Annotated in this window: 100 protein-coding genes and 1 pseudogene (2 of these 101 only partly in view); 63 read left to right on the plus strand and 38 right to left on the minus strand. The window is 66.3% G+C overall.

Annotation, left to right across the window (positions count from 1 at the left end; all coding sequences use genetic code 11):
• Positions 1–905, minus strand: the 5' portion of a protein-coding gene (locus FBY33_RS12965) for a polyprenyl synthetase family protein (RefSeq protein ID WP_142030918.1). 190 nt of this gene lie to the left of the window's left edge; 905 of the gene's 1,095 nt are visible here — the first part of the coding sequence; the start codon lies at positions 903–905; its stop codon lies beyond the left edge, outside the window.
• A complete protein-coding gene (locus FBY33_RS12970; RefSeq protein WP_142030919.1) occupies positions 902–1,426 on the minus strand; it encodes a hypothetical protein in 525 nt (174 codons plus the stop codon). Before FBY33_RS12970 ends, FBY33_RS12965 begins: the two co-directional genes overlap by 4 nt.
• A gap of 123 nt (positions 1,427–1,549) precedes the next feature.
• Between FBY33_RS12970 and dinB the strand changes: the two genes are divergently transcribed.
• The 23 genes from dinB to dnaE all read left to right on the plus strand — a co-directional run bounded on the left by dinB (position 1,550) and on the right by dnaE (position 28,509).
• The gene (gene dinB, locus FBY33_RS12975; RefSeq protein WP_142030920.1) at positions 1,550–2,782 is read left to right on the plus strand and encodes a DNA polymerase IV; all 1,233 of its coding nucleotides are present in this window, start codon (positions 1,550–1,552) and stop codon (positions 2,780–2,782) included.
• A gap of 253 nt (positions 2,783–3,035) precedes the next feature.
• Positions 3,036–3,407 carry a DUF3040 domain-containing protein gene (locus FBY33_RS12980; RefSeq protein WP_142030921.1) on the plus strand — a complete coding sequence of 124 codons (372 nt, stop codon included), beginning with the start codon at positions 3,036–3,038 and terminating at the stop codon, positions 3,405–3,407.
• A gap of 346 nt (positions 3,408–3,753) precedes the next feature.
• On the plus strand, positions 3,754–4,182 hold the full coding sequence (gene mraZ, locus FBY33_RS12985; protein WP_018763545.1) for a division/cell wall cluster transcriptional repressor MraZ: 429 nt from the start codon (positions 3,754–3,756) through the stop codon (positions 4,180–4,182).
• 167 nt (positions 4,183–4,349) lie between these two features.
• A complete protein-coding gene (gene rsmH, locus FBY33_RS12990; RefSeq protein WP_142030922.1) occupies positions 4,350–5,342 on the plus strand; it encodes a 16S rRNA (cytosine(1402)-N(4))-methyltransferase RsmH in 993 nt (330 codons plus the stop codon).
• Entirely contained in the window at positions 5,339–6,067 is a 729-nt protein-coding gene (locus FBY33_RS12995; RefSeq protein ID WP_142030923.1) for a hypothetical protein, read from the plus strand. Before rsmH ends, FBY33_RS12995 begins: the two co-directional genes overlap by 4 nt.
• A 48-nt stretch (positions 6,068–6,115) precedes the next feature.
• Complete coding sequence (locus tag FBY33_RS13000) at positions 6,116–7,921, plus strand: peptidoglycan D,D-transpeptidase FtsI family protein (RefSeq protein WP_142030924.1); 1,806 nt, start codon at positions 6,116–6,118, stop codon at positions 7,919–7,921.
• A gap of 96 nt (positions 7,922–8,017) precedes the next feature.
• Positions 8,018–9,649: a UDP-N-acetylmuramoyl-L-alanyl-D-glutamate--2,6-diaminopimelate ligase gene (locus FBY33_RS13005; RefSeq protein WP_142030925.1), complete on the plus strand. Its 1,632-nt coding sequence runs from the start codon at positions 8,018–8,020 to the stop codon at positions 9,647–9,649.
• Positions 9,650–9,655: 6 nt separating this feature from the next.
• Positions 9,656–11,119 (plus strand): UDP-N-acetylmuramoyl-tripeptide--D-alanyl-D-alanine ligase, encoded by a 1,464-nt coding sequence (locus tag FBY33_RS13010; protein WP_142030926.1) that lies wholly within the window; start codon positions 9,656–9,658, stop codon positions 11,117–11,119.
• On the plus strand, positions 11,116–12,225 hold the full coding sequence (gene mraY / locus FBY33_RS13015) for a phospho-N-acetylmuramoyl-pentapeptide-transferase (protein ID WP_142030927.1): 1,110 nt from the start codon (positions 11,116–11,118) through the stop codon (positions 12,223–12,225). The genes FBY33_RS13010 and mraY overlap by 4 nt, the downstream gene beginning before the upstream one ends.
• Positions 12,207–13,784 carry a UDP-N-acetylmuramoyl-L-alanine--D-glutamate ligase gene (gene murD, locus FBY33_RS13020; RefSeq protein ID WP_200831377.1) on the plus strand — a complete coding sequence of 526 codons (1,578 nt, stop codon included), beginning with the start codon at positions 12,207–12,209 and terminating at the stop codon, positions 13,782–13,784. Before mraY ends, murD begins: the two co-directional genes overlap by 19 nt.
• Positions 13,785–13,786: 2 nt before the next feature.
• Positions 13,787–15,136 carry a putative lipid II flippase FtsW gene (gene ftsW, locus FBY33_RS13025; RefSeq protein WP_142030929.1) on the plus strand — a complete coding sequence of 450 codons (1,350 nt, stop codon included), beginning with the start codon at positions 13,787–13,789 and terminating at the stop codon, positions 15,134–15,136.
• Positions 15,137–15,142: 6 nt separating this feature from the next.
• Positions 15,143–16,243 (plus strand): undecaprenyldiphospho-muramoylpentapeptide beta-N-acetylglucosaminyltransferase, encoded by a 1,101-nt coding sequence (gene murG, locus FBY33_RS13030; RefSeq protein ID WP_142030930.1) that lies wholly within the window; start codon positions 15,143–15,145, stop codon positions 16,241–16,243.
• Positions 16,240–17,616 carry a UDP-N-acetylmuramate--L-alanine ligase gene (murC, locus tag FBY33_RS13035; RefSeq protein WP_142030931.1) on the plus strand — a complete coding sequence of 459 codons (1,377 nt, stop codon included), beginning with the start codon at positions 16,240–16,242 and terminating at the stop codon, positions 17,614–17,616. The genes murG and murC overlap by 4 nt, the downstream gene beginning before the upstream one ends.
• Positions 17,609–18,532 carry a cell division protein FtsQ/DivIB gene (locus FBY33_RS13040; RefSeq protein WP_200831378.1) on the plus strand — a complete coding sequence of 308 codons (924 nt, stop codon included), beginning with the start codon at positions 17,609–17,611 and terminating at the stop codon, positions 18,530–18,532. The genes murC and FBY33_RS13040 overlap by 8 nt, the downstream gene beginning before the upstream one ends.
• A 184-nt stretch (positions 18,533–18,716) precedes the next feature.
• The gene (gene ftsZ / locus FBY33_RS13045; protein WP_142030932.1) at positions 18,717–19,970 is read left to right on the plus strand and encodes a cell division protein FtsZ; all 1,254 of its coding nucleotides are present in this window, start codon (positions 18,717–18,719) and stop codon (positions 19,968–19,970) included.
• Between the two features lie 8 nt (positions 19,971–19,978).
• A complete protein-coding gene (locus FBY33_RS13050) occupies positions 19,979–20,668 on the plus strand; it encodes a polyphenol oxidase family protein (protein WP_142030933.1) in 690 nt (229 codons plus the stop codon).
• The gene (locus FBY33_RS13055; protein WP_142030934.1) at positions 20,661–21,413 is read left to right on the plus strand and encodes a YggS family pyridoxal phosphate-dependent enzyme; all 753 of its coding nucleotides are present in this window, start codon (positions 20,661–20,663) and stop codon (positions 21,411–21,413) included. The genes FBY33_RS13050 and FBY33_RS13055 overlap by 8 nt, the downstream gene beginning before the upstream one ends.
• Before the next feature lie 90 nt (positions 21,414–21,503).
• Positions 21,504–22,034: a cell division protein SepF gene (locus tag FBY33_RS13060; RefSeq protein WP_142030935.1), complete on the plus strand. Its 531-nt coding sequence runs from the start codon at positions 21,504–21,506 to the stop codon at positions 22,032–22,034.
• 134 nt (positions 22,035–22,168) lie between these two features.
• Entirely contained in the window at positions 22,169–22,456 is a 288-nt protein-coding gene (locus FBY33_RS13065; RefSeq protein ID WP_142030936.1) for a YggT family protein, read from the plus strand.
• Positions 22,457–22,630: 174 nt separating this feature from the next.
• Positions 22,631–23,314 (plus strand): DivIVA domain-containing protein, encoded by a 684-nt coding sequence (locus FBY33_RS13070; RefSeq protein ID WP_142030937.1) that lies wholly within the window; start codon positions 22,631–22,633, stop codon positions 23,312–23,314.
• A 93-nt stretch (positions 23,315–23,407) separates the two neighbouring features.
• A complete protein-coding gene (lspA, locus tag FBY33_RS13075) occupies positions 23,408–23,980 on the plus strand; it encodes a signal peptidase II (protein WP_142030938.1) in 573 nt (190 codons plus the stop codon).
• A complete protein-coding gene (locus FBY33_RS13080) occupies positions 23,973–24,899 on the plus strand; it encodes an RluA family pseudouridine synthase (protein WP_142030939.1) in 927 nt (308 codons plus the stop codon). Before lspA ends, FBY33_RS13080 begins: the two co-directional genes overlap by 8 nt.
• A 49-nt stretch (positions 24,900–24,948) precedes the next feature.
• The gene (dnaE, locus tag FBY33_RS13085) at positions 24,949–28,509 is read left to right on the plus strand and encodes a DNA polymerase III subunit alpha (protein ID WP_142030940.1); all 3,561 of its coding nucleotides are present in this window, start codon (positions 24,949–24,951) and stop codon (positions 28,507–28,509) included.
• A gap of 91 nt (positions 28,510–28,600) precedes the next feature.
• On the opposite strand, the gene FBY33_RS13090 is transcribed toward dnaE, so the two are convergent.
• Positions 28,601–29,101, minus strand: coding sequence for a flavin reductase family protein (locus tag FBY33_RS13090; protein ID WP_056331660.1), 501 nt, complete (start codon positions 29,099–29,101; stop codon positions 28,601–28,603).
• A 127-nt stretch (positions 29,102–29,228) separates the two neighbouring features.
• Here FBY33_RS13090 and FBY33_RS13095 point away from each other — a divergent pair, with 127 nt between their 5' ends.
• The 3 genes from FBY33_RS13095 to nrdR all read left to right on the plus strand — a co-directional run bounded on the left by FBY33_RS13095 (position 29,229) and on the right by nrdR (position 31,781).
• The gene (locus tag FBY33_RS13095) at positions 29,229–29,762 is read left to right on the plus strand and encodes a hypothetical protein (protein ID WP_142030941.1); all 534 of its coding nucleotides are present in this window, start codon (positions 29,229–29,231) and stop codon (positions 29,760–29,762) included.
• A gap of 4 nt (positions 29,763–29,766) precedes the next feature.
• A complete protein-coding gene (gene hisD / locus FBY33_RS13100) occupies positions 29,767–31,134 on the plus strand; it encodes a histidinol dehydrogenase (protein ID WP_142030942.1) in 1,368 nt (455 codons plus the stop codon).
• Positions 31,135–31,277: 143 nt separating this feature from the next.
• On the plus strand, positions 31,278–31,781 hold the full coding sequence (nrdR, locus tag FBY33_RS13105; protein ID WP_142030943.1) for a transcriptional regulator NrdR: 504 nt from the start codon (positions 31,278–31,280) through the stop codon (positions 31,779–31,781).
• 52 nt (positions 31,782–31,833) lie between these two features.
• On the opposite strand, the gene ppgK is transcribed toward nrdR, so the two are convergent.
• Together ppgK and map are read right to left on the minus strand one after the other, a co-directional pair.
• Positions 31,834–32,637 (minus strand): polyphosphate--glucose phosphotransferase, encoded by an 804-nt coding sequence (gene ppgK / locus FBY33_RS13110; RefSeq protein WP_142030944.1) that lies wholly within the window; start codon positions 32,635–32,637, stop codon positions 31,834–31,836.
• Positions 32,638–32,746: 109 nt separating this feature from the next.
• Positions 32,747–33,625 carry a type I methionyl aminopeptidase gene (map, locus tag FBY33_RS13115; protein ID WP_142030945.1) on the minus strand — a complete coding sequence of 293 codons (879 nt, stop codon included), beginning with the start codon at positions 33,623–33,625 and terminating at the stop codon, positions 32,747–32,749.
• A gap of 120 nt (positions 33,626–33,745) precedes the next feature.
• Here map and FBY33_RS13120 point away from each other — a divergent pair, with 120 nt between their 5' ends.
• Complete coding sequence (locus FBY33_RS13120) at positions 33,746–33,913, plus strand: SPOR domain-containing protein (RefSeq protein ID WP_142030946.1); 168 nt, start codon at positions 33,746–33,748, stop codon at positions 33,911–33,913.
• A 164-nt stretch (positions 33,914–34,077) separates the two neighbouring features.
• On the opposite strand, the gene panB is transcribed toward FBY33_RS13120, so the two are convergent.
• Entirely contained in the window at positions 34,078–34,986 is a 909-nt protein-coding gene (gene panB / locus FBY33_RS13125) for a 3-methyl-2-oxobutanoate hydroxymethyltransferase (protein WP_142030947.1), read from the minus strand.
• Between the two features lie 277 nt (positions 34,987–35,263).
• Here panB and glnA (FBY33_RS13130) point away from each other — a divergent pair, with 277 nt between their 5' ends.
• From glnA (FBY33_RS13130) to FBY33_RS13140, 3 genes are read left to right on the plus strand one after another with little or no spacing between them, the layout of a single operon-like run.
• Positions 35,264–36,604, plus strand: coding sequence for a type I glutamate--ammonia ligase (gene glnA, locus FBY33_RS13130; protein ID WP_056331789.1), 1,341 nt, complete (start codon positions 35,264–35,266; stop codon positions 36,602–36,604).
• 9 nt (positions 36,605–36,613) lie between these two features.
• Positions 36,614–39,625 carry a bifunctional [glutamine synthetase] adenylyltransferase/[glutamine synthetase]-adenylyl-L-tyrosine phosphorylase gene (locus FBY33_RS13135; protein ID WP_142030948.1) on the plus strand — a complete coding sequence of 1,004 codons (3,012 nt, stop codon included), beginning with the start codon at positions 36,614–36,616 and terminating at the stop codon, positions 39,623–39,625.
• Positions 39,615–40,160, plus strand: a complete 546-nt coding sequence (locus FBY33_RS13140) for a GNAT family N-acetyltransferase (protein ID WP_142030949.1) — start codon at positions 39,615–39,617, stop codon at positions 40,158–40,160. The genes FBY33_RS13135 and FBY33_RS13140 overlap by 11 nt, the downstream gene beginning before the upstream one ends.
• Positions 40,161–40,500: 340 nt before the next feature.
• On the opposite strand, the gene FBY33_RS13145 is transcribed toward FBY33_RS13140, so the two are convergent.
• From FBY33_RS13145 to FBY33_RS13155, 3 genes are all read right to left on the minus strand, one after another.
• Positions 40,501–41,580, minus strand: coding sequence for an Abi family protein (locus tag FBY33_RS13145; RefSeq protein WP_142030950.1), 1,080 nt, complete (start codon positions 41,578–41,580; stop codon positions 40,501–40,503).
• A 232-nt stretch (positions 41,581–41,812) separates the two neighbouring features.
• On the minus strand, positions 41,813–42,259 hold the full coding sequence (locus FBY33_RS13150) for a helix-turn-helix domain-containing protein (protein WP_142030951.1): 447 nt from the start codon (positions 42,257–42,259) through the stop codon (positions 41,813–41,815).
• A gap of 199 nt (positions 42,260–42,458) precedes the next feature.
• Entirely contained in the window at positions 42,459–42,680 is a 222-nt protein-coding gene (locus tag FBY33_RS13155; RefSeq protein WP_142030952.1) for a hypothetical protein, read from the minus strand.
• Here FBY33_RS13155 and FBY33_RS13160 point away from each other — a divergent pair.
• Complete coding sequence (locus FBY33_RS13160) at positions 42,679–43,386, plus strand: hypothetical protein (protein WP_142030953.1); 708 nt, start codon at positions 42,679–42,681, stop codon at positions 43,384–43,386. The genes FBY33_RS13155 and FBY33_RS13160 overlap by 2 nt on opposite strands.
• Positions 43,387–43,714: 328 nt before the next feature.
• On the opposite strand, the gene FBY33_RS13165 is transcribed toward FBY33_RS13160, so the two are convergent.
• Genes FBY33_RS13165 through FBY33_RS13180 form a run of 4 tightly spaced genes read right to left on the minus strand, consistent with a single transcriptional unit; the run spans position 43,715 to position 45,859 of the window.
• Positions 43,715–44,242, minus strand: a complete 528-nt coding sequence (locus FBY33_RS13165) for a hypothetical protein (protein ID WP_142030954.1) — start codon at positions 44,240–44,242, stop codon at positions 43,715–43,717.
• Between the two features lie 42 nt (positions 44,243–44,284).
• A complete protein-coding gene (locus FBY33_RS13170; RefSeq protein WP_160141954.1) occupies positions 44,285–44,719 on the minus strand; it encodes a hypothetical protein in 435 nt (144 codons plus the stop codon).
• A 10-nt stretch (positions 44,720–44,729) separates the two neighbouring features.
• Positions 44,730–45,407: a hypothetical protein gene (locus FBY33_RS13175; RefSeq protein WP_142030956.1), complete on the minus strand. Its 678-nt coding sequence runs from the start codon at positions 45,405–45,407 to the stop codon at positions 44,730–44,732.
• The gene (locus FBY33_RS13180) at positions 45,404–45,859 is read right to left on the minus strand and encodes a hypothetical protein (RefSeq protein ID WP_142030957.1); all 456 of its coding nucleotides are present in this window, start codon (positions 45,857–45,859) and stop codon (positions 45,404–45,406) included. Before FBY33_RS13180 ends, FBY33_RS13175 begins: the two co-directional genes overlap by 4 nt.
• 491 nt (positions 45,860–46,350) lie before the next feature.
• On the opposite strand from FBY33_RS13180, the gene FBY33_RS13185 reads away from it, so the two are divergent.
• The gene (locus FBY33_RS13185; protein ID WP_235010559.1) at positions 46,351–46,641 is read left to right on the plus strand and encodes a hypothetical protein; all 291 of its coding nucleotides are present in this window, start codon (positions 46,351–46,353) and stop codon (positions 46,639–46,641) included.
• A gap of 194 nt (positions 46,642–46,835) precedes the next feature.
• Here the strand turns inward: FBY33_RS13185 and FBY33_RS20355 are convergent, their stop codons facing one another.
• The 4 genes and pseudogenes from FBY33_RS20355 to glnA (FBY33_RS13200) all read right to left on the minus strand — a co-directional run bounded on the left by FBY33_RS20355 (position 46,836) and on the right by glnA (FBY33_RS13200) (position 49,902).
• Positions 46,836–47,006, minus strand: coding sequence for a hypothetical protein (locus FBY33_RS20355; protein WP_160141955.1), 171 nt, complete (start codon positions 47,004–47,006; stop codon positions 46,836–46,838).
• 112 nt (positions 47,007–47,118) lie between these two features.
• The gene (locus FBY33_RS20710) at positions 47,119–47,628 is read right to left on the minus strand and encodes a hypothetical protein (protein WP_235010560.1); all 510 of its coding nucleotides are present in this window, start codon (positions 47,626–47,628) and stop codon (positions 47,119–47,121) included.
• Positions 47,629–47,822: 194 nt separating this feature from the next.
• A pseudogene (locus FBY33_RS20935) lies at positions 47,823–48,062 on the minus strand (SGNH/GDSL hydrolase family protein); the annotation flags it as partial.
• Positions 48,063–48,477: 415 nt separating this feature from the next.
• Positions 48,478–49,902 (minus strand): type I glutamate--ammonia ligase, encoded by a 1,425-nt coding sequence (gene glnA, locus FBY33_RS13200; RefSeq protein WP_056331646.1) that lies wholly within the window; start codon positions 49,900–49,902, stop codon positions 48,478–48,480.
• Positions 49,903–50,183: 281 nt separating this feature from the next.
• On the opposite strand from glnA (FBY33_RS13200), the gene FBY33_RS13205 reads away from it, so the two are divergent.
• Entirely contained in the window at positions 50,184–50,621 is a 438-nt protein-coding gene (locus FBY33_RS13205; RefSeq protein WP_142030959.1) for an RDD family protein, read from the plus strand.
• Positions 50,622–50,654: 33 nt separating this feature from the next.
• Here FBY33_RS13205 and FBY33_RS13210 read toward each other — a convergent pair whose 3' ends face one another.
• From FBY33_RS13210 to lipB, 5 genes are all read right to left on the minus strand, one after another.
• On the minus strand, positions 50,655–51,548 hold the full coding sequence (locus tag FBY33_RS13210) for a DMT family transporter (RefSeq protein WP_142030960.1): 894 nt from the start codon (positions 51,546–51,548) through the stop codon (positions 50,655–50,657).
• 90 nt (positions 51,549–51,638) lie between these two features.
• The gene (locus FBY33_RS13215; RefSeq protein WP_142030961.1) at positions 51,639–51,992 is read right to left on the minus strand and encodes a DUF3817 domain-containing protein; all 354 of its coding nucleotides are present in this window, start codon (positions 51,990–51,992) and stop codon (positions 51,639–51,641) included.
• 126 nt (positions 51,993–52,118) lie between these two features.
• Positions 52,119–52,871, minus strand: a complete 753-nt coding sequence (locus tag FBY33_RS13220) for a DUF4191 domain-containing protein (protein WP_142030962.1) — start codon at positions 52,869–52,871, stop codon at positions 52,119–52,121.
• An 87-nt stretch (positions 52,872–52,958) separates the two neighbouring features.
• Entirely contained in the window at positions 52,959–53,978 is a 1,020-nt protein-coding gene (gene lipA, locus FBY33_RS13225; RefSeq protein ID WP_142030963.1) for a lipoyl synthase, read from the minus strand.
• A complete protein-coding gene (gene lipB, locus FBY33_RS13230; protein ID WP_142030964.1) occupies positions 53,975–54,643 on the minus strand; it encodes a lipoyl(octanoyl) transferase LipB in 669 nt (222 codons plus the stop codon). Before lipB ends, lipA begins: the two co-directional genes overlap by 4 nt.
• Positions 54,644–54,779: 136 nt before the next feature.
• Between lipB and FBY33_RS13235 the strand changes: the two genes are divergently transcribed.
• Positions 54,780–56,417: a protein kinase domain-containing protein gene (locus FBY33_RS13235; protein WP_142030965.1), complete on the plus strand. Its 1,638-nt coding sequence runs from the start codon at positions 54,780–54,782 to the stop codon at positions 56,415–56,417.
• Here the strand turns inward: FBY33_RS13235 and FBY33_RS13240 are convergent.
• Positions 56,414–57,316: a TIGR01777 family oxidoreductase gene (locus tag FBY33_RS13240; RefSeq protein WP_142030966.1), complete on the minus strand. Its 903-nt coding sequence runs from the start codon at positions 57,314–57,316 to the stop codon at positions 56,414–56,416. The two genes, FBY33_RS13235 and FBY33_RS13240, sit on opposite strands and share 4 nt — an antisense overlap.
• Before the next feature lie 71 nt (positions 57,317–57,387).
• On the opposite strand from FBY33_RS13240, the gene FBY33_RS13245 reads away from it, so the two are divergent.
• Positions 57,388–60,936, plus strand: a complete 3,549-nt coding sequence (locus FBY33_RS13245) for a S41 family peptidase (protein WP_142030967.1) — start codon at positions 57,388–57,390, stop codon at positions 60,934–60,936.
• Between the two features lie 82 nt (positions 60,937–61,018).
• Here FBY33_RS13245 and FBY33_RS13250 read toward each other — a convergent pair whose 3' ends face one another.
• The 5 genes from FBY33_RS13250 to FBY33_RS13270 form a co-directional block, all read right to left on the minus strand.
• Positions 61,019–61,447 carry an OsmC family protein gene (locus FBY33_RS13250; protein WP_056333222.1) on the minus strand — a complete coding sequence of 143 codons (429 nt, stop codon included), beginning with the start codon at positions 61,445–61,447 and terminating at the stop codon, positions 61,019–61,021.
• A gap of 185 nt (positions 61,448–61,632) precedes the next feature.
• A complete protein-coding gene (locus tag FBY33_RS13255) occupies positions 61,633–61,986 on the minus strand; it encodes a hypothetical protein (RefSeq protein WP_142030968.1) in 354 nt (117 codons plus the stop codon).
• A gap of 161 nt (positions 61,987–62,147) precedes the next feature.
• Complete coding sequence (gene sucB, locus FBY33_RS13260) at positions 62,148–63,938, minus strand: 2-oxoglutarate dehydrogenase, E2 component, dihydrolipoamide succinyltransferase (RefSeq protein WP_142030969.1); 1,791 nt, start codon at positions 63,936–63,938, stop codon at positions 62,148–62,150.
• Between the two features lie 114 nt (positions 63,939–64,052).
• Positions 64,053–65,435: a dihydrolipoyl dehydrogenase gene (lpdA, locus tag FBY33_RS13265; protein WP_142030970.1), complete on the minus strand. Its 1,383-nt coding sequence runs from the start codon at positions 65,433–65,435 to the stop codon at positions 64,053–64,055.
• 266 nt (positions 65,436–65,701) lie between these two features.
• The gene (locus FBY33_RS13270; RefSeq protein WP_142030971.1) at positions 65,702–67,225 is read right to left on the minus strand and encodes a leucyl aminopeptidase; all 1,524 of its coding nucleotides are present in this window, start codon (positions 67,223–67,225) and stop codon (positions 65,702–65,704) included.
• A gap of 256 nt (positions 67,226–67,481) precedes the next feature.
• Between FBY33_RS13270 and FBY33_RS13275 the strand changes: the two genes are divergently transcribed.
• From FBY33_RS13275 to FBY33_RS13290, 4 genes are all read left to right on the plus strand, one after another.
• Positions 67,482–68,420 carry a proteasome assembly chaperone family protein gene (locus FBY33_RS13275; protein WP_142030972.1) on the plus strand — a complete coding sequence of 313 codons (939 nt, stop codon included), beginning with the start codon at positions 67,482–67,484 and terminating at the stop codon, positions 68,418–68,420.
• Positions 68,421–68,471: 51 nt separating this feature from the next.
• Positions 68,472–69,818, plus strand: coding sequence for an MFS transporter (locus FBY33_RS13280; RefSeq protein WP_142030973.1), 1,347 nt, complete (start codon positions 68,472–68,474; stop codon positions 69,816–69,818).
• Positions 69,819–69,913: 95 nt separating this feature from the next.
• On the plus strand, positions 69,914–71,242 hold the full coding sequence (locus tag FBY33_RS13285) for a DUF4192 domain-containing protein (RefSeq protein ID WP_142030974.1): 1,329 nt from the start codon (positions 69,914–69,916) through the stop codon (positions 71,240–71,242).
• 315 nt (positions 71,243–71,557) lie between these two features.
• On the plus strand, positions 71,558–72,871 hold the full coding sequence (locus FBY33_RS13290) for an RNA polymerase sigma factor (protein ID WP_142030975.1): 1,314 nt from the start codon (positions 71,558–71,560) through the stop codon (positions 72,869–72,871).
• 176 nt (positions 72,872–73,047) lie between these two features.
• On the opposite strand, the gene FBY33_RS13295 is transcribed toward FBY33_RS13290, so the two are convergent.
• On the minus strand, positions 73,048–73,269 hold the full coding sequence (locus FBY33_RS13295) for a DUF7455 domain-containing protein (protein ID WP_013600696.1): 222 nt from the start codon (positions 73,267–73,269) through the stop codon (positions 73,048–73,050).
• A 256-nt stretch (positions 73,270–73,525) separates the two neighbouring features.
• Between FBY33_RS13295 and FBY33_RS13300 the strand changes: the two genes are divergently transcribed.
• The gene (locus FBY33_RS13300) at positions 73,526–75,634 is read left to right on the plus strand and encodes a DNA gyrase/topoisomerase IV subunit B (protein WP_142030976.1); all 2,109 of its coding nucleotides are present in this window, start codon (positions 73,526–73,528) and stop codon (positions 75,632–75,634) included.
• A gap of 26 nt (positions 75,635–75,660) precedes the next feature.
• Here FBY33_RS13300 and FBY33_RS13305 read toward each other — a convergent pair whose 3' ends face one another.
• Complete coding sequence (locus tag FBY33_RS13305) at positions 75,661–76,653, minus strand: M56 family metallopeptidase (protein WP_142030977.1); 993 nt, start codon at positions 76,651–76,653, stop codon at positions 75,661–75,663.
• A gap of 6 nt (positions 76,654–76,659) precedes the next feature.
• Entirely contained in the window at positions 76,660–77,043 is a 384-nt protein-coding gene (locus FBY33_RS13310) for a BlaI/MecI/CopY family transcriptional regulator (protein WP_142030978.1), read from the minus strand.
• Between the two features lie 261 nt (positions 77,044–77,304).
• Here FBY33_RS13310 and FBY33_RS13315 point away from each other — a divergent pair, with 261 nt between their 5' ends.
• The 3 genes from FBY33_RS13315 to cydD are packed head-to-tail and all read left to right on the plus strand — an operon-like array spanning position 77,305 to position 83,380.
• A complete protein-coding gene (locus tag FBY33_RS13315) occupies positions 77,305–78,909 on the plus strand; it encodes a cytochrome ubiquinol oxidase subunit I (RefSeq protein WP_142030979.1) in 1,605 nt (534 codons plus the stop codon).
• A gap of 15 nt (positions 78,910–78,924) precedes the next feature.
• Positions 78,925–79,974: a cytochrome d ubiquinol oxidase subunit II gene (cydB, locus tag FBY33_RS13320; protein ID WP_142030980.1), complete on the plus strand. Its 1,050-nt coding sequence runs from the start codon at positions 78,925–78,927 to the stop codon at positions 79,972–79,974.
• A gap of 1 nt (position 79,975) precedes the next feature.
• Positions 79,976–83,380 (plus strand): thiol reductant ABC exporter subunit CydD, encoded by a 3,405-nt coding sequence (gene cydD / locus FBY33_RS13325; protein WP_142030981.1) that lies wholly within the window; start codon positions 79,976–79,978, stop codon positions 83,378–83,380.
• A 22-nt stretch (positions 83,381–83,402) separates the two neighbouring features.
• Here the strand turns inward: cydD and FBY33_RS13330 are convergent, their stop codons facing one another.
• Positions 83,403–83,921 carry a DinB family protein gene (locus FBY33_RS13330; RefSeq protein WP_142030982.1) on the minus strand — a complete coding sequence of 173 codons (519 nt, stop codon included), beginning with the start codon at positions 83,919–83,921 and terminating at the stop codon, positions 83,403–83,405.
• 34 nt (positions 83,922–83,955) lie between these two features.
• The gene (locus tag FBY33_RS13335) at positions 83,956–86,475 is read right to left on the minus strand and encodes a DNA gyrase/topoisomerase IV subunit A (RefSeq protein ID WP_142030983.1); all 2,520 of its coding nucleotides are present in this window, start codon (positions 86,473–86,475) and stop codon (positions 83,956–83,958) included.
• 76 nt (positions 86,476–86,551) lie between these two features.
• Here FBY33_RS13335 and FBY33_RS13340 point away from each other — a divergent pair, with 76 nt between their 5' ends.
• From FBY33_RS13340 to FBY33_RS13360, 5 genes are all read left to right on the plus strand, one after another.
• Positions 86,552–89,236 carry a bifunctional acetate--CoA ligase family protein/GNAT family N-acetyltransferase gene (locus FBY33_RS13340; protein ID WP_142030984.1) on the plus strand — a complete coding sequence of 895 codons (2,685 nt, stop codon included), beginning with the start codon at positions 86,552–86,554 and terminating at the stop codon, positions 89,234–89,236.
• Positions 89,237–89,277: 41 nt separating this feature from the next.
• Entirely contained in the window at positions 89,278–90,021 is a 744-nt protein-coding gene (locus FBY33_RS13345) for a DUF5998 family protein (RefSeq protein ID WP_142030985.1), read from the plus strand.
• 1 nt (position 90,022) lies between these two features.
• Positions 90,023–91,261, plus strand: a complete 1,239-nt coding sequence (locus FBY33_RS13350) for an alkaline phosphatase family protein (RefSeq protein WP_142032857.1) — start codon at positions 90,023–90,025, stop codon at positions 91,259–91,261.
• Entirely contained in the window at positions 91,254–91,985 is a 732-nt protein-coding gene (locus FBY33_RS13355) for a thymidine kinase (protein WP_142030986.1), read from the plus strand. Before FBY33_RS13350 ends, FBY33_RS13355 begins: the two co-directional genes overlap by 8 nt.
• Before the next feature lie 102 nt (positions 91,986–92,087).
• Positions 92,088–93,602: an HNH endonuclease signature motif containing protein gene (locus FBY33_RS13360; RefSeq protein WP_142030987.1), complete on the plus strand. Its 1,515-nt coding sequence runs from the start codon at positions 92,088–92,090 to the stop codon at positions 93,600–93,602.
• A gap of 100 nt (positions 93,603–93,702) precedes the next feature.
• On the opposite strand, the gene FBY33_RS13365 is transcribed toward FBY33_RS13360, so the two are convergent.
• The 3 genes from FBY33_RS13365 to FBY33_RS13375 all read right to left on the minus strand — a co-directional run bounded on the left by FBY33_RS13365 (position 93,703) and on the right by FBY33_RS13375 (position 96,357).
• On the minus strand, positions 93,703–94,311 hold the full coding sequence (locus FBY33_RS13365; protein WP_142030988.1) for a dihydrofolate reductase family protein: 609 nt from the start codon (positions 94,309–94,311) through the stop codon (positions 93,703–93,705).
• Between the two features lie 87 nt (positions 94,312–94,398).
• On the minus strand, positions 94,399–95,721 hold the full coding sequence (sepH, locus tag FBY33_RS13370; RefSeq protein ID WP_142030989.1) for a septation protein SepH: 1,323 nt from the start codon (positions 95,719–95,721) through the stop codon (positions 94,399–94,401).
• 147 nt (positions 95,722–95,868) lie between these two features.
• Positions 95,869–96,357, minus strand: a complete 489-nt coding sequence (locus tag FBY33_RS13375; RefSeq protein ID WP_142030990.1) for a DUF3093 domain-containing protein — start codon at positions 96,355–96,357, stop codon at positions 95,869–95,871.
• A 114-nt stretch (positions 96,358–96,471) separates the two neighbouring features.
• Here FBY33_RS13375 and dut point away from each other — a divergent pair, with 114 nt between their 5' ends.
• The 4 genes from dut to FBY33_RS13395 all read left to right on the plus strand — a co-directional run bounded on the left by dut (position 96,472) and on the right by FBY33_RS13395 (position 98,931).
• The gene (gene dut / locus FBY33_RS13380) at positions 96,472–96,990 is read left to right on the plus strand and encodes a dUTP diphosphatase (RefSeq protein ID WP_142030991.1); all 519 of its coding nucleotides are present in this window, start codon (positions 96,472–96,474) and stop codon (positions 96,988–96,990) included.
• Positions 96,991–97,095: 105 nt separating this feature from the next.
• Entirely contained in the window at positions 97,096–97,809 is a 714-nt protein-coding gene (locus FBY33_RS13385) for a DUF3710 domain-containing protein (protein WP_142030992.1), read from the plus strand.
• Positions 97,810–97,909: 100 nt separating this feature from the next.
• Positions 97,910–98,164 carry a hypothetical protein gene (locus tag FBY33_RS13390; RefSeq protein WP_327436750.1) on the plus strand — a complete coding sequence of 85 codons (255 nt, stop codon included), beginning with the start codon at positions 97,910–97,912 and terminating at the stop codon, positions 98,162–98,164.
• A complete protein-coding gene (locus FBY33_RS13395) occupies positions 98,161–98,931 on the plus strand; it encodes a DUF3159 domain-containing protein (protein WP_142030993.1) in 771 nt (256 codons plus the stop codon). Before FBY33_RS13390 ends, FBY33_RS13395 begins: the two co-directional genes overlap by 4 nt.
• A gap of 37 nt (positions 98,932–98,968) precedes the next feature.
• Here FBY33_RS13395 and FBY33_RS13400 read toward each other — a convergent pair whose 3' ends face one another.
• Complete coding sequence (locus FBY33_RS13400) at positions 98,969–99,724, minus strand: potassium channel family protein (protein ID WP_142030994.1); 756 nt, start codon at positions 99,722–99,724, stop codon at positions 98,969–98,971.
• Positions 99,721–100,395: a potassium channel family protein gene (locus tag FBY33_RS13405; protein ID WP_142030995.1), complete on the minus strand. Its 675-nt coding sequence runs from the start codon at positions 100,393–100,395 to the stop codon at positions 99,721–99,723. The genes FBY33_RS13400 and FBY33_RS13405 overlap by 4 nt, the downstream gene beginning before the upstream one ends.
• Positions 100,396–100,513: 118 nt before the next feature.
• On the opposite strand from FBY33_RS13405, the gene FBY33_RS13410 reads away from it, so the two are divergent.
• The 11 genes from FBY33_RS13410 to FBY33_RS13460 form a co-directional block, all read left to right on the plus strand.
• Positions 100,514–102,490 carry an APC family permease gene (locus FBY33_RS13410; protein ID WP_142030996.1) on the plus strand — a complete coding sequence of 659 codons (1,977 nt, stop codon included), beginning with the start codon at positions 100,514–100,516 and terminating at the stop codon, positions 102,488–102,490.
• Complete coding sequence (locus FBY33_RS13415; RefSeq protein WP_142030997.1) at positions 102,487–103,875, plus strand: class I SAM-dependent RNA methyltransferase; 1,389 nt, start codon at positions 102,487–102,489, stop codon at positions 103,873–103,875. Before FBY33_RS13410 ends, FBY33_RS13415 begins: the two co-directional genes overlap by 4 nt.
• 165 nt (positions 103,876–104,040) lie before the next feature.
• Entirely contained in the window at positions 104,041–106,866 is a 2,826-nt protein-coding gene (locus tag FBY33_RS13420) for an aconitate hydratase (protein ID WP_142030998.1), read from the plus strand.
• A 130-nt stretch (positions 106,867–106,996) separates the two neighbouring features.
• A complete protein-coding gene (dxs, locus tag FBY33_RS13425) occupies positions 106,997–108,970 on the plus strand; it encodes a 1-deoxy-D-xylulose-5-phosphate synthase (RefSeq protein ID WP_142030999.1) in 1,974 nt (657 codons plus the stop codon).
• Positions 108,967–109,584, plus strand: a complete 618-nt coding sequence (locus FBY33_RS13430; protein WP_200831379.1) for a DUF402 domain-containing protein — start codon at positions 108,967–108,969, stop codon at positions 109,582–109,584. Before dxs ends, FBY33_RS13430 begins: the two co-directional genes overlap by 4 nt.
• A complete protein-coding gene (locus FBY33_RS13435) occupies positions 109,581–110,141 on the plus strand; it encodes a hypothetical protein (protein WP_142031000.1) in 561 nt (186 codons plus the stop codon). Before FBY33_RS13430 ends, FBY33_RS13435 begins: the two co-directional genes overlap by 4 nt.
• Positions 110,142–110,150: 9 nt before the next feature.
• Positions 110,151–111,128 carry an aldo/keto reductase gene (locus FBY33_RS13440; protein WP_142031001.1) on the plus strand — a complete coding sequence of 326 codons (978 nt, stop codon included), beginning with the start codon at positions 110,151–110,153 and terminating at the stop codon, positions 111,126–111,128.
• A 6-nt stretch (positions 111,129–111,134) separates the two neighbouring features.
• Positions 111,135–112,160, plus strand: coding sequence for a nucleoside hydrolase (locus FBY33_RS13445; protein WP_142031002.1), 1,026 nt, complete (start codon positions 111,135–111,137; stop codon positions 112,158–112,160).
• Between the two features lie 187 nt (positions 112,161–112,347).
• Entirely contained in the window at positions 112,348–113,238 is an 891-nt protein-coding gene (locus tag FBY33_RS13450; RefSeq protein ID WP_142031003.1) for an ECF transporter S component, read from the plus strand.
• A gap of 10 nt (positions 113,239–113,248) precedes the next feature.
• Entirely contained in the window at positions 113,249–114,037 is a 789-nt protein-coding gene (locus FBY33_RS13455) for an energy-coupling factor transporter transmembrane component T (protein WP_142031004.1), read from the plus strand.
• Positions 114,030–115,343, plus strand: the 5' portion of a protein-coding gene (locus tag FBY33_RS13460) for an ABC transporter ATP-binding protein (protein WP_235010561.1). The gene runs 324 nt beyond the window's last position; the window shows 1,314 of its 1,638 coding nt (coding positions 1–1,314); the start codon lies at positions 114,030–114,032; the stop codon falls past the right edge of the window. Before FBY33_RS13455 ends, FBY33_RS13460 begins: the two co-directional genes overlap by 8 nt.

Genomic DNA, 115,343 nt, shown 5'->3' on the forward strand with positions numbered 1-115,343 from the left:
TCCGGCCTGCCGAGGCTGGCATCAATGAAGGCAGACTCTTCCCGCGAAGCCTGGTCCAGCGCGAGGGCCACCAGAACGGTCCGCTTCCCTTCACGCAAGTCGTCGCCGGCCGGCTTCCCGGTGGTGAGCGGATCCCCGAACACGCCCAGGACGTCGTCGCGGAGCTGGAACGCTTCGCCGAGCGGGAGGGCGAATGAGGAGTAGCCGCGGAGCAGGTCATTGGACGCTCCGGCCAGGGCTCCGCCCAATGCCAGTGGGTGCTCCGTGGAGTACTTGGCGCTCTTGAACCTGATGATGGACTGCGCCCTGCCAACGGCCCCCGCGCGGTCCCGGACCGGACCGGCCACTTCTTCCAGGATGTCCAGGTACTGTCCGGCCATGACTTCGGCGCGCATCAGGTTGAAGATCAGCCTGGCCCTGCTTCCGGATGCCGCCCGCTCGCCGATATCGGTGAACGCCTCTTCGCTGAAGGACAGGCAAAGGTCACCCGCCAGGATGGCGGCCGCCTGGCCGAACCGTTCGCTGTCCAATGCCCAGCCTTGTGAAGTATGCAGCTGGCTGAAGCGGCGGTGGACGCTGGGGCCTCCCCGCCGGGTGTCCGAACGGTCGATGATGTCGTCGTGGATCAGGGCGGCGGCCTGGAACAGCTCAAGCGCTGCACCGGCCGTGACCACCTGGCTGGCCCCGGCCTCACCGCCGGCGCCCCGCCAGCCCCAGTAGCACATCAGGGCACGCAGGCGCTTGCCGCCCGTCACCAAATTCGAGATTGAGCCCATGATGGGCTCAATGTCCGGGGAAATGCCGGACATGACCGACTGGCGTGCCGTGAGGAAGCTGGTCAGCTCGCCGGCAACCCCCGCCACGAAATCAGCCTGTTCATTTCGCAACTGCTCCGCGGCGGTCACTTGGCTGACTCAGCTGCCACGTTGGCACCGATGGTGAAAGTGGAAACACCGGCGGCCTCGACCACGGAGAGGTTGACGGTCTCGTTGTCACCGCGGACGAAGTCCTTCGAAGCGATTGCGCCCACTTTGTCGCCGGGAACGGCCTTGAAACCCTGGCCTTCCAGAGTCTTTGAATAGAAGTCCAGGACGGTGGCCGTGGGGGCCTTGACGCTCCCCACCATTGCGGCTGTTGCAGGCGCTTTAGCTTTGTCAAAGCTGCTGGATACCACGGTCGCCCCCGGCATCAGGGGCAGGAGTTGCTGTGGGAACCCTTCCACCACGGCTCCGACTGTTGCGGAGGTGTGGGGCGACGGCGACGGGCTGGGGGAGGCGGTCAGGGTGGATTGGGTGGCAGCAACGGAAGTTGAGGGGTTTGGCTCTGCCTGTCCGGACGGGGCCTGGCTGCAGGCCGCCAGGGTCAGTGCCCCGATGGCGGCAAGGGCGGTCAGGCCACCCGGCTTGAAGTTTCCAATAGCCGTCACAGAGACTTTCCTCCTGGTGTTGTTGGCGGAACCAGCCTCCAGTTTAGCCAGCCTGACCTGCGGTCCTGACAAACCGGGAAGTCCCGGCGAACCGATAGGATTGGATCCGTGGGGCCCGCAGGTATGAACCAGCCATCCGCCGCGCGCCCTCCGGGCCGCAGGCCCACGTGCATCATGCATGTGGACATGGATGCTTTCTTCGTTTCGGTGGAGCTCCGGACGCGCCCGGAGCTCCGCGGCAAGCCCGTCATTGTCGGCTTCCCCGGGGAGCGTTCGGTGGTCCTCTCGGGGTCCTACGAGGCCCGCGCCTTTGGCGTCAAATCCGCAATGCCCATGGCTGTGGCAATGCGGATGTGCCCACAGGCGGTGGTCATTGAACCCCGGCACAAGCTGTACTACGAGGTGTCCGGGCAACTGATGGCCATCTTTGAGTCCATTACCGGACTCGTCGAGCCGCTCAGCGTTGACGAGGCCTTCCTGGACGTCACCGGAGCACTGCGGCGTCTGGGCCCGCCCAGGGGAATCGGTGAGCTCATCCGCCGGCGGGTGGCAGCTGAACTTGGCATTACTGCATCGGTGGGGATCGCGGAAACCAAGTTCGTGGCGAAGATCGCCTCCACTCGGTGCAAGCCCGACGGCCTGCTGCTCATCGGCCCGGACGAAACCGTTCCATACCTTCACAGCCTCCCGGTAGGTGCCCTCTGGGGCGTCGGCGCCAAGACCGGAGAGGTGCTGGCCAAGATGGGGATCAGGAGTGTGGCGGACGTGGCGGCGACCCCCGTGTCCTCCTTGAAGAAGGTCCTTGGCGCCACCGGCGAACACGTGCACCAGCTTGCCTGGGGAATCGATCCCCGGCCCGTTACCCCGGTGCGCCTGGAAAAGAGTATTGGTGCCGAGGAGACCTTTGCGGTGGATACCACCGATGATGCCCTCCTTCGCCGGGAACTGCTGCGGCTCTCCCACCGCACCGCCACCCGCCTCCGGAGCTCCGGAATGGTGGCCCGGACCGTAGCGCTGAAGCTGCGTTTCGCCGACTTTTCCACCATCACGCGCAGCAGGACGGTCCAGACGCCGGTGGACAGTGCCCAGCTGGTCTACGCGGTGGCACTCCAGCTCCTGGAGTCGGTGGGGACCCGGGCTATGGCTGTGCGGCTCGTGGGGGTCAGGGCTGAGCAGTTGGAGGAAGCGGCCCGCACCTCGCTCCAGCTAAGCATTGACCGCAGGGAAGAGAACTGGCGGGCAGCTGAACAGGCACTGGACGAGGTGGCGCGAAAATTCGGCAACAAGTCCGTCCTGCCCGCCCGCCTGATGGAGCAGGAAAACCGGCCGGTAGACGGTTCGCAGCGGCCCGCCTAAAGGGTCCGGCAAAGTCATTGCCGTCTTTCAGATCAGGCCTCAACAATCTATCCTTATAGATACATAGTTTTCGAGTGAATGGACTTACTGCCGGACCCTCTTGGACATGCTCCCGCTCCCGCGAACGCATGCTGCATTCCTGTTCTGGCCACTGTCGGCGAGGCGGGAACTTTCCAGCAACAGCAGGCGTTTCAACGGAGTAGAAGTAGTGGCTGGGATCAGCCCGGACGTTGGCCTACAAAAGGAGGTCGTGATGCCGCTGTCGGAGCACGAACAGAAGCTGCTTGAGCAGCTTGAAAAGCAGCTTCACGAGGACGACCCGAAGTTCGCGAACTCAATGGGTTCGGACCCGGGACGTTCCTGGTCCACGAGGCACGTGGTTATTGGGGTCCTTTGCGCACTTGCCGGCGTCTTCCTGCTGCTGGTCGGTGTCACGCTCCAGAACATTTTTGTCGGCGTGCTGGGCTTCGTGGTGATGGGCGCGGGAGTCTACTTCGCCACCATGCGCAGTTCCCGCGGAACGGGCGGGGCCAAGGCCGGAGGGGGGAAACCCGGCAAGCAACGGAGTTCGTTCATGAGCAACCTTGAAGAGCGCTGGGACGAGCGCCGCCGGGGTGAGCCGTAAGCAGCAAGGCCCCCCGGGTGCCAGGCTCCTCCATTTCGCTCCCCTGACAGAAGGGGATTGCACGAAAAGACCCGCTACGGCGGGTCTTTTCGTGTTTAACGGCAATTCCACGCCTTCGTCGTGACTCTTTCACGGCACCGGGTACGCCCCTTCATGCGAAAAGTCCTCCACTTTCCACCACCGCCCTAAATCCGCGCCATTTCAAGGCCCTTTTCCCACAATCCGCCGGCCATACGAAAGCGTTTTGCGTTGACTGTGGTGGAAAGTGGAGTAATGTGGAGGACATAAGAGGGTGGTTGCAACATAGGGGATGTGCAGTTCCTGACGGCGGACAGGCGGTGGGCCAGTGTTTCTGGGCACTCACTCGCCGCGTCTGGATGAAAAGGGACGGATCATTCTCCCCGCCAAGTTCCGCGAGGAGCTTGCCAGCGGTCTGGTGCTCACAAGGGGCCAGGAACGTTGCATCTACGTCTTCAGTGAGAAGGAATTTGCACGGGTCCACGAGCAGATGCGGGAGGCACCAATCTCCTCCAAGCAGGCGCGTGACTATATCCGCGTATTTCTCTCTGGAGCCTCGGACGAGGTACCTGACAAGCAGGGGCGCGTGACCATTCCACCGGCGCTCCGGGAGTATGCAGGACTCGGAAGGGAACTTGCCGTGATCGGCGCCGGTACCCGCGCCGAGATCTGGGACGCCCAGGCTTGGAATGAATACCTTGCGGAGAAGGAAACAGCCTTTTCCGAAACTGACGATCCCATTCCGGGCATTCTCTGAATTCCGGAGCGGGGCAGCAGGGGGTTTCTTGGATGAGATCTCCAGCCGGCCCATCGGCTGCCAACCTGGCTCACCTTCCCCGGAGCCAGGCGGGCGGAACGGTAGGCGCGGATGGGGATCTGGTCCAAGGAGCAGCAGGTGACAACGACGGCGGGAAAGGACCAGGCATGACCGATCAACCCAGGCCCACGTCCGAACGCCATGTGCCGGTCCTTCGCGACCGGTGCATCAATTTGTTGGCACCGGGATTCGAAGCAGCAAGACTGCGCGGTGAGACCCCCATTGCCGTTGATGCAACCCTGGGCATGGGCGGCCACTCCGAGGCAATGCTCCAGCGCTTCCCCGACCTCCACCTCATCGGCATTGACCGTGATGAGGAAGCACTGGCCCTGGCGGGGGAGCGGCTCGCTCCGTTCGCCGCCCGGACTGATCTGGTCCACGCCGTGTACGACGAAATCCAGGACGTCCTGGAAGACCTCGGCGTACCTGAAGTCCACGGAATCCTGATGGACCTGGGCGTCTCCTCCCTGCAGCTGGATGAGCGTGGGCGCGGTTTCGCCTACTCGTTCGATGCGCCGCTGGACATGCGCATGGATACCAGCCGGGGCCAGACCGCAGCTGACGTGGTCAACACCTACAGCGAAGAGGACCTGGTCCGGATCATCCGCAAATGGGGCGAGGAAAAGTTCGCCGGACGAATTGCCAACCGGATCGTCGCGGCACGTGCCGTCAAGCCCTTCACCACCACCGGCGAACTGGTGGAGCAGATCCGCTCCGTGGTTCCCGCCTCCGCGGCGAAGTCCGGTGGACATCCTGCCAAACGGACCTTCCAGGCCCTGAGGATCGAGGTCAACGAGGAACTCGACGTCCTGGAACGTGCCGTGCCCGCTGCCGTGGCTTCCCTGGCCCTCGGCGGCCGCATTGTGGTCATGTCCTACCACTCGCTGGAAGACAAGATCGTCAAAGGCGTTTTCCAGGCCCGCTCCAAGTCTTCTGCTCCGCTTGGCTTCCCCGTTGAGCTGGAAGAACACAAACCCGAACTCAAGACCCTGACCAAAGGCACCGAGGTGCCCACCGCCGTCGAAATCGCCGAAAATCCGCGCGCTGCCTCCGCCAGGCTTCGCGCGGCAGAACGTATCAGAGCCAGGAGAGCTGCATGAGCACCGCCGCCGTCAAGAACTTTCCCGTTGTCTCCGGCAGTTCGGCGGCTGACACCAGGCGCGCGGGCGAACAGGCCGGGGGCCGGAAGGGCCGAACCCCGCTTTCCGTGGTCCGCACGGCGCCGCGAAAGCGCCGGGCGCCGTTCGTCGTACTGTGCTTCGCCATGCTCGCCGTAGCGTTGATGGCGGTGCTGGTCCTGAATATCTCCGTGTCAACGGCGCAGTACCAGTTGGTGGAGCTGCGTGCCAAACAGAGCACACTGACCAAGGCGAACCAGGACCTTACCCAGCAGGTGCAGAACTTCGAGGCCCCGCAGAACCTGGCGGCCAAGGCCACTGAACTGGGAATGGTGGCGTCCACCGTCAAGGGCCAGATTGACCTGTCCACGTTGTCAGTGACCGGGAAAGCGACCCCGGCGGTCAAGGGCGCAGCGTCAGGAGCGGTCATTCCGTCGCCGGCAGTGGCAGGCCAGCTTATTGTGCCGCCCGCGTCCCAGAGCGCAGATTCAAAGGATGCAAAGTCCAAGGACGCAAAGTCCAAGGATGCCGCCGCGGACAAGGCAGCAACGCCGGATGCCGGCAAGGCTCCTGCCGCAGCTCCCTCCGCCGATGCTGCCCAGGCGGCTGCCGCCCAGGCCGCCGCGGCGGCGGCAGCAGCGGCTCCGGCCCCCGAGCTTCACGGCGGCTCCGTCCCGGCGCCCCAGCAGAAGGTCCCCGGACAGTAGGCCAGAAGGCAGGACAGGCAGCAGCGTCGAGCAGCAAGGAATATCACGGTGGCGGAGACGACCGGCAAGGCAGGAAAAAGCAAGGCACCGAACGCCACCAAGCGCTTGCGCCTGGGACTGGGCGTCATGCTCACGCTCCTGCTGGTGGTGGGCGGGAAGCTCTTCCTGGTCCAGGGGCTCGACGTCGGCGGCATGGCCGAGGCGGCACTGAACAGCCGGATGACCTCGGCGATCCTTCCGGCAGAGCGGGGCAGCATTCTGGACTCCCGCGGCACGGTCCTGGCCAACAGTGTGATCCGCTACAACATCGTGGTTGACCAGCGGGTCAACACGAAAACAGAGGCCTACAAGCGGCTCGAGCCCCAAGCGGACGGCCACGACAAGCTGGTGGATGTCAGCCGCGACCAGGCGATTTCCGAACTTGCCGCCGCGCTGGGCATGGACACCAATGCCGTCCGTGACGCGGTGACAGGGGAACAGCCGTATTACATTGTGGCCAAGGACGTAAAGCCCGATGTCGAGGACCGCATCTCCAAGCTCCAGGTTCCCGGCATCGTCGCGGAGGGCGTCAGCAAACGCGTCTACCCGAACGGTGCCGTGGCCGGCGGAGTTGTCGGCTTCCTCCAGGACGGCACCACCGGCCTGGCCGGCATCGAGCAGACGCAGGACGACCAGCTCAAGGGCAAGGACGGCAAGCGCCTGTTCGAGATCGGCGCCGACGGGCTCCGCATCCCGGTGGGCCTGGACGAGTTGACCCCGCCGCAGAACGGCAAGGACGTCAAGCTCACGCTGAACTCGGATCTTCAGTATTTTGCCCAGCAGGCCGTCCAGAGCCAGGCGGACAAACTCAGCGCCGAATGGGGCGTCATCATCGTGATGGACGCCAAGACCGGGAATCTGCTTGCCCTGGCCGACACCAACTCCCCGGACCCCAACAACCCGGGCCTCGTGGCAGCCAAGGACCGTGGCGTCCGGTCTGTAACCGCAGCTTACGAGCCCGGTTCGGTGGAGAAGATGATGACGGCGGCGGCCGTGATCGATGAAGGACTTGCCAGCCCGCTGGACAAGTTCACCATTCCGCCCACCTACACTGTGGACGGCCAGACCTTCAGCGACGCGTTTGCCCACGGCACGGAGGAACGGACGCTGGCGGGCATCATCGGCTACTCCATGAACACCGGAACGGTCATGGCAGGGCAGCGGCTCAGCAAGGAGCAGCGGTACGACTGGCTGAAGAAGTTCGGCATCGGCGAGGCTCCGGACATCGGACTCCCGGCCACGGCAGCGGGCATCCTCACGCCCCCGGACCAGTGGGACGGACGCCAGCAGTACACCGTCCTGTTCGGGCAGGGCGTTTCCCAGTCCACGCTCCAGACGGTCCGTGCCTACCAGAGCATCGCCAACAACGGTGTCATGCTGCAGCCGCGGCTGATCGATTCTTACGTTTCCCCTGACGGTACCGAGGAAAAGGTCCCGGCCCAGCCGTCGCGGCAAATTGTCTCCGAAAGCACGGCCCAGCAGGTCCAGGACATCCTGGAAAGTGCCGTCACCGAAGGCGAAATCAAGGACGCAGGGATCGACGGGTACCGCGTGGGAGCCAAGACCGGTACATCCGAATCACCCTGCGACGACGGCAAGTCCGGCTACTGCGGGTACACGGCCTCCATCGTGGGAATGGCGCCGATGGATGATCCGCGGTTTATTGTGGAGGTGGTCCTCCAGCGGCCGAAGGGCAGCATCTACGGCATCACCAACGGGCCGGTGTTCCGGTCCGTCATGAGCCAGGCGCTGCGGACCTACAACGTCCAGCCTTCGACCGGCCAGCCGGCCAGAATGCCGCAGTACGCCAAGTAGCCGCTGCGCCCCGCCGGAAGTACCAGCAGCATCCAGCGCCTCACAGTGCCCGGCGCGAACCACGCCGGACACGCACTAGCACCATCGGAGATCCCTTTGTCAGAGTTCACCACGCCCGGCAGCGATACTGTCCGGGACGAAAATCCGGGCCGCTTCCGGCCCGCAGCCGTGGCGGCGGTCCCGCTGGCCGCCGTCGGGCAGGCCGTGGGCGTACCCGTACCCGCTCCAGCCTCCGACGTGGAAATCACTGGCATCTCCATCAACTCACGCACGGTCGAGCCCGGCGACCTGTACGTGGCCCTGCCCGGGGCCAGCAGGCACGGCGCCGACTTCGCCACCGACGCCATCGGGGCTGGGGCTGCAGCAGTCCTCACGGACGACGCCGGTGCGCGCCTGCTCGCCCTGTCCGCGGACACGCCCGTGCCCGTGCTCGTCGTCGGCAATCCGCGCAACGAGGTGGGACCCCTCTCCGCCATGATTTACCGGAGCCAGTTTGCCGACGGCCGTCCGCTGCAGCTTTTCGGCGTCACCGGGACCAACGGGAAAACCACCACCACCTACTTCATCTCCTCGCTGCTGCGTGCGCTGGGGCGGCAGTCCGGCCTGATCGGCACCATCGAGATCCTGGCCGGCGGGGAGCCCATCCCCAGCCTCCTCACCACGCCGGAATCGCCGGAGGTCCACGGGCTCCTCGCGCTCATGCACGAGCGCGGGCTGGATGCCGCGGCCATGGAGGTGTCCTCCCATGCGATCTCGTACCAGCGGGTGGACGGCCTGGTCTTCGACGTCGCAGGGTTCACCAACCTCACCCAGGACCACCTGGACCTGCACCACACGATGGACGGGTACTTCGCCACCAAAGCAGAGCTCTTCACACCGGGCCGCGCCCGCACGGCCGTGGTGACGGTCGACGACGAGTGGGGCCAGCGCTTGGCCGGCAACAGCGAGGTGCCCATCACCACGCTCAGTACCAGCGGCCGGACCGCGGCGGACTGGACAGTCAGCGCTGCCTCGCCACGCGGGCTCGGCACCGACTTCACCCTTACGGGGCCCGCCGGTGCCGTCCTGAACGTCCACACGGGGCTGCCCGGCAGCTTCAACGTTGCCAACGCAGCCCTGGCCACGCTCATGGTCCTCACATCCGGGGTTGGCGCCGCCGACCTGCAGGCCGCCCTGGACCGCGCCGATCCGTTCAGCATGGCCGTGCCGGGGCGGATGCAGCTGGTCGCCGAGCAGCCCGCCGCCGTCGTGGACTTCGCCCACAATACCGACGCCTTGGCACGGGCCCTGGAAGCAGTCCGTTCACCGGAACCGGATTCGCGCCTGATCGTTGTCTTCGGCGCCACGGGACAGCGCGACCAGGGCAAGCGCCCGGCCATGGGAGCCATCGCCGCCCGTCTTGCCGACACTGTGATCATCACCGACGACGACCCGCACGACGAGGACGCAGCAGCCATCCGGGCCGAAGTGCTGGCCGGCGCGCGGGAAGCCGTGGAAAAAGAGTCCCTGCACGCCGACCTGCTGGAGGTCTTCCCGCGGGACGAGGCCATCCGGCACGCGGCGGGCCTGGCGCGGCCGCAGGACACCATCCTGGTGGCCGGCCGCGGCCACGAGGTCTGGCAGGAAGTGAAAGGCGTGAATCTCGCCCTGGACGACAGGGTGGAGCTGCGCAACGCCTTGACAGCCAGGGGATTCAACGTTCTCCATGACGACCGGATAGAGTCCTAGACCGAGATGATTGCATTTACTGCGGCGGAAATCGCCGAAATCACCGGCGGGCGCCTGGACGCCGATCCCGGAATTACGCCCCTCTCGGTGGTGACGGATTCACGCGAAGCCACGCCCGGTTCGCTTTACGTCGCAAAGCCGGGCGAGCACGCCGACGGCCACGACTTCATCGACGCCGCCTTTGCCTCCGGAGCTGTCCTGGCCCTTGTCGAGCGCCCGGTCGAAGCCCTGGAGGGCAGTGCCTACCCGTCCATCGTGGTTGCCGATGCCGTCCTGGCAATGGGTGCCCTGGCTGCCGAAGCGGTCCGCCGCATCCGTGCCGCCCGTGCAGCAGCGGGGGAGCAGCTGACCGTCGTGGGCATCACGGGTTCAGCCGGCAAGACCACCACCAAGGACCTGCTGGCCGGGACCCTGGCCACGCAAGGCAACACCGTCGCGCCCCAGGGCTCCTACAACGGTGAGGTTGGCGTGCCGCTGACCGTCTTCCGGGCGGACGCCGACACCCGCTACCTGGTCATTGAGATGGGGGCCACAGGGATCGGCCACATCCGCTACCTCTCAGAGATGGTCAAGCCGGACATCGGGGTGGTCCTTGCAGTGGGCACTGCCCACGCCGGCGAGTTCGGAGGGGTGGAGAACATTGCACTGGCCAAGGGCGAGATGGTTGAAGGCCTTTCCGCCGCCGGCACCGCCATCATCAATCTCGACGACGAACGAGTCGCCGCCATGCGCAGCCGTACCTCGGCCAACGTCCTCGGCTTTTCCGCCGACGGACGCCAGGACGCGCAGGTCCGGGCGCTGAATGCTGACACCAATGCCGGGGGCAGCCCCGAATTCGACCTCCAGCTGCCCAACGGCGATGCACCCCTCCACGTGAGCAGCCGGCTGATCGGAGCACACCACACGGGAAACCTGCTGGCAGCCGCGGCAGCCGCATGGGCTGCCGGAGTCGCGGGAGAGCACATTGCTGCCTCGCTGAGCAGCCAGGCAGCCGCCAGCCGCTGGCGCATGGAACGCACGGAGCGGCCGGACGGCGTCACCATCATCAACGATGCCTACAACGCCAACCCCGAATCGATGCGTGCCGCGCTCCGGACGCTGGCAGATCTCGGCCGGGGCCGCCGCACCTGGGCCGTCCTGGGAGCCATGCTGGAACTGGGCGAGGACTCAATCCGCGAGCACACCGCCGTGGGCACCCAGGTGGTGCGCCTCAACATCTCCCGGCTGCTGGTGGTGGGCCGGGACGCGCGCGCTCTCTACGTCTCCGCGGTACAGGAAGGGTCCTGGGGCGACGAATGCCTCTTTGCCGAAACCGTGGATGAGGCCCATGAAATCCTCGATTCCGAGCTCCAGCCGGGCGACCTCGTGCTGTTCAAGTCCTCCAACAGCGTGGGACTGCGCCATTTGGGCGATCGGATAGCATTACCCCCAACCCCGACCCCTGCCGACGAAAGGAGCACTCTGCTGTGATTGCTCTGCTGATCGGCGCAGGCCTGGCCCTGCTGTTCGCCCTGGTGGGCACGCCCCTTTTCATCCGCCTCCTGGTGCACCGCGGCTATGGCCAGTTCATCCGTGACGACGGCCCCACGTCGCACCACACCAAGCGTGGAACACCCACCATGGGCGGAACTGTGGTCGTGGCCGCCGTCCTGCTGAGCTACGGACTCACGCACCTCATCATGCTGATGATGAACCCTGATTCCCCCGGGCCTTCCGCCTCAGCACTTATCCTGCTGTTCCTCATGGTGGGCATGGGCCTGGTGGGCTTCCTGGACGACTTCATCAAAATCTCGCGGCAGCGAAGCCTTGGCCTCGACGCCAAGGCGAAGCTCATCCTCCAGGCGGCCGTGGGCATCATCTTCGCCGTCCTGGCGTTGAACTTCCCCAACAATGCAGGCCTGACACCCGCGTCAACCAAGATCTCCCTGGTCCGCGACCTGCCATGGCTTGACCTCGCCTTTGGCGGCACAGTCCTCGGCGCAATCCTGTTCGTCATTTGGTCCAACCTGATCGTCACCGCCGCCACCAACGGCGTGAACCTTACGGACGGCCTCGACGGCCTGGCCGCGGGTGCATCCATCATGGTGTTCGGCGCGTATACGCTCATGGGCATATGGCAGAACAACCAAGCCTGCGGCTCGCCCAGGGAAACCGGCAGCGGCTGTTATCTGGTCCGGGATCCCCTGGACCTCGCGCTGCTGGCAGCCATCCTGAGCGCTGCCCTGGTGGGCTTCCTATGGTGGAACACCTCGCCGGCCAAGATCTTCATGGGCGACACCGGGTCACTGGCCATTGGCGGCGCGGTGGCTGGATTCGCCATCCTCTCCCGGACCGAGCTTCTGCTGGGCATTGTGGGCGGCCTCTTCGTGCTCATCACCTTGTCCGTCATCATCCAGGTGGGTTACTTCAAGGCCACCGGCGGAAAGCGCGTCTTCAAGATGGCGCCTCTGCAGCACCACTTCGAGCTGAAGGGGTGGGCCGAAGTGACCGTCGTTGTCCGGTTCTGGATCCTGGGCGGACTCTTCGTCGCCGCGGGCCTTGGCATCTTCTACGCTGAATGGGTTGTACTGCTGTGACCGTTTCCCCCCGCCTGGCAAACCTTGTCTCCTGGGACTCCGACTGGGCCGGCCTGCGCGTGGTCGTGACCGGCATCGGCGTATCCGGCTTCGCCGCCGCAGACACCCTCATTGAACTCGGTGCACGCGTGGTGGTGGTGGATGCCGCCACCAGCGAAACAGCCCGTGCACATGCCGACACCCTGAAGATCGTGGGCGCCGCCGATGTGCTGCTGGGACCGGACGCCGTCACCCACATACCGCGCATCGACGGCGAACTTCCGGAACTCATCGTGACATCGCCCGGATGGCGCCCGGACCAGGCCCTCCTGGCTGGCGCGGCCCGGGCACACATTCCCGTCTGGGGCGACGTCGAACTGGCATGGCGGGTGCGGACCCGGGAGGGCCGGAAGACGGCCGACTGGCTGGCCATCACCGGCACCAACGGCAAGACCACAACGGTTGGGCTCACCGAATCGATGCTGCGCGCCGCCGGGCTCAAGGCGATCGCGGTCGGAAATGTCGGCACCCCCATCCTGGATGCCCTCCGCGACCCGGTGGAGTACGACGTCTTCGCTGTTGAACTCTCCAGCTTCCAGCTGCACTGGGCGGAATCCGTGTCGCCGGTGGCCAGCGTCTGCCTCAATGTGGCCGAAGACCACGTGGACTGGCATGGTTCCTACGACTCGTACCTTGCCGACAAGGCCAAGGTCTACGAGCGAACCCGGAAGGCCTGCATCTACAACGCGGAGCAGGTGGAAACCGAGCGCATGGTGGAGAACGCGGATGTGGTGGAAGGCTGCCGCGCAGTCGGCTTCACCACAGTCACCCCTGCTGTCAGCATGCTCGGAGTCGTGGAAGGGCTCCTGGTGGACCGGGCGTTCATCGAGGAGCGCAGGAACAGCGCTGCAGAACTGGCCTCGATGGCCGATCTTGGTCCGCTCGCCCCACGGCACATGGTGGCCAACGCCCTCGCAGCCGCCGGTCTGGTGCGCGCCTACGGTGTGGATGCCAAGGCGGTCCGCCAAGGCATTTTGGACTACGTCCCGGGCGACCACCGCATCCAGCCCGTGGCCCGCCTGCACGGCGTCCTCTGGGTCAACGACTCCAAGGCCACCAACCCGCATGCAGCCTCCGCTTCCCTGTCTGCATTCAGCAACGTGGTCTGGATTGCCGGCGGCCTCTCAAAGGGCGTCAGCTACGACGACCTCGTGAGGGACCACGCCGCGCGGCTCAAGGCCGTGGTACTGATCGGAACAGACACCTCCCCGCTCCGGGAGGCCCTCCGGCGACACGCGCCCGATGTCCCGGTGATCGAGCAGGGGGCAGGCGACACTGAAGGAGTGCAGACTGCTTCGGCGCCCGGTGGCACTCCTGCCGGTTCACCCGGCAACGGAGAACAGGTGATGTCCCAGGCCGTTGCGTCAGCAGCACAGCTTGCCGAATCCGGCGACACCGTGCTGATGGCTCCCGCAGCTGCTTCCATGGATCAGTTCTCTTCCTACGCTCACCGTGGCGGTACTTTCATCGACGCTGTCCGCGAGCTGGTGGAGGGGCAGGCCCAGACCGGCGAGGAGTAACAATGGTCAGCACGCCCACCCGGCCCAAGGGTGGCAAGCCCCAGGGGGTCAAAACCCAGGGTGGCAAGCCCCGCCCCGGCTCCACGGCCACCCGGCGGCCTGCTTCGGCGGGCCTGAAGCTGCGGACCATCTACCGCCGGTTCTGGTCCGCGCTGGAGGGAACAGGCACCTCCCGGAACGGCTCCACGTACTACCTCATCCTCGGTGCCACGCTGGCATTGACCGCCATCGGGATCATGATGGTCCTCTCCGCCTCCAGTGTTGAATCCATCGCTGCCGGAAAGTCCCCCTATGGCGACGCGCTGAAGCAGGGAGTCTTCGCCGCAATCGGCATCTTCACCATGTTCGTGCTCTCGCGGATCAACGTGGTGTGGCTGAAGCGGCTCGCATGGCCCGCCGTCGGTGCCGCCGTGCTGCTCCTGGGCCTGGTGCAGGTGGTTGGCGACGAAGTCAACGGCAACAAGAACTGGATCGACCTCGGCGGCATCACCTTCCAGCCTTCCGAAGCCGCCAAGCTGGCCCTCGCCCTGTGGCTGGCCACGGTGCTGGCCCGGAAGGGCAAACTGCTCAGCCGGTGGCAGCACGTGCTGGTCCCCGCAGTGCCCATGGCAGCCATCGTCATAGTCCTGATCCTGGTGGGCAACGACCTCGGCACGGCGATGATCATTATGATGATCGTCGCAGCGGCGCTGTTCTTCGCGGGTGTTCCGCTCTACCTCTTCGGCATCGCCGGCATCATCGCCGCTGCCGGCACCGCTGTCATGGCCGTCACCAGCTCCAACCGCATGTGCCGCATCACCTCGTGGTGGACCGGCCAGTCCTGCGCAGACGGCATCGACGCCAACTACCAGGCCACCAACGGCATGTACGGCCTTGCCTCCGGCGGCTGGCTGGGCGTGGGCCTGGGGCAGAGCCGGCAAAAGTACAGCTGGATCCCCGAAGCCCACAACGACTTCATCTTCGCCATCATTGGCGAGGAACTCGGCCTGGTGGGAACCGTCGTCGTGCTGATCCTGTTCGCCATCCTTGGCGCTGCCATCTACCGCGTGGTGGTGGCACAGGAGGACCTGTTCCACCGGGTCCTGGCCGGCACCATCATGGTCTGGCTCCTGGGCCAGGCCACCGTGAACATGTCCGTGGTCACCGGTTTGATGCCGGTCATCGGCGTGCCGCTGCCGTTCATTTCCTACGGCGGCTCGGCCCTGCTGATGTCACTGTGCGCGGTGGGGGTGGTCCTCTCGCTGGCGCGGGAGCAGATGGCCCCGGCCATGCGGCCCAAACGGATGCTGAAGTTCAAGGCCCGGCCGGGGCGGGACAAGAACAAACCAAAGAATTCCAGAAAGCGTGCCTGATTCCAGATGACTCCGACACAACCCTCCATCGTCCTGGCCGGCGGCGGAACAGCGGGCCACATCAGCCCATTGCTCGCCATCGCCGCTGCCCTAAGGAGCGAAGCCCCCGACGCATCCATCCTGGCGGTTGGAACGCCCTCGGGGATGGAAACCCGGCTGGTTCCCGCCGCCGGTGTCCAATTGGCCACGATCGACCGGGTGCCCCTGCCGCGCAAGCCGTCCTCGGACCTGCTGCGCCTGCCTGCCAGGCTGGCCGGGGCGGTCCGGCAGGCCGGCGCCATCCTGGACCAGGCCCGGGCCGATGTGCTGGTGGGAGTCGGCGGATACGTTTGCACACCCATGTACCTGGCGGCACGCAAGCGCCGCATCCCCATCGTCATCCATGAAGCCAACGCCCGTCCCGGGCTGGCCAACCGGGTGGGGGCTTTCCTCAACGGCCGGGTTGCCGTGGCCTTCGAAGGCACCCCGCTGCGCAATGGCGTGCACGTGGGAATGCCCATGAGGAAGGAGATTTCCGGCCTGGACCGGAAGACCGCACGCACCGCCGCGCGGGAGGCCCTTGGGCTCGATCCCCACCAGCCAACCCTGATCGTCACCGGTGGTTCCTCCGGGGCGCAGAGCATCAACCGGACCATCGCCGCCGCTGCCAGCCGCCTTGGCGATGCCGGTATCCAGACCCTCCACATCACCGGACGCGGCAAGACAGTCCTGGACGAGGCCGGTCAGCCCCTCGCGGCAAAGGGCTACCGGCAGGTGGAGTACATCGACGGCATGGAGCTTGCTTATGCCGCTGCGGACCTGCTTCTGGCGCGGTCGGGCGCGGCCACGGTGTGCGAGGTGGCCGCCGTCGGCGTCCCGGCGGTCCTGGTGCCGCTGCCCATCGGCAACGGTGAACAGGCACTGAATGCAGCGGGCCTGGTGGCCGCAGGCGGAGCGCTGCTGGTGGCTGACCGCGACTTCACGGCGGAATGGGTTGACCGCGAATTGATTCCCCTGATCACCGACAACGCACGGCTTGCCGCCATGGAAGCCAAGTCCTACCGGCTCGGAATCCGAAATGCCGACCAGCGCATGGCTGGTCTTGTCCTGGAAGCGGTATCTGCATGAGCCCCGACAACACTCCCAGCCTGGAATCCCTTGGAAAGGTGCACTTCATCGGCATCGGGGGAGTAGGCATGTCCGCCGTGGCCCGCATCATGGTGGCCCGCGGAGTCCCGGTCAGCGGATCAGACGCCAAGGACCTGCCCGTCATGGCGGACCTTGCCGCGGCAGGGGCGCGTATTGCCGTCGGCTACTCCGCGGGCAACCTGGCGGACGCGCAGACTGTGGTTGCAGGCTCAGCCATCCGCGAGGACAACCCCGAGCTGGCGGCGGCACGCGCGGCTGGGCTGCCCGTGCTGCACCGGTCCCAGGCCCTGGCAGCCACCATGGGCGGGGACACTGTGGTGACGGTTGCCGGAACGCACGGCAAGTCCACCACCACGTCGATGGTCACCGTGCTGCTCCGCGCGGCCGGCCTGGATCCGTCCTTTGCCGTCGGCGCCAACATTCCCGCGCTTGGCGTGAATGCCGCGCACGGGACGTCCGGCATCTTCGTTGCCGAGGCTGACGAATCCGACGGGTCCTTCCTGAACTACCGGCCCCGCATCGCCGTCGTCACCAATGTGGAGCCTGACCACCTCGATTACTACGGCACCGCTGAAGCCGTCTACGAGTCCTTCGACCGCTTCACTGCCCTGCTGTCGGCGGACGGCCTCCTGGTGGCCTGCGGTGACGACGCCGGCGCGCTGGCCCTCGCGGAACGGACCAGGGCGCGGGGCAACACGCGGGTGGTCCTGTACGGCACCAGTGACGCGGCAGACATCAGGCTTGACGACGACGGCAGGGGACAGGTTGCCATATCGGCAGACGGCGCCCGGTTCCCTTTGTCGCTGCAGGTGCCCGGACGGCACAACGCCCTTAACGCTGCGGCCGCCTTTGCCGTGGCCCTCGAGCTCGGTGTGGACGCTGCCGCCGCTGCCGCCGGACTGGCCCGTTTCTCCGGCGCATCCCGCCGCTTTGAACTGAAAGGCGGAGCAAGGGGGGTGCGCGTGTTCGACGACTACGCCCATCACCCCACGGAAGTCCGCGCCGCTCTCACCGCCGCCCGGTCAGTGGCTGGCGGCCACAAGGTCCATGTCCTGTTCCAGCCGCACCTGTTTTCCCGTACCCGTGAATTCGCCGCGCAGTTCGCTGATGCCCTCAACCTTGCCGATACCGCCCTGGTCCTGGACATCTACCCCGCCAGGGAGGACCCAATCCCCGGCGTCACGAGCCAGCTCATCGCCGACCACCTGAGGGAAGGCGGACGGCTCGTCTCCGCCGACGACGCAGTTGGCACCCTGGCCGGAGCAGCCACGGACGGGGACGTTGTCCTCACGGTGGGCGCCGGTGACGTCACAGCCTACGGTCCCAAAATCGTGGAGGCACTGCGTGCCTAGCTCCCGCCGCCCCACCTACGCCCCGGCCAAGGGCAAAAGCCGCCCCGACTCCAAGCCCGGGAACAGCACGGACGCACCGGCACAATCGTCCGGCATGCCCGGGGGCGGTGCAGGCGGTGACGTGATCACGGCATCCCGCAGTATCCCTGACCAGGCATCCCCACAGCAGCTGAAGGAGCCGAAACCCGCCGGGGCAACGGTCCTGGCGTTCCCGGAGCCCAAAGGCCGGCGCCGCAGGAAGAAAGTCCTGCTCGCCGTGGGAACTGTGCTGGTGCTGGTTGCCGGGCTGCTGGCGGCCGCCGTCTACTCCCCACTCCTTGCCATGCAGAACATTTCGGTGACAGGCACGCGGCTTGTCACACCTGCCCAGGTTCAGGCTGCGCTGGAACCCCTGCGCGGCAAGCCACTGCCGCAGATCAGCGACGACGACGTCCGCGGGCTCCTGGGTTCCCTGATCCAGGTCAAGTCCGTTTCCGTGGAGGCCCGGCCGCCGTCCACCCTCGCCGTCGCGGTGCACGAGCGTGTGCCGGTGGCGCTGGTCAAGCAGGGGGAGCAGTACCAGCTGGTGGACGTCGACGGCATCCAGCTGGCAGCCACTGATGATCCGGCGTCGGCCTCGCTGCCGGTCATCGACGGCGGTGCCGGCGCGATTGGCCAGGACCTGTTCCGCGCCACCGCCGCAGTCCTGGGGGCGCTGCCGGCCGACGTGCTGGCGAAGCTTTCCAACGCGTCCGCGCAGTCCGTGGACGCGGTGGAACTCAAGCTGGTGGACGGCCAAACCATCGTGTGGGGCAACGCCTCCGAGAAGGAACTCAAGGCCAAGGTCCTGGCCGCGCTCCTCAAGACTCCGGCCGATCCCAAGAACCCGGTCAGGGTCTACGATGTCAGTGTTCCACGGCACCCCGTGACGCGCTGAGCGCTTTCTTTCCCGGTATTAATCCGACACGCGGACCCGGTTATTGAATGTCGGAACCAGAGGAAATACCGTCACAGACAAGAGTTACTTGACATAACTATAACCTTCAACTCGAAGGTTAAGGTTTCAGCCTTCAAGCTCTCCATCAGTTTTCGCAATAAGACACGAACAAGGGACACGTAACGTGGCAGCTCCGCAGAATTACTTGGCCGTCATCAAAGTCGTCGGCATCGGCGGCGGTGGCGTGAACGCAGTCAACCGCATGATCGAGGTCGGCCTCAGGGGTGTTGAGTTCATCGCCATCAACACCGACGCCCAGGCCCTGCTCATGAGCGACGCCGACGTGAAGCTCGACGTCGGACGGGAGCTGACCCGGGGCCTGGGCGCCGGCGCCAACCCGGAGGTGGGCAAGCAGGCCGCCGAGGACCATGCCGACGAGATCGAGGAAGTCCTGCGCGGCGCCGACATGGTCTTCGTCACCGCCGGCGAAGGCGGCGGCACCGGCACCGGCGGCGCGCCCGTCGTGGCCCGTATTGCCCGCTCGCTCGGCGCCCTGACCATCGGCGTGGTCACGCGCCCGTTCACGTTTGAGGGCCGCCGCCGTGCCGGTTCCGCAGAGGCCGGCATCGACGCCCTGCGTGACGAGGTGGACACCCTGATCGTCATCCCCAACGACCGTTTGCTGTCCATCAGCGACCGCAACGTATCCGTTCTTGACGCCTTCCGCTCCGCGGACCAGGTCCTGCTGTCCGGTGTCCAGGGCATCACCGACCTCATCACTACGCCCGGCCTGATCAACCTTGACTTCGCGGACGTCAAGTCCGTCATGCAGGGCGCCGGCTCGGCCCTGATGGGCATCGGTTCCGCCCGGGGTGAAGACCGCGCCGTCAAGGCGGCCGAACTGGCCATCGCCTCGCCGTTGCTGGAAGCATCCATCGACGGCGCCCACGGCGTGCTGCTGTCCATCCAGGGCGGCTCGGACCTGGGCCTGTTCGAAATCAACGAGGCCGCGCGGCTGGTCCAGGAAGTGGCCCACCCCGAGGCGAACATCATCTTTGGTGCCGTCATCGACGATGCCCTGGGTGATGAAGCGCGTGTCACGGTCATCGCGGCCGGGTTCGACGACGTCAAGGCCACCTCGCCCTCCATGGACCAGTCCCAGCCGCAGGCCGCCCCGCAGCGGCCTGCTGCCCCCGCGGCCGCTCCCGCCTCTGCCCACCCCCAGAACGGAAACCACCAGGGCGGCGGCAACCACCAGCAGAACGTCCAGCCGATCCACGCAGGCGTCGGCGCCGCGGGCCTCAGCAACTGGGGACAGCAGCGCCCGTCGGCCGTCCCCGCCGACTCAGGCTTCGACGTCGACCTGCCCTCCGTCGTGGAGCCGGACCTGACCGGCACCCACCCGGATGACCTGGATGTCCCCGACTTCCTGAAGTAGGCAGCGGCTTGTTCCATTGGCGCGCCGACATCCTGCCCGGGGTATCGGCCGCATTCACTGATGTGGATGCGGGAAATCTTGCCCTGCATGTAGGGGACGATCCAGCCGGGGTCCAGCAGCGCCGGGCCCGGCTGGAGGAGTCCATCGGCGTGCGTTCCCAATCGCTGCGCTTCATGAACCAGGTCCACGGGACTACTGTGGCCGTGATGGGCGCGGACTCACCCTCACCTGAAGCCGACGCGATGGTGTCCCAAGGGCTTCCCCTCGCCGTCATGGTTGCGGACTGCATTCCGGTGCTGCTCGCGGGGGAGTCCCCAGGCGGGCCGGTGCTTGCCGCTGTGCACGCGGGCCGTCCCGGCATCGCGAACGGTGTGATCCCCGCCGCTGTGGACACCATGAAGTTTCTTGGTGCCTCCCGGATCCGGGCCTGGATGGGCCCATCGATCTGCGGGTCCTGCTATGAAGTTCCTCCGGCACTGCAGGACGAGGTAGCCGCCCTGGTCCCTGCCACCCGCAGCACCACCTCGTGGGGAACGTCCGCCCTGGACCTTCCCGCCGGTGCGCGGAGCCAGCTTGAGGCTGCCGGCGTGGACGTGGAATACGCAGGTCCCTGCACCCTCGAGACGGACACCCTCTACTCGTACCGCCGCGATCGGAATACCGGCCGTTTCGCCGGACTGATCTGGTGCCATGACTGAGCCGGCAAGCACAGGGCAGGGCCCGGCAGACGATCCCCGCAGCGCGGAACTTTCCGAACGGCTTGCCGCCGTGCGGAAGCGGATCGCAGCGGCCGCCGGGGACGCCGGGCGCGGGGACCGGCTTCCGACCCTGATTGTGGTCACCAAGTTTCACCCGGCGGACGACATCCGGCGCCTGGCCGCCCTTGGTGTGACGGATGTGGGCGAGAACCGGGACCAGGAGGCCGCCGCCAAAGCCCTTGAGCTGGCAGATCTGACCTTGGCGTGGCATTTCGTAGGCCAGCTGCAGTCCAAGAAGGCCAAATCCGTGGCGCGCTACGCCTCCGCGGTCCATTCCGTGGACCGGCCGCAGCTCGTGGACGCACTGGCCAAGGCGGTTGCCCATGAGATCGACGCCAGTGGGAGGGCGGCGCTGGACTGCTTTGTCCAGGTCAGCCTTGAGGACGACGGCGGCACGCACCGCGGCGGTGCAGACCCCGCCGACGTGCCGCTGCTGGCAGAGCGGATTGCCGCGGCGGAGGGCCTGAACCTGGCCGGCGTGATGGCAGTGGCGCCGCTGGGTGCGCCACCGGAACCGGCGTTCGAGCAGCTCGCCGGGATCTCCGCCCGGCTGGCGGCGGCTTACCCCGCGGCGACAGGCATTTCGGCAGGCATGAGCCAGGACCTTGAGGCCGCCATCAAGTTCGGAGCGACACACCTGCGAATCGGTTCGGATATTCTCGGTTCCCGTCCCGCGGTGGGGTAGCGTCGGACCTATTGGAAGTGATGGGCGGGGGACTCCAGTGCTGTCAAATCATTGGGCGGCCCGCTTACGGGACACGATTAGGAGTCGACCATGGCCGGCGCTCTGCGCAAGACAATGATCTATCTTGGGCTCGCCGACGGCGATGAGCATTACGAGTCCGAGCAACAGACCACACGTAAGGATGAGGACGAACCGATGGAAGTTGACCGCGAGGAACGCCGCGCTCCGGCGCCGGTCCGCGAAGTCAGCCGCGAGGCGTCCTACGCCCCTGAAGAGGAATACCGCGCCCCTGTGACCCCCATTAAACGCGCGGCTTCGAGCCGCGAAGAGAACACCGGACTTCGCCAGATCACTACCATCCACCCGCGCTCCTACAACGATGCCAAGCTCATCGGTGAGAGTTTCCGGGATGGCATTCCTGTGATCATGAACGTCACGGACATGGGCGAATCCGATGCCAAGCGGCTGGTGGACTTCTCCGCCGGCCTCGTGTTTGGCCTCCGGGGAAGCATCGAGCGGGTGACCAACAAGGTGTTCCTGCTCTCCCCGTCCTACGTCGAAGTGATCGGTGACGACAAGAAGGCCAGCGACACTCAGGCCACCTTCTTCAACCAAAGCTGAGCACAAAAGCCGCACCCCGATGCCAGGCAGGGACACCTGTCTGGCATCTGTGCTGAAATAGACAAGACAACAGCAGGACAACAGTGGCCTCCGCGATGGAATCGCCGCACGACTATGGAGATATGAAATAAGTCATGGGAATTGTTTTCGGACTTCTCTATCTCGCCCTGCTGCTGTTCTTCGTCGCCCTCATCATCCGCCTGGTGTTCGACTGGGTACAGATGTTTGCAAGGGAATGGCGGCCACGGGGCGCGGCCCTGGTCGTGGCACACGCCGTGTACTCCATCACCGATCCGCCCCTCAACGGCCTGCGGCGCATGATTCCGCCGCTCCGGCTCGGCGGCATCTCCCTGGACCTGGGTTTCCTGATCCTGTTCATCGGCGTCAGCATCGCGATGAACGTCACCAGGGGACTTGCCTGATCCACGCACCGGACCGGCAATGCAGTGTGTTCCCCCGCGGAACGGCTAGTGTAAAGCGAAGAAACCTCGCGTTTGACACCGCAGTGTTGAATTAGAGTAAGCAGACCAAATTTAGGTACCGTAGTTTTGACGGCCGGAAGGCCTACTGACTAACCAGACCAGTGAGGTGACCAGATGGCTTTGACGCCAGAAGACGTTGTCAACAAGCGCTTTCAGCCCACCAAGTTCCGCGAGGGCTATGACCAGGACGAGGTTGATGACTTCCTGGACGAAATCGTCGTTGAACTCCGCCGCCTGAACCAGGAAAACGACGAGCTCCGCAAGAAGCTCGCCGAAGCAGGTTCAAGCGTTCCGGCAAGCTCAGCTGCCGCCCCCGTGGTGGAGAAGGTCCCCGCGCCGGTCAAGGCAGACAAGGACGAAGCCCGCGAGAAGGCAGAGGCCGAGGCGAAGGCTGCCGAAGCCGCCAAGAAGAAGGACGTCCAGCCGGCTGCCCCGGCTGCCGCCGCACCGGCTGCGCCTGCCGCTGCCACTGCTTCAGCGGAGTCCGCTGCCGGCCTGCTGGCCATGGCACAGCAGATGCACGACCGCCACGTCGCCGACGGCCAGGCCCAGAAGGACAAGATCATCGCCGAAGCGCAGATCGAAGCCAGCAGCCTCGTCAACGACGCCCAGGAGAAGTCCCGCAAGATCCTCGGTGCCCTGGAGCAGCAGCGCTCCGTCCTGGAACGCAAGGTGGAGCAGCTCCGCGGCTTCGAACGCGACTACCGTTCACGTCTGAAGGCCTACATCGAAGGCCAGCTCCGCGACCTCGATGCCCGCGGATCCGTTGCGACGCCGGAAGTCAGCGAAGCCAACTAAGTCTGGCAGCACGTATTCTGAAAGCCGGTGGCTGAGGATTCCTCGGCCACCGGCTTTTGGCATTGACACCCAGCTCCACGAATTGAAAGCACCATGACTGACGAACTCGCTGCGGATGCGGCACGCCCTGTCCCACCCTCACCCCGCCCGCGCCGGGCGGTGCTGCTCTCCCTGTTCGCCGGGTTCGCAATGTTCGCCTACGTCCTGGACCAGCTGACCAAACTCTGGGTCACTTCCACCATGGTGGAGGGGGAGCGCATCCCTGTCCTGCCGCCCCTCCTGCACTGGTACTTCATCCGCAATTCCGGTGCTGCGTTCTCCATCGGCGAGAACGTCACATGGGTGTTCTCCATCATCATGGCCGCCGTGGCCATCGCAATTCTTTTCCAAGTGCGCAGGCTGGGTTCGGCCTGGTGGTCCCTCGCCCTGGGCCTGCTGCTGGGCGGCGCCCTTGGCAACCTCACCGACCGGCTCTTCCGTGAGCCGTCCTTCGGCATGGGCCACGTGGTGGACTTCATCCAGCTGCCCAATTTCGCCATCTTCAACATCGCCGACTCCGCGGTGGTGTCCGCCGTCGCCATCATCTGCATCCTGACCATCCGAGGAATCGCGCTGGACGGAACGCGGCTGGGGAACGCACCGCAGGAAAAGCCCGCCCATGACTGAGCGCATTGTCGTGGCCGAAGAGTACGGCGGGACCCGGGCGGACGCCGGGCTGGCCGGCCTTCTGGGGGTGTCCCGCTCCGTGGCCGCATCCCTGCTGGCGGAAGGCCACGTCCTGAACCGGGGCAAGGCATTGGGCAAGTCGGCAAAACTCGTGGCCGGGGACGTCCTGGACGTCACCGTCCCGGAACGGCGGGACCCGCTGGAAGTGGTGGAGGAGATTGTGGAAGGCCTGAACATCCTGCTCGATGACGACGATTTCGTCGTCGTTGACAAACCTGTGGGCGTGGCAGCCCACCCATCGCCCGGCTGGGTGGGACCCACAGTGGTGGGCGGCCTGGCCGCCGCCGGGTACCGCATCTCCACCTCAGGTGCGCCGGAACGGGCAGGCATTGTCCACCGGCTCGACGTCGGCACCTCCGGCGTAATGGTCGTGGCCAAGTCCGAGCGGGCCTACACAGCCCTCAAACGGGCCTTCAAGGAGCGCACGGTGGACAAGGTCTACCACGCGGTGGTGCAGGGACTTCCCGATCCCCTGACCGGGACCATTGACGCCCCCATCGGACGCCACCCCGGGCACGACTGGCGTTTTGCCGTGATCGAGGACGGCCGCGCTTCGGTGACCCATTACGAAGTCCTGGAGGCCTTCGGCAAGGCCAGCCTGGTGGAAGTCCACCTGGAAACCGGCCGGACGCACCAGATCCGGGTCCACTTTTCCGCCCTCCGCCACCCCTGCGCCGGCGACCTGACGTACGGCGCCGACCCGCGCCTTGCCGCCACCCTGGGACTCACCCGGCAGTGGCTGCACGCCCGTGAGCTGGGTTTTGACCACCCTGTGACGGGGGAACGCGTCACGGTCACCAGCGACTACCCGCAGGACCTGGCCTACGCCCTGGAAGTGCTCGAATCCGGACAGGCCTGACACGGACCGGCTGGCGGGGCTGTAAAGCGGCAGCGCTTAGAATGGTCCGGTGAGTTCCAGCAATGATTCGTTTGTCCACCTGCACACCCACACCGAATATTCCATGCTGGATGGGGCGGCCCGCCTGGGGGAGCTGTTCGACGAAACCGAGCGCCTGGGCATGCCCGCCCTCGCCACGACGGACCACGGCTACCTGTTCGGTGCCTTCGATTTCTGGCGGAAAGCCACGGACAAGGGCATCAAGCCCATCATCGGCGTCGAGGCGTATGTAACTCCCGGCACCGCACGGACTGACAAGGAACGCGTCCGCTGGGGCGATGAATCCCAGCGCAAGGACGACGTCTCCGGTGGTGGTTCCTACACCCACATGACGCTCCTGAGCTACAACAACGTGGGCATGCGGAACCTCTTCCGGGCCTCGTCCATCGCCTCCCTCGATTCGGTGTTCGGAAAATGGCCCCGGCTGGACCGCGAGCTGCTCAACACGTACTCCGAAGGGCTCATTGCCACCACCGGCTGCCCCTCCGGCGAGGTCCAGACCCGGCTGCGGCTCGGCCAGTACCGCGAAGCCCTGGAAGCGGCGGCCGAATTCCGGGACATCTTCGGCGCGGAAAACTACTTCTGCGAACTCATGGACCATGGGCTGGACATTGAACGGCGGGTCACCGGCGACCTGCTGCGGCTTGCCAAGGACCTGAACCTGCCGCTGGTTGCCACCAACGACCTCCACTACACCCACGAGCACGACGCCAAGGCGCACGAGGCCCTGCTGGCCATCCAGTCCGGCTCCACGCTGCTGGAACCCACCTACGACAATGGCGGTTCGCGGTTCGCGTTCTCCGGCAGCGGCTACTACCTCAAATCGCCGCAGGAGATGCGCGAACTCTTCCGCGACCACCCGGAGGCGTGCGACAACACCCTCCTCATCGCCGAGCGCTGTGAGGTGTCCTTCAACACGGACGCCAACTACATGCCGCGGTTCCCCTGCCCGCCCGGTGAGGACGAGACCTCCTGGCTGGTCAAGGAAGTGGACAAGGGCCTGAAGTACCGTTACCCGGGCGGCATCCCGGACGAGGTCCGCAAGCAGGCTGACTACGAGCTCGGCGTCATCACTTCCATGGGCTTCCCGGGCTACTTCCTTGTGGTTGCCGACTTCATCAACTGGGCCAAGAACAACGGCATCCGCGTGGGGCCGGGGCGTGGCTCGGGTGCAGGCTCGATGGTGGCGTACGCCATGCGCATCACCGACCTCGACCCCCTCCGCCACGGGCTGATCTTCGAACGGTTCCTCAACCCGGACCGCGTTTCCATGCCCGACTTCGACGTCGACTTCGATGACCGGCGCCGTTCCGAGGTCATCGACTATGTGACCCGGAAGTACGGCGACGAGCGCGTGGCCATGATCGTCACGTACGGCACCATCAAGACCAAGCAAGCCCTGAAGGATTCTTCCCGCGTCCTTGGCTACCCCTTCAGCATGGGCGAGCAGCTGACCAAGGCCCTGCCGCCGGCGGTGATGGCCAAGGACATCCCGCTGGCGGACATCCAGAACCCGGAAGCCAAGCGCTACAGCGAGGCGGGGGATTTCCGGCAGCTGATTGCCACCGACCCCGAAGCTGCCAAGGTCTTCGAGACTGCCTTGGGCATCGAAGGCCTGAAGCGCCAGTGGGGCGTGCACGCGGCCGGCGTGATCATGTCCTCGGACCCCATCATCGACGTCATTCCCATCATGCGCCGCTTCCAGGACGGCCAGGTGATCACGCAGTTCGACTACCCCACGTCCGAGGGCCTTGGCCTGATCAAGATGGACTTCCTGGGCCTGCGGAACCTGACGATCATTTCCGATGCCCTCGAGAACATCAAGATGAACCGGGGCATCGACCTGGACCTGGAAAACCTCGAGCTGGACGATGCACCGTCCTACGAACTCCTGGCCCGCGGCGATACGCTGGGCGTCTTCCAGCTCGACGGCGGACCCATGCGGTCCCTGCTGAAGCTCATGAAGCCGGACAACTTCGAAGACATCTCGGCCGTGCTCGCGCTGTACCGTCCTGGCCCCATGGGCGCCAACGCCCACACGGACTACGCGCTCCGCAAGAACGGGATCCAGGAAGTGATTCCCATCCACCCGGAGCTGGAGGAACCCCTCAGGGAGATCCTCGGCGGAACCTATGGCCTGATTGTGTACCAGGAACAGGTCATGGCCGTGGCGCAGAAGCTGGCCGGCTACTCGCTGGGCCAGGCAGATATCCTCCGCCGCGCCATGGGCAAGAAGAAGAAGTCCGAGCTGGACAAGCAGTTCGCGGGCTTCTCCCAGGGCATGCAGGACAACGGCTACTCCATGGAAGCCGTCAAAACCCTGTGGGACATCCTGCTGCCCTTCTCCGACTACGCCTTCAACAAGGCCCACTCCGCCGCGTACGGCGTCATCTCCTACTGGACCGCCTACCTCAAGGCGCACTACGCGCCGGAGTACATGGCGGCGCTGCTGACGTCAGTGGGTGATGACAAGGACAAGTCCGCCATCTACCTCAACGAGTGCCGGCGCATGGGCATCACGGTGCTTCCGCCGGACGTCAACGAGTCCGCCTTGAACTTCACTCCGGTGGGGAACGACATCCGCTTCGGCATGGGTGCCATCCGCAACGTGGGCGTCAACGCCGTCGAGGCCATGGTGGCTGCCCGCGAAAGCGAGGGCGCCTTCACCTCGTTCAAGGACTACCTGATGAAGGTTCCGGCCGTGGTCTGCAACAAGCGGACCATCGAGTCCCTCATCAAGTCCGGGGCGTTCGACTCGCTGGGCCACCACCGCCGCGCCCTGGCAATGATCCATGAAGAGGCCATCGACTCCGTCATCACCCTCAAACGCAATGAGGCCATTGGCCAGTTCGACCTCTTCGCCGGCTTCGAGGATGCCGGGGCGGAATCGTCCTCGCTTAGCATCGAGATCCCGGACCTTCCCGAATGGGAGAAGAAGGACAAGCTTTCCTTCGAGCGGGACATGCTGGGGCTCTACGTGTCGGACCACCCGCTGCAGGGCCTGGAGGGCCTCCTGGCCCAGCATGCCGAGATGAGCATCACCACCATCCTGGGCGAGGACGGTCCCCAGGACGGTGCCATCATCACCATCGCCGGGATGATCACGTCGCTGAGCCGGCGCATTGCCAAAGCCAGCGGCAACGCTTATGCCCGGGCGGAGGTGGAGGACCTGGGCGGTTCGATCGAGGTCATGTTCTTCGGGCAGGTTTACGGGCCGATTGCCTCCGTCCTTGCCGAGGACCTGATCGTGGTGGTCAAGGGCCGCCTGCAGAAGCGGGACGACGGCGCCATCACCCTGAACTGCATGGAGCTGTCCGTCCCGGACCTGAGCGAAGGGCTGAACGGCCCCCTGGTGATCACCATGCCCACCCACAAGGCCACCGAGGCCGTGGTCACCGAGCTGGGCGACGTACTGCGCACCCACCGGGGCAATTCGGAAGTGCGGCTGCACCTGCAGGGCGATACCCGCACGGAGATCATGGGCCTGCCGGTCCACCTCCGCGTGAACCCCAGCCCGTCGCTGTTCGGCGACCTGAAGGTCCTGCTGGGCCCCGCCTGCCTGGACGCCTAGGACGGCCTGACGTCAATCAAAAGGGTGGACGACGGCGGGAAGCACCTCCCGCCGTCGTCCGCCCTTTTGCTGCCACTATGGCGGGCCGGGGCTAGATCTCGTAGTCCAGCGGCACGGGCTGCCCGTAGGCGCCGCCGTGGTACAGCAGGGGCGATCCCTCGCCGCCCACCTGGCCGTCCACCACTTGGACCACCACCACAGCGTTGTTCTCGAAGGACAGGCGCATCTGGATCTCGCCGATCAGCCAGCCCGCCACGTCCTTCAGGATGGGAACCCCGTGCGGCCCGATCTCCCAGTGGTTGCCTTCGAAGCGGTTGCCCGGGCGGGCAAAGCGGGCAGCCAGTTCCTGGTTCTCCAGCCCCAGCATGTGGACACCCAGGTACTGCGTGTTGGCCACGGCGGGCCAGGACCTGGAACTGCGTGCCATGTTGAATGTGAACCGGGGCGGCTTGGCCGACAGCGACGCCACCGAGGTGGCGGTAAAGCCGTAGGGCTCGTCCTGGTAGTTCACGGTGATGATGGCAACGCCCGCGGCGTGGCGGCGGAACATCTCCCTGAACGTCTGCTCGAACGGCTCGCTGTTGTCGGTCACCGGAACTCCTGCACTAAGTGGTGTAACTCTTTCTCCAAGCGTATTGGCCCTCGGTCGCGGCGGGAAAACGGCAGCGGCAACACCCCGGCCGGAGGCCCTGCCAGGAACCTTTGTTAAGGTGTGTTGCATGACAACCTCCGCCCGCCCCGCCAGGCGGCTGCTGCCCTGGTCCCTGCTGCTGGTCCCCGCGGCTTCCGGGATTCCGGCAGGCATCCTCTGGTGGCTCCTGGCGCCGGGCGGATTGAACCTGATGACGCGGGATCCCGCCCTGGCCTCAGGCAATGTTCCCCTGGTGTGGCTGCCGCGCGACCTCACCCTCGCCGGGATCCTGGTGCTGGCCGGCTGCCTCCTGGCCGTGTTCCTGGCCGACAGCAAGCGCCGGGACCCGCAGGCAGCCCTGCTGACGGGCCTTGCCGGGGCGTTGGCAGGCGGCGTCCTCGCCTGGGGGTCAGGGATCCTGGCAGCCCGGCTGTTTGGTCCTGCTGTCGATGCCTCGGCGAACCCCAGCATCGCTTTTTCCCTCCGGGCCTGGCCGGTGCTGTTGCTCTGGCCTGCCGCCACGGCCGTGTCGGTCTTCGTGCTGGAGGTGGTGGGAGCGGCGGGCAGGAAGCCGCAGGTAGAGGCCGCGGAACGGGCAGGCGGGAACAGCCCCGTAAAATAGTCCCGTGACCACTTTCCCGGAGTTTCCCGCCCCTGCTGCAGCCGCCGTCGATTTCCGTACCGTCGACCTTCGCGGCCGCAACCTGACGCTTGCCGCCCTGCGCGCCGCCGTGCCCCGCGCCAAGGGCCAGACAGTGGCGGATGCCGAGGAAAAGGTCCTGGAGATCATCTCCGCCGTGCGGCAGCGCGGCTTCGCGGCCCTGGCGGAGCTGGCGGAACGGTTCGACGGCGTGGCGCAGGACCACCCGCTGGTCCCCGGGGATGCGATTGACGCAGCGCTGGACCAGTTGGACCCGGCGGTGCGGGCCGCCCTGGAGGAATCCATCAGCCGGGCGCGGAAATTCGCTGACGCCCAGCGCCCCCGCAACGTGGACGTCGAACTGGGTGATGGCGCGGTGGTCAGCCAGAACTGGGTGCCCGTGGCCCGCGTGGGGCTGTACGTTCCCGGCGGCCTTGCCGTGTACCCGTCATCGGTGATCATGAACGTTGTGCCTGCACTGGCGGCAGGCGTGGAATCCATCGCCCTGGCCTCGCCGCCGCAAAAGGAATTCGGCGGCCTGCCGCACCCCACCATCCTCGCGGCAGCTGCGCTGCTGGGCATCACCGAGGTCTACGCCATCGGCGGCGCCCAGGCCATCGCCGCCTTCGCGTACGGCGTCGAAGCCTCGGCCGCCGGCCCTGCCCTGGAGGCCGTGGATGTGGTGACCGGGCCCGGGAACATTTTCGTCGCCACGGCCAAGCGGCTGGTCAAAGGTGTTGTGGGAATCGACTCCGAGGCGGGAACCACGGAGATCGCCATCCTGGCCGATGACTCCGCGCAGCCGGCACTGGTTGCCGCCGACCTGCTCAGCCAGGCCGAGCACGACCCCAAGGCCGCATCGGTCCTGATCACGGATTCGGAAGAGCTGGCCGCGGCCGTGCGCGCCGAACTGGAACTGCAGGCCGCCGCGACCAAGCACTCGGCCAGGGTGCAGGAGGCACTCTCCGGCCCGCAGTCCGGCGTCGTGCTGGTGGACAGCCTGGAACAGGGGATCGCTGCCTGCGACGCCTACGCGGCCGAGCACCTGGAAATCATGACCCGTGATGCCCCAGCGGTGGCGTCGCGGATCCGGAATGCGGGCGCCATCTTCGTTGGCGACTACAGCCCCGTGAGCCTGGGCGACTACTGCGCCGGCTCCAACCACGTGCTGCCCACCAGCGGCACCGCTGCTTTTTCGTCAGGGCTGAACGTCACCACTTTCCTGCGCGCCATCCAAGTGGTCAATTACAGCCGCGACGCCCTGGCAGAGGTCAGTGGACACATCGTAAGCCTGTCCCGGGCCGAGGACCTTCCGGCCCACGGCGACGCCGTCTCGGTCCGGTTCCCCGGCTGACGTTGCACCACTACATGTAGTAATTACAGGATTGTTATTACCCCAGATGTGCCCGTAAACTGGGAGGCGCCACAGCATTGCCCCCCGGCGGTGCTGATGGCTTCCAACAGCGTTGCACACCACAAGCGAAAAGGGGGAACGCCATGTACTGTCCGTTCTGCCGCAACCCCGATTCCCGCGTGGTGGACAGCCGCATGGCGGATGACGGTTCAGCCATCCGCCGGCGCCGGCAGTGCCCTGAATGCGGCCGCCGGTTCACTACGGTTGAAACCACCAGCCTCTCCGTCATCAAGCGGTCCGGCGTGGGCGAGCCCTTCAGCCGCAGCAAGGTCATCAACGGGGTGCGCAAGGCCTGCCAGGGCCGGCCGGTGAGCGAGGACGACCTCGCCATGCTGGCCCAGGAAGTGGAAGAACAGATCCGGTCCTCCGGCGCAGCCGAAATCGATGCCCACGAGGTGGGCCTGGTGATCCTCGGACCGCTGCAGAAGCTCGACAAGGTGGCGTACCTGCGCTTTGCCAGCGTGTACCAGGCGTTCGAGTCCCTTGAGGATTTTGAAACTGCCATCGCCCTGCTCCGCCACGAGGCCGAAGAAGACGCCAAGGGCGGGGCCCCCAGCGCCAAGAGCTCCGAGAAGAGCCCCCTCTAGACTCCGGTGGCGGCAGCGGAGGGGAAGCCGCAGCCGCCACCGGCACCACTGTCTACTTGGCCAGCTTGTGCTTCAGGGCGATTTCCAGTGCAGCGCCCACAATCCCTGCCTCATTGCGCAGGACGGCCGGGACAATCGGGGTGCGCAGCTTGAGGTTGGGCAGGTACTCGTCCGCGCGCTTGGAGATGCCGCCGCCCACGATGAACAGTTCCGGCGAGAACAGGAACTCCACGTGGGAGAAGTAGCGCTGCAGCAGCACGCTGTACTCGTCCCAGGACAGTCCGTCCCGTTCCCGTGCTACGGCCGATGCCTTCGATTCGGCGTCGAAACCGTCAATCTCCAGGTGGCCCAGTTCAGCGTTGGGAACCAGCTTGCCGTCGAAGATGAAGGCGGAACCGATGCCGGTGCCGAGGGTGATGACCAGGACGGTCCCGGAGACGCCGGCGCCGGCACCGTAGCGGGCCTCGGCAAGGCCGGCCGCGTCGGCGTCGTTGATGACCTCCACGGGGCGGCCCAGTTTTGCGGTGAGGAGGGCGTCGATGTCGGTGTCCAGCCAGCTCTTGTCCACGTTGGCGGCCGAGTGGACCACGCCGTGCTGGATGATCCCCGGGAAGGTCACACCCACGGGGGAGCCGGCTTCCGGTGCCTCGGGGCGTGCCGAGAGCTCGGCCACCACCAGGGCCACGGCCTCGGCGACGGCCTCAGGCGTGGCCGGCTGGGGGGTGGGCACGCGGAAGCGGTCACCCAGGAGCTTGCCTTTCTTCAGGTCGACAATGCCGCCCTTGATCCCCGTACCACCGATGTCGATACCGATCAGCGGTGCGTTCTTGTGCGGTTTTTCGTCCTTCTTGGCCAATGGGATTCCGTTCGTGACAGGGGCGGGCAGGAAAATGGGCCGCTTTCGGCGGCCGGTAACAGGTGTCCGGTCTGCACCGGCAGCATGCCCGGTGCGGGCATGGGACGGGCTACGGGAGGGTGAGGATCTCGGCGCCGGTCTCGGTGACCAGCAGGGTGTGTTCGAACTGGGCGGTGCGCCGGTGGTCCCGGGTGACCACCGTCCAGTCGTCGCTCCACATGTCCCACTCCACAGTGCCGAGGGTGAGCATCGGTTCGATGGTGAACACCATGCCGGCCTCAATGACCGTGTTGTACGCAGGGGCGGCATCGTAGTGCGGAATGATGAGCCCCGTGTGGAACGCTTCACCAACGCCGTGGCCCGTGAAGTCACGCACCACGCCGTACCCGAACCGCTTGGCATAGGACTGGATGGCCCGTCCAATGACGTTGATTTCCCGTCCCGGTGCCACCGCCTTGATGGCCCGGTTCAGCGACTCCCGGGTACGCTCCACCAACAGCCGGGATTCCTCGTCCACGTCCCCCACCAGGAAGGTGTAGTTGGTGTCTCCGTGCACGCCGTTGATGTAGGCCGTGATGTCGATGTTCAGGATGTCGCCGTCCTGGACCACGGTGCTGTCCGGGATGCCATGGCAGATGACCTCGTTCAATGAGGAGCACAGCGACTTGGGGAATCCGCGGTAGCCGAGCGTGGATGGGTAGGCATGGTGGTCCAGCAGGAACTCGTGGCCCACCCTGTCCAGCTCGTCGGTGGTGACGCCCGGCTGGAGGTGCTTGCCCACCTCGACAATGGCCTGCGCCGCGATCTTTCCGGCGATCCGGATCTTCTCGATGGTCTCCGCGGACTTGACCTCGGAACCGGTGAATTTTGCAGGCGCGGGCTTGCCCACGTACTCCGGACGGGGGATGGACGCCGGGACGGGACGCTGCGGACTCACGGTACCCGGGGTGAGGGTGCCAATGGGTGCAGTCGAGGCAAGGGAAGGCATAGATTGATCATATAAGGCACCACAGAACGCCTAACAACCGACAAGCGGCGGAGGACACGCGTAAAGGTTTGTGTTACGTGGATCACCCGGTTTTCCCCGTCGCCGGAACGAGGAGCAACGATGACTGAGTACTGGTTCAACATCAAGACCCACGAGGTGGAAGAGGACCGGCTGTCGGACTGGAGCCAGCTCATTGGGCCTTACAAGACCCGGGCGGAAGCCGAACATGCCCTGGAGAAGGTCAAGGCGCGCAACGAGGCCTGGGAAAAGCAGGACGACGACGACTGAACGGTAGGTGCGCAGGGCGTCCGGGCGGCACTCCTCCGCGGACTGCCTCGGCCGCGGGCGGCCTCACCTTGACGTCCGCTTCCGGAGTACCGCCCGGACGCGGAGGTCGCAGGCATTTGTGTCAGTGTGCCGGTTCCGCTTGGCCGTTGGGGCGAAGTAAAAAGTTAGAACGTGTGTTCCTGGCCGGGGAACTGGCCGGACCTGACGTCCTCACCATAAGCCGTGGCGGCGTCGAGCAAGGTGCCCCGCAGGTCCGCGTACTGCTTGACGAACTTGGCCATCCGGCCGCCCCGCAAACCTGCCATGTCCTGCCAGACAAGGACCTGGCCGGTGGTCGCCTTGCCGGCGCCTATGCCCACCGTGGGGACGCTGACGGCCGCGTCAACGGCCGCCGCCGTCTCCGCAGGCACCATTTCCATCAGCACGCAGAACGCTCCGGCGTCCGCCAGCGCAACGGCGTCGTCAATCAACCGCTGGGCGTCGCCGCCGCGGCCCTGGACGCGGTAACCGCCCAGGGCGTGTTCGCTTTGGGGGGTGAAGCCGATGTGCGCCATGACCGGGATGCCTGCCTGCACCATCGCCCGGACGGTCGGCGCATAGTACTTCCCGCCCTCGATCTTCACGGCGTGGGCCAGCCCTTCCTTCAGGAAGCGGACACCGGCGCCCACGGCCTGTTCCGCGCTGACCTCGTAGCTGCCGAAGGGAAGATCCGCCACCACCAGTGCGCGCTTGGCGGACCTGGCGACGGCCCGGCACAGGGGGAGCAGTTCGTCCACGGTCACCGGAAGGCTGGTCTCGTTGCCAAAGACGTTGTTCGAGGCCGAATCGCCCACCAGGAGCACCTCGATGCCGGCAGCGTCGAAAATCTCGGCCGTGTACTGCTCGTAGGCGGTGAGCATGGCGAACTTGGTGCCATCGCGCTTGGCCTGCTGCAGGTGGTGGATGCGGACCTTTGCCGGCTTCCGTTCGGCCGGAACCGGAACCGGGGCCGCAGCCGGTGTGCCGGGGCCGCTGCCGTACGGGGCGGGTACTTCTGCGGACGCGCTGGAGTCGGAGCTGTTGCTGGAGGCCATGGGATGAGCGTAGTGCGCCATCCGCCGTACTAGCTACCGCGGGCAAGGCGGGACAAAGGTGATTAGCGTCATAGCGGCAGGCGCGGACGCGTGCCACGGCGCGGTGGATACCGCGGCCGGGGGCGGCATGGGCTGCCTGCCAGGTTAATGCTGTGTTACGCAGGGCCCGGGCTCAAGCATCGGCGCCGAATGATTAGTACAGTGTTGATGAACTGCTGCCGGCTTTCCCCTTTGCGCGGGCCCCGGAGCATGAACGTTGACCGGAGAAGAGGCCATCATGGACCGCCAGCAAGAATTTGTCCTGCGCACAATCGAAGAGCGGGACGTACGTTTCGTGCGCCTGTGGTTCACCGACGTCGTGGGTTCGCTGAAGTCCGTGGCCTTGGCGCCGGCGGAAGTCGAGGGAGCATTCGAGGAAGGCCTTGGCTTCGACGGTTCCTCCATCGAAGGACTGGCCCGCGTCTTTGAATCGGATATGCTGGCCCAGCCCGATCCTGCCACCTTCCAGATCCTGCCGTGGCGCGGTGAGACCGAACAGACCTCGCGGATGTTCTGCGACATCCTCACCCCTGATGGCGAGCCTTCCGCGGCCGATCCGCGCAACGTGCTGAAGCGGACCCTCGCCAAGGCCGCGGACATGGGCTTCACCTGCTACACCCACCCTGAGATCGAGTTCTACCTCCTCAAGTCGCACGAGCCCGGTCCGGACGGCGCACCGGTGCCGGTCGATGAGGGCGGCTACTTCGACCATGTTCCGGGCGGCGTGGCGCAGGACTTCCGCCGCACGGCGGTCACCATGCTGGAGTCCGTGGGCATTTCCGTGGAGTTCAGCCACCACGAGGCAGGCCCCGGGCAGAACGAGATCGACCTCCGCTACGCGGACGCGCTGCAGACGGCCGACAACATCATGACGTTCCGCACCGTCATCAAGGAGGTGGCGCTGCAGCAGGGCACGTATGCCACGTTCATGCCCAAGCCCTTCACCGACCACCCCGGATCCGGCATGCACACGCACTTCTCCCTGTTCGAAGGCGACAGCAACGCCTTCTTCGAGGCAGGTGCGGAGTTCCAGCTGTCCACGACGGCCCGGCAGTTCATTGCCGGCATCCTCAAGCACGCCCCCGAGTTCACGGCTGTGACCAACCAGTTCGTCAACTCCTACAAGCGCCTGTGGGGCGGCGGCGAGGCACCCAGCTACCTGAGCTGGGGCCACAACAACCGCTCCGCCCTGGTCCGCGTGCCCCTGTACAAGCCGGGCAAGGGCCAGTCCGCGCGCATCGAGTACCGCGGCATCGACTCCGCTGCCAACCCCTACCTGGCCTATGCCGTCCTGCTCGGTGCCGGGCTGAAGGGCATCGAGGAAGGTTACGAGCTGCCGGCAGCCGCTGAGGACGACGTCTGGTCGCTGAGCTCGGCTGAGCGCCGCGCCATGGGCCACGACCCCCTGCCAGCCAGCCTGCATGACGCCATCCGCTCCATGGAGGACTCGGAGCTCATGCCGCAGATCCTGGGCGAACAGGTCTACGAGCACTTCCTGCGCAACAAGCGCGCTGAATGGCAGGACTACCGGCTGCAGGTGACGCCCTACGAGCTGCAGCGCAACCTCGGCATCCTCTAGGTGCCCGGCGTGAGCCTGGCACGCCGCCTCATCGCGGCCGGATTCAGCGACCTGGAAAAGGGCGAACGGTTCCTTGCCGCGCGCGAACTCGAGGGGCTGGACCAGGACAGGCTCTTTGCCGGGCTGCACCTTGCGGCCAGCCCGGACACGGCACTGCAGTCCCTGGTCCGGTTGATCGAAAAGCACCCGCAGCTGCGGGAGCTGGCGGCTGCCGAGCCTGAGGCCAGTGAACCGATGTACCGCGTCCTGGGCGCTTCAGAGGCTCTGGGGGAGTTCCTGATCCGGCACCCCGAGCACCTGGAAGCCTTCGAGATCCGGGCCAGTCCAGAGCCGCTGCCCGCCGACCCGGGCCGGTTGCGCGCCACGCTCCTGCAGTCCGTGGGCGCCGACCCCCGCGCCGCCCGTCCCGTTGCCGCCGTTACCGGCGTGGACGCCTACGCAGCCCTGCGCACCGCCTACCGGCGCGGACTGGTCGATCTCGCCGTCAAGGACCTGTGCGCCGCGGATCCGCTGGACTTCCTGCCCTCCGTGGGCGGTGAACTCGCGGACCTTGCCGCCGCCGCCATCGAGGCCGCCCTCGCCGTTTCCAGGGCTGAAGCCGCCGAGCAGCACAGCGCTGCCGACGTCGCCGAAGTCGGCCTTGCCGTGATCGGCATGGGCAAGTGCGGAGCCCGGGAGCTGAACTACATCTCCGACGTCGACGTCATCTACGTGGTGGACCCGGGCAGCTTGGAGGACGCCCACGCCAATACCATCGGCACGGCCCTGGCGAGTGGCATCTCGCGGGCCATTTCATCGGTTGCCAGGGAACCGGGGCTCTGGGAGGTGGATGCGAACCTGCGGCCCGAGGGCAAGTCGGGACCACTGGTCCGCACGCTCGCCTCCCACGAGACGTACTACGCCAGGTGGGCGGAGAGCTGGGAATTCCAGGCTCTCCTCAAGGCCCGTTGCATTGCGGGTGACGCCGCACTGGGCCGCGCTTACGAGGAAGCCGTGGCGCCATTGATCTGGAGCTCGGCCGGGCGCGAGGGCTTTGTTGAGTCCGTCCAGGCGATGCGCCGCCGGGTGACCGAGCACATCCCGGCCGCCGAGGAGCAGCGCCAGATCAAGCTGGGGCGCGGGGGGCTGCGCGACGTCGAGTTCACCGTCCAGCTGCTCCAGCTGGTGCACGGCAAGGCGGACGAGTCATTACGACGGCGGGACACCACCTCCGCGATCGCCGCGCTGTCGGCCGGAGGTTACATTGGCCGTTCCGACGCTGCCGCTTTTGACAACGCCTACCGCTACCTCCGGCTGCTGGAACACAGGATCCAGCTGTTCCAGCTTCGCCGCACCCACCTGATGCCGGTGGCGGAGCCGGCGCTGCGCTCACTGGCCAAAGCCGTGCTGGGACCCTTCTCCAACGAGCGCCCCAGCCCGGACTCCCTGCTGTCAGCATGGCAGCGCACCAAACGCTCCGTCCGCGAACTGCACGAGCGCATCTTCTACCGGCCGCTGCTGAACACCGCTGCAAAGCTCACCAGCGAGGACGCCAAACTGACGCCCGAGGCGGCGCAGGGGCGGCTGGCGGCCCTCGGATACCGGGACCCCCAAGGGGCAATGCGCCACATTGAGGCGCTCACTGGCGGGGTCAGCCGCCGCGCCGCCCTGCAGCGCCAGCTCCTGCCCATCCTGCTGGACTGGCTCGCGGAGGGCGTGGACCCCGACGCCGGCCTCCTTGCCTTCCGCCGCGTCAGCGAGGCCCTGGGCACCACGCACTGGTACCTGGGCCTGCTCCGTGACTCTAACGCGGCCGCGGAACGCCTCTGCCACATGCTGTCCAACTCCCGCCTCATCGCAGACCTCCTGGAAGTCTCGCCGGAGTCTGTGGCGTGGCTGGGGCAGGACAAGGACCTGGTGCCCGTGGGCTTCGAGGCCCAGTGGCAGGAAATCACTGCCAAGATGTCCCGGCACGCGGACCCGGAGAGCGCCATGCGCCTGATCCGGCTGATCCGGCGCCGCGAAATCCTGCGCATCGCCATCGCAGATTCGGCCGGCCTCCTGGACCAGGAACAGGTGGGCACGGCGTTGGCCGATACGGACCGCGCCGCCGTCCTGGGCGCCCTGCGGGTGGCGGAAGGAAGAGTCTCCGCCGGCGGGCCACTCAAGACCACCGTCCTGGTGGTGGCCATGGGCCGCCAGGGCGGCCGCGAGATCGGTTACGGCTCCGACGCAGATGTCATGTACGTCCATCGTGCACTTCCAGGCTTCTCCGAGGCGGAGGCGCAGGAACAGGCCGCGCGCATCGTGGCGAAAATTTCCAACCTGCTCACCCAGCCGCTGAAGCCGGCCATCATGGCTGAGCGCGTCCTCCAAATGGACGCGGACCTCCGGCCGGAGGGCAAGAACGGGGCCATGGTGCGCTCCCTCGACTCCTTCGCCGAGTACTACCGCCGCTGGTCCCTGATCTGGGAAGCGCAGGCCCTGCTGCGGGCACGCCCCATGGCCGGCGACGACGCCCTGGCCGCTGACTTCGTCAAGCTCATCGATCCCATCCGGTACCCGGAGTCCGTCTCCGAGCAGGACGTCCGCGAAATCAGGCGGATCAAGGCGAGGGTGGAATCCGAGCGGCTGCCGCGCGGCGCCGACCCCGCACGCCACCTCAAGCTGGGGCGCGGCGGCCTCAGCGACGTTGAGTGGCTGGTGCAGCTCCTGCAGCTCCAGCATGCCGGAAAGCATCCGGAGCTCCGGACCACGTCCACCCTGGAAGCCCTCTCAGCCGCAGCGGAACTCGGCCTGTTGGAGGGCGCTGACGCGGCACTCCTCGCCGAGGCCTGGCGGCTGGCCAGCCGCATCCGGTCCGCCAACGTCATCTGGAACGGCAAGGCCTCCGACCTCCTGCCGTCCTCGCGCCGCGACCTTGAGGCCGTGGCCCGCTGGTGCGGCTACGAGCCCGGACACGCCGCCGCGCTGGAGGAGGATTACCTCAGGGTGAGCCGGCGGGCCCGGGCAGTCTTCGAGCGCGTCTTCTATGGGCACTGAACCCCAGCCGTGGGTCTGGCTCATCCAATTGGAGGACCTGGACTCCGACGCCCTGGCAATTCAGCTGGACGCCATCGCAAACATGCTGCTGGTGCCGGGCCAGGACCGTTTCGTGGGCGAGCCGTTGCGGATGGCCCTTACCGGGCTGGCGGAGGAATCACGACGGCCATACGTGGTCGAGGCGGAAGGCAGCGCCGTTGGCCTGTTGACCCTGCAGTCCGGTGCCGCGGGGCTCGCCGGCTGGCCTGACGATCACTCCGCGTGGCTCCTGCGCGGGTTCCTCATCGACCGGCGGCACCAGGGCAAGGGCCTGGGCACGCTCGCGGCTGCCGCCGCTGTGGAGGCAGCGCGCAAGCTGACCGCCCGGCACCAAAGCGGCGAGTCCGGCGTCGTACTGTCCGTCAACCAGGAAAACCCTGCGGGCCTGTCCGCCTACCGCCGCGCCGGCTTCATCGACTACGGGCCGTACCTGGGCGGAACGTCCGGGCCGCAACGGACCATGTTCCGCAGCTTCTCCGCAGAGGCGCCTGCGTAACGCGCCGGACCGGCATTGCGCTTAGCAAGCGTTTGCCCGATCATGTGGATTGGCGGTGTTCTCCAACCTTGTTGGGGGGAAGGCTGGACAGTCTTCGTCTCGGGGGGCATTCGTCAGGGGGTCCGGTTCCCGGTCTCAGCACGTCTGGAGGCGGGCCCCCACCTTATGGTCTCCATCCGCGGCTTTAAGGCCCGGACAAACGCAGAAGGCGGCCACCGGTTCATCACCGGTGGCCGCCTTCTGCTGTTCAGCTGTCCTGCAGGGCAGGCCGCGGACTAGACGCCGCAGTAGAGATCGAACTAAACAATGCTGATTTGGCCCCTGTTGCATAGCTTTTAAATCAGCGGGATTCCGGGGCTTCCTCGGTTGGTAGTGATTGGGCAAAAATAACTGGTTGCGGACCCCTTGCGTACTTCTGGCCAGATAACAGATCCTCGGCTGGCCGCGGCTGCCACAGTGCTTCATCGCGCCAGTTACTAGGGAACCCCATGTCTCTCTCTGGCGAGAGGCCGCGGATCCTTGGGAACTGCTCCATTTTGGCCTTCAGGGCCTGAGGCCAGTCGGTCCTGGGATCAATCTGAGGAGCGATGTAGGCAATGATTGCAAGCGATAAGTAGAGCTTTTTGCGGTGCCCTTGGGATGCAATGTGAGCGAGTTCTGGCTTTACAATCGCAGGATTGAAGACCCCGATTTCTTGGGTAATATTCCGATTCCACAGCCGTGCGTGGTGAGCGCAGTGATTTCGGACATTACCTAGGGTCAAGAGCCATCTATGTAGCCTTCGTCCTTCTTGAACATTCCAGTGACGTGCAACGTCGTTCTGATCGCTGCGTTCCATGAGGCCGTACAGCCTGTTGAGGGCGCCGAAATCGAGTGCTTCTACTGCGACCCAAATCGGGAAGCGTCCCCCGTACTTGGACATGTAGTGACGAAAAAAATCATCGGTCTTAGCTTTTTGTTGAAGTTCCCTGTAGCGCCTCGACCAGTAGTCGAAGCTGTCACCCCTCTCATCATGGGCTGGCTTCTTACACTGCTCTTCGTCCAAGGAATCGCGATTAAGGTGTCCGAATGGGTCCCGTTCCCCCAGCACGTAGCCCACTCGTACACGCAGTCCGACTTCGATAATTTTTAGGCCTTGAGCGCAGAGCGTGCGGAGATCATGGTCAAAGTCGTAGAGGGCAAGCGCCTCAGTTAACTTGTATCCAGGGCGGAATGTGGCTGTCCGGTAGTGAACTGGCGATTCCTTCGGAGCTCCTTGAGGTAACAACTCCCGGAATGGATGGGTGTACGTCGAGAGCCGGTAGTAGCCGATGCGAGAGAGGGCGCCCTCCCCGTCGCAGCTCGAGCAGTCAAGGCCCCTGGCTTGCATCAGGGCTATCTGCTGATCGAAGGTCAGATGCGGACTGGTGTATAGGGTCACAGGGCCCCCTAAAAAGAAAACCGACCCTTGATAGAGGTTCTCTATCAGCGGGGCCGGTGTTTATGAATAAAGATTACCAGCGTTCAGGGGTCGGAGTAGAACCGCACAGCGTGTCTTGTGTCACACGAGGAAAGATTAGCAGAGCCAGCCTGGGCTTACATTGGCCTTCACGCCCTCAAGGAAAGGTTCGCTTCGTTGTTTCCGGTGGGTAAGCGCTGGGTGAGCAGCCTCGTCAGGCGCCGTCACGCAATAACTGTTTCGTCGGCCATGCGGTTGCGGCGTCGCGGTGATAGCGAACGATGCCGCCCAGGCGCACGAACTCAGGCCCTTTCTTGAGCGCGCGCCGGTCGGATAGAGTCCCTGACGACAATTGCCAAGCTGCAGCAAGGTCTTCGGTGGTAAACCAGTCAGTTGAGGCTTGGGCCGGAGATAGTTCGGCTGTGCCGGTTGTCGTGCGCCGCCCCGGCCTTGCGGCCTCTTGAACCGCAGTAGCCTCAGCCTCCATTTCTGTTGGAAGCTGGTAGATCCACTCGACCAGGTCCTCGTGCCGGATGACCACCTCTTCACCCGCGTACCGGGCGCGAAGACCACCAGATGCGATGGCCGACTTAAGGGCGTGGCTGGAACACCCGGTCTTTTCGCCGGCTTCTTCAAGCGTGTAGCCGATCTTTTGGGTCATGCGAAGGGATCCACTTCCGGCTCGTCCGACCATGGACCCGCCTCATCACCACGGTCCGGAATCCAAGCCACAAGACCCTGGACGTCGCCGTCGTCGTGCAGAATGATCCGCTTCCAAGAACATTGCTTTCGCGGCCCCTTCGGATCTTTGACGTACTTCCGGCGGTCCTCGCCAGTCCGCAGGGGAGTCTCCGAGTTGGCTAAACGGCGGGTGTCCCCCTTCGGCTCAGTCGGGAGAGACGTGAGCCAGTCCAGGAGTTCTTCTGCCAAAATGACCAGCTTGGTGTTGGCGTACCGGCGATGAGATCGTTGCGGCGTATGGCGATTCGAAGGGTGCTTGTGCTGTAGCCGGTGGCTTCGGCTGCCTCATAGAGGTTGTAGGCCAGCTTGGACTTGTCGATCGAGCCAAGGTCATCGTTCATGGCCCGAATCCTAGCCTTCCTCCGAGGGAGGGGCGCTGTTCCCTTCCCACGAGCAGCGAGAACGACCGGGGTTGTCGACTACGAGGAGAGCGCCGATACTTGGGGACAACACAGCATTTGGGAGCCAATGGGCCCAACGGAGGGGGTGCGGGGTGTGACTGGAGCTGATGGGAAATTGTCCTTCAAGGAAACTCTCAAAGTCGCTGTCGTCACGGCCGCCATGACATTGTTCGGGGGAATTATCGTGACAGGGTACACGAACAGCGGGCAGCGTGAACTCGCCAACGAGCAATTCCAGAAGACTCAGAGAGCCAACGCTTATTCCACCTTCGTTGGCGCCACGGAGGATCTGCTCCGCGCTGAGCGCAATGCTTCCCAGCTCTTCGAACCACGGCAGGACATACCAACGCAAGCAGAGGGACAAAGCCGGATTGACACCTTGGGCGACATCAACGTGAAGCTGCAGACCGCAGCTGCCGTGGTGGCGATCGTCGGCCCGACAGAGGTTGCCGTCAAGTCCGATGCAGTTGTGAAAAAGATGGAGGAGCTGTCCGGCGTGTATTTCAGAGGCTTTGGCGGCCTCTACCCGCCAGTGACTCGAGAAGCCCTAGCGGCCGTTAAGGCACAGGGGGATCCTCTCTACGCCGACTACTACCGACTCAAAAAGGACTTCCTCGACGCGACACAGCCGGCGTACAAGGGGTGAGAACCACCTGAAGATTATCCCGTCGAGATCAGGTTCGAACAGGCGGTCGCCTTAGCCAGATAGTTTGCGGAGGGCAACGGCAATTCGGTCTTTGTCGTATCCGCTGATCCTCGCGCCCGCTATGACCTGCGCAATTTCGTCTTGCTGGGTGGGGGAGAAGCGGTAGTGCCGGCCGATCCTGTCACATGGCCATTCGCCCGTCTGAACTTTACGGCGAACCGTGTCCACCCCAATTCGGTACTTCGCCGCCATGTCCTGGGCTGTGGCATAGGATCCGGACGGAACGTCCATGGCTAGACCACCTTCTCCTAGATCGCCTCGTAGCCAATTAGCGAGGCGATCCGACGAGGCGTTCCGTGAGGGCATCACGGGCCGACCGATAGCGCTCTTCGAGGTCTTTCATTGCTTCCTCGATTACCTCTAAGCGCCGATTCTCCCAGTTGACAGCATCGGCGATGTAGAGGGCGTTGATGCGGGGTATTAGCGAGTAGGCAAGAAGTAGACTCGCCTCGACCATCATCTGTTCTCCGTCAAGGATTTGTGGGAAGTGTAGGTCGTTCTTGCGGATCTCGAATCCTCCATCGACGTGCACTTTCGCGTGGATGGAGTTGTTCTCTTGTCCGACGTGCTGGACAAACGAGATGTCGATAGGCCCCAAGGTATCTGCTTCTGCTACCGCGGTCAGAAAGTTCGGGCGGTCAAAGTCGACGCCGGCTCGTAGGTCCGCGGTCCTGAAAGAGGCATCCCGCCCGCTTATTCCCGAGACTTTGTCGAGCCGCAGATCTGGTGCGATCTGCGGCTTATCGCGCCGCTGCACGGTGAGCCAAAGGAAGATGTCGGTGTCCTGAAGCTCCATGTGCGACCTGTTGCGCTCGATGGTGATCTTCCCATCTGCGCTTTACAGGATCGTCTGCAGGGAAGCTACCACTCCGTCACGCTTCCGCAGTACTTGTTGCGTTCGGGTCGAGAACAGCATACCGATGTGGCTACTGTCGACCTGCGTGATCATTACGTCGATAGCAGCGAGCCGTCTACTGGATTGAGGATTGTAGTTGGGGTGGGCGCTCATCCCGGCGGGCGGCATCGCCCAGTAGTAGAAACGTGCCTTCAGCATTTCAGGCAAAGTGTCCGTTGCGGGATGGATGACCGGCGTGGAGGGGGGTGGCGCAACGCCAACGAGACCTAAATTGGACTGAAAGTCGTTGATGCTGGCCCAGCCGCCGGTGAGGTTTTCATGGTTGGGTGGACATTCTGACATCGCCTGGCGTATTTCCTCGAGGGTCATTGCAGATCGCGAGTACATGGGCTGTACCTTTACGGCCTCTTGGCTCATTGTCGGCATGTTACGTTCCTACTACTTGGAAATGGCGGGCATTTGATGATTTTCGGACGAAGATGAACAGAAGGCTTCGAAGGATTGCGTTCTTATGGTGGAGGACGTAGTCGATGTTTATCTCGATACCATTAGGAGTGGCCTCGTCCCGCCAACTTACTTCAGCCCAGTGCCATTGCCCTGGACGACGAGGTGCCCTTCCGAGATCGATGCAGAAACCCTTTGACTCGTCGTCAGACTTGACGGTGGGTAGCCCGTTGACCTTGGGCGAATTCTCGACCGAGGGTACAACGGATGCGCGCTCTATGCGGATCTGTAGCTTGACGCCGATAAGCATCCAAAGCTTCAGGATCTGGTACCCCAACCAGCCGCCGGAGGGTGCTGATATGCGAAGAGAGAACACCTGGGAGTCAGGCTTGCGTTTGGTAACCCTGGCTACGAGGGCGTTAGCTATCGGCGCGTCCTCTCCCTTGACCCCCCATTGCACATCAACACGCGGCCAACCAAAGACGATTTGCAGCAGTACCTCTAGTACAACGGCCGTGAAGATTGCGGAAAGGAGGTAACGCCAGCCAGCATCAATAGACGGCATGCTGGATTCAAGAAACGGTTCCGCCCACAGCACCACCCAGACAGCAACGGCTACTTTGGCGGCCTCGCTGAGGACGCCGAAAAATGGGTTTTTCAAGACAGGTGGAGCTCCCGCCAGGCGGACGCAAGGAGCTGCTCTGCCTCATCAACTATCGACGTCTCGACGTAGCCTCGACGACGCACACTCATGCGCATGCCTGTGGTCGTCGAAAGGAGCTCTACGCCGACCACATATAGCCCGTTGAAATCGTCCCCCATAGCTGCTTCAAGTTCCTCGCCCCCATAGGTTCTTAGGATGTTGACCATCTCGGCGGATAAGGATTCTTGGTCATTTGGTTCCAGCAGGGTGAGGCGTGTGTCAGCGATCATGAACGACGCTACGGAGAACGAGTGGGCCGTTGCGTAGATGGCAAATCGAATTAGATCCTGGCTTCCCAACTGGAGCTCCTCACCTCCAAGATCACGCGCAGCTCGCCCGGTCTCGACTTCACTGATGCGCAGCGCAGTGCCACCGTCTACAGACGGGCTCAGCACCACTTGACTCATCATGACTCCATCTTGCCCGAAGCGTCAGACATTTGTCGCCCACGGCGCGTAACAGCTGCACATGCCCGTCAGAACTGGACGTAGCGTCCCCGCCACGCGGGCTCTTCCCGCGGGCGCATGCCGTCGGCCCCGGAACCCAACAGCTGAGGTGCTGGAAAGTGTCATCGGTCCACACGATACTGACCCATTCCTGGTTATAGTGCGTCGCGTAGCCAGCACTTCGACCGTGCCACCGCTCTTAAGTGGGACTTGGGCGATGACCTTTCGGTCGCGGCCGTAGACGAACCTGCGCACGCTCTCCGGCGCCAACGCTGGCCTCGGATCCGCATACTCATGCTCGGCGCCGTGCAGCACGAACTTCGTCTGGTCGTCAAAGAGGCCCACAGGTCCGCGCTATTCTTTGGTCTATGTCACCTTGCCAAGTAATGAAGTGCAACCAGAACGCCACGACGACCTTCAAATTGGGACCGCCCGAAGGCGGCCTGGATATTCCAGTGTGCGACCAGCATGGCGCCGCCATCCAGCAGGGCGAGCAGTGGATGCTCGGCGGTTCGATGGGTGTTGACGATGCGAACGGTATCCCAGGGGCGGGAACCGGCTTCACCATCCTGATGGCGGACAACCTGCCTCCGCGGTACCAATCGATGGGCTACCAACTCGTCGATGGCAGCCAGCCGGGCTACCTGATGAAGTTCGACGTGGCCGGTCCAGCTGGCCCGGACAAGTACGAGTTTTTCGTTCCCAAGGACGAATTTGCCTCCTTCCCGAGCTTCTTCGCCAGCTAGCAAACAGCAGAAGATCCCGAGGCCATGGGGGCGGCTCGGGGCTTCCTAGCGTCTCCGTTCACCGGGGGAGGGTGCGGTAGTCGCCTCGAAGAGGTTACTGGCGGGTACAAACAAACTTGGGCAAGTTGCATCTTCGCAGATGCAGCCTGCGCCGATACTGCTTTGGGACTGTAATCTTCGGGGGGCAACTTCATTTAGGGGGAAGCGTTAGGCAGTACAAGCCAGCGGTAGTTGAAGAACGTCGGGTCGTAGCTGTACCTGCAGGGGAGGGTCCGCTGTCTGGCGAAGAAGCCGATGGCGCAACCGAGGACGCCGGTCCCGATGGTCCACCAGAACTCGATGGGATATTCTCTGGCGTCGCTCATTGCCCAAGTCTCCGCCGCGCCAATGTATCCATCAAGGCTTCTAAGCCCGGTTAGGGCTACCCTATCCAGTCCGTGGGGAGGGGGCACCACGAGAGGTAGTGCATAACCGGATTTATCCGACGGGTAGTTCGGGCCAGGCGCTCACCATGTCGGCTGTGACTTTCTGCCCTTCCAATGCGTGACCGTAAGCGGAGTAGTGCTGGTTGTTCTGTGTGTAGTGCCAGGACTTGGTCTGATCGTAAGCAACCGTGCTGAAGTCGGGGTCAGTACCCCCGGTAATCCTCGCCTTCAGGAATGCGTACAGGTCGGAGTAAAGCACTGTCGGCTTGCCACCAGCTGAAAAGGCCTCCGCTGCGACGGCCGCCTGAAGTGCAGCCCTGACCTCCCCGTTATTGGCGTCCGGAGTGCTGAGGGTGTCACCGCCGGTAGTGAAGTTCCTGTAGGGCGGAGGAATGATCACGATGCGCGATGTTTCCTTGGTCGGCGCCGCACCAGTTTTAGCTACGCGGCCGCAGCCAGCTTCGCCGGCGAGCGGGTAGCGGTTCTCCCAGACGGCGAGCTTCTGCCCGTTGCCGTACGCTGTGACGCTGACCGTGACCGTGACCGTGGTCGCGTGCGACAAGTGATAAGCCGAACGCCGCCAGTCGTGGATGTGTCTCTGAGGACGATGTAACGCTCTCCCCGCCGTCCATTCTCGGGCAGTGCCGAGGGAGTAGCTAAGGTGACGCCGCCGCCCAGCCCGGCGCCCAACAACCCTGTGCTTGGCTGCCGTGACAAGGGCTTGGACGTTGCTTTGCGTGGTCGAACTGTTGATGCTGTTCGGCGATCATTCACTCCGATGGCGATACCAACGGCGTCCGGCTTGTCGTACTGGAACATGACATCAGCGCGTGCGAGAGTCTGCCTGGAGTTGTTGCCGCTGACGCCAAAGGATCTTGCTTGCCAGCCAGATCCCAGCAGCTTGGCAACGACGGGCGCCCAGGTATCGTTGGGGCGGACGCCGAAGCCGGCGAAGTAGTCGGTCTGGGAGTCGCCAATGGCTGTGAGTGTTTTCAGTTAGACGTTCTCGGACGACGCTGGCCGCGTCTGCTTTCCATTTCCAACCGGGGCATTCTCGTTGGGGTGCTGAAATTTAGCCTGGCGTCTCCGCCTGCTGGGATGTCGATGGTTTCGTAGACGGTGACACCGTCCGAGCTGTAGATAGTGACCGTCAGAAGAGCCTCAGGCACTCGTCCGCGAAGACGACTCTTGATACGTACGGGCTCATGTGGCCGGACAGGGAAGAGTCTGCGCGGGCGGCCGTCGCTCAGGTCCTGGGAGAAAGGCTCAGCTCGCGGAATGCACAACAGGCGTAGCGGATCGGGACAGCAAAAAGGCCGGCCTTCGGGATAATCCCAAGGGCCGGCCTTTTCTCTTTGAAGATTTTTGCGGGCTGCTCGGCGACTATGCCCGCTTCAGCCGCGTTGCCGGGTTAGACGCCGTAGTAGAGCTCGAACTCGTAGGGGTTCGGGCGCAGGGACAGCGGGCGGATCTCGTTTTCGTACTTGTACTCGATCCAGGTGTCGATCAGGTCCTGGGTGAAGACGCCACCGGCCTGCAGGAACTCGTTGTCCTCGCGCAGGGCCTCCAGTGCTTCCTCCAGGGTGCCCGGAGCCTTGGGGATGTCCTTGGCTTCCTCGGCCGGGAGCTCGTAGAGGTCCTTGTCAATCGGAGCCGGCGGCTCGATGCGGTTGCGGATGCCGTCAATGCCGGCCATCAGCTGGGCAGCGAATGCCAGGTACGGGTTGGAGGAGGGGTCCGGAGCGCGGAATTCGATGCGCTTGGCCTTCGGGTTGGAACCGGTGATCGGGATGCGGATACCGGCGGAGCGGTTGCCCTGCGAGTAGACCATGTTGACCGGAGCCTCGAAGCCCTTGACCAGGCGGCGGTAGGAGTTAACCGTCGGGTTGGTGAAGGCCAGGACGGCGGAGGAGTGCTGGAGCAGGCCGCCGATGTACCAGCGGGCGGTGTCGGACAGGCCGGCGTAGCCCTTTTCGTCGTAGAACAGCGGCTCGCCACCGTTCCACAGCGACTGGTGGCAGTGCATGCCCGAGCCGTTGTCGCCGAAGACAGGCTTCGGCATGAAGGTAACGGACTTGCCCCAGGCGTCAGCGGTGTTCTTGATGACGTACTTGAACTTCTGCAGGTCATCGGCAGCGTGGGTCAGGGTGGTGAACTTGTAGTTGATCTCGGCCTGGCCGGCGGATCCAACTTCGTGGTGGCTGCGCTCGACCTCGAGGCCGGCTTCGTCCAGGGCAACACACATGGCGTCGCGCAGGTCAGCCTGCTTGTCCGTGGGGGAGACCGGGAAGTAACCGCCCTTGACGGGGGTCTTGTAGCCCAGGTTGCCGCCCTCTTCCTCACGGCCGGTGTTCCAGTGGGCTTCCTCGGAGTCGATCTTGTAGAAGCTGCCCTGCGGGGAGGACTGGTACTGGACGTTGTCGAACACGAAGAACTCGGCTTCGGGAGCAAAGAACGCGGTGTCGGCGATGCCGGTGGAAGCCAGGTAAGCTTCAGCCTTTTCGGCCACGCCGCGGGGGTCGCGGTGGTAGGGGTCACCCGTGCGGGGGTTCACGATCGAGAAGTTCAGCGCGAGGGTCTTCTCCATGCGGAAGGTGTCCAGGAACGCGGTGGTCACGTCCGGGATCAGCTGCATGTCGGATTCGGCGATGCCCTGGAAGCCGCGGATGGAGGAACCGTCGAAGAGCTGGCCGTTGACGAAGAAATCAGCGTCAACACTCTTGGCGGGGACGTTGAAGTGCTGCTGGACGCCCGGAAGATCGGTGAAGCGGATATCGACGAACTTTACATCTTCGTCCTTGATGAACTTGAGGACTTCGTCCGCAGTCTTGAACATCTATGCTCCTAACGCATATGTAAATATCTGGCATGGAAGCCATCTGATCCAGCGCAATCCAAAAGCAGGGAAAACGCGTGGTTTCCCTGCTGGGTACCTGCCGGGGATTGCTTGAAACTGCTAACAGACTATGGATGCGGCATTTCCCGTCCGTGTCCGCATTGTTTCGGGCAGGTTACAGAATGCCCTGCTATGACCACGCTATCCTCCGTCCACATTGCGGTCGAGTCCCATCCACACTGTGGGCGCACCGGCACCGCCTGGCTCGGTAAGCTTGGACGGTGGTAGATCGCAAAGACATTGGGTCCTGGCTCAGCGGACCGGACACCTCCGGCATCTCCAAGTATCCGGGGGAGCGCCTGGGCCTGCCCGAGTCCGGGCCGGGTTCCATGGCACGGGCGGGGCGCAGGATCGCAGCCATCTGCATCGACTGGGGCATCGCGCTGCTTATCAGCAACTTCGCTTTCGGCGGCGACTCCTGGGCCACCCTGGCGGTCTTCGCAATTGAGCAGATCCTCCTGGTGGGAACGCTCGGTTACAGCATCGGCCACCGCATGATGGGCATCGCCGTGGTGAAGCCGGGAGGCGGCGCGCCCGGGCCACTCGCGGCCCTGGTCAGGGCCGTGCTGCTCTGCCTGGTCGTCCCCGCCGTGATCTTCGACCCGGACCAGCGCGGCCTTCACGACAAGGCGATGAACACGCTCCTCATCCGCCGTTAGGCACGGATGCCCCTTCCGGGATCCACACAATCCTCAGCCTTGCGCTTCCCCGGCTTTCTGCCGGCGGAAGTTCCGCGCATTGGCAATGACCACGCCGCCGATCACGATGGCGCCGCCCACCAGTTGCGCCGTGGTGTGGACGCGTCCGGCGAGGATGGTGAGGATGGCGGTGAACACTGTAATGAGGTTGAGGAACACGCCGGCGCCGCTTGCGGGCAGGACCGTCAGGGCACGGTTCCACAGCAGGTAGGACAGCACCGACGGGAAAACAGCGATAAACAGCAGTGACGCCCACGAGTTGCCGGTTGAAGGCAGGGCCAGCCCGCCTGTCGCCAAGCGGACCGGGGCCAGCAGGGCCACCGCCACTGCTGCCTGGACTGCCGTGGCTGTAACCGGCGGAATCTTCGGGGCCCGGCGGCCGATCACCGTGTACGCGGTCCAGACAACCACGGCACCGACCATCAGCACCTCGCCGGTACCGAAGCCGGCGGTGAGCAGCCTGCCCGCATCCCCGCCGCTGATCACGATCAGGACGCCGGCCAGGGCCAGAAGGACGCCGGCGACTGACAACCACGTCAGCCGTTCACGCAGGAAGACGGCGGCGGCAAGCGTGATGAGTGCCGGATTGAAGGAGTTGATCAGCGAAGCGTTGAACGCATCGGTGTGCTCCAGGGCAACATACAGCAGGAGGTTGTAGCCGAGCAGCCCGCAGACGCTGAGGGCGACCAGCCACGGCCACGCGGCCAGGACTGAGCGCCAGTTTGGCCGCTCCACCAGCTGGGCTATGACCAGCAGCGGCACCAGCGCGATGGCCCAGCGCAGGAAGACCAGGCTCAGCGGCTCAATGCTTTGGACCGCGCCGGCGCCCACGACGTAGTTGCCGGCCCAGAACAGCGTTGCCCCGAGGAGGGAGAGAAGCGCGACCATGCGCCTGCGGCCCTGGGCGCGCCCGGATGGCGCCCCTGGCCTGGAGGACAGTTCTGAATCAATGGAGTCCACGGCTGATGACGCGTTCGCCTACACCCGGCTGGACTCAGGCTCACCGGCGGGCACTTCTGCCCCTGCGGCACTGAGGTAACCGCGCCGCCCGGCCCATCGCTCGAACAGGAGGGTGGCGAACGGGAAGACGGCGGAGACGCCTGCCAGCACCGCCACCATGAAGGGCCAGCGCTGCACCCGCCACAGCATCAGCGCGGCAACTCCGTAGCCGATGAACAGCGCACCGTGGATGGGTCCAGCCACCTGGACCCCAAGCTCACTGGTGCCCGCTACCCACTTGAAGTACATCCCGGCAAGGAGCGCTGCCCAACTGCAGGCCTCGGCCACGGCGAGGATATGGAAGGCGCGGATCACAGTTGTCCTGAGGTTCATGGTCACGTCCTGTCTTAGGTTGATGGCAGGGCCAGTTGTGCAAAGGCTGCCGTTCGGCACAGACGGTTGGCGCGCAAGAAAAAAACGCCCCGGCCCGGCAGTGCCGGTACCGGGGCGTTCCGCCAGCTAGCGTCCGCGGTTGGGACGGGCCTTGTAGGGATCGATGCCCTTGGGGATGGGCATCCGGGTGCCCATCGAGGCAATGCGCTTGGATACGGTGCTGACTTCCAGCTTGGTCAGTTCGTTCTTCATCTTGCCCATCTTCTTCGCCACCTGGCTCAGGGGCACCTGGCCCTCGCCGTGCCCGGTCTGGATGGTGTGCACGGGAACGTTGGGCAGGATGCGCGCCAGGCGCTTGCGCTCGGCATCGAGCAGCGGCTTCACACGGTGGCTGGGGCCTTCGCTGACAAGGACGACGCCGGGGCGGCCAACGGCGCGGAACACGGCATCCTGGGTGCGCGGATTGACAGCCACAGGCTGCTCTTCGGTGATCCAGCCACGGCGGAGTGTGCCCAGGGCGGCGCCCGAGGCGCCGGGCTGGTTTTCAATCTGTGCGAAGGCGGCACGTTCGGCGCGGCGGGACAAAATAAACGTTGCCGCCAGCAGGCCCAGCGGAATGCCGATGATGAGGCCGGTAATCCAGTTATCCAGCCAGAAACCCACCAGGAAGCTGACCGCCACAACGCCCAGGAACGCCAGCAGCATGAGCCACGGAACCATGGGGTCGTGGCGGCGGGTCATGGTGAAGACCTCGCCGATTTGCTTGAGCCTGCTGGGCTTCTTGGCCTTTGCTTCCTTCGGCTTGCGCGTGAACAGGCCGCGCTTCACCGCGCTTGAGCCCGCCGGGGTGGAGTTGCTGGTGTCAGGGGATTTCGCCATAGTGCCTCAATTCTACGTGACTTAAACCAAAGGGCCGGACGCTGGAATGATCCGGCGTCCGGCCCTTGCCACGTCACTGCGGGGAGGTCATGAATGTGATGCCAGGAGGGTGGCGGCTTCCTGGCGGGTGGTGCCGGAGTCCTGGATGCCTTCGGCGATGTGGGCGAGTTCGGCGGGGATGTCGCGGCCTTTCTTGCGCATGGCGGTGGCCCAGAGGCGGCCGGCGCGGTAGGAGGAGCGGACCAGGGGCCCGGACATGACGCCGAGGAAGCCGATCTCCTGGGCTTCGTGCTGGAGGTCCACGAATTCCTGGGGTTTGACCCACCGGTCCACGGGCAGGTGCCGTTCGGACGGGCGCAGGTATTGGGTGATGGTGATCAGGTCGCAGCCGGCCTGGTGCAGGTCGCGGAGGGCTTCGCTGATTTCTTCGCGGGTTTCGCCCATGCCCAGGATGAGGTTGGACTTGGTGACCATGCCCAGGTTCCGGCCCTGGGTGATGACGTCCAGGGACCGCTCGTAGCGGAACGCGGGGCGGATACGCTTGAAGATCCTGGGCACGGTTTCGACGTTGTGCGCGAAGACCTCGGGGGCGGAGTCGCAGATCGCCTTGATGTGGTCGGGGTTGCCGGAGAAGTCCGGGATGAGCAGTTCCACGCCGGTGCCGGGGTTCAGTTCGTGGATCTTGCGGACGGTTTCGGCGTAGAGCCAGACGCCTTCGTCTTCCAGGTCGTCGCGGGCGACGCCGGTGACGGTGGCGTAGCGCAGCTGCATGGACTGGACCGAGCGGGCCACCTTGGTGGGTTCGAACATGTCCACGGGGGAGGGCTTGCCGGTATCGATCTGGCAGAAGTCGCAGCGGCGGGTGCATTCGGAGCCGCCGATCAGGAAGGTGGCTTCCTTGTCTTCCCAGCATTCGAAGATGTTGGGGCAGCCGGCTTCTTCGCAGACGGTGTGCAGGCCTTCCTTTTTCACCAGGTTCTTCAGCCCGACGAACTCCGGGCCCATCTGGACCTTGGCCTTGATCCACTCCGGTTTGCGTTCCACCGGGACCGCAGCGTTGCGCTGCTCGATCCGCAGCATCTTCCGGCCTTCAGGTGCCAGTGTCACAGTAGAGCTCCTTCAGGGCTCGAAACCAATGCTTCTTCATGTTTGCGGAATTCCTCCACGAACCGGTCCACGATATCCGCAGGCCGGATGTCCCGGCCTGTCTCCTGGGACATGGTGGTCACGCCGGCGTCAGTGATGCCGCAGGCGATGATCTGGCCGTAGGGTGCCAGGTCGTTGCTGCAGTTAATGGCAATGCCGTGCATGGTGACACCGTTCAGGACGCGGATGCCGATGGCGGCGATCTTGCGGTCCGGGCCCTTGGCATCGGCTTTGATCCAGACACCTGCGCGGCCCTTGATGCGTTCGGCAGTGATGCCGTAGTCCGCCATGACGGTGATCATGACCTCTTCCAGCCGCTCCACGTAATCGCGGATGCCGGCGCGGTTCTTCAGTTTCAGGATGGGGTAGGCAATCAGCTGGCCCGGTCCGTGCCAGGTAAGTTTGCCGCCGCGGTCCACGGCGACAACCGGCGTGCCGTCGAACGGCCGCTCGTGGTCCTCGGTCAGCTTGCCGGCCGTGTATACGGCTGCGTGCTCCAAAAGCAGGACTGTGCTGGGCGCAACTCCGGCGATAACCTTGTCATGGAGTTCGCGCTGGGCATCCCAGCCTTCCATGTAATCAACGAAGTCAGGGGAAAGACCCAGCCGTGAAAACTCAAGAGTCATGGCATCCAGCTTAGACCCCGAAGCCGTGCCGGCCGGGTTTAGTGTCCAAGCTCACCGGCTGCCCGCTTTGTGACCGCAACAGCCAGGTCTGTGGATAACTTCTGCAGCGCGGCCGAAACTCGACTAGACATGCAGTATGGACGATGCACAGGCGCCGGAGGTTCCCGGTTACGACGTCGGGCGGTTGCTGGGCAGGGGCGGCAGCGCCGACGTGTGGCTGGCCAGGGAACAAGGCAGCGGCAGGGATTGCGCGCTCAAGTGCTTCCGCGCCGGGGGCAGCAGAATCCGGGGCAGTGCGGCCCTCAGCGAGGAGGACGTGCGGCGGGAGATCCGGATCCTGTCCGTCCTGGAGCACCAGCACCTCATCAAGGCCCACGACGCGGTGCGCGTGGCGGGACCCGGCGGCGGCACGGCCTTGAGCATGGATTATGCCGCCGGCGGCTCGCTGGCCCAGTTGGTGGCTGCCCGTGGCAGGCTCAGCGTGGGGGAGACGGTCACCGTTCTGACCCCCATCGCCCAGGCACTTGGCTACCTGCATGGAAAAGGGTTCACGCACTCGGACGTGTCGCCGGGAAACGTGCTGTTCACGGGGCAGGGGAAACCGATGCTGTCCGACCTGGGTATTGCGCGGATGCTCGGCGACCCGGGCAGCACGGGGACTGTTGGTACGGGGGGCTTCCTGGATCCGTCGCCGGTGGATGCGGTCCGCGCTGGCCTCCAGCCGGGACGGGACGTCTACTCGGTGGCCGCCCTGGGCTGGTTCTGCCTGACGGGTGAGGCCCCTGGCCGCACTGTCGACCGTCCGCCGTTGTCCCTCCTGGTTCCCGGCGTCCCCAAGGATCTTGCGGCCGCCCTGGAAGCAGGACTGAACGAGGACCGGCGGCTGCGCCCTGACGCGCTGGCCTTGGCCACGGCCGTTTACCGCAGTGCCGAACCCCAGCCCGTGGATCTCTCGGATGCCGTCCATCCCACCGTTCTGCCTGAGCTGCTGACGCGGCGCCACGTTTCCGCCAGCCCGAAGGGCGGCAGCCTCCGGGTGAAACTCCAGGGCCTGCGGCGGCGGGCGGTGACATCCCGCTGGTCCGCCCGCCCGGTGCCACAGGAGAACAGTGACCGGCGGCAGTCAAAGGCGGCGCAGTCCGGGGGTAAACACGCGGATGCGCCCGTTGCCTCCGGGGGTACCCGCATGCTTCTGCATGTGATCGTCCCGGCCGTTGCCGCCGCCGCGGCGGGAATGTGGTGGCTGTCCGCGGGGTTAGGGCAGGAGATATGGGCCTCGGCAACCGGATCGCCGCCGGTGTCTGCGGACCCATCCGGGGCGGTTGCCGTCGGAACGGGCGCTGCTGCATCTGTTGACGGTGCCCGGCAGCGGGCCGGCGCAGCTGATCCGGTGCTTGCCGTGCAGGGGCTGGCGGCGCTGCGGGACTATGCCTTCAGCAGCGGCAGGCTGGAGCTGCTGGCGGAGGTGAACGCCCCCGGCTCCGCTGCAGCCGCTGCCGACGAGCGCACAGCCGGTCAGCTTCTTGCGTCCAAGCACCGCCTCGACGGATTTACCAGCACGCTGTCCGGGATGGCGGTGGAAGACGGGGGAAGCATGCACCAGGCCGTGGTCCGGGTAACCTCAGCCACCTCCGGTTACCACACGGTGAGTGCGGAAGGCACGGTGCTGGCAGCGGGGGCTCCCAGTCCGCCACAGCCCCTTCGGCTGGTGCTGGTGTTGGTCGATGGCCGGTGGCGCGTCAGCGACATCCTTGCGGCAGCCGGTTCCGGCTAGGCGCTGCCGCCCTTGCCGGCCACCCAGCGGGCTGCGTCTTCCAAACGTCCGTGCTGCCAATGGAACCCGGCCGAGGACAGGACCGCAGGCTCCATCCGCTGGCTGGAAAGCAGCAACTCCTCGCCGAGGCCCGGCATGACGGTTCGCAGCACGGGAGCCGGGACACGCAGCACGGCCGGCCGGTGCAGGGCGTGGGCCAGGGCCGCGATGATCGTGTTGACGTCCGCCTGTTCCGGTGCTGCCAGGTTCACCGGGCCGGAGAGCTGGGAGTCGAGGAGGAACAGGAAGGCGGCGGTAACGTCCGGAAGCGTCACCCAGGGCCAGAACTGGTGGCCGCTGCCGAACGGACCTCCAATACCCAGACGCAGCACCGGAAGCAGCCTTCCCAGTGCTCCACCGGAACGGCTGAAGACCACCCCGGTCCGGGGCGTCACTACACGGACCCCTGCCGGCGCGGTCAGGGCGGCCTGCTCCCATTCAACACAGATCTGTGCCATGACGCCTGAGCCGGCCGGTGCATCCTCCCGCAGGACGGTGTTGCCGGCATCGCCATAGTAATTCGAACCCGACTGGCTGATGAAGGTTGCCGGCGGGGCATCCAGCTGCGTCATGGCGTGCACCAATGTCCTGGTGGGCCCCAGCCGGGAACTGAACAGTTCCTCCACCCGCTTCCGCGTCCACGGCCTGTCTCCGATGCCTGCACCGGAGAGGTTGACCACGGCATCTGCCCCGGCCAGCGCGCCTGGATCCAGGATGCCGGCGGCGGGGTCCCAGCGGATTTCGGCGGGGCCGGCGGGCGGTCGGCGGACCAGGGTCGTCACCGAGTGGCCTGCGCTGCGGAAGGCTGCGGACATGGAAGTGCCGATGAGCCCGGAGGCGCCGGCCATGACGATATGCATGGTCCATCTCACCACGGCAGCGCGTTGTGTACCTCCCGCTGCCCAGGTGAGGGGTTGACTATGATCGAACGATGACCTCTTCGAGCTACTTCCGTTTCCCGCATGTGCACGGCGATCTGGTCACTTTCGTGGCCGAGGACGACGTGTGGATTGCGCCCCTGGACGGCGGCCGCGCCTGGCGTGTCTCGTCGCTCCAGCTTCCTGCCCGCAACCCGCGTTTCACCCCTGACGGCAAGCGCCTGGTGTGGACGGTTGTGCAGGGAACGGCGCCGGAAGTGGTGTCGGCGCAGGTCGACGGCGGCGGGTACCGGCAGCTCACCTACTTCGGCCACAGCACCACGAAGGTTAAGGGATTCACCGCCGGTGGTTCCGTAGTGGTCACCAGCGCCTTCCGCCAGGCTGAGAGCCGGCACACCCACGCCTACAGCGTCCCCCTGGAGGGCGGCTGGGCGCAGGAACTTCCATTCGGTCCGGTGGAGTCTGTCGCCTTCGGCCCCGAGATCGGCGATGAACGGCCCGTGGTGCTGGCAAGCGTGCTGTCGCGTGAACCGGCATGGTGGAAGCGGTACCGGGGCGGGACGGCCGGCAAGTTGTGGATCGACCGCGACGGCAACGGTGAGTTCGAGCGCCTGGTGCCGGACCTTGACGGCAACCTCACCGATCCGATGTGGGTGGACGGCCGGATCGCCTTCCTGTCCGACCACGAAGGGTACGGCAACCTGTACTCGGTCCTTCCCAGCGGAAAGGACCTGCGCCGCCACACCGACCACCAGGACTTCTACGTCCGGCATGCCGCCACTGACGGCAAGCGGGTCATCTTCGAATCCGCCGGGGAACTCTGGATCCTCCGTGATCTTGGCTCGGAGGCGGTAAAACTGGACATCACCCTCGGCTCGGCCACGCAGACCAGGCGTCCTGCCCTCCTTGATGCCGTCAAGCACCTTGGTGCGGTGGCGCCGGACGTGGCAGGTTCCGCCAGCGCGGTGGAGTCGCACGGGACCATCCACTGGCTGCGGCACAAGGATGGTCCGTCCCGCATCATCGAGGCCACCCCCGGAGTCCGCGGCCGGCTGCCGCGGCCGCTGGGGGACGGCCGCATCGCCTACATCGCTGACCACGACAACGTGGAAGCACTGCACATCAAGGACATTGCCGCGCCGGTTCCGCACACTGCCGGGCACACGGGGGCAGGCGCCACCCAGGCCGCTGCAGCATCGGAAACACCAGCGTCACCAACCCCCGGTTCCGGAGACACAGCAGAGACCGGTTTGGCGGGGACGGAAACGGTGAGCCTGCCGCAGCCTGTTCCCGCGGCCGGCGCGGCGGTGCTGTCGGGAGGCCAGCCGCACGTTGCCGCAGACGACGAACAGCAGGCAGATGTGGCACCGGCCCCGGCACCCGCAGCTGACACCCTGGAACCCGCGGCCGGGACAGGCATCACCGTCCCCACGCCGTCACGCGCCAGTTCGCTGGAAGCAAGCCCGGACGGACGCTGGCTTGCCCTCGGCACATCCTTTGGCGACGTCTACGTCCTGGACACCCGCAGCGGCGGCCTCACGCAGGTGGCAAGCATCGGCGAAGGCAGCATCTCCGAACTGGCGTGGTCTGCGGACTCGCGCTGGCTGGCCTGGTCCGAGCCGGTCACGTCCTTTGGTTCGCGCAGCCGGCTGCGGCTGGCCACCGTGGACCGGCTCGACGCCGAACCTGTGGACGTTACCGACGGCCGTTTCCGCGACGCCTCACCGGCTTTCACCCCGGACGGCAGGTTCCTCGCCTTCCTGTCCAACCGCAGCTTCGATCCCGTGTACGACGGACATTCGTTCGATCTCTCCTTTCCCAGTCCCATCAAGCCATATTTGGTGGCACTCGCTGCAGCGACGCCGTCGCCCTTTGGCCCCTCGGTTGATCCCGCGGGCGCGGAGCCGGAAACAGCGGTAAACACGGATGCCGCGGCCGGCGGCGACGGACGGGAAAATGCCCTGCCAGCCGTCCATGTGGACGCGGAGGGACTGGCGCACCGGGTCATCAGTGTCCCCGTACCGCAGGGCAACTACAGCTCGCTGAAAGCCGTTGACGGCGGCCTCCTCTGGCTCGACTCCGCCCTGGCCGGTGTAACCGGCGACGGAAAGGCCAGCCAGGAGGACAAGGACGCCCGCCCCAGCCTGGTCCGGTATGACATCGCACGGCGCAAGCAGACCACCCTGGTGGATGCCGTGGACAGCTACCGCCTCTCCGGCGACCGCAGCAAGGTGGCCGTGGTTGCCGACAAACAGGTCACCGTGGTTCCGTCGGACGCCAAGGCGGACGAAGATTCCGGCAAGGTGGTCAAAGTGGACCTGGGCCGGATCCGCGTCCTCATGGACCCGCTGAGCGTCTGGGGACAGGCGTTCGATGAGGCCTGGCGGCTGCAGCGCGACTTCTTCTGGACCGAGGACATGGCCGGGCAGGATTGGGATTCCATCCATGCCCGCTACCGGCCCCTGGTTGAACGGCTGGGTTCGCACGATGACCTGGTGGACCTGCTGTGGGAACTCCATGGCGAGCTGGGGACTTCCCACGCTTACGTGCGCCCCGCCCCTGTTACCGAACGCGGCAGCAGGGGACAGGGCAGGCTCGGCGCGGACCTCGCGCACACTGCCCGCGGCTGGGAAATCACCCGCATCCTGGCGGGCGAGTCCTCCGACCCGCTCGCGACCTCCCCGCTCACCAGGCCTGGCGTGGGTGCCAGGGCGGGGGACATCCTGCTGGCCATCGACGGCGTCCCGTTGTCCGAAGGCGTCACCCCGGCCGTGCAGCTGGTGGGCGCAGCAGGCCGCGCCGTGGAGCTGACCCTCCTCAACGGCCCCGGGCACGGTGCTGCTGAAGGCACCCAGCGCCGGGTCGCCGTCGTGCCCATCAAGGATGAGGAACGCCTGCGCTACCAGGAGTGGGTTGCGGGCAACCGGCGGACTGTCCGGGAGGCCTCCAACGGAACCTTCGGCTACCTCCACATTCCGGACATGATGGCCAACGGCTGGGCCCAGCTGCACCGCGACCTCGATACGGAAACAGCGCTCGACGGCCTGATTGTCGACGTCCGCCGCAACCGTGGCGGACACACGTCGCAACTCGTGGCGGAACTGATCGGCCGCAAGGTCACCGGATGGAGCATGCCGCGCGGGGAGAAACCGCGCACGTACCCGCACCACGCGCCCAGGGGGCCCGTGATCATCCTTGCGGACGAGTTTGCCGGATCCGACGGGGACATCATCACCCAGGTGTCGAAGCTGAGGGGCATCGGCCCGGTCATCGGAACACGGACGTGGGGCGGTGTGGTGGGCATCGACAACCGCTTCGCGCTGGCCGACGGCACCGGGGTTACCCAGCCCCGCTACGCCAACTGGTTCGGCGGAGGCGTTGGCTGGGGCGTGGAAAACTACGGCGTGGATCCGGACATCGAAGTGACCTACCCCCCGCACGCCTACGCCGCCGGCCGCGATCCCCAGCTGGAGTACGGCATCGGCGCGCTGAAGGAAATGATCCAGGAACTGCCCACCGACCGGCCGCCGGCCCGTTCGGGCTACCGGCGCCTGAAGCCCGCACCCCTGCCGGCCCGCCGGCAGGGGAGCCAGCAGCCGTAGCTCTAGACGGTAACTAAAAGGCCCTGCCCGGCCGGAAAATCTTCCGGCCGGGCAGGGCGTTTTGTTTAGCTTGGGGAGGGGCCTAGGCCTCCAGCGTGGCGTCCAGCGTGATGTCGATGCTGGCGAGGGCGCCGGAGACGGGGCAACCCACCTTGGCGTCCGCTGCGATCTTCTGGAACTCATCCTCTGAGATGCCGGGGACGCGGGCTGACATGGTCAGGTGGCTGCCGGTGATGCCCGTGCCCGGCACGAAAGTAACATCTGCCTTGGTGCGCACTTCCTCCGGTGTGTGGCCTGCATTGGCAAGTTCATTGCTGAAGGCCATGGAGAAGCAGGCAGCGTGGGCTGCAGCGATCAGCTCTTCCGGGCTCGTCTTGCCGTTGGCCGCTTCAGTCCTGGCCTTCCACGTGACATCGAAGGTGCCCAAGCCTGAGGTGGCCAGGCTGGTGGTGCCGGAACCCTCCGTCAGGTTGCCGTTCCATACTGCGTTTGCTGAACGTGTTGCTGCCATGTCACTCCTCAGATTGATCCTTACCGGGGCAGGCTGCTGCCAGGACCCCGCCGCTACCCATCCTAGGGATTCGGGACCCCGGGCGCACGGGTTGTCCGCTGTCAGAGGATTGTGACCATGGCGTTAAAACGCCGGCGGCGGCGCCCCTGGGAAGGGCGCGCCGCCGTACGGTGCAGAACAGCCGCTTACTGCCAGAGGGTGGCGATGGCGATGTTGACCAACGCCAGTCCGCCGACGCCGTGCGCGAGGCCGGTGGAGACGGGCTGCCCGTTCTTGACCTTGCGCGTTCCAATGACTGCCAGGACGGCAACCACGACGGCGATGACGAACTTGATGCCCAGCTTGGCGTAGTTGGGGTCGGAGTCCGGCAGGAACGGCAGGATGCCCATCATGGCGATGCCGGTGAGGAGCTGCAGGAAGGCGCCGTCACGCTGGCGCGGGTGCACCGTGGGGGTCCGCATGGTGGCGATCCAGTAGCCCACGATCATGGCGGCTCCCACGACGTGCAGGAAGACCAGGATGTTGAAGAGAATAGTCATGGCTCCAGCTTAGCCAGTCAGTTCTACGGCCCGTAGCAAAGCCACGCGGACGTCAGGTCCGGCGGCCCCGGGCTGCTTCAGCTTAAAACCGCGACGGCGGTGCCGGCTGCGGGAGGTTTCCCACCCGTGCCGGCACCGCCGTCCTTGTACTGCTCTGAAGGTTACAGTCCCAGGTCCGCTTCGAAGGCGCCTTCTTCAAGGCGTGCCTTCAGGGTCTGGAGGAACCGGCCGGCGTCGGCACCGTCCACCAGGCGGTGGTCGTACGTCAGGGACAGGTACATCATGGAGCGGATGGCGATTGAGTCGTCACCGTTTTCGTCAGCAACAACAACGGGCCGCTTGACGATGGCGCCGGTACCCAGGATGCCCACCTGCGGCTGGTTGATGATCGGGGTGTCGAACAGCGCGCCCACCGAACCGATGTTGGTGATGCTGAACGTGCCGCCGGACAGCTCGTCCGGGCCGATCTTGCCGTCGCGGGTTCGGGAGGCAACATCGGCGATCTTGCCGGCCAGGCCGGCAAGGTTCAGGTTGCCGGCGTCGGCGATGACCGGAACCAGCAGGCCCTTGTCGGTGTCGACGGCGATGGCCAGGTGTTCGGCGTTGTGGTAGGTGATTTCCTGCTTTTCCTCGTCGTACGCAGCGTTGAGCTTGGGGTGCTGCTTGAGGGCCTCGGCCACAGCCTTGGCGATGAAGGGCAGGAACGTCAGCTTGGTGCCGTTCTGGGCCTGGAACGAGTTCTTGGCCCGGGCGCGCAGCTTGGCGACCTTGGTCATGTCCACTTCGTGGACCTGGGTCAGCTGGGTGGAGATCTCCAGGGATTCGCGCATGCGCCGGGCGATGACCTGGCGGATGCGGGGAGCCTTCTGGGTGGTGCCGCGCAGTGAGGAAGCAGCTCCAGCCGATGCAGCCGGTGCGGACGCGGCAGGGGCTGCGGCCGGTGCGGCTGCGGGAGCGGCCTTGGCCTCAGCGGCGGCCATGACGTCCTGCTTGCGGATGCGGCCGCCAACGCCGGTGCCGGAGAGCGAGGAGATGTCCACGCCATGCTGGTTGGCCAGCTTGCGGACCAGGGGAGTGACGTAGCCGGACTCGGAGCCACCGGCCGGTGCCGCCTCCTGGGCTGCGGGAGCAGCAGCAGGAGCGGGAGCGGGGGCCGCCTTGGGAGCTTCCTGGGCGGGGGCCGGTGCAGCTGCAGCCGGGGCTTCCTGCTTGGGGGCTTCCTGCGTGGGTGCTTCCTGCTTGGGGGCTTCCTGCTGGGGAGCGGCAGCCGGGGCCGGTGCAGCTTGCGGAGCAGGAGCAGCGGCAGCGCCGGAACCGATCACGGCAAGCACGGAACCGACTTCAGCGGTCTCGTCCTCGTTGACCCGGATTTCCTGCAGCGTACCGGCAACCGGGGACGGAATCTCGGTGTCCACCTTGTCCGTGGAGACTTCCAGCAGGGGTTCGTCGACCTCCACCTGGTCGCCAACGGCCTTGAGCCAGCGGGTGACGGTTCCTTCGGTGACGCTTTCGCCCAGTGCGGGGAGGGTTACCTCGTGGCTTTCGCCGCCGCCGCCGGCAGCCGGCGGCTCCTGTGCGGGGGTTTCCTGTGCAGGTGCTTCCTGGGCGGGAGCTGCTTCAGCCGGTGCTTCCTGCGCAGGAGCTGCTTCTGCGGGAGCCTCCTGGGCCGGTGCAGCAGCGGGAGCTTCTTCGGCGGGTGCGGAGCCGCCGCCGGAGCCGTCACCGATGCGTACCAGGGGTGCGCCTACCTCGGCGGTCTCGTCTTCGGCGACCAGGATTTCTTCAATCACGCCAGCTACGGGAGAGGGGATTTCAGTGTCTACTTTGTCGGTGGAGACTTCGAGCAGCGGCTCGTCCACCTCTACCCGGTCACCTACCTGCTTGAGCCAGCGGGTGACGGTTCCTTCGGTGACACTCTCACCGAGGGCGGGCAAGTTAACGGATTCAGACATGTCGTCCCCGTTCTCCTTATTGATCTTTAGTGCGAATGATTGCTGCCTTGTTGGAAGCCTAGTGCACCCGGTCTGGACGACCGGGTGCACCGGGCCTGGTAATGCTGGGGAAACCTAGCCGTGCAGCGGCTTCCCGGCCAGCGCCAGGTGGGCTTCGCCGAGGGCTTCGTTCTGGGTGGGGTGGGCGTGCAGCAGCTGCGCCACATCCTCCGGGTAAGCTTCCCAGTTCACGATCAGCTGGGCCTCGCCCACCTGCTCGCCCATGCGCGCACCGATCATGTGGACGCCCACCACGGGGCCGTCCTTCTGGCGGACCAGCTTGACCAGGCCGGAGGTGCCCAGGATGGAGCTCTTGCCGTTGCCGGCCAGGTTGTATTCCTGGGTCTGCACCTGGTCCTCGCCGAACTTCTCCTTGGCAGCCTTTTCGGTGTAGCCAACGGTGGCGATTTCGGGTTCGGAGTAGGTGACCTTGGGGATGTTGATGTCCTCGACCACCACGGGCTTCAGGCCGGCGATTTCCTCGGCCACGAAGATGCCCTGCTGGTAGCCGCGGTGGGCCAGCTGTACACCGGGGACGATGTCGCCGACGGCGTAGATGTTGCCCACGCCGGTGTGCAGGCGCTCGTTGGTGATAACGAAGCCGCGGTCGATGGTGACGCCGGCTTCCTCGTAGCCCAGGTTGGCCGTGACGGGGCCGCGGCCGACGGCGACCAGCAGCAGGTCGGCTTCGAACGTCTTGCCATCCACCAGGGTGACCTTGACGCCGTCGTCATTCTGCTCGACGCCCTGGAAGAAGATGCCGGTGGAGAACTTGATGCCGCGCTTCTTGAAGGCGCGTTCGAAGTTCTTGACAATCGTGGCGTCCTCGTTGGGAACGAGGGAGGGCAGGCCCTCCACGACGGTGACGTCCACGCCGAACGACTTCCAGACCGAGGCGAACTCGACGCCGATGACGCCGCCGCCCAGGATGATGGCGCTCTTGGGAATGAAGTCCATGGTCAGGGCCTGGTCGGAGGTGATGACCTTGCCGCCGATTTCCAGGCCGGGAAGGGTGCGCGAGTAGGAGCCGGTGGCCAGGACGATGTTCTTGCCCTTGTAGGCGGTGCCGTTCACCACGACGGTGTCGGTGCCCTGGAGCTTGCCTTCGCCCTCAATGACGGTGATGCCCTTGGACTTGATGAGTCCCTGCAGGCCCTTGTACTTGCCCGCGACAATGCCGTCCTTGTAGGCGTTGACGGCGTTGATGTCGATGCTGTCCAGGGTGACGTTCACGCCGTACTTGGCGGAATCACGGGCGTGGTCGGCCAGCTCTGCCGAGTGCAGCAGGGCCTTGGTGGGGATGCAACCGTTGTGGAGGCAGGTGCCGCCCAGCTTGCCCTTCTCCACGAGGCCGACGGTGAGGCCGAGCTGTACCGCACGCAGCGCCGCAGCGTATCCGCCGCTGCCGCCACCGAGTACCAGGATGTCGAATTCTTGCGCAGTTGCCTGATCGGCCACTTAAACGCTCCCTCGCGTGAACGATGACGCGTTCTGCGCGCATCATCTGGTCTTGGAACTTGCACTGCCGTGATTATGTCAGCAGGGCAACTCTCTTGCATTTGTGACTACCGTGGTTCACCTTAGCGAACCACCTATCCATGCTCCACCTTGGCGCTGTGTTTGTGGAGCGCTTGTGTCCAGTGTCACGCGGCTCTGTGGCACAGCAATCACTCCCCCTCAAAGCCGCGTGACACACGCGTTGCAGCCTTCGTCCAGCCAGTTGTTCAGGCCGCGGCCAGGATGTCCTCGATGTAGGCAACCAGGGTACGGACGGTGCAGCCGGTGCCCTGCTTGTGGGTATAGCCGTAGGGGCTGCCGTTGTTAAAGGACGGCCCTGCGATATCGATGTGCGCCCAGGGGATCTGTTCGCCCGCCTTGTCCTTACCCACGAACTCGCGCAGGAACACGGCAGCGGTCATCATGCCGCCATGGCGTTCGCCGATGTTGGCCAGGTCCGCCACCTGGGAATCCAGGCTGGGCCGCAGTTCCTCCGGCAGGGGCATGGGCCATACCAGCTCGCCCGCGCGGTCCGCCGCTGCCTTGAGGGCGCCCGTGACGCTCTCCGAACCCATGACACCGGCAGTACGGTTGCCCAGTGCGATGAGCTGCGCGCCGGTCAGCGTGGCCACGTCGATGATGGCGTCCGGGTACTCGCGGCTTGCAGCGACGATGCCGTCCGCCATCACCAGGCGGCCTTCGGCGTCGGTATTGAGGACTTCCACCGTCTTGCCGCCGAACATGGTCAGCACATCGGCAGGCCGGGACGCGCCGCCGCCGGGCATGTTCTCTGCGATGCAAAGCCAGGCGGTGGCCTTCACCGGCAGGCCCAGTCCGGCGAGGGCCAGGACAGTATTAAGCACGACGGCGGCACCCGCCATATCGCTCTTCATGTCGCCCATGTTCAGGGCCGGCTTGAGGGAAATGCCGCCCGTGTCGAACGTGATGCCCTTGCCCACCAGGGCAATTTTGGCAGTGGCCCTGGCGGGGGAGTACTCGACCTTGACCAGCCTCGGCTGCCTGGTTGAGCCCTTGCCGACGCCCATGATGCCGCCGAAGCCTTCCTTCTCGAGGCGCTTCTCATCCCAGACGGTGACTTTGACGGGGAGCCCCTTGGCGAGGTCCTTGGCGGCCTCGGCAAAGGACTCCGGGTACAGGTGGCTCGGCGGCGTGTTGACCAGGGACCGGGTGGCGTTGACGGCCTTTGCCACCAGTCCGGCCCGCTTCAGTGCGGAGTCCAGGCCCGTGCTGCCCGCCAGTTCCGTGAAGATGACGGCATTGCGGACGGGGTCCTTGAGCCCGTCCGTGGAAGTCCGGAACTCGGTGAAGGAATAGGCGCCCAGCGCGGCACCTTCGGCGACAGCCGTGACATCCTGCACGGTCGCCGTCGGGAATGCCAGCGTTACCGTGGGGAGGCCGGCCAGTTGCCGGATGGCCGATCCCGCGGCCCGGCGGAGCGATTCGCCGGCAAGCGGGCTGCTGTCGGACACCTTTCCCACCCCGGCGAGGACCAGGATGCCGGCGCCGGTCTCAGGCAGGCCGGGGAGGCGGACCAGCTGGTCTGCCGCGCCGGTCATGCCCAGCGCCTTGAGCGAGTCAGCGAGGGCCTCCGCCGACTTCGCCGTGAGCGGGTTGTCCAGCAGGACTGGCCCGTCGCTTCCCTGCCCCACCCCGATGACCACTGCGTCGCTGGGGTTCTTCTTAAGGTCCCGCGAGACGGTACTAAGGTTGATTTCAGTATTCTTGACCACAGGGATGAGTCCTCAATTCTCGAAACGTTCGGGCAGGGATGCATGTTGGGCGCTCTGCCATGGTGGCCCGGAGCCGGCCGTTCTGGACGGTGCCCGGGTGCGTGCAAGCCCGTCTGGCAGGCCAGTTCCGATCGTAGCCCTTCGCCCGCACAGCGGGAGAATTTCCTGAGATGTGCGCCACACCTCGCCGCGGAATGCCGGCTGCGCCCGCCGCGTTATGCAGGATGTCCGCCCGTACCCCTGAAAGGAACATGCCGTGCTTGAACGGATTTCCGGCTCGCTGCTGGACCCCGACGCGCTCTATGCCAGCAACATCGAGCTGTTCCACAGCCCTGAGATGCAGGGGCTGGACCTGGTGATGGGTTTCACGGGCTTCGCCGACGCCGGCCATGTGGTCAAGCAGATCAACGCCGAGCTGCTGGACACCCTCGATGCCCAGCCCGTTGCTGTCTTCGATGCCGACCAGTTGATTGACTACAGGTCCCGGCGGCCTCACCTGAGCTTCGTGGAAGACCACATCCAGGACTACCAGGAGCCGCGCCTGGCGCTGTACCGGTTGGTGGATGGGCTGGGGAAGCCATTCCTCCTCCTGGCCGGCTTCGAACCCGACCTGCAGTGGGAACGGTTCGCCCGTGCCGTGGTGAACATCGTGGAAAAGCTGGACGTCAACCTGGTCACCTGGATCCACTCCATCCCCATGCCCGTGCCCCATACCCGGCCCGTCGGCGTGACGGTGCATGGGAACCGGCCCGAGCTGATCGAGGGCATCTCCGTCTGGAAGCCCACCGTTGAAGTTCCGGCTGCTGTCGGCCACATCCTGGAGCTGCGCCTGGTAGAGGCAGGACGCAATGTTGCCGGGTACGTCATCCACGTGCCGCATTACCTGGCTGAGGCCGAGTACCCCACCGCCGCCGTCGCCGGACTGGAATACCTTGGCGCCGCAACGTCGCTGATGCTGCCCACCGACCGGCTCCGTGAGTCCGGCCGTGAGGTCAGCCGCCAGATCGCGCAGCAGATCGAGGCGTCCGAGGAGGTCCAGCAGGTGGTCTCCCGCCTCGAGACGCGGTATGACGAGAAGGCGGACGGCATAGTGCGCCGGTCGCTCCTGGCGAATGAGAATGACGAGCTTCCCGACGCCGACGACCTCGGAGCTGCCGTGGAGGCCTACCTGGCCAGGGAGAACCCCGGACAGTAGCAGGGCGTCACAGCATCCGGGCCGCGGGTGCGGGCCGGGCATAATGAAGTAGTGACTGCTCCCCGCGCCTGGCTTATCTGGACCATTGGAATTTTCGGGTACCTGGTGGCCGTGGCACAGCGGACGTCCTTCGGTGTGGTGGGGCTTGAGGCCACGGAGCGCTTCCATGCAACCGCGTCAGCCATATCCTTCTTCACCGTCCTGCAGCTGCTGGTCTACGCCGGGCTCCAGATCCCGGTGGGCCTGCTGGTGGACAGGTTCGGTTCGCGCGCCATGATCGCCGGCGGCGCAGTCCTGATGGGACTCGGACAGCTGCAGCTTGCGTTCGCCGAAAGCATCCCCGGGGGAGTCCTGGGCCGTGTCCTGGTGGGTGCCGGTGACGCCATGACCTTTATCTCGGTGATCAGGCTCATCCCACTGTGGTTCGCTCCGGCCCGCGTCCCCCTGGTCACCCAGTTGACCGGGATGTCCGGCCAGTTGGGGCAGCTCTTCAGTGTCCTGCCCTTCGCGCTGGTCCTGCACCTGTCCGGCTGGACCCCCGCTTTCCTGATGCTGGCAGGGATGTCTGCCCTCGCCGTCGTGCTGGTACTGCTGCTCCTGCAGGATTCTCCACCCGGGACCGGGCGCCCGCACGCCCGGCAGGGACTCAGGGCCACCGGCGCATCGCTGGCCCGTGCCTGGAGCCAGCCCGGGACCCGGCTGGGGATGTGGAGCCACTTCACCATCCAGTTCAGCGGCACGGTCTTCGCGATGACCTGGGGCTACCCGTTCCTGATCTCCGGCCAGGGACTGGACGCCGGCACCGTTGCCGCCCTGATGGCGCTGTATGTCGCCGCAGCCATGGCGGTGGGCCCGTTCATCGGCCGCTTCGTTTCGCGCCACCCCCTGCGCCGTTCCACCATGGTGCTGCTGATCGCCGGCGCCACCGCCGCAGCATGGGCCGCGGTGCTGCTGCTGCCCGGACGTGCCCCGCTGTGGCTGCTCGCCGGCCTGGTGGTGGTGCTCGCAATCGGCGGCCCCGGGTCGATGATCGGCTTCGACTTCGCCCGGACCTTCAACCCCGCGCACCGGATCGGCACCGCCACCGGCATCGTCAACGTTGGCGGCTTCATCGCTGCCCTGGTGTCCATCTTCCTGATTGGCCTGGTGCTCGACGTCCTCTACGCCACCGGATTTTCACAGGGGGTGCTCTACGGCCTGGCGCCCTTCCGGCTGGCCCTGAGTGTCCAGTTCCTGCTCCTGGCCATCGGCGCCGCGGCCATCCTGGCCTCCCGGCGGAAGGTACGCCGGCAGATGGCCGCGCAGGGGATCGTGGTTCCGCCGCTGCGCAGCGCCATCGCCCGGCAGCGCCGGGAAAGCCTGGCCCGCCGCCGCCAGCCGACGCCAAGCGAAGACTGAGCCCGTTCAGCCACTCTTCCTCCACCGCACGCTGGTTACCCACATAGCCGGATTGGTCCCTGCCCGCACCATCGCCGGCGGCGAATGCTGGAGCCATGACAGCTTCAGAACGATTAATTGTCCGCGGGCCGGAAGACATTCTTGGCTTCATTCCACACTCGCTGGGGTACTGGCCAGAGGCAAGCCTGGTGGCCATGACGCTGCATGGCACCAGGCTTGGAGCCACGCTGCGGCTTGACCTGCCGGGGCCGGGAACAAGGGCAGACCCCGCAGTGTTTGCCCGCGCCGTCCGCCGCTACCTCGAATCAGACCAGGACGCGGACGGCGCTTTGCTGGCTGTCTTCACCAACGACGCCGGAATGGGCAGGCCATCTGCGTACGACCTTCTGGTCTCCACAGTCCAAAGGGTGCTGGACCAGGCCGGGATGCCCGTGCGTGATGCCTGGTTTGTGGGCGACGAGTACTGGCGGGACGCCTTGTGCAGCGATGCCGCGTGCTGCCCGCTGCCAGGACGGCCCCTGCAGGAGATAAGGGACAGCATGCTCAATACGGAAATGGTGTACCGGGGCAGCAGTGTTGGACCCGCTCCAGGAGTCGCGGCCGGGCCGGAAGGGCGGCAGGCTCCAGTCCCCGCCCTGTACCTGGCGGCCGTCCTTGAGGCGCAGGCCGGCTGGGAGGCCGAGCTTGGCGGGCGGTCCCGGAGCAGGGCGCACTTCACTGCAGTGCTTGACTTCTGGGAGATGCTGCTTGACCGGACCCACGCGGGGCCATGGATTCCGGACGCTGAACGGGACGCCTTCCTTCGCGCCACACTGCTCGTTCCCACCTGGCGCGATGCCGTGCTTGTTATGGCCGCGGCCGGCAGGGCTGCCGCAGAGGCAGGTGCCGAACAGTTCGGCGTCCTCTCGGACGGGAGCGGGGGCGGCAGCGGCCATTCCGTGGTGCCGGTGCCGTTGCTGCCGCCGGTGGAAATAACCGGCCGGCGCCGGGGGACACCGGAACCGGGGGCGAAAGCGCCGCAGGCATCGAGACGTGGCGCCGAGGCGCGGCGCCGGATGCCCGGTGCCGGGTCCGGCTCCGATCCTGCCGGTTACGGCGAGGTCCTCATGGGACTCGCGCCGGACGTGCCGGACTGGGCGGGCCTGGACGCGCTGGACCGGATTCTGGGACAACTGGCGGTCCCCGGCGGGGCCCCGGCCGCCGCAGCGCTGACCCTCCGTGGCTGGGTGGCCTGGTGCCGCGGCCGCGGCTCCTATGCCGCTGCCCACCTGGGCCAGGCCCTCGGGATCGAACCGGAATACCGGCTTGCCGAACTCCTGCTGGACCTCGTGGGCAGGGGAACGCTCTGTGGCTGGGCCGCGCGGAAGGAAGCCGCCTGGCAAAAATTCCGGATCGAGCCCGCAGGGCCAAAGGAAACGCTGTGAACCGGGGGCAACCGGCCTGAAGCGCGGGGGACATGGGACCGGCCGGTGCAGGCCGGCCAGGGGCAGCAGGAATGGATGGCGGCACGGGAGGCCGGATCCGGGCAAATCGTGAGACAATGGATGCCGAGACCCGGTTGGGTCCGTGTATCGAGTGCTTGTAACCGTCCCCGCAAGGGAACATTACAGCCGCTCCGGGAGTTGTCTTAAGTGACTCTGCCGGCCGTGGTGGTGCTTGGTTTTCACCACGGACTTGACAGGGTCATAGTGGTGTTGCCCGTATGGTGATTCCACAGACCACCGCTAGAAAGGTTTTCTGTGACCCCGTCTTCCACGAAGAAGGATTCCGCCGCCCAGGATGTCTTGTCCCCTGAGGAGAAGCAGGCCGCGACCAATGCCAAGCGGGCAGCCACGCGGGCAGCCAACAAGGCTTCGGCCGGCGAGGCTGCAGGCGACGGCAAGCGCGAGCCCAAGAAGCGTGGGCCCAAGCCCGGTGCCAAGGCTGCAGCCGAGGCTGCGGGAAAGTCCGCCGGTAACGTTGACCCCGATGAGGTCGAAGACGTCGAGGAAGACCTCGACGACATCGTCCTCGAAGGCCCGGACGCAGCAGAGGATGCCGACGCCGATCCCGTCAAGGGTGCCGCCGGCAGCGGCAAGGGCTTCGTCTACTCCGATGCGGACGACGATGACGCCCCCGTGCAGCAGGTCATGTCTGCCGGCGCCACGGCTGACCCTGTTAAGGACTACCTGAAGCAGATCGGTAAGGTGGCCCTGCTCAACGCGGAGCAGGAAGTCGACCTTGCACTGCGGATCGAAGCCGGGCTGTTCGCCGAGGAGAAGATCGCCGCAGACGACGGATCCATGGATCCGAAGTACAAGCGCGAACTCGAATTCATCATCCATGACGGCAAGCGCGCCAAGAACCACCTGCTGGAAGCCAACCTCCGCCTGGTGGTCTCGCTGGCCAAGCGCTACACCGGCCGCGGCATGCTGTTCCTGGACCTGATCCAGGAAGGCAACCTCGGCTTGATCCGCGCCGTGGAGAAGTTCGATTACACCAAGGGCTTCAAGTTCTCCACGTACGCCACCTGGTGGATCCGCCAGGCCATCACCCGTGCCATGGCCGACCAGGCCCGCACCATCCGTATTCCGGTGCACATGGTTGAGGTCATCAACAAGCTGGCACGCGTCCAGCGCCAGATGCTGCAGGACCTGGGCCGCGAACCCACGCCCGAAGAGCTGGCACTGGAACTGGACATGACCCCGGAAAAGGTGGTCGAGGTCCAGAAGTACGGCCGCGAGCCAATTTCGCTGCACACCCCCCTGGGTGAGGACGGCGACTCGGAGTTCGGCGACCTGATTGAGGACTCCGAAGCTGTTGTTCCGGCGGACGCCGTCAGCTTCACCCTCCTGCAGGAGCAGCTGCACTCGGTCCTGGACACCCTTTCCGAACGCGAGGCCGGCGTGGTTGCCATGCGGTTCGGCCTCACTGACGGACAGCCGAAGACTTTAGACGAAATCGGGAAGGTCTACGGCGTCACCCGCGAGCGGATCCGCCAGATCGAGTCCAAGACCATGTCCAAGCTCCGCCACCCCTCCCGGTCGCAGGTGCTGCGGGACTACCTGGACTAGGTCTCTTCCGCACAACAAAGCAGGGGCTGTTCCGAAACCCGGAAGGTGGGGTTTCGGAACAGCTCCTGCTTTGTTTTCAGCTGCCGCGGGCAGCGTTTATACGGGTGCCTTTAAACGCCTGCGGGGCCCTTCCGCATTGGAAGCGCCCCGCAGGTTCGTTGTTACCGATGCCTCATCTAGTCGATTTCCACGGCAGCTTTCTCGTGAAGCTTTCCCGTCTCGTCGTGCCAGTCGGAGCTCAACGGCTTGAGCGTCGCCTCGACTGCACGGGCATGGTGGCCGCAGAACAACAGCTCACCGCCGGAGGACTCGAGTACAACCCGGACATATGCCTGAGCTCCGCAACGGTCGCACCGGTCGAGTGCATTTAGTGTGCGGTCTGCCACTGCTGTTGTCATGTCGGCCTCCTTAGTAGATCAGTACATCTATATAACCAGTATTCGTATCCGAACCATCGCAAGGATGGGGCAAGTTCGCTGTCCGCGTATCCGCAAGGTTAGGTCAAGAATTGCCCCGCCCCGCGCATCACGGGGGCTGGTGGCGCGCCGCACACGGCACGGAGGGTGTGGCAGACGCCTGTCACCGCTGCCGCCGACTACCCTAGAAGGTGCGGCCCCAGCGCCGCATCCACGTCCCTGAAGGAGTTCATCACCAGTGGCACCAAGCTCTGAGTACACCGCCCGGCACCTGTCCGTACTGGAGGGCCTCGAAGCCGTCCGCAAGCGCCCGGGCATGTACATCGGCTCGACCGACTCGCGTGGCCTCATGCACTGCCTCTGGGAGATCATCGACAACTCCGTGGACGAGGCCCTGGCCGGGTTCGGCCACGACATCCGCATCATCCTGCACGCTGACAACTCCGTGGAGATCCACGACGACGGCCGCGGCATCCCCATCGATAAGGAACCCAAGACGGGACTCACCGGCGTCGAAGTGGTGTTCACCAAGCTGCACGCAGGCGGCAAGTTCGGCGGCGGCTCCTACACCGCCTCGGGCGGCCTGCACGGTGTGGGCGCGTCCGTGGTCAATGCCCTGTCATCCCGACTGGACGTCGAGGTGGACCGCGGCGGCAAGACGTACAAAATGTCCTTCCGCCGCGGCGAGCCCGGCCGCTTCAAGGACACGGGGTCCCGCCTGGATCCGGCAGCGCCGTTCACTCCCTTCGTTGATGATTCGGTACTGGACATCGTGGGCAAGGCCAAGCGCGGCGTCACCGGGACCCGGATCCGCTACTGGGCAGACCGGCAGATCTTCACCCCCGATGCCAAGTTCTCCTACGAGGACCTGGTTGCCCGTGCCCGCCAGACCTCCTTCCTGGTGCCGGGCCTCAAGCTCACCGTCCGGGACGAACGCAAGCTCCCCGGAACCCCGGGCGAAGCGGGCCCGCATGAAGAGGTCTTCCACCACGACGGCGGCATCTCCGAGTTTGTCGAGTTCCTCGCCGCCGACCCGGCCGTCACGGACGTGTGGCGGCTGCACGGGTCCGGGAAGTTCAAGGAAACCGTCCCGGTCCTTGACGAACGCGGGCACAGCCAGCTGGCCGAGGTTGAACGCGACTGTGAAGTGGACGTGGCGCTGCGCTGGGGCATTGGCTACGACAGCGCCGTGCGCAGCTACGTGAACATCATCGCCACCCCGAAGGGCGGCACGCACCAGTCCGGGTTCGAGCAGGCGCTGGTCAAGACATTCCGTAAAGCGGTCGAGACCAATGCGCGCAAGCTCAAGGCCGGAAACGACAAGATCGAAAAGGACGATATCTTCGCCGGCCTGACGGCGGTGCTGACCGTTCGGCTCGCGGAACCGCAGTTCGAGGGCCAGACCAAGGAGATCCTCGGCACCAGTGCAGTGCGTGCCATCGTGGCAAGGGTGGTGGAGCGTGAGATCTCCGCCAAACTGTCCTCCAGCAACCGGAACGACAAAGCCCAGTCTGCCCTGCTGCTGGAAAAGATCGTCAGCGAGATGAAGTCCCGCATCTCGGCGCGGGTCCACAAGGAGACCCAACGGCGCAAGAATGCGCTGGAGACCTCCTCGATGCCCACCAAGCTCGCTGACTGCCGAACGGACGACGTCGAACGTTCCGAGCTGTTCATCGTGGAAGGCGACTCCGCGCTGGGCACCGCCAAGCTGGCACGCTCCTCCGACTTCCAGGCGCTCCTGCCCATCCGCGGCAAGATCCTCAACGTCCAGAAGGCGTCGGTGGGAGACATGCTCTCCAACGCCGAATGCGCCGCCCTCATCCAGGTGGTGGGCGCGGGCTCCGGCCGCAGCTTCGACATCAGTGCCGCGCGGTACGGCAAGGTGATCCTCATGACCGACGCGGACGTGGACGGTGCCCACATCCGGACCCTGCTGCTGACTCTTTTCTTCCGCTACATGCGGCCCATGATCCTGGAGGGCAGGGTGTTCGCCGCGGTCCCGCCGCTGCACCGGGTGGAGGTCATCAACGCCGGCCAGAAGGCCAACGAAATGATCTACACCTATTCCGAGGCCGAACTCCACGTCCTGCTGGCCCGCCTGGCCAAGGAAGGCAAGCGGTACAAGGAACCCATCCAGCGGTACAAGGGCCTGGGGGAGATGGACGCCGAGCAGCTGGCGGAGACCACCATGGACCCGCGGCACCGCACCCTGCGCAAGGTGGGGATCGAAAACGCGCAGCAGGCAGAGGAGATCTTCGACCTCCTGATGGGCTCCGACGTATCCCCGCGCAAGGACTTCATCATCGCCGGCGCGTCAAGCCTGGACCGGGAGCGCATCGACGCCTGACTGCCGGCAACCTCAGCCCCCGGGTGTCAACCCAGCAGGCCGGGAACCACCAGCAACGCAGTGGGCAAGGCCAGCAGCAGGACGGAGCCGGCCATAACCGCGCTGCGGACGGCCGCGGGAAGCTGCGGCTGCGGGGTCAGCAGCCGGCTGACCCGGGAGGCGGCGGTCCTGACCGCGTCCGAACCCGGTCCGCCCGACGCCGACTCCAGCCCTGACAGGGCCACCGTGGGCGAGGATGGCCGGATGTCACCGGCACCCGCGTTTCCTGCCGAGCCGCTGGCCACGATGGCGATCGCCTTGATGAGGGTCGCCTTGCTCTCGGTCCGCAACGCAACGTCGTCGGCCAGCATCTCAATCAGCGAGTTGACGGCTTCCTGGGCAAGCCGGGTGGTGGGAAGCCAGGGGAGCGCCTGGCGCCAGGCAGCAAAGGCCCACAGCAGCAGGTGGTGCCGTTGGCTCAAATGGGCGTTTTCGTGGATCAGGACGGCCCGCAACTCGGCCGGTTCGAGGGCAGCCATCAGGCCGTCAGACAGGACGGTTACGGAGCGGGCGCCGCCCGGAAGGCAGTAGGCCACAGGGGAGTCGTGGCTGATGACCAGCGTCCCCGCATCCTGGGCCGACGGGGAGGCCAGCAAAGCCAGCAGTTCGCGGTGCCGGCGCCGCTGCCGCTGGATCTTGTAGTACGTCAGCAGCAGCGTGAAGACCAGGTGGGCCGTGAGCAGGGCAGCGGTGGACAGTGCAAAGATATGCCAAAAGCCCAGCGCCGTGGTGGGGGCATTGAAGAGCACCATTCCTGCCAATGCGCGGAGCCCTGCTATGAGGTTGTCCCCGATGGGTTCGAGGCCGTAGACCAGCATGGCGCCGATCATTGACAGTCCACCTGCGAGCGCAATCGCCTGCCACAGCAGCATGGCCGTGAACGGCGACCTGGCCGGCCATTGTGCCCGTGACAGGAGGATCGGCACCGGCCAGGCCAGGATTATCGCAAGGACCGCCAGCAGGTATGAGGCCCAGAACATGGTGTGCTAGAGGTGGCCCAGCAGTTTGCGCAGCGTCTCAGCTTCACCTTCGGACACGGACCCGATGAAGCGGGCCAGGACGGCCTCGCGGTCCGGGGCTGATCCCAGGACTTCGTGCATGAGTTCGGCGGTGTGGTCCGCACGGCTCGACACGGCCTGGTAGCGGTGCGGGCGGGTGCCGCGTTCGCGCTCCACCAGCCCCTTCTTTTCCAGGCGGGAGAGTACGGTGAGCACCGTGGTGACGGCCAGCTCCTTGCCTTCGTGGCCCGGCCCGCCCTGCGTCGCGGACGTGCGCGCCAGCTGGTCCCTCAGGGTATTGGCCGTAGCCGCTTCCTGGCCCGCCCAGAGCAGGTCCATGACTGCCCGTTCCAGTTCACCAAGACTAGCCATTTCACTTTTCCTTTTATTTCCCCGCACCGTGCTCTTTGGATGCACGGTGACCTCACGCGGTTTGTTCAACTACATCACTAAATCTACCCTGAAACCGCCCCGGATTCTACATGGGGTAGAACATATGGCGCGTCGGCGCCTGCCGGTCCGTGCTTGGGGAGGGTGGTTGGTTTCATCCGTCCACGCCAATGTTCTACACTTTGTAGAAGTTGAAGTTCTACGAACTGTAGAAAACTGCATCGGCCAACAGTAGGGACCGCCATGGACGCCTTGGAAATCGCACGCTGGCAATTCGGTATCACCACGGTCTACCACTTCATGATGGTGCCGCTGACCATCGGCCTGGGCCTGGTGGTCGCCGTCATCCAGACCGCCTGGTACCGCACCGGCAAGCCCGAGTACCTGCGCATGACCAAGTTCTGGGGGAAGCTGTTCCTCATCAATTTCATCATGGGCGTGGCCACCGGCATCGTGCAGGAATTCCAGTTCGGCATGGCGTGGAGCGAATACAGCCGGTTCGTGGGGGACGTCTTCGGTGCCCCGCTGGCCCTTGAAGCCCTCCTGGCCTTCTTCGTCGAATCGACGTTCCTGGGCCTGTGGATCTTTGGCTGGAAGCAGCTCAAGCCCGCCATCCACCTTGCCTGCCTCTGGGTGGCCGTCATCGGGTCGGCCCTTTCCGCCTACTTCATCATCGTGGCCAACAGCTGGATGCAGCACCCGGTAGGCGTGGAAATGATCAACGGCCGGCCCGTCATGACCGATGCCTGGGCCGTGTTCACCAACAACACCGCGCTGGTGGCCGTCCCGCACACCCTCTTCGGTGCCCTGGCTGTGGCCGGCGGCTTCCTCCTGGGCATCGCCTGGTACCACCTCTGGCGGAGACGGCACGACGGCGTTGACACAGTGGGTGCCGACGGCAAGGTCATCCCGGGTGAAGACGTCCGCATCCCGGGCCGTGACCGTGCAGACCACAGCGTGTGGATCCGCTCCCTGCGGATCGGCGCAGTGGTGGCCATGATCTCCTTCGCCGGAACCGCGGTGACCGGCGACCTGCAGGGCAAGCTGATGTTCCAGCAGCAGCCCATGAAGATGGCAGCCGCAGAGGCGGCCTGCCACGACGGCACCGGTTTCTCCGTCCTGAGCATCGGAAACGTGGGATCCAGGAACTGCGACGACGTCGTGGCCGTGATCGAGGTCCCGGGCATCCTGTCCTTCCTGGCCAAGGGCGACTTCACCACCGAGGTCAAGGGTGTCAACAGCCTGCTGCCCGAATACAAGGCCAACTACGGAACCAACCTGCCGGACAATCCCATTTACGGTGAGCGCGCGGGCCAGGAGATCGAATACGTGCCCGTCATGGAAGTCACCTACTGGGGGTTCCGGATGATGATCGGCTTTGGCGGACTCGCCGCCCTGGCCGCACTGGTGGCGCTCTGGCTCACCCGCAGGGGAACCGTGCCGGAGTCGCGGTGGCTGATGCGGCTGGCTGTCTTCGGCATCCTCGCCCCGTTCGGTGCCAACGCCGCCGGATGGATCTTCACCGAAATGGGCCGCCAGCCGTTCGTCGTGGCGCCCAACCCCGACCCCAGCGGCATCGACCAGGTGTTCATGTTCACCGCCGCCGCCGTCTCACCGGGAGTCTCCGCAGGGGAACTGATCGCCTCGCTGGTTGCCCTGACCGCCGTCTACGCAGTCCTGCTGGTGGTGGAAGTCAAACTGCTGGTCAAGTACATCCGCGGCGGCGTTGTCTCCGCAATGCCAGAACTCGGCCACGCACCGGTGGACGAGAACGAGGACGCGACGCCCGGCCCCGGCAGCCCCGGCGATACAAAACCCGCCGACGACGTCCTGGCCTTCGCCTACTAGCAGAGGAAACACACAATGGAACTGCTTCCCACCATTTGGTTCATCGCCATCGCGGTGCTGTGGACCGGCTACCTCTTCCTGGAGGGCTTCGACCTGGGCGTGGGGATGCTGATGAAGCTCTTCGCCCGCAACAACACCGAGCGCCGGGTGCTGTTGAACACCATCGGACCCGTCTGGGACGGCAACGAGGTGTGGCTGCTGACCGCCGGCGGTGCCACCTTCGCTGCCTTCCCGCTCTGGTACGCGTCGCTGTTCTCCGCGCTGTACCTCCCCCTGCTGGTGGTCCTGCTGGCCCTGATCTTCCGCGCGGTGGCCTTCGAATACCGCGGCAAGGTGGACACGGACAGCTGGCGGAACCGGTGGGACTGGGCCATCGCGCTGGGTTCCTTCTTCGCCGCCTTCGGCGTGGGCGCCGCGCTGGCCCTTACCACCACCGGCCTTCCGCTGAACGCCAACGGCGACCGCGAAGGCGGCCCGATGGCCTGGTTCAGCGGCTACGCCCTGCTGGGCGGTATCGCCGTGGTGGGGTTCGCGCTGCTCCACGCCCTGGCGTTCCTGGCCCTCAAGACCGACGGCGAGGTACGGCACCGCGCCCGCCGATGGTTCGTGCGGCTCCTGCCGGTCCTGCTGCTGCCCATCGCGGCGTGGGCCCTCGCCATCCAGTTCATGGACGGCAAACCCTGGACCTGGACCGCCGTCCTCCTGGCCGTTGCTGCTGCCGTTACTGCCTGGCTGCTGGCCCGGAACGGCTCCGAGGGCCGGTCCTTCCTGGCCCTGGGCGCCTTCCTGGTGCTCGGCACGGCATCCATCTTCGGGGCCGTGTACCCGGTGGTGCTGCCCTCCACGCTGGACAGCGCCTTTGACCTCACCATCTCCAACGCCTCCTCCTCGGACTACACCCTGGGACTGATGAGCATCGTGGCAGCTGTTGGCCTTCCCCTGGTGATCGCCTACCAAGCCTGGACCTACTGGGTCTTCCGCCGCCGCGTCAGCGCCGCCCACATCCCGGAAGCCCACAGCTTCCTGCCGGCGGTGGCCGCCAGGGCGTTCACCACCAAGGGCTGACGTGCGGCCCACCTTTCCTGCCGGTCCGGCAACCCGCTCCGCCATCTACTGGCTGGGAGTCCTGGCCGCCCTCAAGGCCCTGTCCCTGGTTCTGATCGGCCAGGCCGTGGCGTCCGCCCTGGCCGGCCTGGTAGCCGGGAACCCTGCCTGGGCAACCCAGCTCACAGCCGGACTCGCCGGCGTCGTCCTCCGCTCGCTGACCGTCTGGGGCCAGGCCATCGCCGCCCGCCGCGCCGCCCTGGGAGTCAAGGAAGAACTCCGGGCGGAGCTGCTGGCGCGTGCCCTGCGCACGGGTGTCCGGTCCTCAGGCCCTGGCGACGGCGGCCTGGCGGTACTGGCAACCCGGGGACTGGACGCCCTGGACAGCTACTACACCCAGTTCCTTCCCGCGCTGGTCAACTGCGCGGCCGTGCCACTGCTGCTGGGGGCCCGGATCCTCTTCGCGGACTGGGTGAGCGCGCTGGTCATTGTCCTCACCGTGCCCCTGATCCCGGTGTTCATGGTGCTGATCGGCCGATACACCGAGGACAGCGTCCGCGAGGCGCAGGCATCGCTGGCCCGGCTGAGCGCCCACATGCTGGAGCTCGCCAAGGGCCTGCCGGTTTTGGTGGGACTGGGGCGGGCTACCGCCCAGCGCAAGGCCCTGGAGGAAATCTCCGACGAATACCGCACCCGCACCATGGGCACCCTGCGGACCGCCTTCCTGTCCGCCCTGGCCCTGGAACTCATCGCCACCATTTCGGTGGCCGTCGTGGCCGTCTTCATCGGTGTACGGCTGGTCCACGGCGACATGCCACTGGAAGCCGGCCTGCTGGCGCTCCTCCTGGCACCGGACTGCTATCTCCCGCTGCGTGAACTGGGCACCGCCCACCATGCCAGCGACGACGGCCGGGTGGCGCTCGCGGAAACCGCCGCCGTGACCGGCGCGCCGGAGCCAACACCCCTGCCGGCGGCAAAGGCCGCCAGGCCTGGTGCCCCGCTGGAGGCCACCGGACTTACCGTGACCTACCCCGGACGGTCCGAAGCAGCCGTGGGACCCCTCACCTTCACCGCGCCGCAGGACAGGATCACCGCCCTGGACGGACCCAGCGGCGCAGGCAAGAGCACCATCCTGGGCGTGCTGGCCGGAACCATCGGCACCGGCGACGGGACGGGCATCACCGGATCCATCAGCGGACTGGACCGCAGTACCGTGGCCTGGGTGCCGCAGCACCCCGTCATGGTGGCAGGCGCCGTCCTGGACGAGGTGCTGCTGTACCTTTCGCCGGACCCCGGCTCCGGACGGGACCGGTTGGCCGCCGAAGAGACTGCCCGCCGCTGCCTTGACCGCGCCGGCGCCGCCCACCTGGCCGCGAAGCACCAGGCGGAGCTGAGCCCCGGCGAGCTGCGTCGCGTGGCCCTGGCCCGCGGGCTGGCCAGGATCGAGGCCGGCGCCACCCTCCTGCTGCTGGATGAGCCCACCGCCCACCTGGACGATGCTTCCGCGCTCGTTGTGGAGGACGCCATCCGGCGGCTCCGCGGCCGGGCCACCGTGATCCTGGTTGCCCACAACCAGCGCACCCGGCAGCTCGCAGACCTGCTGGTGCCGGTGCGAACGGGGAGCCAACCCGCGCCGGCAACACTCCGGGATGACAGCGCTGGCGAGGTCCTGCCCTCTGCCGCCACGGGCCCCGCTGCCGCAGAGACAACCGGGGGCAACCCAAGCAACAACGCCGGTACCCGCCAGCCCGCCCAGGCCGCACCTGGCCCGGTCCGCCTCCTGGCCGCCCTCCTGGCGCCGGTGCGGGGAAAGTTCGCCGCCGCCGCTTTGGTCGGCACCCTGGCGGCCGTCTTCGCCGTCGCGCTTTCCGGCCTTTCCGGCTGGCTCATCATCCGCGCCAGCGAGCAGCCGCCCATCCTCTACCTCCTGACCGCCATCGTGGGCGTCCGGTTCTTCGGCATCGGCCGGGCCGTCTTCCGCTACTGCGAGCGGCTGCTGCTGCACGATGCCGTCTTTGCCGCACTCACCCGTCTGCGCGGCCGGCTCTGGGAGTCACTGAGCCGCAGGGCCCTGTCGCTGCGCCGGCTCCTGCAGGGCGGCAACGTGCTGGGGACGGTCATTGACGACGTGGACACGGTCCGCGACCTCCTTCCCCGCGTGGTCCTGCCGCCCATCACGGCGTTTGCAGTGTCCGTCCTGGCCGTGACCGCCACCGCCGTCCTGGTCCCGGCAGCCCTTCCCGCGGTGGCCGGTGCGGCCATCAGCGGCCTGCTGGTGGCGCCCGCGGCCGCCCTCTGGGGCGATCGAAAATCCGCCACCGCCGAGCAGTCCCTTCGCTCCGGCGTCCTGCGCCGCGTGACGGCGGCCCTGGACGCGCGCGCCGAACTGCACGCAAATGGCGTGGCACTCCGCGTGCTTGAGCCGCTGCTGGAAGAAGACCGCCGCGCCACGCGCGCATCCCAGCGCTCCGCCTGGGCCGACGGCCTGGGACATGCAATCGCCACGGCCGCCTGCGGCACCGCTGCGCTGGCCGCCGCATGGCTGGCGGCTCCCGGCGTCCTCGCGGCCCAGGTGGCCCCGGCCACGGCAGCCGTCGTGGTCCTCCTGCTGCTCGCGCTGGTGGAACCGTACGCAGCGATGACGACGGCGGTCCGCCAGTTCCCGGCGCTCCGTGCCGTCATGCGCAGGGTGGGGGAGTCGGGGGCCCTTGAGGGCGGCGGCGACGCGTCCGATGGGCTGCAGTCCGTTCCCGGCCGGGCGGGCGGTGTGCCCGGCGTTGAACTGGTGGACCTTGCCGCGGCGTGGGCGGGCGGCTCCCCGGTCTTCACAGGCGTGGACGCGGTGGCTGCTCCGGGGCGGTGGCTGGCAGTGACCGGGCCCTCGGGTTCGGGAAAGTCCACCCTGCTCTCGGTGCTGCTGGGGTTCCTGCCGCCAACTGCGGGCCAGGTGCTTGTCACCGGCCGCGCGGCATGGTGCCCGCAGGAGGCGCACCTTTTCGACTCCACCATCCGCGGCAACCTGATGCTGGGCCGGCCGTCCGGAAGCGGTGCACCGCCCCTGACGGACGACGGACTGGAAGCCGTCCTGGCCGCCGTCGGACTTGCCGGCCTGGTGGGCCGGCTCCCGGCGGGGCTGGACACCCGGATTGGTCCCGGCGGTGCCTTCCTGAGCGGCGGTGAGCGCCAGCGGCTGGCCGTGGCACGGACCCTGCTCACAGGTGCGGAGGTGATCCTGTTGGATGAGCCCACCGCCCACCTGGACGCGGAGTCTGCGGCCGCCATGCTGGCGGACCTGCGCGCAGGGCTGCGGGACCGCACCGTGGTGCTGGTCACCCACAACCCGGCGGACATCCTGGCCGGCGACGCCCGGCTTGACCTTTCGGCATCATCCGGACAGCCCCGGGAATCGCTGGCCGCTTCCCGCTAGGCCCGGACTGGCTAAGTTTTCTTTAGCCGTCGACGTCGTGAAGGTGGTGGACGACGTCGTGCAGGAAGTATTGGGAGAGCGTGAGGACAGTGAACTCCGAGCCGTTGCTGCGCAGCCCCCTGCGTCCCCAGTCCTCTTCCCGAACGCGGGCGAAGGCCTCAGCAGCCTGGTGGCCTTCCGCCGCCAGTTCGCGGGCCACCTCGGATGGTTCGGCGTTGGCGTAGTCCTTCTCAACGGCCGTCCGGTCCTGGTCCCAATCCTCGAAACGGGCGCCGTCTTCGGCCAGCATCAGGTTCAGCCGCTGGTCGAAGAGTGCGAAGACGTCCCGCACATGGCACGCATACTCCAGTGCCGACCATGTGTCGTCGTCGGGGCGCTGCGCTGCGTCCGGCCGGCGGAGGACGGCCCGCCACCGGGGGATCATGCTTTCGATGCTCCCGGGAACCGTTGATGGCGTGGCCGTGGAGGCGTCGAAGGAGCATTCCGGGCAGGGGCGGGACAGGACCCAGGTCCAGTCCTTGGCATCAGGAACGATAGGCATGGGAGCAGTCTAAGCGGTAGGCATGGGCCCGAAGCTACGCCTCCTCTGCCGGGCCGTCCGTCCATGCCATGGCCGGGCCCACGGCTTCAACCGCCTGGGAAAGCGGGACGCCCGAACCGTCGCGGCGGCCGTGTTCCTGGGGCAGGGACCGCGCCACGCCTGCAGCGGATGATGCCTTGGCCGGCCCGTGTCCCGCCCAGGCGAGCAGAAGCATGTCCTCACCCTTGAGGAACCGGTGCGACCGGACCCCGGCGGTGGCACGTCCCTTGGCCGGATACTCGGATAACGCCGTGACCTTGGCCGTGCCCGGGGCGGTGCCCGGCAGGGCGCCGTTGGTGCCGGCGATGGTGACCACGACGGCGGCCTCGTCCTTGGGCTGGACGGCGCCGAAGAAGATCACCTGGTCGCCCGCGGCGAGCTTGATCCCGGCCATGCCGCCGGCGGTGCGTCCCTGGGGGCGGACGACGGCGGCGGGGAACTTCAGCAGCTGGGCCTCCCTGGTGAGGAACACCAGTTCGGCGTCGTCGTCTCCGGCGGGAGCCACCCCCACCACCACGTCCTTGTCCTTGAGGGTGATGACTTCCCAGTCCTCGCGGTTCAGCGGGTAGTCCGGCTGGACGCGCTTCACCACGCCCTGGGCCGTGCCGATGGCCAGGACCTCGTCAAGGCGTACGAACGCCACCAGGGTTTCGCCCTTCACCAGGGTGAGGAACTCCTTGGCCGGGACGCCTCCCGCCAGGTTGGGCAGGCCGGTCACCGGCGGCAGGACCGGCATGTCCATGACCTGGAGGCGCAGCATGCGGCCCAGCGAGGTGACGGCCGCGATTTCACCGCGGGCCGAGGTCTTCACTACGGAGGCGTACACGTCATGCTTGCTCCGGGGCCCTGCCTCGGCCAGCGGCTCCTGGTTGCTGGTGCGGGCCACCTGCCCGGAGGCGGTGAGGATGGCCCAGCAGGGGTCGTCAGCGATCTCCAGTGCCAGCGGCGCGGCCTTGCCCTTTTTGCCATTGGCCGCCACGAGCTCGGCGGACGCAACGGTGGGGGCCACGGCCTCGGATTCCAGCAGCACGGTCCGGCGCGGGGTGCCGTGTTCCTCGGCAATGGCTCCGAGTTCGTCGGAGACCACGGTGCGGAGCAGCTCCTCGGAGTCCAGGATGGCCTGCAGCTCCGCGATTTCGCGGCGGAGTTCGTCCTGTTCCTTCTCCAGCTCGATCCGCGAATACTTGGTGAGCTGGCGGAGGCGCAGTTCCAGGATGTAGTTGGCCTGGATCTCGGTGAGGTCGTAGATGGACATCAGGCGCTCACGCGCTGCTGAGGCCTCGTCGGAAGACCTGATGATCTGGATGACCTCATCGATGTCCACGATGGCGATGAGGAGGCCCTCCACCAGGTGGAGGCGGTCCTTCTTCTTCCCGAGCCGGAAGACAGTCCGGCGCCGGACCACGTTGATGCGGTGGTTGACGTAGACGCGCAACAGGTCCACCAGGCCAAGCGTCTGCGGCTGGCCGTCCACCAACGTGACGTTGTTGATGCCGAAGGAGTCCTCCATCGGCGTGTACCGGTAGAGCTGGTGCAGGACCGCGTTCGGGTTGAAGCCGTTCTTGAGCTCGATGACCAGCCGCAGCCCGTGCTTGCGGTCGGTCAGGTCCACGATGTCGCTGATACCGGTCAGTTTCTTGGCGTTGACGGCATCCTTGATCTTCTCGATCACCTTTTCCGGGCCCACCATGTACGGCAGTTCGGTGACCACCAGGCCGGTACGGCGTGCGGAGAGCTGTTCCACCTCCACCTTTGCGCGGGTCTTGAAGGAGCCGCGGCCGGTGGCGTAGGCGTCGCGGATGCCGTCCAGGCCAACGATGCGGCCGCCGCTGGGCAGGTCAGGGCCCGGGACGAACCGCATGAGGTCATCGAGGGTAGCGTCCGGGTTGGCAATCAGGTGCCGGGCGGCGGAGATGACCTCCACCAGGTTGTGCGGGGCCATGTTGGTGGCCATGCCGACGGCGATGCCGGTGGCACCGTTGACCAGCAGGTTGGGGAATGCGGCGGGAAGGACGTCCGGCTGGGTCAGCTGGTTGTCGTAGTTGGGGACGAAGTCCACCACGTCTTCGTCGAGGTGGTTGGTGAGGGTGAGGGCGGCCGCCGCCAGCCGGGCCTCGGTGTACCGCGGCGCTGCCGGGCCGTCGTCGAGCGAGCCGAAGTTGCCGTGGCCGTCAATCAGCGGCAGCCGCAGCGAGAAGTCCTGCGCCATGCGCACCATGGCGTCATAGATGGCGGCGTCGCCGTGCGGGTGCAGCTTGCCCATGACTTCGCCCACCACGCGGGCACTCTTGACGTGGCCCCGGTCCGGGCGCAGGCCCATGTCGCTCATCATGTACAGGATGCGGCGCTGCACCGGCTTCAGCCCGTCACGGGCGTCGGGGAGGGCACGGGAGTAGATCACCGAGTATGCGTACTCCAGGAAGGAGCCCTGCATTTCGGACGTCACATCGATATCGACGATGTTTTCCGTGTAGTCGCTCTCCACGATGGGCTGTGAACTTTGGCGGCGTGCCATGGGGTTTGGTAAATCCTTCTGGGGTTACTGCGCAGCCTTGGGGTGTGCTGCGATAGTTTTTGGCTAGGCTAAGCCTATGGTGGATCAGCCCGGGGACGGCGAATATCCGGAACATTGGGAAGCCGATGTCGTCCTGCGCGACGGCGGGACAGCGCACCTGCGGCCCATCCACCCGTCGGACGCGGACGCGGTGCAGGCCTTCCACACCGGACAGTCGCAGAATTCAATCTACATGCGCTTCTTTGCGTTCAAGGCCAGGTTGTCCGCCAAGGAGCTCAAGCGCTTCACGGAAGTGGACTACAAGGACCGGGTGGCGTTCGTCATCACCATCCACGGGGAAATCATCGGCATCGGCCGCTACGACCGGCTTTCCGATCCCACCGAAGCAGAGGTCGCCTTCAACATCGCCGATGCCCACCAGGGGAGGGGCATCGGGTCCATCCTCCTGGAGCACCTGGCCGCCGCCGCGCACGAAAACGGGATCCGGAAGTTCAGCGCGGAAGTATTGCCGGAAAACCGTAAGATGCTGATGGTCTTCTCCGACGCCGGCTACGACGTCAAGCGCCACTTCGACGACGGCGTCGTGAGCCTCGAGTTCAACATCAACCCCACCGAGAAATCACGCGCCGTGATGGAATCCCGCGAGCACCGCGCCGAGGCGAGGAGCGTCCGGGAGCTGCTGGCGCCGTCGTCCGTTGCCGTGATCGGTGCCAGCCGCAAATGGGGCACTGTGGGGTACCAGCTGCTGGAGCACATCATCGAGGGCGGCTTCCACGGGTCCGTGTATGCCATCAACCCCGAGGCACTGGAGCTGGCGGGGATGATGTCCTACGGCAAGCTCTCCGAGGTTCCCGAACCCGTCCAGCTGGCCATCATCGCCGTCCCCTACGAGGAAGTGGCCGGCGTGGTGGCTGAGTGTGCGGCAGCGGGCGTCAAAGGCGTCGTGATCGCCTCGGCAGGCTTCGCGGACGACGGCGGGCGGGGCCTCATGCGCCAGCGCTCCCTGGTGCGCCAGGCCCGGGCCAACGGAATGAGGGTGATCGGCCCGGCATCGCTGGGCATTGCCAACACCCACCCTGACGTGTCCCTGAATGCCTCCATGGCCCCCACGATGCCCCGCCGCGGCGGCCTGGGCCTGTTCAGCCAGTCGGCAGCCATCGGCGTCTCGTTGTATGCCGCTTCCAGCCGGCGCCGGCTGGGACTGTCCAGCCTCCTCTCGGCAGGCAACAGGGCTGATGTCTCCGGCAACGACATGATGCAGTACTGGGAGGACGACGCCGACACCTCCGCGGTGGGCCTGTACCTGGAATCGATCGGCAACCCGCGCAAGTTCTCCCGGATCGCGCGCCGCCTGGCCCGCACCAAGCCGGTCATAGTGGCCAAATCGGACACCATGGGACTGCGCCTGCCGCCCGGACATGCGGTCCGGACCACGCAGGCGCCGGCCGGCGCGCTGGATGCCATGCTGCGCCAGTCGGGCGTGATCCGCGTGGAAACGGTGGAACAGCTGGTGGACGTGGCCCAGGTGGTATCAGGACAGCCGTTGCCCGCAGGACCGGACGTGGCCGTCTTCAGCAACTCCCAGGCGCTGGGGAACGTCGTGGCGGACAGCGCCGCAGCACATGGGCTGGGAGTGGCCCAGGTGGTTGCCGGACTGGACCTCGATGCCGGCCAGTCGGTGGCCCTGCCTGCCTTGCGGAAGGCCCTCCTTGACGCCCTGGCCTCGGATGCCGTGCACGCCGCCGTCGCCGCGCTGTTGCCGGCCCGCGGGCTGACTGCCGACGCCGTGGCGCAGGTATTGGCGGAATGTTCCGCCAGCGCCGGGAAGCCTGTGGTGGCAGCATTCACCGGCATCCTGGACCCCGCCATCAACGTCGAGGGCCTGGTGGGGGCGGAGGGCTGTACCGTCCCGTGCTTTTCCAACCCCGGCGCCGCCGTGGCCGCGCTCGCGGCCGTGGTCAGGTACGTGGAGTGGGCGGCCCGCGACCAGGGGCAGTTCGTCGAACCCGACGCCTGTGACCCCCGGCAGGCAGAGGCCGAACTCGACGCCCTGCTGCGGGACGTCACGGGCGAACAGCTCAAGCAGCTGGACCCCGCTGCGTCTGCGTCCCTGCTGGGGCATTACGGCATCTCCGTCCTGCCCTCTGCCGGCTTCACCACCCCGGACGAAGCTGTGGCCGCAGCAGACGCGCTGGGCTGGCCGGTGGTCCTGAAAACCACAGACCCCGCACTGCGCCACCGGCTGGACCTTGGCGGGGTGCGCCTCGGCATCGAGGACGCGGAATCGCTGCGGCTCAACATCGAGCAGATGCGCCGGGCGCTCGCGGCCTACGGCGATCCGGTCCTGGAAGTCCAGGCCATGGCGCCCGTGGGGCAGGCCTGTACCTTCCGTGCCATCGAGGATCCGCTGCTGGGCCCGGTCATCTCGTTTGGCCTCGCCGGCGACGCCGTGAACCTCCTGGATGACTGGTCGCACCGGGTACCGCCGCTCTCCGCGGCGGACGTCCACGATTTCGTCCGGGCCCCGAGGGCATCCCGGAAGCTCTTCGGCTACCAGGGCCTGCCGGCCGTCGACGTCCAGGCGCTGGAGGACCTCGCCGCGCGGCTGGCCTGGATGAAGGACAACCACCCGGAGATCGCGCTGGTGGAATTTAACCCAGTCTTGTGCGGTACCGCCGGGGTCACCATCCTCGCCGCTGACGTGCGCATCGGCAACGCCGCGCAGCGCACCGACAGTGCCCGCCGGGCCATGCTGGGCTGACGCGGTTAGCAAGTGACCGGACGATCTGTGAAAATGGGGGCATGAGCTTCCAGCCTCCCGCTTCGGCGCCCGAAACGCCCGGAAATGAAAACCAGGCAGTCCGCCAGCACAGCTCACACAACCACGGAATCCAGGGCCAGAGCCTGGAAGATGCGCTGCAGAAGGCAGGGTTCTACCCGCGCCTGCTGTCCGACGTCGTTGATGACGCGCTGGACGGCCGCGACTGCGTGGCCCACCTGGTGCACCTGGAAACCCACTTTGACCGTGCGGAGGTGCGCCGCCACATCACCGTGCTGGTCCTCACCGCGGACATGCTGGTGATCACCCACGTGGACGACCAACAGCTGGATGAGGCGGGGGAGCAGATCGTCGCCCAGATCTCCACGGAGTCGGTACCCGTGGCCCAGATCCGGTCGGTGGTCCTGAGCTACATGTACGCCCAGCCGCAGAACTACAAGCCCTCGGACCCGGTCCGGGAACTCACCTTGTCCATTGCCTGGTCTGGCGGCCAACGGCTGGACATGGGTCCGGCCAGCTGCGGAGATCCGCAGTGCGAAGCGGACCACGGCTACACCGGAACCATTGCCCAGGAAGACATCGTGCTGCGCATCAGTGCCGAGGCTGACGGGCTGCAGGCAGTGCAGGACGCCAAGCTCTTCGCCCGGGCCCTGCGCGCGGTCAACACCGGTTCAGCGGCTCCCGTATCCCACGCCCAGTCCATGGCGCCGCGGCCCCGTGCCGGGGTGTTCGGCAACCGGCTCAGCCGTGGGCACCAGCAGCGCTGAGATGCCGGAAGAACGCCACTCCGCCCTCCAGGAAACCACAGCCACCGGCCGCACTCCCGACCTTCCCGCCGCGCCAGCCTATGGACAGCGTTCCGTCGCGGAAGTCCTCACCAGCGCCGCGGCCAGCATCGGCGTGGAGGGCTTCACCAACGCCTTGGGGTTCCCGGCCGCATCACGCGTCTGCGTAGTCCTCGCTGACGGGCTGGGCAGGAACCTGCTGAAGCAAAAGGCGGCCCACACGCCCTTCCTGCGGGCCGTAATGCAGGCCGGGCAGGGCGAGATCCCCGTGTGGCTGGACTCCGCCTTTCCCTCCACCACGGCAGCGGCACTGTCCAGCTTTGGGACCGGCCTTCCTCCGGGCCGGCATGGCATGGTGGGCTATGACGTCCTGGACCCCGACCAGGACAAGGTGGTCAATCTATTGGGGAACTGGGATCCGGGCGTGGACCCGGCCACGTGGCAACCATTCCCCACCGTGTTCGAACGGATCGCCGACCGGGTGGATGTCAGCACCGTCAGCCTCGGCCAGTTCGACGGCTCGCCCATGACCCGGGCTGCCCTGCGCGGTGGCAGGTTCATTTCCGGAACCACCGCCCACGCCCGGACTGCCTCCGCTGCCGAGGCCATGGCAGGGGCCGGCCCGTCCCTCATGTACTTCTACGTCAATGAGCTGGACAAGGCGGGCCACCGTTACGGCTGCCGTTCCGAGCAGTGGGAACACCAGCTGGAAGAGCTCGATGCCACGGTCAAGCGGCTCAACTCCTCGCTCCCCGCCGGGACCACCATTGTGCTCACCGCGGACCACGGGATGCTGGATGTCCCGGAAACCCAGCGGATCGATTTTTCCACCCATCCGGAGCTGGTGGATGGCGTCCGCCACACGGCCGGGGAACCGCGCATGGTGCACCTGTACCTGGACCACGCGGACCTGGAAGCGGATGCAGGCGTGCGGGACAGGCTGCTTGCCGCATGGAAGGCGCGGTTCGGTGACCGGGTCTGGGCCTTCACGCGTGCGGAAGCCATTGCCGGGGGACTCTTTGGTGATGTCCGGCCCGCTGTTGCCGGCAGGATCGGTGACGTGATGATCGCGGCCCGTGACGCCGTCGCGCTTTACGATGGCCGGCGCATGCGGCCCACTGCCATGGAAGTGGTGGGCCAGCACGGCTCCCTGACGAAGGCGGAGCGGGAGGTCCCGCTGCTGTGCTTCACGGCTGAAGGAAGGAACCGCCGGCGTGGCTGAACTCATCTTCTTCTCCGGCACCATGGACTGCGGCAAATCCACCCTGGCCCTGCAGATGGACTACAACCACCGGGTCCGCGGCCGCGGCGGCGTACGCTTCAGCCGCAACGACCGGGCCGGGGAGTCGCGGATCTCAAGCCGGCTGGGCCTGGAGACGGACGCCGTGGAGGTGCTGGACAGCACCGACTTCTGGGAGGAAGTCATGCTTCGCCGCACCCAGGGACGGCGCGTTGACTACCTGATCTGCGACGAAGCCCAGTTCTACACTCCGGAGCAGGTGGAGCAGCTGGCCAAGGTGGTGGACGAAATCGACGTCGACGTTTTTGCCTTCGGCATCACGGCGGACTTCCGCACCCGGCTGTTCCCCGGTTCACAACGGCTCATCGAGCTTGCCGACCGGGTGCAGGTGCTCCAGGTGGAGGCGCTGTGCTGGTGCGGACGCCGCGCCACGCATAACGCCAGGACGGTCGACGGCGTCATGGTCACCGAGGGCGCGCAGGTTGTGGTGGGCGACGTGGACATGGTGATTGAGACTGGCGCCGCCCCGGACGCGGAGCATGTGCCGGTAGTGGGCTACGAGACGCTGTGCCGGCGCCACTTCATGCGGCGGGTAACCGCCCACGGCGCCAGCCTGATGGCCCAGCAGGACCAACTGCTGCCGTTCGACGTGGATGCGTGCCTGTGGCGGGGTTCGGGCGGACCGGGGGAGAACCGCGGGGCCTAGGCTTTACGGCGCGTCACCCTGGACACGGTTGGCTGTGGATAGGGCCGCCCCTTGCGCTGACGGTTGCCTGTGAATGTCAGACCCCCTTGTCATGATGGGTTTATGGGGAAAGCGGCGGTGGCGAAGGCGTTCGGGGATATCCGGGCGGCCCTTGCCGTGCTGGATGCGGAGGTGGACGGTGCAGGTTCGTTGCCGTTTTCCGTGGCTGATCCGTTGGCTGGTCTGGCCGATGGGTGCCTGGACATTCTGGCCGGAGCCCGGGAGGTGGAGTCCGGGATCGCGGGCCTGAAGGCGCGGGCTGCGGTGCGGTACGCGGAGGCTGCCTGGGCTGTTGCGGGGCCGGATGTGCCGGTGGTGGCGCAGGAGATGGCGGTGGCTGCGGAGATCGGGTGTGTGCTGGCGCTGGGGCCGCGGGCTGCGAGGTCTTTCCTGTCCACGTCCCATGCCCTGACCGTCGGTTTGCCGCGGACCTTGGAGGCGTTGCAGGCCGGCGTGCTCTCATGGCAACACGCCGTGGCCATGGCCGACGAAACCGCTGCCCTTGATCCTGCGGGCGCCGCGGCGTTGGAGGCACATTTCCTGGACCCAGACGCACCTGACGCAGCCCGGGGGTGCCCGGTGGGGCAGATGCCGGCGCACCGGTTCAAGGCCAAGGCCCGGCTCTGGCGGGAACGCCATCACGCGGAGTCGATCGAGAAGCGGCACGCCAGATCGGTACTGGACCGACGGGTGGAGTTTCGGCCGGACCAGGACGGGATGGCCTGGCTCTCGGCGTGCCTCCCGGCGGAGCAGGCTGTGGCTGGCTGGAACCGGCTCACCGCTGTTGCCCGTGGGATGCAGGGCCCGCACGAGTCCCGGAGCATGCCCCAGTTGCGTGCTGACAATTTCGCCGATGCGATCCTGAGTGGTGGGTTGGGCGCCAGCGGTGTCAGCGGTGCGGGCAATGCCTGCGGGATTGGTGACGGTGTTACCGGTGAAGGCGGCAGAGAGGGAGTCGATGCGCTGGCCGGGACCGGTGCAGGAGTGGGCTTGTCCTCATCGATCCGCGCGCAGGTTCTGGTGACGGTCCCGGTGTTCGCGCTGATGGGGGTGACGGATGAGCCGGCGGTGCTGGACGGATTCGGGCCTATCCCACCGTCGATGGCCCGGCGGTTAGTCGCTGACGGCGCCGACTCGTTCCACCGGGTGTTGGTGGATCCGCGGGACGGGGCGCCGCTGGAGATCGGCAGGACCAGCTACCGAATCACGAGAGCGATGCGGGCCTGGTTGCGGATGCGGGACGGCAAGTGTCCGTTCCCGGGTTGCAGCAACAACTCCTTGGACAACGAGGCGGACCATCTCCTCGCGTGGGCCAAGGGCGGCGCAACGGGGATCAGCAATTTGGGACAGCCCTGCCCGAAACACCACAAGCTCCGGCACACCACAGGCTGGAAACCCACCCCGGCCGGCAAAAACGAACCACCCGGCTGGACCTCACCCACCGGCCGCTACTACGCGAGCGAGCACCAGGACTGGGAGCCACCCAAGTTGCCGCGCTGCTTACCAACACTTGGGCGACCGCAACCTGAAGAACGAAGCCTCCTCGAAGACACGCTCATCGAATTCCTCGCTTCGTGACGCCGAACTTCTGCACCTCTGGCCGACGGACCTCAATGGCAGCAGGAAGTGGGCGGTGTGTCCCAGTGACTTCTGGGCGCTTACTAACTAGGCGGGCGTTCTACTGGGGAACCCGGCGGTAGCGGATGTGGGTGGCCAGCGGCGAGTGGAGCACCTCGACCGGCTCGAAACCGAAGGATTCAACGCCGTCGAAAATCCGTTCCCCTGAACCGAGCAGGACCGGGGCGATGTCGAGGGTGAGCTCGTCAACCACGCCGGCGGCCAGTGCCTGCCGGACTGTCGACGCTCCGCCGGCAATATCCACGCCGTTGTCCCCGGCGGCCTCCCGGGCTGCGGCGTAGGCGGCGTCGAAGCCGTCCGTGATGAAGTAGAAGGCAGTCCCGCCCTCCATCTGGATGGGGCTGTGCGGATGATGCGTCAGAACGAAGACGGGGGCGTGATATGGGGGTTCGGCGCCCCACCAGCCGCTCCATTCCTCATCCCAGTCCCCGCGGATGGGGCCGAACATGTTGCGCCCCATCACGTAGGCGCCGCGTGGGCGCATCAGCCATTCGTTGGCCACCTTGTCGGCAGCGTTCGCCCGGGGGTCGCCGATGTGCCAGGCATGGAGTTCCAGCCCCCGCCGGCCCAGCGGGTTGTCCCGGCTCTGGTCCGACCCCGCGACGAAACCGTCCAGCGAGACTGACATGTGGCAGGTTGTGTCCGGCACCGCAAACCTCCTGGTGATGGTGCCTTGCACGCGGCACGTGCTGGGGATCGTAGCACGTGACCTAAGCCATAGGGGAGCCTGGGAAGGCTAGTCGCTCCGGGTACCGAAAACGATCTCGTCCCAGGACGGCACGCTGGACCGCTTGGGCCGTGCAGGCCGTTCCGGCGCCTCAGTCTCCGGCAGCTGTCCGGTGGAGGGGGCAGCGTCGTTCTGCTTTGCTGCCGGGCGCCGGGGATTACTGCCGAGCAGTTCATCCAGCCCGGCTCCGCCGGACGATCCGGAACCTGCCGCGGGAGCGGAACCCGAGGGTTTCTGCGGGGACGCCGCAATGGTGATTTCCCTCGTGTCGGTGCTCACGCCGTCGTGAAGCCGCAGCGCATCGTCGTGGTTGTCGCGGTGCGGCGGAAGGAGGCTGAGCCTGGACAGCATGGAAGGCCTGGTGTCCCTGCGCCTAATGAAGGACTCGCCCTGGGCTGCCGGCGCATCCCGCTGGTCATCCTGCGGTTCCGGCTCTTCTGCCTCAGGTTCGGCCGTCACCTCCGAAGGGCGGGGGTGGGCGGCGGGCACGCCGTGCGTGAGCAGCAGCGCCAAGGCGTCGTCCGAGTCCTCATCCACGCCCAGCCGCTGGCCGCGCCGTGACCGGAGCATGTCCAGGAGGCCGTCGGCCTCCTTGCCCGAATCCTGGGCGGGTCCTCCCTGGCTGCCGGACGGGGTCTTGGACGCATCCGCATCCGTCTCGAAATCAAAGGGGCGGTCGGAAACGGCGGTGAGCCGGCGGGCAGGAACGGGCCCGTCCAGCGGCTCAAGCTCGCTCAGCTGCTGCGCCCAGCGGTTGGTGTTCTGCAGTGACTTCCGTCCCGGATTGAAGGTCCACAGCGCGGGAGGCTCTTCGCCAATGCCCGAGTTGCCGCCGGACTTGGCCTCAAAGCTTGCCGACACAGTCCATGTACCGTCCTGGCGCCGCCAGGAGTCCCATTCCACTGTTGCGGGGTCGATACCGTGGGCGGACAGGCGGTGGGCCACCATGTCGTCCAGGGTTGCCGGGTTGTCACCGAAAGCGGAACGGTAGACGTCGTGGCCGGGGGAGGGCGCCGCGACTTCGACTTTCCGCGCCTGCTGGGCAACGTATTCGCGCTCGGCGAGGACCGGGCCCTCGTAGCGCTCAACCTTGGCCAGCGGCATCCCGGACAGCTCAGCCACGTCCGCAGCCGTCGCTCCGGCACGAATCCGCGCCTGGATGTCCCTTGGGGACATGGGAACGGCAGGCCTTTCCGCCCGCGGCTTGGCCGTGGACCTGCTGGCCGTCCTGAGGGCCTCATCGATCGGCAGCTGGAACATTTCGCCGCCGGCCCCGCTCAACAGGAGATGCGTCCCGTCGTCGTGCACGCCTACAAGCCGTAGATCCTGCATACAAATCCTCCACCCTGGCATTACTATCAATCGAAACTCTGCCACCCGGCGGCGGGGAATTGGCTCAAGGAGCAGGGCGCGCCGTGATTTTCCGCTGGAACCAGGCCGGAAAGGTGGGTTCAGGCCACGGCCAGGCAGCCGGCAGCGTCAGTGCCGTGCCAGGGCGGCCGTCAACTGATCAGGATGGCGCGTCGAGGCCAGCCAGTAGGGGGTCCGGTCGGCGGGGTCCGTGATCTCGATTTTCACGACCGGGTCGATCCAGCCACGGATGCACAGGTAGGCAAGCCCGTTAAGCCGGGTGCCCCGTTCCGCCGTCGCCTCGCCGGCCTTGAAGTGCTGCACGGCGCCGACGAAACGGCGCTCAATGGTGGCCCTGCCAACGGTGAGGGTGTCCGCCGTGACCATGATGACGGGGGTGGAAAGAACCAGGAGGACAGTGATGATGGCGAAGAGCACCAATGCCGCGGTGTAGCCCGCCGCCATGCTGATCGGGGCGAACACCAGGATGCCGGCTGCGGAAACGCCGGCTGCGATAATCCAGATCCAGGCATTCGGCCACAGCTTCTCCCTGTAGATAACAGCTGTCCCGGCAGAGGGTGTGCTGGGAACGGACGCAGACGGGCTTGAATCGGGCATAGCCCCAGCTTTCCACCTTTGGCCCGCTATTTCACCTTGGACCAGGCACCCCCCCGGCTTCAAGTGGCGGCCTCCCTAGGAGTGATTTGGGGGCGCGGGTTAGAGTGAGTGACTGTGACTGATCATCCCGCCACGGTAGACCTCGTCCCGGACGCAGCATTGCCCGCCCCCGCAGCTCCCACCCTGCAGATCCAGCTGAAGATGCTGGATCCGGAGCTGGAGGCGCCGTCCTACGCACATCCGGGCGACGCCGGCGCAGACCTCCGTGCCCGCGAGGACGTGGTCCTGATGCCCGGGGAGCGCAAACTGGTCCCCACCGGCGTCGCCATCGCACTTCCTTACGGGTTCGTGGCCCTTATCCACCCCCGGTCCGGCCTGGCCACCAAGCACGGCCTGACGATCGTGAACGCCCCCGGCACCGTCGACGCCGGCTACCGGGGCGAGATCTCGGTAACGCTGCTGAACACCGATGCGTCCCAGCCGATAGAGCTCCGACGCGGCGATAGAATTGCCCAAATGGTCATCCAGCGGGTGGAGCATGCCCAATTCATTCCTGTCAGCGAACTGAACGGATCCGTGCGCGGCGCGGGTGGCTTCGGCTCCACCGGCGGGTTCAACGTCCCCGGAGCCTGACCTTAGGCTGCACCGCTGCCACGCCGGCATGCACGACCGCGGAACCTCCAATGTTCCGGCGGCAGGTTTCAGGACTGGCATATTTTCAGAATTAAGGAGTCACCCATGGTCTTCGGGTTCGGCAGGAAAGATAAGAAGGAAGAGCCGGCAGAGCCGGTCGACGAGCTCACCGTTGCGGAGGGCGAAGAAAGCGCATCAGCCACCGGCGTGCGCCGCCACGACGGACCCTTCGACGAGGCCGAGATCAGCGGCCGGGACGGCTATGTGGACCTTGGCGCCCTGCTGATCACGCCCAGCGAGGGCCTCCAACTCCGCCTCGAAGTGGAAGAGGCCACGCAGCGCGTGGTGGCAGTTACCCTGGACCTCAACGGCTCCAGCCTTCAGCTGCAGGCCTTCGCGGCGCCCAAGACCGAGACGCTGTGGGACGAGATCCGCGAACAGATCGGCCAGTCGGTGGGTGCCCAGGGCGGCCAGGTTGAAGAGGTGGAGGGCGCTTTCGGTACCGAACTCGTGGCCAAGCTGCCCGCCGGGCTCCCGGACGGCAGCCAGGGCTACCGCGTGGCCCGCTTCATCGGCGTCGATGGTCCCCGCTGGTTCCTGCGCGGCGTCCTGGGCGGACCTGCGGCGATGGAACGTCCCGCCGCTGAGCCTCTTGAGGCCCTCTTCCGGCAGGTCGTTGTGGTCCGCGGTGACAGCCCCATGCCGCCGCGCGACCTCCTGCAACTGAGGCTGCCCAAAGACGCCTCCGCCACTCCTCCGCCCGCCGCGCCCACCTTGGAGGAGCCCGAACGTGGTCCCGAAGTTACCCAGATCGGCTGAGTCTCCCCGCGACAATTCCGTGCCTGCCTCCGGTGGCATCACCCCCCTGGGACAACTGCCGGACAGGGGACGGGTCATGTGCCAGGGGCACGTTGAATCGGTGACCTTTGTCCCTGCCGACCGGACCCCGGAATTCAGCGCCATTCTTTCCGAGGACGATGCCGGGCGTCCCGCTCCGGGTCCGAGGCGCGGCAGGCCAGCGCGGCTCCGTGTCGTCTGGCTGGGCCGCCACCGTGTGCCCGGCATCGAAGCAGGCGCACAGATCCGGGTTGAGGGGATGCTGGCCCGGGGCAAGGACGTGCCCACCATCTTCAATCCCCGCTACGAGATACTGTCCCGCCAGGAGCACGAATGACCGCCCAAGAGCCCGAACAACAGCCCTCCGGTCCTGCACAGCCGGGCGGAGCGCAGCAAGGCACGCCGCAGGCTCCCGGACCGTCCCCGGTTGCAGGGCTCGCCGCCGGGTACGCCGCAAAGGCCGGGCTCCACCGCACCCACGACGGGCGGGTGGACGTCCTGCGCAGCGCCGGGGGAGTGCAGGGCATTGCCGAGAGCATCGTTCCCGGCCTCGTGTTCCTGGTGGCCTTCACCATCACCCGCGAGCTCACGTTGTCCCTGGTGGCAGCCCTGGCATCCGCGGCAGTGTTCACCGTCGTCCGCCTGATGCAGCGGCGCCCCCTCACCCAGGCCCTCGCGGGCGTGGTGGGCGTGGGCATTTCCGCCTGGTTGGCCAACACCACCGGCAAGGCCGAGGACTTCTACCTGCCAGGCTTCTTCACCAATGCCGCCTACATCCTGGCCATGGTCATCTCGATTGCCGTCAAGTGGCCTGTGGCCGGGCTCCTCTTCGGTTTCATCCGCAACGAAGGGGTTGAGTGGCGCAAGGACCCAGACCGGGTCAGGGCGTACCGCCTGGGCACCTGGATCATCGTGGCTGTGCTGGCGCTCCGCCTCATCGTGCAGGTGCCGCTCTACCTGATGGGCACCGACGGCCTGGCCGCGCTCGCCACCACCCGCCTCATCATGGGGGCGCCGCTGTACATCCTCGGCGTCTGGACGGCCTGGCTCGTGACCCGGCCTGCCCGGGCGGAACCTGAAGCCGGGGCAGACCAGGCCGCGTGACGCCCCGGTGCGCAGCCGCACGGGTGCGGCGGCGGACCTAGCCGTCGAAGCCGTCGTCGTCCTGAGCGTGCCCGTGGCTGCCTGCGGCAGCGGTCTGGGCGCTCTCCGCAGCCTCACCGGTTTCGATGCTGCCGGGGGCGGAGGACAGCAGCTCCCGAAGTCCGTCCTCAGCGGCGATGGTGGTGACGAAGAAGAGCTCGTCGCCGCCGTCGATCACGTCGTCCCGGCTGGGCGTGATGGGTGCCTGGTCCCGCAGGATCGCCACCAGCGTGGCGTCCTCCGGCCAGTGGATGTCGCCCACGGTCATGCCGATGACGTGGGAATCGTGCGGAACCGTAAATTCCACCAGGGACGCCACACCCGTCTGCAGCGTCAGCAGGCGTACCAGGTCGCCGATCTCCACCGCCTCCTCCACCAGGGCGGTCATCAGCTGCGGGGTGTTCACGGCCACGTCGACGCCCCAGGAATCATTGAACATCCAGTCGTTCTTCGGGTTGTTCACCCGGCCCACAGTGCGCCCGACCCCAAACTCGGTCTTGGCCAGCAGGGACACCACCAGGTTCACCTTGTCGTCGCCGGTGGCGGAGACCACCACGTCGGCATCCTCCACCTTGGCCCCCTGGAGTGTGGAGAGCTCGCACGCGTCACCCACCAGCCAGTGGGCGCCCCGCAGGCCGCTGCGCCCGATCACCTCCGGCTTGAGGTCGATCAGGAGGATCTCGTGCTTGTGCGCCAGCAGCTCCCTGGCGATGGACGATCCGACGCTGCCCGCGCCGACGATAACGACTTTCACTGGTACTCCTTGGCGGGGGCTTTGGAGAGGATCTGGGCGATCTGGGCGCTGCGGTCCACCTGCAGCATGGCGTGCACGGTGTCGCCGTCCTGGTAGGCGGTCCCGGCGTCGGGAAGCAGGCCCTCGCCGAAGCGGGTCAGGTACGCCACGCGGACATCGGCAGCCTTCTCAATACTGCTGACGCGGTGCCCGATCCAGCCGGCATCGAGTTCCAGTTCGGCCAGGACCAGGCGTCCGGAGGGTTCGCGGAAGTCGCCAGCGAGGTGCTGCTCGGGAAGGATGCGGCGCAGCACCTGGTCAGCGCTCCAGCGGACGGCAGCCACCGTGGGAATGCCCAGGCGCTGGTAGATCTCGGCGCGTCCCGGGTCATAGATCCTGGCGACGACGTGCGGTACGTGGAAGGTTTCGCGGGCCACCCGGGTGGCCAGGATGTTGGAGTTGTCACCGCTGGAGACGGCGGCGAAGGCGTAGGCCTCACCCACCCCTGCCTGCTTGAGGGTGTCCCGGTCAAAGCCGACGCCGGTGACTTTCCGTCCGGTGAAGCCCTGGCGGAGCCGGCGGAAGGCGCGGTCGTCCTGGTCGATGATGGCCACGGAATGCCCGGCATCCTCCAGCGTGTGCGCCAGCGTTGCCCCCACCCGGCCACATCCCATGATCACGAAATGCGCCACCGTATCTCCTCTGTATGTAAGTCAGGATCGTGCAGCTAGAACTCTACCGGCATGGCCCCTGTCAGGCCTGGCCCGGACCCGTCATGACATCGTCCGCGATTCAGACTAGCTTTGTGGGGTGTTGACAATACTGAACGCCGTCAAACGCGTGCTGGTGGGCAGGCCCTTCCGGAATGACCGTCTGGCCCATACCCTGCTCCCCAAGAAGATCGCACTGCCGATCTTCGCCTCCGACGCCCTTTCATCCGTAGCCTACGCGCCGGATGAGATCCTGCTGACCCTTGCCCTGGCGGGCGTCAGCGCCGTGGCCATCTCGCCGCTGGTGGGCCTGGCCGTGATGGTGGTACTGCTGACTGTCGTCGCGTCCTACCGGCAAAACGTCCACGCGTACCCGTCGGGCGGCGGCGACTACGAGATCGCCAACGAGAACCTCGGCAAGTACGCCGGCCTGACGGTGGCGTCGGCCCTCCTGGTGGACTATGTCCTGACGGTGGCCGTGTCCATGTCCTCGGCAGCGGCCTACCTCACTACCGCTGTACCGTCGCTGCACGGTGAGCAGGCCGTCATAGCCACCATCGGCGTCGTCATCCTTGCCCTGGTCAACCTGCGCGGCATCAAGGAAGCGGGCAGCGTCTTTGCTGTCCCCACCTACATCTTCATGGCGGCAATCCTGGGAATGACCGCGGTGGGCGTATTCCAGGCCGCAACCGGGCAACTGGGGGAGGCGCCGTCGGCGGCCTTTACCATCGTCCCAACGGAGGGCTTCGACCAGGGCCTGGTGGGCCTGGCCGGTGCGTTCCTGCTGCTCCGGGCCTTCTCCTCCGGGGCCGCAGCACTCACGGGCGTGGAAGCGATCAGCAATGGCGTTCCCAACTTCCGGCACCCCAAGAGCAAGAACGCGGCCACCACCCTGCTGCTCCTGGGTGTGATCGGCGCCGCGATGCTGGCCGGCATCATCTACCTGGCCAACGCCACCAAGGTCCACATCGTGCTGGATCCGGCCACGGAATTCCTGCTGAACGGCGAGCCGCTGCCGGAGGGATACATCCAAAACCCCGCCATCAGCCAGATCGCCCAGACCATCTTCGGCGCGGGATCGGTTCCCTTCTACGTGGTGGTGGCAGCCACCGGCGTCATCCTGGTGTTCGCCTCCAACACGGCCTTCAACGGGTTCCCGGTTCTTGGCTCCATCCTTGCCCAGGACGGCTACCTGCCCCGCCAGCTCCGGACGCGCGGTGACAGGCTGGCGTTCAGCAACGGTGTGCTTGCCCTGGCGGCGGGCGCCCTGGTGCTGATCATTTCGTTCGACGCGGACGTCACCAAGCTCATCCAGCTCTACATCGTGGGCGTCTTCATCTCCTTCACCCTCAGCCAGCTTGGCATGATCCGGCACTGGGGGCGCGAACTCAAGCTCGCCAAGGACAAGGCCGTCCGGCGCCGCATGGTGAAGTCCCGCACCATTAACAGCATCGGCTTCGGCATGACGGGGCTGGTGCTGGTGATCGTCCTGATCACCAAGTTCGAACAGGGCGCCTGGATCGCCCTGCTGGCCATGTTCATCCTCTTCCTGATCATGTGGAGCATCCGGGCGCATTACGACAACGTGGCCAAGGAACTCGCCGTGGACGAGGACTCCTCGCCCCGGGCCCTGCCCACCCGCGTCCACGCCGTCCTGCTGGTCTCGCACGTCCGCAAGCCGGTCCTGCGGGCACTGGCCTACGCCCGTGCGTCCCGGCCCTCGCGGCTGGACGCCATCACGGTGGATATCGACCAGGAGGAAACGGCCCATACCATCGCCGACTGGGAAAAGCTTGAAATCCCCGTCCCGCTGACCGTCCTCGCCAGCCCTTACCGCGAGACCGTCACGCCGATCATGGACTACATCAAGCAGATGCGCCTGGACTCCCCGCGGGACCTGATCGTGGTCTACATCCCGGAGTACGTGGTGGGCAAGTGGTGGGAGCAGCTGGTGCATAACCAGACGGCCCTGCGCATCAAGACCCGCCTGCACTTCGAGCCGGGAGTCATGGTGGCCAGCGTGCCCTGGCAGCTCAAATCATCCGAAGAAGCAAAGAACCTCCAGGACGTGCAGTGACCACAGGAACCTCCGCCAATGCCCCGCAGGCACCCGAGGCCGCCGGCCATGCAGGCGAAGAGGCAGTCCTGGACGTCGGGCCCGTAGCCCACGGCGGGCACTGTGTGGCGCGCCATGGTGGCAGGGTGGTCTTTGTCCGGCACGCCATACCGGGAGAGAAAGTCCGGGTCCGGCTCACCGACGCGGCAGACGACGCAAAGTTCTGGCGGGCGGACGTCATCGAGGTGCTCGAGGCCTCCCCGGACCGGGTGGAGCACTTTTGGCGCCCGGCAGATTCCCCCCGGGCATGGAGCCACGGCCACCCGCCGGTGGGAGGTGCCGAGTTCGGGCACATGACGCTCGCAAGGCAGCGCAGCCTGAAGGCGGACGTCCTGGCCGAACAGCTCACCCGGCTGGCCGGTGTTGGGCAGCTGCCGCCGGCCTGGGCAGGCAGCGTGGAAGCGGTGGGTGAGAACCACGACGGCGGCAGCGGGCTTGGGTGGCGCACGCGGGCCAGCTTTTCGGTCACCCCCGGGGGCAGGCTGGGCATGCACGCGCACCGCTCCAACCACATCATCCCCGTTCGGGAGATGCCCCTGGCCAGCGATGCCATCAACGCGCTGCGCTTGTGGGACCTGGACCTCCAGGGCATCGAGCGGGTCGAGGTGGCCGCCCCGGCCAACGGGTCCCGGCCCCTGGTGCTCCTGGCCCCGGCGCCCGGGACCAAGGACAAACGACTGCGGGCCATTGCCGCGGGAGTGCCGGAGGACGCCTCCGTCGCGGTCTTTGATCCTCTGACGGGCAGTGTGGCACAGCTCCGGGGACGGACGTGGGTGCAGGAATCCGCCGTTGGCCACGATTACCGGGTCACCGGAGAGGGCTTCTGGCAGATCCACCGCGACGCGCCCGGGACACTTGTGGGCGCTGTCACAGAATTCCTGCGGGACGGTGACTTCCTGCACGCCGGGGCCGTGGTTGCCGACCTCTACGCCGGCGCCGGTCTCTTCACCGCTGTCCTGGCCGACGCCGTGGGGGAGACGGGGTCCGTGCTGTCGGTCGAGGGGGCGCCGGGAACCAGCCGCGACGCCCGGAAGAACCTGCATTCGGTACCGCAGGTGGAGGTGGTCCGGGGCCGCGTGGAACGGGTCCTGCGCCAGAAACCGCGGAATTTCGACGCCCTGGTCCTTGACCCGCCCCGGGCCGGAGCCGGAAAGGCCGTGGTGGGCCAGCTCGTTGCGTCCCAGCCCAGGGCGATTGCCTACGTGTCCTGCGACCCGGCGTCGTTTGCACGTGACCTCGGTTACTTCCGCCGCTCAGGGTGGGACCTGGCCGGGCTCCGGGCCTTCGACCTGTACCCCCACACCCACCACCTCGAGACAGTGGCACTGCTGACTCCGGCTCCATGATGCGGCGGGGGTTTTGCACTACGATGGCCGTAGTAGTCCCACGTCGCGCCCGTAATCTCGGCCGGCCGTGTGCAATTTTCGGGCCCTGTAACTACTTAGGGCGTCCTAACTAGCAGGCGGTCAACCGCGCGACAAAGATGAAACTGTTGCGAGAGGAGTCCTGCGATGAGCACTGTGGACAGCTTCGGTTCAAAAGGCAAACTTAATGTAGCCGGAACCGAATACGAAATTTTCCGGTTGAACTCCGTTGAAGGTGCAGAAGCCCTTCCGTTCAGCCTCAAGGTATTGCTTGAAAACCTGCTGAGGACAGAGGACGGCGCGAACATCACTGCCGATCACGTCCGCGCTTTGGCAGGCTGGGATCCGAATGCGGAGCCCGATACAGAAATCCAGTTCACGCCGGCACGCGTGATCATGCAGGACTTCACCGGCGTTCCCTGCGTGGTTGACCTTGCCACCATGCGTGAAGCGGTCAAGGACCTGGGTGGCGACCCCAAGCGGGTCAACCCGCTGGCACCGGCCGAAATGGTCATCGACCACTCGGTGCAGATCGATGCCTTCGGCAACTCCGGCGCACTGGAGCGCAACATGGAGATCGAATACCAGCGCAACGGTGAGCGCTACCAGTTCCTGCGCTGGGGTCAGACCGCATTCGACGACTTCAAGGTTGTTCCCCCGGGAACCGGCATCGTGCACCAGGTCAACATTGAGTACCTGGCCCGCACCGTGATGACCCGCGAAGTGGACGGTGCGCTCCGCGCCTACCCCGACACCTGCGTCGGCACCGACTCGCACACCACCATGGTCAACGGCCTGGGCGTGCTGGGCTGGGGCGTGGGCGGCATTGAAGCCGAGGCAGCAATGCTCGGCCAGCCCGTCTCCATGCTGATTCCGCGCGTCGTGGGCTTCAAGCTCAGCGGCAGCATCCCCGCCGGTGCCACCGCAACCGACGTGGTGCTGACCATCACCGAAATGCTGCGCAAGCATGGCGTAGTGGGCAAGTTCGTCGAATTCTACGGCGAAGGTGTCGCAGCGGTGCCGCTGGCCAACCGCGCCACGATCGGCAACATGAGCCCCGAGTTCGGTTCCACCGCCGCCATGTTCCCCATCGACGACGTCACCCTTGACTACCTGCGCCTCACCGGCCGGTCCGAGCAGAACGTCGCCCTCGTGGAGGCCTACGCCAAGGAACAGGGCCTGTGGCACGATGCGTCCCGCGACATCAAGTTCTCCGAGTACCTGGAACTGGACCTGTCCACGGTTGTTCCGTCCATCGCCGGCCCCAAGCGCCCGCAGGACCGCATCGAGCTGACCGAGGCCAAGGACGAGTTCCGCCACGACTTGCTCAACTACGTCTCGCACGACGCCAACGCAGGCACCCTGGACGAGTCCCTCGAAGAGACCTTCCCGGCGTCGGACGCCCCGTCCTTCACCAGCGGCGCAACCCACGTCTCGGACACCGACCGCGAACCGCCGAAGTACTCGGCGGCGCACGGGGGAGCGGGCCGCATCACCAGCCCGGTTCCCGTGAAGATGGCTGACGGGCGCGAATTCGAACTGGACCACGGCGCGGTCACCATTGCGTCCATCACGTCCTGCACCAACACCTCCAACCCCTCGGTCATGCTTGCCGCCGCCGTCCTGGCGCGCAACGCCGTCGAAAAGGGCCTCACCTCCAAGCCGTGGGTCAAGACCTCCGTCGCCCCGGGCTCGAAGGTTGTTACCGACTACTACGAGAAGTCCGGCCTGACCCCCTACCTGGAGAAGCTCGGCTTCTACATCGTGGGCTACGGCTGCGCTACCTGCATCGGCAACTCCGGTCCGCTGGAAGCTGAGATCTCCGAGGCCGTCCAGGCCAACGATCTCGCGGTCGCCGCCGTCCTGTCCGGCAACCGCAACTTCGAAGGCCGGATCAACCCGGACGTCAAGATGAACTACCTGGCCTCCCCGCCGCTGGTCATCGCCTACGCCCTGGCCGGTTCCATGGACTTCGACTTCGAGACCGACCCCCTCGGCAAGGACGAGGCCGGCAACGACGTCTTCCTGAAGGACATCTGGCCCAACCCGGTTGAGGTCCAGCAGGTCATCGATTCCTCGATCGACAAGGACATGTTCGCCAAGGGCTACGAGGGCGTCTTCGACGGCGACGACCGCTGGAAGGCACTGGACACCCCGGCCGGCGACACCTTCGCCTGGGATCCCAACTCCACCTACGTCCGGAAGCCCCCGTACTTCGAGGGCATTCAGGCCACCCCGGAGCCGGTCAACGACATCACCGGAGCCCGCGTGCTGCTGAAGCTCGGCGACTCCGTCACCACCGACCACATCTCCCCGGCAGGTTCGTTCAAGTCCGACACCCCCGCCGGCCAGTACCTGCTGGCCAACGGCGTGGAGCGGAAGGACTTCAACTCCTACGGTTCACGGCGTGGCAACCACGAAGTGATGATCCGCGGTACGTTCGCGAACATCCGCATCAAGAACCAGCTCCTGGACGGCGTTGAGGGTGGCTTCACCCGCGACTTCACCCAGGCTGACGGCCCGCAGGCCTACGTCTACGACGCCGCGCAGAACTACCAGGCAGCCGGCACCCCGCTGGTGGTCCTGGCAGGCAAGGAGTACGGCTCCGGTTCGTCCCGTGACTGGGCCGCCAAGGGCACCGCCCTGCTGGGCGTCAAGGCTGTCATCGCCGAGAGCTACGAGCGCATCCACCGCTCCAACCTGATCGGCATGGGCGTCCTGCCGCTGCAGTTCCCGGCCGGCGAGAACGCTGCCAGCCTGGGCCTGACCGGCACGGAAACCTTCTCGGTGGAGGGCGTCACCGCCCTGAACGAGGGCACCACGCCCAAGACCCTGAAGGTCACCGCCACCGCCGAGGACGGCTCCTCGAAGTCGTTCGACGCCGTCCTGCGCATCGATACCCCGGGTGAAGCGGACTACTACCGCAACGGCGGCATCCTGCAGTACGTGCTGCGCCAGATCTCCGCGAACTAGCGGTTTCTGCCCAGCAGGCAACATCCTCCCGAAGCCCCGGCCGGTCACCGACCAGCCGGGGCTTCGGCTTTGCAGTCAAAACCAAGGCGTTAGAGTTAAACGGCACGTCTACCACCCGAAGGAGGGGTCATTGGGAATCTTGGACACCATCCGGAATCCGCAGGACCTGAACGAGTTGACCGAGGAACAGCTGGCACAGCTGGCCTCGGAGATCAGGGACTTCCTGATCACGAACGTTTCCCAGACGGGCGGCCACCTCGGACCCAACCTCGGCGTCGTGGAACTGACGCTGGCCGTGCACCGCATTTTCGAGTCTCCCCGCGACAGCATCGTCTTCGACACGGGCCACCAGTCCTACGTCCATAAGCTGCTGACCGGGCGCCAGGACTTCAGCACCCTCCGCCAGGAAGGCGGGCTCTCCGGCTATCCAGCCAGGGCCGAGTCAGAGCACGACATCGTCGAGAGCTCCCACGCCTCCTCCTCCCTGTCCTGGGCCGACGGCATCTCCCGCGCCCGCCAGCTCACCGGGGAAGGCGACCGGCACGTCGTCGCCGTCGTGGGCGATGGCGCCCTCACCGGCGGAATGGCGTGGGAAGCCATCAACAACATCGCCGCGGACAAGAAGCGCCGCGTGGTCATCGTGGTCAACGACAACGGCCGCTCCTACGCCCCCACCGTGGGCGGATTCGCCGACTACCTTGCCTCCCTGCGCCCCACCATCGACTCCTTCCGCGCAGCACCCGCCTATGAGGGGGCCCTGGACTGGTGGAAGAAGAAGCTCCAGAACGGCGGCCCCGCAGGCCAGTTCACCTACAAGAGCCTGCATGCCATGAAGAAGGGCATCAAGGACTGGTGGGCGCCCCAGGGCATGTTCGAGGACCTTGGCATGAAGTACATCGGCCCCGTGGACGGCCACAACCTCCAGGCCATGGAACACGCGCTCTCCACTGCCAGGAACTACGGCGGCCCCGTCATCGTGCACGCCATGACCGAGAAGGGGCATGGCTACGCCCCCGCCCGCGCCCATGAAGCGGACCAGTTCCACGCCGTGGGCATCATCGATCCGGAAACCGGTGAACCAACCGGCAGCGGCGGGGCACAGTCCTGGACCTCCGTGTTCGCTGACGAAATCGCAGCCATCTCGGATGAGCGCGACGACATCGTGGGCATCACCGGGGCCATGCTGATTCCGGTGGGCCTGCACAAGTTCGCGGCCAAGCACCCTGAGCGTGTCATCGACGTCGGCATCGCCGAGCAGCATGCGCTCACCGCGGCCGCCGGCATGGCTTTCGGTGGGCTGCACCCGGTGGTTGCCGTCTACGCCACCTTTCTGAACCGTGCCTTCGACCAACTGCTGATGGACGTCGCCCTCCACAAGGCCGGCGTCACCATCGTCCTGGACCGCGCGGGCGTGACCGGCCCGGACGGCGCCAGCCATCACGGCATGTGGGACATGGCCATGGTCCAGATCGTCCCCGGCCTGCACCTGGCCGCACCTCGCGACGCCATCAGGCTCCGGGAGGAACTGCGTGAGGCGGTGGCCATCAGCGATGCGCCCAGCGTGGTCCGTTTTTCCAAGGGATCTGTGGGGCCGGCGGTCGAGGCGCTGGAACGGTTGAGCGACGGCGTGGACGTCCTGGCCCGCCGCCCTTCCGGTTCCACCGAGAACGACGTGCTGATCGTCAGCGTCGGCGCCATGTCAGAGCTGGCCCTCGATGTCGCCAACCGGCTCGGTGCGCAGGGCATCAGCACCACCGTCGTAGACCCGCGCTGGGTCCTTCCGGTCCGCCGTTCCATCATTGCGCTGGCCTCGCATCACCGTTTGGTGATCTGCATTGAAGACGGCGTCCGTGCCGGCGGCGTCGGATCGCGCATCCGGCAGGAAATGCGTGCCGCAGGCGTGGACACCGCCCTGAACGAGGTGGGCCTGCCCGTCGAGTTCCTGGAGCACGGCACCCGCAACCAGGTGCTGGAGCGCGTGGGGCTGACCGCCCAACAGATCACGCACGACGTCGTCGCCCAGGTTTTGGGAACCAAGGTTCCGTTCGCGCGGCCCCTGCCCGGGCAACAGCACCCCACCACCGGCAGCCTTCCGATCCTGTGAAGGACGAAGATGAACTGAAGTACCCCGGACCCGCGGGGGAGTCCGGACCGGTCCTGCATACCACCACCACGCGCGTTCCCAACGGACTGCAGCCGGGCCAGCTGGTGGTCTCCAGAAACCGGAAGTGGAACGGCAAGGCCCACTGGGTGGTGCCGGGCCGGTTCCTTGGCGAAGACCGGCACGGGTGGTGGATCTTCCAGGGCACCAACGAGTTCTGTTCCCGGCCCGGTGCCGCGTTCTACACGCGTTCCGATGCTGTCCTGCTGGTGCCGCGCCAGGGCGACTGGGTGGCCACATTCTACGATTCCGCCCACCCGGCGGGCGTACGGGTCTACATCGATCTGGCGGTAGGCCATGAATGGACACAGATCCGGCCGGCTGTCACCGAGTTCCACGTCATCGACATGGACCTGGACGTCATCCGGACTGCCGACCGCGGCGTCTTCATCGACGACCAGGACGAATTCGCGGAACACAGCGTCTCCATGCGCTACCCGCAGCAACTGATCGAAGACATCCAATCCTCCGCGGACACTCTGTACCACGCCGTGAAGGCACAGCAAGCTCCATTCGACGGCACCGACGTCGAATGGTTTACAAAAGGACGCACATGAGCGGCATTGTCAGGGTCTACAAGCGCGACGACGAGGGCACCCTCCACTTCCGGGAGGCCTGGTTCGATGAGGACTACTCGCAGTTCGTCATGAATTTCGGCGCTGTGGGGCACCAGAGCAAGACCGAGGAAACCGATGTCCCCGACGCTGATGCCGCCGAGGGCCTCCTGGACGCCTTTGCAGCCCAATGTGCTGAGGACGGATTCGCCGAGATCCCCGCCGGGGAACAGTTCTGGGTGGTGGCGCAGTTCGCGCTCAAGACCCGGGAAGGTACGGAGCGGGACCGCTATCTGGAGGAGAAGGCCACCGATGCCCTGATCAGCCACCTCGCCTGGCGGGGCCTTGGCACGGTGGAGCGTTCCGAATTCACGGACTACAAGCTCAACATCTTCTGCCTGTGCCCGGACGTCAACAAGGCCGTGAACGCCATCAAGGTCTGCGCGCGCGGCGAGGACCTGGACTTCACCAAGCTCAGCATCGGCGCCGCCCCCTACAGCGACCCCGACCATTACAAACTCAAGCACTCAGCCAAGCCGGCCAGCAGCTTCACCCTCTAGGAGGCGTCCTTGACCAGTTACCGCCGCGTTGGAAAATCAGGCCTGACCGTCTCCACCGTGGGGCTTGGCTGCAACAACCTCGGCCGCGCCAATACCGCCACTGAGTCGCAGGAGGCAACGGACGCCGTCGTCCACGCGGCAGTCGATGCCGGCATGACCCTCTTCGATGTTGCCGACACCTACGGGCGCGAGCCCGGGTTGAGCGAGACCATGCTTGGCAAGGCCCTCGGAAGCCGGCGCTCCGATGTGGTCCTGGCCACCAAGTTCGGCATGGACATGAAGGGCGCCAGCGGGCCCGACTTCGGTGCCCGCGGGTCGCGGCGGTACATCATCCAGGCGGTGGAGGCTTCGCTGCGGCGCCTGGGCACGGACTGGATTGACCTCTACCAGTTCCACACGCCGGATCCGCTGACCCCCATCGATGAAACCCTCGCGGCGCTGGACATCTTGGTCCGCACCGGCAAGGTCCGCTACATCGGCCACTCCAACCGGTCCGGCTGGCAGATCGCCCAGGCGGAGTACGTGGCACGCGAACTGGGTACCGCCCGCTTCATCTCCACCCAGAACCACTACAACCTCCTGGACCGGCGTGCCGAGCTTGAAGTGACCCCGGCCGCGGAGGAGTTCGGGCTCGGCGTCCTGCCGTACTTCCCGCTGGCCAACGGCCTCCTGACCGGCAAGTACGCACCGGGCCATGCGCCGGAAGGGTCCAGGCTCAGCCACACCCGCACCAATATGGTGGACGACGCCGACTGGGACCAGCTGGGCCGGTTCAGCGCCTTCGCGAAGGAACGCGGGTTGACGGAGATCGAGGTGGCCTTCTCCTGGCTTGCCGCCCAGCCCTCGGTGGCCAGCGTCATCGCCGGGGCCACCAGGCCGGAGCAGGTCAGGCAGAACGCGGAAGCGGCGGACTGGATCCCCACACCCGAAGACCTGGCCGCCCTGGACGGGATCTTCCCGGCGGTGCCCAAGGTCGCGCTCTTCTAGGCAGCCGTGCCCGCCTACCTCCTGGACGTTGATACCGGGATCGACGACGCCCTGGCCCTTGCCTACCTGGCGGCCCTCCCGGACACGGAGTTCGTGGCAGTCACTGCCACTCCCGGCAACGTGGACGCGGACCAGGTGGCCCGCAACACCCTTGCGTTGCTGGAACTGTGCGGACGGCCCGGGGTCCAGGTGGCCGTGGGTGCCCGCAAGCCCCTGTCGATCCCGCTGCAGACCACCCCTGAGACCCACGGACCACAGGGGATCGGCTACGCCGTCCTGCCGGAGCCCGCCGGCCGGATCAGCGAACGCGATGCCGTGGACCTGTGGATCGAACATGCAAGGGCCAGGCCGGGGGAGCTTACCGCGCTCATCACCGCCCCGCTGACCAACTTCGCCCTGGCGCTGCGCAGGGAACCGCAACTTCCCGACCTCCTGGCCAAAGTGGTGATCATGGGCGGTGCCTTCTACCACCAGGGCAACACCACGCCCACCGCCGAGTGGAACACGCACGTGGACCCGCACGCCGCCAAGGAGGTCTACGCCGCCTACCGGGGAAGGCCGCTGGAGAAACTGCCGATCGTCTGTTCCCTGGACACCACCGAGCGAATGGAGCTCCGCCCGGCCCACGTCGCGGCGCTGGCCCGGGCTGCAGGTGCCACCGTTCCCGAGCTGGTGCTCCCGGAAGACCCCGAGGGCAAGCGGAGCAGCTCCGACAACACCCTTATCAGGCACCTTTCGGATGCCCTGCGTTTCTACTTCGAATTCCACCGGCTCTACGATCAGGGCTACCTCGCCCACGTCCACGACTTTTTCGCCGCAGGAGTGGCGGCAGGCACGCTCGACTACACGGCCCGCCGTGCCACCGTAGACGTCGAAACGGATTCGCTGCTCCTGGCGGGCACCACGGTGGCCGACTTCCGCGGGCTTTGGGATACGTCCCCCAACGCCCGGATTGTGTCCAGCAATGACCCGGAGCAGGCGTTCCGCGAGCTGGTGTCCGCCGTGGGAAACCTGGCACGCCGGGTGGGCTGAACCGGCAGGAGCGCGGCGTCGTGGGACCCGTGCATTTTCGCACCGGACGCTGCCTGGGATGCCCGGTAGAATGGGGCACGGACCGGCCCGGCGCAGTTGCCGCCGGCTGCTGCCGAGGTGACATAGGCAGCCACACTGAGGGCCCGGCACTGCCGGGCCACTGCCTGCACCCAAAGGAACATTCCCCATGTCATCGCCCTCTTTGACGCTCCCGTCCCAGGAACGCCCCGCGGCCCGCCGCCGGCTCCTGGAGATCCTCGGCGCCCTGGCCATCGCGGCCACCTATGTCTACCTGGTGCTCAACCAGCCCGCAGACATCACCGGAGGTCCGGGCAGCGCATCGGCCCTGATCGCCCTTACCGGTTTCCTGGCCGGCGCGGTCCTGCTGATCGTCGCCGTCCTGCCCACGCTGCCGGCGTCCACCCTGGTGCTGATCCCGGTGGCGCTGGTCCTGAATATCGTGCTCGGCCAGTTCGTTGGCAGCACCCTGGTTCCCTTCTACCTCGACGCCATCGGCACGGTGCTGATTGCCGTCCTGGCCGGCCCGGCCGCGGGCGCCGCCACGGGCGCGCTCAGCAGCATCGTCTGGTCCTTCTTCAACCCCACGGTGCTTCCGTTCGCCGCAGGCGCCGCGCTGATCGGGTGCCTGGCCGGGCTGGCAGCGCGCTATGGCCTCTTCCGCCGCTTCTATTTGGCTCCCGTGGCCGGCTTCGTGACCGGGATCATCGCCGGCGTGGTCTCCGCCCCGGTGGCCGCCTTCGTCTTCGGCGGAACCTCGGGCGTGGCCACAGGGGCGATCGTGAGCGCGTTCCGGGCCATGGGTGACACCCTCCTGGCCGCCATCACCAAGCAGGCGCTGATCTCCGACCCCATGGACAAGGCGATCGTGTTCACCATCGTGGCCATCCTGGTCTATGCGCTGCCCCGGCGGGCCCGCCAGCAGTTCCCGTTCATCCGGCGCCACCGGGTCCTGGCCGGCAGCGCTCCTGCGGCTGACGCCCGCGCGCAGGGACCCGCCCAGGATTCGGCCCAGGGATCGGCACAGGGCACCGCCCCGGATTCCGCACGGAAGGGCTGACCATACCCCTGTGACGGCATCTTCGGCAGGCAGGACGGCAGCGCCGGCCAGGCGGGAACGGCTTAACCCGTTGACGTCGCTGGCCGCTGCGGTGGCCACAGCGGCCATTACGACGGCGGCCGGCAGCTGGCCGCTGTCCCTCGCCGTGGTTGCCGCGTGCCTTGGACTGTCCCTGGCGGGCGGCACGGCCCGCCGGGTGCTGCCGGCGGCTGCTGCAGTCCTGGTTCCCCTTGGCCTGTCACTGCTGTGGCTGCATGGGCTGTTCTTCCCCGAAGGACGGACTGTCCTGGCGGCATGGGGACCCGCCCGGATCACGACAGAAGGCCTGGACTTCGCCGGGCAGCGGATCCTGCAGCTGGCCGCCGTGGTCCTGGCCCTGCTGTTATTCTCCTTCAGCGTCCGCGTCCCCGACCTCGTCGCGGCCTTGTCCGCCCGCGGGGTGCAGGGCCGGTTCGCCTTCGTCCTGGCCTCCACCCTGACCCTGCTCCCTGCCATTACGGCCCGGGCGCGGCGGATCCGACAGGCCCAGGAATCACGTGGCCTGGTGGTCTCCGGCAGCCTGGTGTCCAGGGCGCGCGCCTTCCGGCTGCAGGCCGTTCCGCTGGTCCTCTCCCTGATTGAGGACGCCGGCACCCGCGCTGCCGCCCTGGAGGCCAGGGGACTCAGCAATACCGGGCCGCGGACCAGCTACCGTGAGGTGGCTGATTCGGGCCTGCAGCGCGCAGCCCGGACGCTCCTGGTGCTGGCGGCCCTGGCGGCAGTGGTTCTCCGGGTGGTCCAGGCGGGCGCAGGTGGCTGAGCCCATGGTGACCAGCGGCCCAAGCAATGCCAGTAATGCCAGTAAAGACAGCAATGCCGGCGTGCCAGGCAAGCCGGTACTGGCAGCGGGGATCCGGCATTTCACTTTCCACGACGGCCAGGCCCCGGCCCTGCACCATGTGGCTGTGTCCTTTGCGCCGGGCTCCTTCACGGCCATTCTTGGTGCGTCCGGCAGCGGCAAGTCCACCCTGGGCCGGCTGCTGGCCGGTTGGCTGCCTCCGGGCGGCCACGGGACACTGGCAGGGTTCCTTGAGTTGTCCGGCACCCGGCTGGAGTTCGACGGTGGCCCGGGGGACCCCCGGATCGATCCCGCCCAGTGGGGCCGGCACGTGGGCTTTGTGCCGCAGGACCCCGGCGCCGTCCTGTCCACCGTCCGGGCCACAGTGGCCGAGGAGCTTGCGTTCGGACTGGAAAATGCCGGCACTGAGCGCGCTGGCATGCAGGTGGCTGTGGAGCGCACAGCCGGGCTGCTGGGACTTCGGAACCAACTGGACCAGGACCCCGTCCGGCTCTCCGGTGGCCAGCTGCGTCGCCTGGCCATCGCCTGCGCCATCATCGCCGGACCGCCCGTGCTGGTCATGGACGAGCCCTTCGCCTCCCTGGACACGGCAGGCGCGGACGATCTTGCCGCCCTGGTCCGGGCCCTGCTGAAGCGGGGCACCGCCGTCGTGATCCTCAGCCAGATGGTGGACCCGCTGTTGCCGGCCGCCGACACCTGGGTGGTGCTGTCGGGTGGCACGGTTACCGCCTGCGGGCCTCCGGCCTCCATAGGGACAGGACATGCGGAAGGCGGCAACGGCGCAGGCATGTTGCCCCGCGCGATCCGGCGTCCAGCCGAAGGGGAGGCTGCGGCGCCGCCAAAGCCGACTGCATCACCCCAGGCCGGATCCGCAGCCTTGCAGCTCCGCGGCGTGTCCTTTGCGTACCCGGGGCCACAAAGCAAAAACGAAAGTCGCGGCAAACGATGGGGCAGGGCGGCACGGACCGGGGAGCCGACCCCCGGTATCCCGGTGCTGCAGGACGTCCACCTGGCGGTGCGGCCCGGGGAAATCGTGGCGGTTACCGGGCCCAACGGCGCCGGTAAATCAACGCTCCTGCGGCACTTCAATGGCCTGCTGCGGCCCACCGCGGGAACTGTCCTGGTCGGCGGCAATGACATTTCCGGCGCGCCCGTTGGACGGACCGCGGCGGCCGTGGGCCTCTTGTTCCAGCAGCCGCGCGACCAGCTGTTCGAACGCACCGTACTGCGGGAGGTCAGCTTCGGGCTGGACCGCCTGGTGGGTCCG

It is taken from the genome of Arthrobacter sp. SLBN-112 (genome assembly GCF_006715225.1).
Taxonomy (GTDB): Bacteria; Actinomycetota; Actinomycetes; order Actinomycetales; family Micrococcaceae; genus Arthrobacter.

What these genes read in the sequence shown, in the direction of transcription:
- dinB (WP_142030920.1), top strand. Translation starts at nt 1,550, where the DNA reads ATGAACCAGCCATCCGCCGCGCGCCCTCCGGGCCGCAGGCCCACGTGC.
- FBY33_RS12980 (WP_142030921.1), top strand. Translation starts at nt 3,036, where the DNA reads ATGCCGCTGTCGGAGCACGAACAGAAGCTGCTTGAGCAGCTTGAAAAG.
- rsmH (WP_142030922.1), top strand. Translation starts at nt 4,350, where the DNA reads ATGACCGATCAACCCAGGCCCACGTCCGAACGCCATGTGCCGGTCCTT.
- FBY33_RS12995 (WP_142030923.1), top strand. Translation starts at nt 5,339, where the DNA reads ATGAGCACCGCCGCCGTCAAGAACTTTCCCGTTGTCTCCGGCAGTTCG.
- FBY33_RS13010 (WP_142030926.1), top strand. Translation starts at nt 9,656, where the DNA reads ATGATTGCATTTACTGCGGCGGAAATCGCCGAAATCACCGGCGGGCGC.
- murD (WP_200831377.1), top strand. Translation starts at nt 12,207, where the DNA reads ATGGGTTGTACTGCTGTGACCGTTTCCCCCCGCCTGGCAAACCTTGTC.
- ftsW (WP_142030929.1), top strand. Translation starts at nt 13,787, where the DNA reads ATGGTCAGCACGCCCACCCGGCCCAAGGGTGGCAAGCCCCAGGGGGTC.
- murG (WP_142030930.1), top strand. Translation starts at nt 15,143, where the DNA reads ATGACTCCGACACAACCCTCCATCGTCCTGGCCGGCGGCGGAACAGCG.
- murC (WP_142030931.1), top strand. Translation starts at nt 16,240, where the DNA reads ATGAGCCCCGACAACACTCCCAGCCTGGAATCCCTTGGAAAGGTGCAC.
- FBY33_RS13055 (WP_142030934.1), top strand. Translation starts at nt 20,661, where the DNA reads ATGACTGAGCCGGCAAGCACAGGGCAGGGCCCGGCAGACGATCCCCGC.
- FBY33_RS13060 (WP_142030935.1), top strand. Translation starts at nt 21,504, where the DNA reads ATGGCCGGCGCTCTGCGCAAGACAATGATCTATCTTGGGCTCGCCGAC.
- FBY33_RS13065 (WP_142030936.1), top strand. Translation starts at nt 22,169, where the DNA reads ATGGGAATTGTTTTCGGACTTCTCTATCTCGCCCTGCTGCTGTTCTTC.
- FBY33_RS13070 (WP_142030937.1), top strand. Translation starts at nt 22,631, where the DNA reads ATGGCTTTGACGCCAGAAGACGTTGTCAACAAGCGCTTTCAGCCCACC.
- lspA (WP_142030938.1), top strand. Translation starts at nt 23,408, where the DNA reads ATGACTGACGAACTCGCTGCGGATGCGGCACGCCCTGTCCCACCCTCA.
- FBY33_RS13080 (WP_142030939.1), top strand. Translation starts at nt 23,973, where the DNA reads ATGACTGAGCGCATTGTCGTGGCCGAAGAGTACGGCGGGACCCGGGCG.
- FBY33_RS13095 (WP_142030941.1), top strand. Translation starts at nt 29,229, where the DNA reads ATGACAACCTCCGCCCGCCCCGCCAGGCGGCTGCTGCCCTGGTCCCTG.
- nrdR (WP_142030943.1), top strand. Translation starts at nt 31,278, where the DNA reads ATGTACTGTCCGTTCTGCCGCAACCCCGATTCCCGCGTGGTGGACAGC.
- map (WP_142030945.1), bottom strand. Translation starts at nt 33,625, where the DNA reads ATGCCTTCCCTTGCCTCGACTGCACCCATTGGCACCCTCACCCCGGGT.
- FBY33_RS13120 (WP_142030946.1), top strand. Translation starts at nt 33,746, where the DNA reads ATGACTGAGTACTGGTTCAACATCAAGACCCACGAGGTGGAAGAGGAC.
- panB (WP_142030947.1), bottom strand. Translation starts at nt 34,986, where the DNA reads ATGGCCTCCAGCAACAGCTCCGACTCCAGCGCGTCCGCAGAAGTACCC.
- glnA (WP_056331789.1), top strand. Translation starts at nt 35,264, where the DNA reads ATGGACCGCCAGCAAGAATTTGTCCTGCGCACAATCGAAGAGCGGGAC.
- FBY33_RS13140 (WP_142030949.1), top strand. Translation starts at nt 39,615, where the DNA reads ATGGGCACTGAACCCCAGCCGTGGGTCTGGCTCATCCAATTGGAGGAC.
- FBY33_RS13150 (WP_142030951.1), bottom strand. Translation starts at nt 42,259, where the DNA reads ATGACCCAAAAGATCGGCTACACGCTTGAAGAAGCCGGCGAAAAGACC.
- FBY33_RS13160 (WP_142030953.1), top strand. Translation starts at nt 42,679, where the DNA reads ATGGCCCGAATCCTAGCCTTCCTCCGAGGGAGGGGCGCTGTTCCCTTC.
- FBY33_RS13155 (WP_142030952.1), bottom strand. Translation starts at nt 42,680, where the DNA reads ATGAACGATGACCTTGGCTCGATCGACAAGTCCAAGCTGGCCTACAAC.
- FBY33_RS13165 (WP_142030954.1), bottom strand. Translation starts at nt 44,242, where the DNA reads ATGGAGCTTCAGGACACCGACATCTTCCTTTGGCTCACCGTGCAGCGG.
- FBY33_RS13170 (WP_160141954.1), bottom strand. Translation starts at nt 44,719, where the DNA reads ATGAGCCAAGAGGCCGTAAAGGTACAGCCCATGTACTCGCGATCTGCA.
- FBY33_RS13180 (WP_142030957.1), bottom strand. Translation starts at nt 45,859, where the DNA reads ATGATGAGTCAAGTGGTGCTGAGCCCGTCTGTAGACGGTGGCACTGCG.
- FBY33_RS20355 (WP_160141955.1), bottom strand. Translation starts at nt 47,006, where the DNA reads ATGAGCGACGCCAGAGAATATCCCATCGAGTTCTGGTGGACCATCGGG.
- glnA (WP_056331646.1), bottom strand. Translation starts at nt 49,902, where the DNA reads ATGTTCAAGACTGCGGACGAAGTCCTCAAGTTCATCAAGGACGAAGAT.
- FBY33_RS13210 (WP_142030960.1), bottom strand. Translation starts at nt 51,548, where the DNA reads ATGGTCGCGCTTCTCTCCCTCCTCGGGGCAACGCTGTTCTGGGCCGGC.
- FBY33_RS13215 (WP_142030961.1), bottom strand. Translation starts at nt 51,992, where the DNA reads ATGAACCTCAGGACAACTGTGATCCGCGCCTTCCATATCCTCGCCGTG.
- FBY33_RS13220 (WP_142030962.1), bottom strand. Translation starts at nt 52,871, where the DNA reads ATGGCGAAATCCCCTGACACCAGCAACTCCACCCCGGCGGGCTCAAGC.
- lipB (WP_142030964.1), bottom strand. Translation starts at nt 54,643, where the DNA reads ATGACTCTTGAGTTTTCACGGCTGGGTCTTTCCCCTGACTTCGTTGAT.
- FBY33_RS13235 (WP_142030965.1), top strand. Translation starts at nt 54,780, where the DNA reads ATGGACGATGCACAGGCGCCGGAGGTTCCCGGTTACGACGTCGGGCGG.
- FBY33_RS13240 (WP_142030966.1), bottom strand. Translation starts at nt 57,316, where the DNA reads ATGCATATCGTCATGGCCGGCGCCTCCGGGCTCATCGGCACTTCCATG.
- FBY33_RS13245 (WP_142030967.1), top strand. Translation starts at nt 57,388, where the DNA reads ATGACCTCTTCGAGCTACTTCCGTTTCCCGCATGTGCACGGCGATCTG.
- FBY33_RS13250 (WP_056333222.1), bottom strand. Translation starts at nt 61,447, where the DNA reads ATGGCAGCAACACGTTCAGCAAACGCAGTATGGAACGGCAACCTGACG.
- FBY33_RS13255 (WP_142030968.1), bottom strand. Translation starts at nt 61,986, where the DNA reads ATGACTATTCTCTTCAACATCCTGGTCTTCCTGCACGTCGTGGGAGCC.
- sucB (WP_142030969.1), bottom strand. Translation starts at nt 63,938, where the DNA reads ATGTCTGAATCCGTTAACTTGCCCGCCCTCGGTGAGAGTGTCACCGAA.
- FBY33_RS13285 (WP_142030974.1), top strand. Translation starts at nt 69,914, where the DNA reads ATGACAGCTTCAGAACGATTAATTGTCCGCGGGCCGGAAGACATTCTT.
- FBY33_RS13295 (WP_013600696.1), bottom strand. Translation starts at nt 73,269, where the DNA reads ATGACAACAGCAGTGGCAGACCGCACACTAAATGCACTCGACCGGTGC.
- FBY33_RS13305 (WP_142030977.1), bottom strand. Translation starts at nt 76,653, where the DNA reads ATGTTCTGGGCCTCATACCTGCTGGCGGTCCTTGCGATAATCCTGGCC.
- FBY33_RS13310 (WP_142030978.1), bottom strand. Translation starts at nt 77,043, where the DNA reads ATGGCTAGTCTTGGTGAACTGGAACGGGCAGTCATGGACCTGCTCTGG.
- FBY33_RS13315 (WP_142030979.1), top strand. Translation starts at nt 77,305, where the DNA reads ATGGACGCCTTGGAAATCGCACGCTGGCAATTCGGTATCACCACGGTC.
- cydB (WP_142030980.1), top strand. Translation starts at nt 78,925, where the DNA reads ATGGAACTGCTTCCCACCATTTGGTTCATCGCCATCGCGGTGCTGTGG.
- FBY33_RS13330 (WP_142030982.1), bottom strand. Translation starts at nt 83,921, where the DNA reads ATGCCTATCGTTCCTGATGCCAAGGACTGGACCTGGGTCCTGTCCCGC.
- FBY33_RS13335 (WP_142030983.1), bottom strand. Translation starts at nt 86,475, where the DNA reads ATGGCACGCCGCCAAAGTTCACAGCCCATCGTGGAGAGCGACTACACG.
- FBY33_RS13340 (WP_142030984.1), top strand. Translation starts at nt 86,552, where the DNA reads ATGGTGGATCAGCCCGGGGACGGCGAATATCCGGAACATTGGGAAGCC.
- FBY33_RS13345 (WP_142030985.1), top strand. Translation starts at nt 89,278, where the DNA reads ATGAGCTTCCAGCCTCCCGCTTCGGCGCCCGAAACGCCCGGAAATGAA.
- FBY33_RS13350 (WP_142032857.1), top strand. Translation starts at nt 90,023, where the DNA reads ATGCCGGAAGAACGCCACTCCGCCCTCCAGGAAACCACAGCCACCGGC.
- FBY33_RS13360 (WP_142030987.1), top strand. Translation starts at nt 92,088, where the DNA reads ATGGGGAAAGCGGCGGTGGCGAAGGCGTTCGGGGATATCCGGGCGGCC.
- sepH (WP_142030989.1), bottom strand. Translation starts at nt 95,721, where the DNA reads ATGCAGGATCTACGGCTTGTAGGCGTGCACGACGACGGGACGCATCTC.
- FBY33_RS13375 (WP_142030990.1), bottom strand. Translation starts at nt 96,357, where the DNA reads ATGCCCGATTCAAGCCCGTCTGCGTCCGTTCCCAGCACACCCTCTGCC.
- FBY33_RS13385 (WP_142030992.1), top strand. Translation starts at nt 97,096, where the DNA reads ATGGTCTTCGGGTTCGGCAGGAAAGATAAGAAGGAAGAGCCGGCAGAG.
- FBY33_RS13395 (WP_142030993.1), top strand. Translation starts at nt 98,161, where the DNA reads ATGACCGCCCAAGAGCCCGAACAACAGCCCTCCGGTCCTGCACAGCCG.
- FBY33_RS13420 (WP_142030998.1), top strand. Translation starts at nt 104,041, where the DNA reads ATGAGCACTGTGGACAGCTTCGGTTCAAAAGGCAAACTTAATGTAGCC.
- FBY33_RS13435 (WP_142031000.1), top strand. Translation starts at nt 109,581, where the DNA reads ATGAGCGGCATTGTCAGGGTCTACAAGCGCGACGACGAGGGCACCCTC.
- FBY33_RS13450 (WP_142031003.1), top strand. Translation starts at nt 112,348, where the DNA reads ATGTCATCGCCCTCTTTGACGCTCCCGTCCCAGGAACGCCCCGCGGCC.